This window comes from Thalassotalea nanhaiensis, assembly GCF_031583575.1.
Taxonomy (GTDB): Bacteria; Pseudomonadota; Gammaproteobacteria; order Enterobacterales; family Alteromonadaceae; genus Thalassotalea_A; species Thalassotalea_A nanhaiensis.
Genome location: NZ_CP134146.1, coordinates 4,094,670 through 4,210,012 on the forward strand (window position 1 = coordinate 4,094,670; position 115,343 = coordinate 4,210,012).

A 115,343-nucleotide genomic window follows, 5' to 3' on the forward strand; every position below is an offset into this window, starting at 1 on the left:
TTCACCGCTTTACCTACAGGTAAATCATCATGTAATGTTTTCAATAATTGTGAAATTCTAAACATTTGTTATTCCTTTTTTGCTTGTAAACGCAAACCGGTTTTTTTTAATATCTTGCTACTGGTTAACATGTCATTTGTATTGTGTTTACCAGTTTGCAACACATCTTTTAACAACTCTTTGATCTGGGTCCTATATTCGCTAATTTGTTCGGCATTTTTACCATGGATCATGGCAAACAAATTGTAATTCCAATCAGGTAAACATCTTGGTCGTTGATAGCAATGACTAACAAAAGGCAGTCGACCGATCAATGCACCATAGTTTTTAACTTCATCATCCTGTACATCCCAAACAGTCATACCGTTAAAGGTGTAGCCGGCTCGATAATGATTAGGGACGGCAGCAATGCGTCTGATCACTCCCCGTTCCAGTAAATCCTCACTCATCGCCAATACGTCATTCACACTCATATTTAGTTTTTCGGCCAGCAAGTGGTAAGGTTTACTTACAATTGGCAAACCATTTTGAGTTAACAAGATAAATTCACGTTCGATTGCGGTTAATGGCGCTTTTTTTCTTTCTCTAGACTGGTAAGTAGAGTCCAACATAAAACTCTTCCTCCTTTGGAAAATCATAGACTGACAAAGAGCTTTTCTGCTCTATTTCTTTTATTACCGATTGAATTTCTTGTTGCGATTCACAGGCGACAACAAACCACATATTTAAACGATGTTGGCGTTTATAATTGTGTGCAACTTGACTAAATGCATTCACGATTTCAGTCACTTGCTCGAATCGTTCTTCAGGTACTTGCATGGCTGCCAAGGTGAAGGCACCACCTAGGCTCGCAGCGTCATACATTGGGCCGAAACGACTTAACAAGCCATCTTCAAGCATATTCTGTAACTTATTAATAACCTGCTCTTCAGTACAATCCAACTCTTTGGCAATATCGGTAAACGGCTGTTCACTAATCGGTATTCCACGCTGAGTACGGTTCAGTATTTTCTTGTCTAATGCATCCATAAATTATTTTCCTGATGCCGAGGTATGACTGTATTTGCCCCCTCGCTGCTTATAAGCTTTATTGCTAAATAGTATTTTTTTATCAATGTTTGCCAGTTCATCGTGCTGGCATATCTCATTTAGCTGGTCGATCACCTGAGAGCGAGTTTTTCCATGTATCATGCAAAATAAGTTGTATGGCCAATCAGGTAACACACGTGGACGGCGGTAACATAGAGTCACGACTTTTTGCTTTGATAATATTGCGGCTACATCATCAACGCTTTTATCATTTACGTTCCAAACCACCATTGCATTGGCCACATAACCCAACTTTCGATGACGAATAACCAAGCCAAAACGACGGATCATTCCTTGCTCTTGCCAATCTTCAATTGTCGAGATCACTTGCTTTTCGCTAATGTTTAAATACTTGGCAAGGGCGTCATACGGTTTGGCAACCAATGGCAAACCCTGTTCAATTGCAGCAAATAATTGCAATTGCTGTTGTGGGGTTAATGTCTGTGATTCAATATTGTCGAATCTTAATTGCTGTGCTGTCATCATCGCTTCCTTGTGTGTTCGGAGAACTCAATATTAAAACCAAGATCGATATGATATGCCTGTTCCATTGGCAGTATTAATGGCTTAAAACCTGTTTCTCGATGTATATGGGCTAAACATTGCGTCAATGCATCTTCATTGGCGGCAGTGGCAACAAACCAAAGGTTATAGCTATGCTCTCGGGCATAATTGTGATTCACCTGAGTAAACTGATTTACCTTTTTTGCAATCTCATCTAATTGCTCATCAGGAACAGCTAATGCTGCCAAAGTGCTGGCACCTGCTTGTTGATGGTTAAACACTGGACCTAACCGAGACAGTACTTGTTGGTCTTGCAGATTTTGAAAGCACTCGATCACTGTTTCTTCAGTACTATTAAAGCGATTCGCCAATTCCAAAAAAGGTCGATTACATAATGGAAAACCTTTTTGGTAAGCATTGATTATTTGCTGACTTAAGGTATCTAAAATGACATTACAATCATTCATTGTTACAGGCCTATTTGATGAGCTCTGTTGGTGAAGAAAATACCACTCGGACTTTGTGCCGATAATTTTTTCAGCAATTCAAAATTTTTGCTGTCATATATTTGAATTTCATCGCTATCTCGAACCGACATCCACACGTGTTCGCCACGTGGTGTAAATTCCATATGAAGAACACCTGGCCCTGGAGTTAGTGTTTTAATAAGGTTTTGAGTTTTTGTATCGATAACTTGAATGGTATCGTTTAACGGAAAAGCAAAGTTAACCCACACTTGTCTATTATCTGGCTGAGCCATAACAAACACTGGCTGTCCATGCACATCAATAGCACCAACTTGCTCCCAGGTTTGAGTATTTATAATTAATACTTTATGCAAACCTACCGCTGGAACATAAGCAAAATTTCCCGCCATCGCCCAACCTTCTAGATGGGGCATTTTATAAACCGGTAATTTTTTTTCTCCTTTACCGTAGCCATCAAGAATGCGCTTTACGCCTTGTTCAGGTGACCATAAGTCCAGCAATGCCATGCCATTTTCACCAAACAGCCCAGCAATATAATAACGGCCATCTGGGCTTATTAATGCATCATATGGATTAAGGCCAATATCGGTATATTTAGTAATTTCTATTTCAGCTTTTGATAAGTCTGCTATCCATATTTCATGACTATCAAATAAGCTAAATACAAATTTTTGTCCCGGTGCATCTACTAAACCAACCACTTTTGAACGCTTCAATGAGCCGTCTTTATTTCTCGGGTGATTGACCAGCTCGGTTGCCGGAATGTCAGCGACAAGCTCCAGAGTGTCGCTAGAAAATATTTTCACACCTCCAGGGGTGTAATTTGATACCGCAACAAACTTACCGTCTTGGCTAATAGCTCCGCCAATACTATTACCAGATTGAATAACACGCTTATCAATTTTGTTTTTCAATAAATCAATTTTTGTTAAGCCGCCATCTCGGCCAAAAACATAGCCAAAACGTTGATCGCGCGAGTAAACAATAGATGCATGTGATAAATCACCTAAACCGTCAATTTCTGCCAAACTGTTTTTATCAGTGTGATCAACAATTTTAACTTGTCCGGTGGCACGTTCGATAACTAAGCCAAGATCACCAGTAGCCCTCAATTTGGATTGTGTTAGCGTTGAAGTTGTTTCACTTTGTAATGAGGTATCGTTAAGTTGCTGACAACTCAAGGTTAATAAAGGTAATAGTACGCTCAAAAATAGCCGCTTTTTAGTGTTAGTCATTGTCTAGCCCTTTAATCAGTTGTTCTGCTATCCATTTCGCCTCTTGTTCGTTGAGAATGTCTTTCCAAGGCGGCATAGCAGTACCTGGGCGTCCTTCCATAATAGTAATGGTAAGAAAGTACTCAGGTTTATTAGTTAAATCTTGTGGTAGTAAAGAAGGTCCAAGACCACCCTTTAAGGTCATACCATGGCAAGAACCACAGTCTTGTTTAACCATATGGATAAGGTCTTTTTGACGTTGCAAGCTTAATTCATTGCCTGCTTCATCGGGGGTGACGGTTTTATGCAATACATTGGGAGAGGCTGAAACGATATTCAAACTGGCACAAAGGCAAATGCACGTGATCAAAATAGTAAAATATTTCATTGTCTAATCTCAGCTCCCTAAAAGGTAACTAAAATTTAACAATAAAATTGTTTGCATTTATTGTTTAAGATCACATTTTTTACAAAAAGTTACGTTTTTTTAACAGTGTTTTAGTATGCAATTTTAGCTTATGCATTAACTGAGCTTGTTAGGCCATAGGCTATTTTTTAACAATAACCACGCCAGTCATTTTCGGATGTGGACCACATAAATAAGGAAATTCACCAACATCGGTAAACACTTGCTCAAAACTATCACCGGGAAAAAGGTAGTCTGGTTCTTCTTGATAAAATTGCTTAAACCAAACATTATGATATTGCCGTTTCTCGATATTCTTCCAAATAACCTTATCGCCTGGTGCAATTGTGATGGTGGCAGGGATGAATTGCTTTTTATAAATTTCAACGACAACATCCTTAGCCATTAAAGTAGAACTAAATACAGCAAGTAAAACTACACTAAGCAACCTAATAAACGTACGTAACATCTTTACTCTCCTTAATAAGAAACCAATATCAACAACGAAATAAACCTCACAGCCTAAAACGATACGGTTTTAGCTCTGTGAGGTTTTGACGGCCTAGACTCGTCTACTGTTTAACGGCGTTAATTTCAGCTTCGTTGTTATCTAACGCCAATTTATAACCAAACGATACATGGTGATAGCGAGCATCAGAGTAATCGTCGTGGATTGCGAAACCAAAGTTGTAAACTTTACCTGCTTCGATAGACACATCACCCGGCTTTGATGAGATAAGTTTACGCTTAATTTCTACAGACCAAGTGCCGTTTTTAAGGCTGGCAACAGCTTGTGCTCCCTGGCCGCCATGCATCGATCTTTGATCCAATATTTGACCATCTTCGACTTGCTTAGTGCCAGAGCTGTAACGCACTATATCCATAAGTTGTTGCGCTTTTTGGTACTCAGCAATTTCTTCTGCGCTTTTAAGTTTGTCCCAACCACCAAGCGCTTTACCTCGACGACCTTTCAATTCTAATTTGCTGCGAGTTTCTTTAAGGTATTTAGTCACACCATTATTGAAATCTAGGCGTTTAGCTAAATCGCTGCCAGACAATACTTCTTGTTCAGGTGCAAATGGCATAGAGTTAGCATCAGCATGACACGTTCCCCAACAACCAGCACGATCTGCAAATTCAACATCGTCGCTAGCAATCATAAATGCCAGTTTCATTTTGTTTTCAGGGTCCATTTTACCGCCGTCAACAAATGGAGCTGGTGCATGTTCACCATCTGGCCAACTAAACTTCAAGTAAAGGCTTTCACTGTCATGGGTTGCTGCGATGCTAACATCGATACTGCCTCGCTTATTTGGAATAACATTTGGCTCAAGCTCTTTTTCACTTTCACCAGTAACAATATTTTGACCAATATCTGCAATTTCTTCAGCATGACATTCAATACAACGGTCACCTTTAGTAAAGGCGCGTTTACCACCGTGGTGTCGCCCTAAAATCCATTCGATTGAGGCTGTACCAGGGAAAAACACGCTGATATCCGTTGAACTGGCTTTATTCCAATTAACATTCAAACTATCAGCAGAAGCTGCTTTTGCAGCACTTGTACTAACTTTTTCTTTACTGCTACTTGCTTTTGCACTTTCTAAAGCGGTTGCAACAGCCTGCTCAATTTGCAATTGTACTTTTTCTTTTTCTGCTTGTGCTTTTGCTTTTTTCTCTGCGGCAATTGCCGCTTCTTTAGCTTCAACACGTGCTAAACCATCTTTGTATTCTTGTGGTACTTCTCGAATATAAGCCTCGACCGGAGCTTCCAACTCTTCCAACTGCTCATCTGTTAATTGATCACGAACATCGTGATGGGCAATACCCTTATGACAGTCGATACAGGTTTGGCCGGTTTCAAAGGCATTTAAATGTTGCTTACGTGCTCGCGGTTTTTGAAATTCGGGGTTCATTGATTCAAAGTTATGACAGTTTCGACACTCTCTGGAATCGGTATCTTTCATCGCTTTCCATACATTTTGAGCCAGTTCAAAGCGATGTTCGTTGAATTTTTCTGGTGTATCAATCTTTCCAGTTAGCCAAAAGAATACTTCTCTTGATGCTTGAATTTTTCGAACAATCTTATGAATCCATGGGCGTGGAACATGGCAATCTGGACAACCTGCACGTACACCTGTTCGATTGGAATAGTGAATTGTAGGTGTGTATTCTTTATATACGTTATCTTCCATTTCATGACAACCGATACAAAATTCGGTTGTGTTGGTAGCTTCCATAGCGGTATTAAAGCCACCCCAAAAAACAATGCCAACAACGAAAAATATCACTGCACCTGAAATAGTTGTACCAAGGATCAGCCTGCGAGACCAAAAGCTTGGTTTGTTTAATGTTTGATTTACCATAACTAACTCGTACTAAATGATGCCAATCAGACTAAACAATCAGACGTTCAATAATTATTTACTCTGATTGGCATAAAGCGAAAAAGTGTGAGCATAACTCTTGTTATGCTCACATTATCAGTAGAATTACTGATTAGGTTTTGTGGTTCATACGGTTGTAAACGTTGAACTTACCTGTTGGTGTAGTTAAGCCTTTAATGCGGTGTAACTCTTTAAGAGTCTTGGCATCATAAACTACGATTTCACCAGTAGGGTTCTTGTTATCTGTACGGTTCCACACAGATACCCAAACCTCAGAACCACCCTTGTTAAACTCAATATGAAGGGCAGCTTTACCTTCGTCTTCAGTTACACGGATTGTCTTAACAATTTCACGAGTTTTCTTATCAAAAACTTGCACTGATTGTTGTATTTCTGGCTCTGGGTGTTTCAGCTGATCAGCCCAAACAAAGTCTGAGTTTTCGTGAGTACGAATAAATGCGCCGGCACCATCAGTTTCCACTTCATAACAAAGTTCCCAAGCTTGATCAGGGTGTCCCATTGGGTCGTTACCCCAAACTGATACAAGACCAGTACCTAAGTGAGTTGTACCTGATACAGGCCCACATTCTTCATCATTCCAGTTAGCACCTGGACCAGGATGTGGAAGCGTATCAACATCGATCATTTTTTCTAAAGCTCTGTCTTTAGTATCAACAACTACCATTTTGTTAGATGCGTTAGCAGCAATTTGGAAGTAACGACCTGTTGGGTCGAAGAAGCCATCATGTAAGAATTCAGCAGAGCTAACCATAGTCACAGTCAGGTTGTCTAAATCTTTGTAATCAACTTGCCACATTTGTCCGGTTTCTTTTACAGCAACCATAAATGCAGATTCATTTGGAATAGTATAAATAGCCGCTACACGAGCTTCGTTTATAAACTCACCTTTAGTATTATATCCACGCGTTGAAACAACCTTCACTGGGTTTAGGGTTTCAGCATCCATAATAACGAAATGCGCAGGCCAGTAACCACCAGCAATTACGTATTTACCGTCACCAGATACAGCGATATCACGTGCGTCATAAGCCATTTTAGTTTCAGCAACTAACATTTTGTCAGGCGTTTGCCATAAATCAATTTTGTTAACTTTACCGTCACGACCAATGGTGTACCAGAAACGACCTACATCTTTGGCATGGTCTTTTTTGTGATGCTCTGTACCTTTGATTACGTGAACCGCATAACCAGTATCGATATGAGCAACAATTTCTTTAGTATCGCCATCAACGATTGCGGCTTTACCAGCATCACGTTCGATAACTACGAAGAAGTTTTCCCAGTTACGACCGTGCAATGGTTTTGCCGGGTAATCTTTAGGGGCTATATATTCCTTAGTGTGTGAACGCATTTGCTCTAAAGACATTTCCGGCGGTACCGGAGGGGTCATTTGGATGAATGTTGCAAGATTAGCTATTTCGTTTTCGGTGAACAAATCATCAAAGTTGTTCATCCCGCCTTCAGTACCTAAAGAAATAATTTTCTCTAAACGCTTTTGGCCTTTTTTAAGCATATTTTCAGGCTCTAGGTTTTTACCCGTTGCACCTTTACGTAAAACACCATGACAACCAGCACAACGCTGGAAATAATGTAATTGTGCTTTTTCAAAGTCTGCTTCTGATAATGTTGGCTCTGCCGCAGAAACGGTAAAACTCATACCACTAACGGCAAGTCCGACAGCAACGCTGAGCACTGAAACTCCATATTTTATTGCTTTCATTAGTATCTCTCCCGAGGTTATTTAAAATTTTATTTAAGGCAGAGAGCAAATTTAATAAACTTTAAATTTACTTTTAAATAGTCGAGAATTACTTTTAAAAGATTGCTTATAACCAACCAATTGGAACTAAAAAAACAATTTTATTTAGAAGCTAACTTAACTACTTGTTACGTTTCCACCTTCTGCGAATAACTATCCTCCAATAGAGCAAGAGATTATTTAACCTAGATCAAACTTTGTTAATCTTTTGTAATTTTTACTACTATTTTGTTAATAAAACTGCGCTTTTTGCTTTAGTATGAGTGAAACTATAAACCTAACTTAACCTTATATTTTTTATGGGTATTATTATGACTAACCGTTACAAAGCACTTATCTACGCAGCATTAATAGGGCTGATTACAGTGACTATTTTTCTAGGTTTTTTAATAGGCTTGGATAATAAATTATCATGGCTGTTAATTGGCGTTTTGCTTGTTATTCCTTGGATTTACAAGCAAACAAAACAAAGCAAAATTATAAAATGGAAAGCTGAATATTCTGTTGGGGTTGAATCGTTAGATCTTGATCACCAAAAGCTGATCACGCTACTGAATCAATTTAATACCGCATACGATTACGATATGGGCGAAGCTTTTGAACACGAAAGTTTAAGAGATTTAATCGCCTACACTGAGTATCACTTTTCTCGTGAAGAAAAAATGATGGCCGATAGTAGCTATCCTGATTTAGACGAGCACAAAAAACAGCATCAACTCATGATAGACAAAATTAGACAGATAGAGACAAAGTATCAACAAGTAGGTCATGACGCATTTCAGGAAGTGAGCGAGTTTTTAAGTGGCTGGTTAATTAACCATATCAACGGCACCGACAAACAGTACACTCAACATTTAAATAAAAACGGCATTAGTTAATTTTATACAAAAAAGCCCGGAACAAATACTATTTGTTCCGGGCTTTTGTTTAGTTGAGTAAAATTATCTAGGCAAGTAAAAAACCATAATTACACAGAAAATGGCTATCAGCCAAAATGCTTTACCAAAAAATTTTACTCCGCGTTTTCTATCTTCTGGGTGAAATTCGGCGATTGGCATGCCACAGTTACTGCAACTTTCACTACCATCTTGATTCATTGTTTGGCAATACAAACAGGGAATTTCATTATCAAGCATAAGCAACTCCTATTGTGAGGTTAACCGATGATAAATTTGTGGTAAACAAACAGGCAACTGCGATGGACTAAGCATGACAGAATAGCTATAACGACCAAAAATATAAGGCAAATATTCTTCAGCTTCTTGATCGATAGTGATACAAAAAGGTTTTAATCCAGCTTGTTTTGCTTCAATTATTGCCTGCTTGGTATCCTCTATACCAAACCTACCTTCATAATGGTCGATATCGTTTGGCTTGCCATCCGTTAAAATCAACAATAATTTTTGTGACGACTTTTGCTCAATCAATATTTTAGTCGCTTGCCTAATAGCAGCACCTATTCTGGTATAAAAGCCAGGGCGGATCGCTTGAATTCTTCCTCGCACATTGTCGTTATACGGCTCTTTGAAGTTCTTCAATAAACTAAAGCGAACGTGAGAACGCTTTACCGATGAAAAACCGTACATGGCAAAGTTATCTCCCACCACATTCAGCGCTTCACCAAACAGCAACATACTGTCACGAACAACATCAATGACTCGCATTTCATTATTTATATGTGAATCAGTAGACATAGATAAATCGGCAAGTAATAAACATGACAAATCTCGGTTATTACCTCTAAAGCTTTGGTAAAGACCTCTTTCCGCAGTTGGTGAAACCTGACGTTCAACATGAAAATCAAGCCAAGCGTTCAAATCTAACTCTTCACCCTGGGGTTGGCTTTTTAACCAATAACGCATAGTTTGCAACTGCTCAAATTGGGCTTGAATATTTTTAGCTGTTTTCTGTAAATGAACCGGCAATCCTTTAGCGACAGAGTCTTTAGGCAGCATAGGTTGTAATAAACAACGTTCACTAACTAATTGCTGCTTACGATAGTCCCATTCTGGTAATGTAATTCCTTCACCTAAAGGTAAATCATCTTCAGAGCTTGACGGTAAATCAAGATCCAGCTTGATACGGGCACTCTTTTGATCTTGTTGTTGGGATAAAGTAATTTTATCTAGATCTTCAGCAACGTTTTCACCATCATCGTCATCACTGTCGTCTGTACCACGATCAAGTTTGGCGAATTCACTCCAAGAAAATAAGCTTTCCAAGCGAAATATCATCATGCCGTCTCTACTATTAGAAGAATCGACTCGCTCGGTTTTTTTACGTGCAGTTTTATTGTGCTTTTTACTGTTTATATTCGTTGGCTCTTCAATGTCTTCATCAGCATATTCGGCTTGAATTTGCCCTTCAGTTTGTGTGGCAGGATAAAGCCATAAGAATACCGCTTGCGGTGCATAATTAACTCTAGGAAATGCTGAAACTGAGCCTGGATTGATTACTGCCTTAACAATCGCCTGCTCCATTTCTTGCTCGGCAATTGGCATTTTATCAACACAAGGACGTAGCTTAACAAACGCCGATGCTAAGCGTTGATACCTAGATTTTAATGAAGGGAATTTATCGAGTACATCAACCACTAATTGTTGATTATCTATGGCCCAGTGCTTAAAACGGCCATTGTGATTGGCAGCAAGCACGGCTAACCAAATATAAAGATCTTTATTAAGTTCAACTTCAGGAAAAACGGCAATAGACTCTGGTAATCTCAGACTGTCAGCATCTTGCCACGCGAGACTAATTTGTTGATTATCACCAGATATTTTTTGTAAAAAGCTACGTCTCGATAAATAATCACGATTACTTGCAGCTTCCACTCTTTTAACTGAATCTCCACCTAAGGCTCTAAAAACAACACCTACAGACTTACTCACTTGAGTAAACTCTACCCGTGCCAGGTCAAATTCAGTGCTGGCTTTACGGGTGATAAATTGATGCCAAACACTACCAATCCACTCTTCCATTACAACCCAATTACTTTAACGTTAATAATTAAACAGAATAACAAATTTGCAACATTAAACTCTGATGTGTATCAATAAAAGTAAGCTGAAAACCAAGTTCTTAAATTCGTAGGTATAGTGCCATTTGCCGTCAGTCATACTCCAACCCAATCACTGTGGCAATTTGCCACAATAATAGCAATTAGCTACAATTGATAAATGTATTCATATAAGAGGTTCTTATGGCAACAGCAAGTATTAGATTAGATGAAGAGTTAGTGCATAAAGCAACCATAATGGGTAAAGCTTTCAGTAGAACTACTCCTAAGCAAATTGAACATTGGGCTAAAATTGGTGAAATTATGGAAGATAATCCTGAATTATCTTATGAATTCGTAAAACAGGCCATTATTGCAAAAGCAGAAAAAGAAGCAGGTAAGCTAGAGAGCTATCAGTTTGACTAAAATAACTAACGTTCTTCAAACTCCAACGTTTAAAAGAACTGTTAAGAAATTGCATAAAAATCAGAAAGTAGATCTAGATAATGCAATTAGAGAGTTAATTAATGATCCATTTCTAGGTGAACAAAAGAAAGGTGACTTGTCTTTCTTGCGGGTTTATAAATTCAAAATGACAAAGCAATTAACATTACTTTGATACAGTTATGAAGATGGCAATGTCATATTAGAATTAATAAATTTAGGGTCGCATGAAAATTTCTATCGCGATATTAAAAAGTTAGTTTGAATGGTCGGCTAGGTGCCATTAACGTAGGTAGAGAAAATACGCCGTCATCCTCGAGGAGCCAAAGCGACATCGGGGACCTCATTAAGCGTATTGTGGATATAAAAAATTCAACCTCCTTAACTTGTTTCAGGATCTATTGAACGTCTCAAAAGTGCCAGTAGCTGCCACTCACTTATTTATGTCCCCCTATTATGGGTAATAACTTTTATTTTATAAAATCAGAATAAAGATTAATGGCCAGGACATAAGAAGACCTAAGAAAAACGTCCATCTAGATTGTAAGTTATTTACTCCAGAAAAGTCATGACTTTGGATTGAGCCATCTTTTAGACTGCTTAGTAATGAGCTTTCAGATATTGTGTATTCAACACCATTGCTATCAACAAAAACAGGCCATAATGAAACTCCCATGCTAGGGTGGGATGCACTTACTTTAGTCATACGCAAAGTTAATGGTGCTGTAAATCTACCTTTAATATCAGCGCGTGAATCACTCTCAATAAACTCTCTTTTCCATAGTGATAAATATTCAGAATCAGGATATTTAGCGTACCCCCAGGCGGCATCTATTTGGATTTCTGCTCCTATATTCGGGTAATACAAGGTGTTCATTTCTTTAGGGAGTAGAGGGATGCAGACTAGCGCGGTAACAATCAAAATCGCATTCCTAGTTTCTTTTTTATAACTAAGCAAACGAATACAAAATAAAACAACAAAAGGCAATGCGAAAAAGAAACTAGTGAAGCCATTATTTGCAGCACCACTTAATATAAAAATGAAGCAAATTGGCAATAGGAACCTATCTATAAATTTAAGTTCCAAGTACAAATTTTTCCACTTTAATGAATTCATGTCTGCTTAAGAAGCCCTTTTGTGAAGTTCAATAAATGCAATTGTTGCGTTTTTTTCAACGGCTGCTGCTCGCTCATTGTAGCCGTTCCACGAGCACTGAATATTCATTAATTATTTAATCTGCCTTCGTCTGAATTATAAAATAAAATAAAAAATATTAGCGCTAAACAAGTGATTATCATAAAGCTAAACATTCCCCAATATAAAAGTGGTGATTCAAATCTACTAACGTTTATAGCTCTAATGTATATTTCATCTTTAACTAACGATTCATAGAGATAATTCGGAATAATCAGGGCTACTACAAAGAATAATAGATCAATACGAGAATACTTTTTTTTCAACTTAAGCATTTAAATTATATCCTTTCAATCTCGAATGTGCGTCCATACCTCAGTGTTCCTGTGCTATTTTATAATTCTTTATCGGTCAGCTTCTCGCTCTTAGTAGACATTAACCTTTTCAATCAGTTAACGTCAAATTTGTGCCTAGAAACATTATCTCATTGAACGCTTGCAACGCTGACAATATCGTCTAGATTCTTCAAACTTTCCAAATTAATACTTTTAGTACACAGTGGGCTACCAGTGTATATAATTACTTCGTATGCACCAGCCCCTACCGCTAACTCTCTAAACGCTCGATCTTCAATTTGACTTAATCCACCTTCTAGCTTTTCCATCGGGTGAATTACTACTGTCGGGGCTGGTCTTAAGGCAAACTTCCCAATTAATGTATAGATGGCATGCTGTAGAATTTTCTCCGCCACATAAAAATTGTTAAGTAAAAAACGAGGATGAGAGAATGGGTTAATAGATTCTTCTTTAGAGGATGTTACATATTCGGCGTCATTACCAATTGCTGCAATAACCTTAACCCCTTTATTGTTTTCCTTTATCAAAACAAAAGGTTTTTCATCGAATTCCTTTCCTGATTTCGTATCTACAACCCTAATGCGGTTTTCCCATATTTGGACGTAAATTACAGAACTAAACTTGTTTAAAATTTTTCTAAGCATTTATAACTTCATCCTTGATTATACAGTTTTTGCATGTGCTTCAAATCGCTCATTTGAGCTGTTCAATTTCAATAAGTTACGCTAATTAGCATAACTACGCAAACCACTATTAAACAAGTTGTAGTGGACCTTCATAAATGAAAATTAAGCCAACGGTAATGCCAAAAAACATTCCCCATTGGTAAGCAAAAGCTTTTTTATATTTAGACCACCAAGGTATAAATCCACCCGCATATAAAAGAAACCACATAACAATAGGAACTATTTGTAAGTTATAAAAAGCAACAGTCACGGGAGCTGCAATAGCAAGCCCTACAAAAAAGCATTTCCATGTTTCTTTTTTGGGTGGTGGTGATTCGCCTTTCTTCAATGTTGAAAAGAAAAACGTGGCTACAACTAACGCAATAACCAATAAGATAGCTATTTGAAAAACGCTCATATTATTATTCTTTTAGGATTTGGCTTACGGCAGTTTATCGCTCTTTCTGCCCATAGGCTTTAGAATAATTTACGGTATAAACCTGAACGGTGCAAATGTTGTCATCTTCGATTTTTTGTAAACATACTACAATTGTTGAAGTGATAAGACAGGGTCACACACTTACGAGTTAGCTGAAACCTTTAATCCTTTACACTGCTTTTTTGCATTTAGTACTTCCAAATACAAAAAAGCCAGTTGCTTGCGCAACTGGCTTAGTTAGTTATGTTTACTTAAAACAAGTTTTAAGCGGTAGCTTTTTCTTTAACCCAAAAGCTTGAGATGTAAGCAATTAGACCTAATAAGAAAACAACACCAGCAACTTCACGCATCCAGTAGAATATAGCTAGTTTGTCTTGAGTAGCCATAAAGCTTAATGCTTCGCCAGTTTCTGGTAAACGTTGTAACCATACTTGTAATACACCAGCACCTGTTAAGAACAAGGTGATGAATACCATAGCAACAGTCATTAACCAGAATCCCCACATTTCACGTACTTGTGCACGGTTACAGTTTGCTTCACCGATACCACGTAACTTAGGCATAGCGAATGAAATAATCGTCATTACGATCATTGCATAAGCACCGTAAAACGCCATGTGACCATGGGCCGCGGTTATTTGTGAACCATGTGTGTAGTAGTTTACTGGAGATAAGGTATGTAAGAAGCCCCATACACCAGCCCCCAAGAATGCCATAACTGCAGTACCTAACGCCCATAAAGTAGCGGCTTTGTTAGGATGCTCGCGACGACGACGGTTAACCATATTAAAGGCGTACAATACCATAGCAAAGAACGGTAATGGTTCGATGGCTGAGAATATTGAACCTACCCATTGCCAGTACTCTGGAGTTGCTAACCAATAGAAGTGGTGACCTGTACCTAAGATACCTGAGATTAATGCCATGGCAATAATCACATATAACCATTTTTCAATAACTTCTCGGTCAACACCGGTAACTTTGATTAATACATAAGCTAGAATTGCACCCATGATTAATTCCCAAACACCTTCTACCCATAAATGAACTACGAACCACCAGAAGTATTTATCTAATGCCAAGTTAGTTGGATTGTAGAAAGCAAATAAGAAGAATACTGCTAAACCAATTAAACCGGTCATAAGCACCATGTTAATGGCTGTTTTGCGACCTTTTAATATCGTCATACCCAGGTTAAATAAGAAACCAAGACATACAACAACAATACCAAGCTTGGTAATGGTTGGCTGCTCTAGGAACTCACGCCCCATAGTCGGCCACAATTTATTAAGGGTAATATCAGCTAACGTAGAATACGGAACTAACAAGTAACCTAATATAGTTGCAACACCCGCTGCGGCAAAAACCCAAAATAAGATTATAGCCAGTTTCGGGCTATATAACTCAGTTTCAGCTTCTTCAGGAACTAAGTAATACGCTGATCCCATAAAGCCAAATAGCAGCCATACAATTAATAAGTTGGTATGTACCATGCGAGCTACGTTAAATGGAATTGCGCCAGCAAGGAAGTCACCTACAACATATTGTAAGCCCATTATTAGGCCAAATAAGATTTGCCCAACAAATAAGATTAAGGCGAAAACAAAATATGGTTTTGCAACAGCCTGTGATTGATATTTTAATGCATTCATCTGCCTTACCCTTCTATGTTTGGCGGCCAGCCGTTAACGTCCATTTCTGAGGTCCATTTTAAGAACTCAGCTAAATCTTCAATCTCTTGATCATTTAAATGGAAGTTAGGCATTTGACGACGACCAGGTATATTTAACGGTTGTGCTTTCATCCAACCACTGAAAAACATTTTAAAGCCGGCTTCGCCACCGCGACGTTGAAAAACATTACCAAGTTCTGGCGCAAAATATGCACCTTCACCCAGTAGGGAATGACAGCCAATACAATTATTCTCTTCCCAAAGGTGTTTACCACGCTCTACGGATTCGGTTATGTTTTGACGGTTGTCTCTTTTTGGCATTTCTTTTGTAGTATGAAAAGTTAAAGCAAGAAATATCAAAAGGAAGAAAACACTTCCGCCGTAATATATATTTCTCGCCATGCCTTTAGTAAAACTTTCTGACATGGGTTGCTCCCTTATAGTATTTAATAAAGCAAATACATCTTAAAACTCTATAGCGGGACAAATCTTGATAGAAATCAAACTAATGAATATTGTTGCAAAAATGTTTAAAAATACATTTATTTGTAAACAAAATTTTAATATTAAGGTGGATGAATTAGAAGATAGGTAGCTTTTTAACCATGCTACGAGCAAGGTTAAGCATACCAATTAACACAAAACCGGTATGCACAAGAATGAAATACAGCAACATTGCCATTAACTGAAATGGTGCTTCATCAGACAGTAAAATAAAGATTAAAGGGATAAAGACGACAAGCCCAACAACAACCGATAGTTGCACGGCACGATACAAGTGAACCCGTAACCAGGCGCGATGACTTTTGTATTTGAAGAACAGCCAAAGTAAGGCAATAAATGACAACCCTGGCAATATTAATAGATTAGCTAAAAATAGTGATTGGCAGGTTACGGCTAAATGTACGGATGATTTTGGATTTATTAACATAATGATCTCATACACTTAGACGTTATTTTAACTATAAACTTTAATAACCTGATAATACACTACGATTCATCAAAATATATTCTGGCAATATCCATTAACGCTTTAATTGTTTCTGGGTCATCTGATAATGGCTCTGCTAAACAAGATTTACAAACCTCTAACGGGTCCATGCCACTTGACATCATTTTGGCTGCATAAATCAATAAGCGGGTAGACACAACTTCATCTAAATCATTTTGTTCTAAGCGACGTAATGCTTGAGCAAGTTCAACTAAAGTAAAGGCTAAATGAGACTCAACGTTTGCTTCACTGATTAATATTTGCTGTTCTACTTCTTTTTCAGGATAGTCAAACCTTAACGCAACAAAGCGTTGTTTTGTACTAGGTTTCATGCCCTTTAATAAGTTTTGATAACCAGGGTTGTATGAAACAACCAGCATAAAATCAGGGTGTGCTTCTAGTAACTCCCCGGTTCGTTCTAGCGGTAAAATACGACGATTATCAGCTAACGGGTGCAATACAACAGTGGTATCTTTACGCGCTTCTACCACTTCATCAAGATAACAAATTCCCCCCTCACGAACAGCCCTTGTTAAGGGTCCATCTTGCCAATAAGTTCCATCTGCACCAATTAAGTGCCTGCCAACGAGATCTGCAGCAGTTAAGTCATCATGACAAGCAACCGTATAAAGCGGTTTATTCAATTTTTTTGCCATGTGCTCAATAAAGCGAGTTTTACCACAGCCCGTAGGACCTTTGATCAGAATTGGCAAATGATGTTGGTGAGCATACTCAAACAAAGACACTTCATTGTTTTGTTCTTTATAATACGGCACATCAATGGGGTCGGAAGTCAGTTTTAAATTTGTAGTACTCATAAAATCTCAATATGTAACTTACATATTGCATAAGTTACTCCTATGTTAACAGCGGTGCAATTGAGATAAGAGCTTAGTTGATTCAGATCAAGGTAAAAATAGGAAAGGATTGCCCAACCCCACAAAAAGGAGGCTGAGCTAATTTTTTGTGTTTAAACACAGTGAATTGTTTTATTAACGTACAACCATCATAGAAGCACTTTTTGGATTCGATAGTAAATCGGCAAATACTTGCCAACGCTTTTGTGCATCGTCACCACTTCTAAATTCAACATAATCTTTAACCAAGTCTTTACCTAGGTTGTAGTTGATTACATAGGCACGGTAGCGCTCAATAAAGCCAACACGTTGATTTGACTTATCTGCTGTACTTAACTCATATTTCATTAAGAATGCTGCTGCTTGCTGCTTATCAATTTGACCATCCAAATAACGCTTGGCTGCCACATTCCCTGCATAAGATAGTTTCCCTAAAATGCTCTCTACTTGATAGTAAGCTTCTGCTTTTTCAGGGTCTAAGCCCGCTAACGGAAATAATATCGCTTTTTCAAATGCCATACGCTCGCTATGACTATAAGCCACTTCAATGCCGTAGTTCGCGCTACCCTCAGCTAATAAAGAAAGCGGTGAGTACAATGGATAAACCGAATATTCCAACCAGCCTTTGCCATTAACCAAGTGTTTTTCCATTAATGAGTTAAACACGTGATGACCGGGGTAACCTTCGTGGCTAGCCAAATCTATTGCTCGGTCTATTTGAATTGGAAAATCAGTATTTACTTGAATTAAACTAAAACTGTTGCCTTTATACCAGTTGTAACCACTCCATGGTTTGTCGTTCACATATTCAATAGTAAAAGACTCTTCGGCTGGTAATTCAATATTTGCCTTAGTGCGCTTTTGTGACTCTTCAATCGCCGCAATAAACACTTTTCCAAGTTTATCTAATGGGATCACAAACTGATCTTTGAATGCTTTTAAGCGAGGGTTTAACTCTCCCTCACCGGGTAATAATTTATCTAGTTCAGCTAATGCTTTGTCAAAGTCTGCTTCGGTTAAGTTTGGCGATTGCGCATCATAAAGTGCCATAGACTCTTGATCAAAGCTAAATTTCTTGCCGTTTAATTGTTCAATAAATGCTTTAACAGAGCGAACCTGAACCACCAACATATCTTTACGAAGTTGCTCGCCGGCAATGGCGTTAGAATTATTTAGATCATCTTCCAATTGCACAGCAAAATTTAACAACTTATCTAAAGGTAACTTTTCAGCTTCTTCTTGCCACTCTTTAGGCCCGTAGTAGGCATCAATATAATAATTCTGATGCTTCCCCACATGCAGCGCTAACTTAACGTATCGTTCAGCCAGTTGATCCATACTTACTTCTACCTTAGTCGTTTCATCTTCAGAACCTGAATTTCCACCACATGAGAATAATGTAATAGTTAACAGCACTGCGATACATTTTTGAGCATTAATTAGAATTTTCATTCGCTTCTCCAGTTACGTTGGTTTGCGAGAGACCTGTAGAAATATTGGCATAATATTTCGCTAATTCAAGCATATCATCTTCATTTAATCGACTTACCATACCTTGCATAATCGAATCTTTTCGACGCCTGTACTTAAATGCTAACAGTTGCTTAAGTAAATATTCTTGATGTTGGCCAGCTAGGTTGGGGTAAATAGGCACAGGAGAATGCCCTGTTTTGCCATGACAAGGTGCACAAAAATCAATTTGGGTGTTCAACTTTTTTTGCTTTAATAATAATTGCTGCTCATCAAAATCAACTTCTTGTTCAGCAATATGAAGCATATCTGGGTTTGATGTTTTGGCTGCAATTTTATCTGATGGCTCTAGTTTAGTTGGCTCTGGCGGGTTAATTTCAACAGCATATGACAACATGCTAAAGGAGAAAAAAATAAAAAATTGGATTAATTTCATCATATAAAAAAGTTAAATTTAGGGCACAAAAAAAGCGCATTATATGCGCTTTTATATCTTAATATCACTTATTTGATGCTTGCGTAATATGCAGATAAGTTAGCGATATCAGCGTCAGTTAATGGCATAGCCATACCTGACATTACTGGGTCTTTACGAGTACCAGTTTTGAAGTCTTTAAGTTGCTTGGCAAGGTAAGCTTCTTTTTGACCCGCTAAGTTAGGGTACATTGGTACAGCTGAAATGCCTGTAGCACCGTGACAAGCAGCACACATGGCTGATTTTGCTTTTCCGGCTTCTGCGTCTGCAGCCATTGATGGGGCAGTCATAACTACTGTTGCAGCTAATGCTAGAGCTAATTTTTTCATAGATAAATACTCTTCTTATGTTAATAAACTTTATGTTAACTGGATTGATTATATGAAAAAAAGTTTACCCTGTCTGCGATTATTTTGAATAATAACTTGATATTGCTTAAATTATTTGCGTATTTGTTACACTATTCGATAAAATTGAATCAGAAAACCCATTGTAAATAAGTTGTTAACATTGAAATTTTCAAATACCTATCACCAATTAGGTGACAAATTTTATCAATCGGCGATGCCGGCACAAGTGTCTAAACCAAGCTTATTGTTTTGGAATGATACCCTTGCCGAGGATTTGTGCTTATCAACTTCATTTTGTCAGGATAAATCTGAACTTGCTCAATATTTTTCTGGTAATAAAATAATCGCTGGTGCAGAGCCCGTGGCACTTGCTTATTCAGGCCATCAATTTGGTCAGTTCAACCCTTATATGGGAGACGGCCGAGCTCATTTATTGGGTGAAGTAACCGACGTAAACAACATTCAACGAGACATACAACTGAAAGGCTCTGGGCAGACGCCCTATTCACGAAGAGGCGACGGCCTTTGTGCCATTGGCCCTGCGATTCGTGAGTTTATAATGAGTGAAGCTATGTTCGCATTAGGCGTGCCTACATCTCGTTGTTTAGCCGTTGTTGCTACAGGTGAAACCGTATATCGTGAATTGCCGAAACCCGGCGCAGTTGTTACTCGCGTAGCTGCCAGCCATATACGGGTAGGTACGTTCCAACATTTTGCTGCTAGAGGTGATGTCGATTCATTAGCCGCCTTAACTGAATATACAATTAATCGCCATTACCCAGATATAGACACTAAAGCTGACGGGTATATTTTAGAGTTTATAAAAGCCGTGTGTACCAAACAAATTGACGTTGTAGTGCAGTGGATGCGCGTTGGATTTATACATGGCGTAATGAATACTGATAATTGTGCTATTTCAGGAGAGACCATCGATTTTGGTCCTTGTGCTATGCTCGGCGCTTATCATCCCGGTACAGTATATAGCTCTATTGATAAAAATGGCCGTTATGCCTTTGCCAACCAACCTAATATAGCCCAATGGAATATGGCACGTTTTGCCGAAAGCTTAATTCCTCTTATTGATGAAGACAGTGAACAAGCGGTCAAATTATTAGAGCCTATTATTTTGCAGTTCGCTGAAGACTTTAATGATGCGTACTATACAATGCTCGCTAAAAAGCTTGGCGTGCCTGAACTATGCTTAATAGAAAAAGCGTTTATCAAAGAGTTTCTTGATATATTGCAAACTCAAGAGCTCGATTACACCCTTACATTTGTACAACTGACAGAGTCTTTAAGTGATAGTGAGCAGGCAGAATCTTTAAATGCTACGCTTGGCAAGTGGTATAACAAATGGCGAGATTTGTTGCAAAAAATTAGTATTGATAACGCTACAGCGCAGTCATTAATGCGTGAACAAAACCCTGTTGTAATCCCAAGAAATCATCATGTAGAAGCGATTTTAAATGAGTGTGAAACCAGCGGTGACTTAAGCTCAGCAGATCGGTTTTTACAGGTGTTAAGATCTCCTTATAAACAACAAATACATACCAGTGATTTTCAAGACTTACCTGAAGATGGTGACGTAAACTACCGTACGTTCTGTGGAACTTAATGGAAATACAATGCAACAAATAAAAACAGCCACATTAGATAACGACAATTTACTACTCATTGTTTTCACCAAACAGTGGGATCTAGATGATATTAATTTCCTTTCAGAGTGTGTATTCAAGCAATTACCCGATTATCAATTAAAAGAACGCGTTCAAGGCGCAGATCGAGAATATTTCCGCTTTACGTATAACAATGCATACCTAATATTGCACTTTGAAAGCTATAGTGAATCTTGTTGGATAGAACCTGAAGATCAACTTGAAAACCAACAGTTGATGAAAATTAGCTCATTATTAAATTCCTAAATTTGGAGCGTTAAATGAAATTTATTTTACTGTTATTAACATTGTCTTTAACCGCCTGTGTTTCAATTCAAGAAAAAAAGGAAGCGAATGTTACGCCACAATTAGCTGACAATTTAGATGAGGGAAATTACAAAGACGAAGATGACGATGTGGTTATTATGATGGGTAACTGCAAAGGATTAGAGAATAGCGATTATTGTGATTCTCTTAAAAAGAAAGAAGCAGATAATCAAAAACAACTTGATGAGTCACTTAAAAAGCACAGTAAAAAACAAGATAACAAGTAACCCGTTTCCTGAACTTGTTTCAGGATCTATAATCGGGAATAAAGTTATCTGTTTTCTTATACCGTGTCGCTCTAGTAATGACTCATAAATGACATTATCTATTAAAGTGGAATAACTTTACCAATGTACGGCAAGGGATTAAAAGGATCTGGTAATTCAGATCCCTAATTTATCTGGAAGCCCAAGTGTTAGAAGTTTTTACATAAAAAGTCGATCAATTGAAGTTTTATAAACAAATTCACCACCGGCCAGTAAAATATGCAAAGTATTATCATTATCAATGATAAAAGATTTAGAATATTTGAACTTAGGGAATTGCTTTAACAACTTAAAATCACTTGCCCTATATATGCCTAATGTTGTAACAATGACATTTTTATCCCCATCGATAATTTTTATTTCTTCATTCACATCTGAGTCTTTTCCATTATCAAATTCATGCAAAATTATTTCTGGATTTTCTCTATCCATAACCAAATGAAATGTTCCGATTAAACTCAGCTGACTATCATCTTCCAATCCTATTGGCAGAATAGGTCGATTATAAAATATTTCAGTTTTTTCTTCTGGAAGGAGAATATTTGTTGCAGCGTTCGGACTGTTAATCAGATCATAATAACCTAAGGATAAACCACTGTTTACAAAAAATATTTTGTTAATATCACTACTAGAAACTATTCCTTTAGTAAAATATGCGACATCTCCTAAATCTTTGTCTGCGAAGGTAGAAAATTCGGAGTTGTTTAGATTAAATATGGCTGATTTATCACTTCCAGGAATGACTATTGCGTTATTATTACAGCCTATTTCAGCATTTGTAAGTGGCTTGAAAATAGAATAGTAAGAATGCTTGTTAGTTAATGAAAAACTATTTTGGGCATTAAATTCATGCAAACCGCTATTTGATCCACTTGTTAGAATAAATAGTTTCTCATTAATAAAACATAAATCTTCGACCCAAACATAAGATTCTATGTTTAAGTTTTTGCTAACACTACCATCTAAGTTAAATACGTTCTTATTTCCATATCCCCAAATAGTATTTGTGCTTTGTGTATAAAATAATTTATTAGCACGTTCAGGCAATTCATAAATTACGTTATCGCCAATACCAATATAGTGATTACCACTTGTTCTTTGCCAATATGCCGTACCAAATGTTTCAGCAGTATACCTTAAGCCAACAACATCTTGATTTACGTCGTCCTTGTTAAAAGAAGTGTGAATAATGTTTGAGGTAACTGTATCATCTAAGTTGACACCAGAAGCGTTATCTAGCAATCCAATGTTGCCTCTTTTTAAGATTTTATTAAATACAACGGTTACATCAGTTACTTTTTCTAATGAATCTAATTGGTTTGCAGGAGTAATATCAATAGCCATCAGAGGGGTTTTATCATGCATGTGAGCCAACATTAAGTGATCAAAGCCGATGTAAAGCAAATCCCCTTCATAACCTAGAGTATAGTTTTGTTCTACTTGAGATTGATTAAAATAAAACTTACTACCTGAAGATTGTTCTTCCGCTTTGATAACGTCTTTGTTTAACGTAAGTTCGATATATCCATCTACAGTTTTGTCATGTGCAATGCTTTTATCGTAATCATAATCATATGTTCTACCTTGGCGACTAAATTGACCTATTACCCCCCACTGTTCATTTAAAAGCTGACTAATATAAGTCCCTTGAAAACTGATTGAATACTCTTCTCTTTCCTCACCCAAGTATGTTTGAACTTGTGCTAAATCTAAATTTGAAACACTTTCTTGTTTTAGTTTATTGGCTAGTTCATCGTAAACTTCAAGGTTAAAATTGCTAACTTTAATGTCTCGACCTTTTTCCTGAACAATAGCCAAATGGTACGTGTTTTCACTTTCTTGCCACACAGTGTTTGTACTAATAGAGAGTTCAAAACCAAATTTATTCAATTCATCTAATGATGTTCCAACACTAAAGTTATTAGATAAAAGCTTGTAACTATATGAAGATAGCGCATTTTTCTCGTGATATTTTTGGTAAATAAAACTCTCTCTGCTATGTACCTCGAACTCTAAGTTTATCAATCCTGAAAGAATTAACTCATCATTGCCAATATTTCTGAAGCAGTTTTGAAAGTCTAGTATTCCTGTAGTCACGCCATTAGAGGTAACTTTATCGGTAAAATTAACAACACCACCTTCTTTACAATGGCGGGTATTGACATTATCTGGGGAGTGAAAAAACCATAAAAGCTCTGCTTCAAGCAAGTCGACCATCGCAACAGGGCCTTCAACTAATGTTGTCGATATATTGACAATATCAACACTTAACTCTTCTGAAAATTTAAAATTTTCTATTTCGTTTTGATCATTTAGTTTTGTCCCTTTGTCAGAACCACCGCCTCCACATCCGCCAAGCATTAAAGAGATAAACAATATTATTATTTTTGAAAAGTTCATATTAGTATGGTCATGATTTAAATATTAGAAAATATTGCATGTACATATATTATTATCAATAGTTAAAATAATTTGTTCTGTTCAATTGATAATTAATAGATAATTAATAGATAGTTCATCGCTAATCATGATTAGAGGAGGGGCTATTGAATAGCCAGAATGGCTACCATTGGAACGATTTTAATTATTGTGTAGCATCAAGCGGCTACACTATCAAAATTAATAGACGTTAAGTTTTCAAAGTCTTAACGTCTAAAGTGATGCGTGTTTGATTAAGAGATTACTGACCTGATGAAAGCTATCTAGTCTAGTGGAATCACCTTACCAATGTACGGCAGGTTACGATATTTTTGTGCGTAATCAATCCCTACGCCTACGACAAATTCATCCGGTATTTCAAACCCTATCCACTTAACCCCTACAGGTACTTCTCGGCGTGACGGTTTATCAAGTAATGTACAAATTTCAATTGAGTTAGGCTCGCGTAAACTCAGAATTTGCATTACTTTGCTTAACGTATTACCAGTATCAATAATGTCTTCAACTAACAGTACATCTTTGCCTTGGATGTCATCATCTAAATCTTTAAGTATATGAACGTCACGAGAGCTTTCCATATTATTGCCGTAACTTGAAGCGGTCATAAAGTCGACGGTGTGATTTATATCTATTGCTCTTGCCAAGTCGGCCATAAATACAAATGAACCACGCAATAACCCCACCATAACCAGATTGTCACGGTCTTTGTAAAACTCGGTTATTTGCTTGCCTAATTCGGCGACTCTTTTGCTGACTTCTTGTTCAGAAATCATAACTTCGACTTTATGTTTCATGTTGTTCTCGTGTTTTACCAAATAGGTAATAAATAAATTAGTGTAACTATAGCGTGTACCATGAATTATGGCGATATGATTTTAAGGTGAGCAGACTTTATTGCCGTTTTCAACATGGAAGTTGTATATGCCGTGAACGCAAGGATGCGTAGAAACGGCCCATGGCAGTTTTGGACATGGATGTCCTATATAACGTGCATCCAGGAGTATAGAACGTATTGCATTCCATCATCCCTGAAGTTACAAACTTAATGCCATCCATGGCAGTTTGCATTCCATCATCCCTGAAGTAAAAAAGCAGCATATAAATGCTGCTTCGCTTAAGGTTGATGTTAATTTGGTTGCTACGCCATGCCCATATAGTTTTTAGGCATATCTACTGCAGCAACGCCAGTATCAACCGCTGCTTTAGCCACTGCATAAGCAACACGTTCAAGTAGTCTTGGATCCATTGGCTTTGGAATAATGTACTGTGCGCCAAATTCTAAACTCGCACTACCACTGGCTTTTAATACTTCTGCCGGTACTGGTTCTTTAGCAATTTCACGAATAGCATGTACGGCTGCAACTTTCATTTCGGCATTTATTGTTCTTGCTCTAACATCTAGAGCACCACGGAAAATAAATGGGAAACAAAGCACGTTATTTACCTGGTTAGGGTAATCTGAACGACCGGTTGCCATAATTAAGTCATCGCGAGTCGCATGGGCCAATTCAGGCTTTATTTCAGGATCAGGGTTAGAACATGCAAACACTACTGGTTTAGCAGCCATAAGGCTTAATTGCTCTGCTGAAAATACATCTGGCCCTGAAACACCAACGAAAACATCAGCGCCATCAATGGCATCTTCTAAAGTGCGTTTATCGGTATTGTTAGCAAATAGTTTTTTATATTCGTTTAAATCATCGCGGCGAGTATGAATAATGCCTTTGCGGTCAAGCATGTATATGTTTTCACGTTGCGCGCCACAGTTAATTAATAATTCCATACAAGCAATGGCTGCGGCACCTGCGCCCATACATACAATTTTTGCATGCTTTAATTGTTTGCCTTGAACATCCAGTGCGTTGAGCATACCAGCGGCTGTAACAATAGCTGTACCGTGCTGGTCGTCATGAAATACTGGTATTTTACAACGTTCAATTAACGCTTTCTCGATAGCGAAACATTCTGGAGCTTTAATATCTTCTAAATTGATGCCGCCGAAGCTGTCAGCAATATTGGCAACGGTATTAACAAAATCTTCAACTGTTGTGTTTTTTACCTGAATATCAAATGAGTCGATATTCGCAAAGCGCTTGAACAACAGTGCTTTACCTTCCATTACAGGCTTTGATGCCAATGGTCCTAAATTTCCTAACCCTAAAATTGCAGTACCATCTGTAATAACGGCAACAGTATTACCTTTATTGGTATAGCGATACACATCATCAGGATTTGCCGCTATTTCACGTACTGGCTCAGCAACACCCGGACTGTATGCAAGCGCAAGATCTTCAGCTGTTTCTGCTGGAGTTGTCAGGGCTAGACTAATTTTACCAGGAGTAGGATGTTCATGATAATCGAGAGCTTGTTGACGGAAATCAGCCATGGTGTGTACCTTTTAATGGAATGAGTTGATACCTAAGTATAGGTGTAATGTTAACGAATTTTAGGGTTTGTAATAGTACCTGAAAACTTTTATATAAGTTACCGATAATTATAACTTATTTGTTATAACTCATATCAATTGTAGGTATAGACATAAATTAAAGTTATGGGCGCAAAGCAAACAACGCTCCATTTTCTATAGGGAAATTGTATATGCCGCTGTGACATGGATGTTGATAAGCGGTCCCCGGCATTTTTGCTTATAGCTCTTCCCTGAAGTTACAAACTTAATGCCGTTTTCAACATGGAAGTTGTATATGCCGTGAACGCAAGGATGCGTAGAAACGGCCCATGGCAGTTTTGGACATGGATGTCCTATATAACGTGGATACAGGAGTATAGAACGTATTGCATTCCATCATCCCTGAAGTAAAAAAAAGCCCCGCAAGTGCGAGGCTTTTTTAAAAACGTTTTGGTTAGTTATTCTGAAAAAGGATTAACTAAAACCATTGTCTCATTACGGTCCGGACCAGTTGAAATAATATCAATTGGAACGCCAGTAATTTCTTCAAGACGTTTAATGTAAGCAATTGCATTAGCTGGTAATGCATCAACGCTTGTAGCGCCAACAGTATTTTCAGACCAACCAGGAACTGTTTCATAAACTGGAGTGATGTTTTCATAACCTTCTGCAGCCATAGGCGGTACAGTTAGGATCTCACCTGACTCAGTTTTGTAACCAGTACAAATTTTAAGTTCTTTTAAGCCATCTAATACATCTAGCTTAGTTAAACAAAAACCTGTAATTGAGTTAACTTGTACTGCACGATGCATTGCAACGGCATCAAACCAACCACAACGACGTTCGCGTCCAGTAGTTGCGCCAAACTCATGGCCAACCGTACCTAAGTGATGACCAATTTCATCATCAAGCTCTGTAGGGAAAGGACCTGAGCCAACACGAGTAGTGTAAGCTTTAGTGATACCTAAAACGTAATCAAGGTTACATGGACCAAAACCACTACCAGTAGAAACACCACCAACAGTAGTATTTGAAGAAGTAACGTATGGGTAAGTACCGTGGTCAATATCTAGAAGTGTACCTTGAGCACCTTCAAACATAATTGAGTCACCAGCTTTACGTGCTTGGTCAAGTATTTCACTAATGTCTGCAGTCATTGCTTTAATGATATCGGCAACAGCTAACGCATCTGCTAATACAGTATCAAAGTCTAATGCTTCTGCTTTGTAGTAGTTAGTTAAAACAAAGTTATGGTATTCCATAATTTCTTTTAACTTCTCAGCAAATGTCTCTGCATTGAATAAGTCGCTTACACGTAAACCACGGCGAGCTACTTTATCTTCGTATGCTGGACCAATACCACGACCAGTTGTACCGATAGCTTTTTTGCCGCGAGCTGCTTCACGAGCTGCATCGAGTGCATTATGGTATGGCATGATTAATGGACAGGCGTCGCTGATTAGTAAGCGCTCACGAACCGGAATACCTTTAGCTTCAAGCATTTTGATTTCTGTCATTAGTGCTTTAGGACACAATACAACACCATTACCAATCATACATTTTACGTTATCACGTAAAACACCAGATGGAATAAGGTGTAACACGGTTTTTTCACCGTCTATTACCAGTGTATGTCCAGCATTGTGACCACCTTGATAACGAACTACAAATTTAGCCTTATCAGTTAGTAAGTCAACAATCTTACCTTTACCTTCATCACCCCATTGGGTGCCAAGAACAACGACGTTTTTGCCCATAATAATAATTTACATATTTCGAAAGAAAATTAGGCGGGGATTTTAACAAACAAGCATGACTAGATCATCAATTTTATTTATTTTTTTGTAGTTAAATTGTTAACCACGTGCTGACACAACGGCTTAACTAATTGAAAATGAAAATTTAGTTGTTCAAAAACAACAGGATGCCACCAATAACGACAAGTACTAAGCCAATTTGACGGATGTTATTTGGTTTTTCCTCGGCAAGTTTTAAGATAAAACTGCGCCAACGATTTGGAAATAGTAACGGGCCAATGCCTTCAAAAACAAGCATTAACGCAAAAGCACTTAAAAATAACTCTACCGACATTTTTAACCTATTTGTATCGCTGAAATAAAATAGCCCACCAAATGGCGGGCTAATATTAAATTTTTTAACAGAAGATCTATTACTTACCTGACTTAGGAGCCTTTAAGTAATGGAAAAAGTCACTGTCTGGTTTAACAACCAAAATGTCACTTTTAGAACTAAAGCTGTTCTCATAAGCTTCTAAACTTCTAAGGAATGAGAAAAACTCAGCATCTTTGCCATAAGCATCAGAATATACTTTAGCTGCTAGTGCATCGCCTTCACCACGTAGAGTGAACGATTGCTTTTTAGCATTTGCTATCATTACCGTTACTTTTGCATCTACCGTTGCACGTAAAACTTCAGCTTTCTCTCTACCTTGTGAACGATGCTCTTGTGCCACTGCTTGACGCTCTGCACGCATACGTTCATAAATAGAATTACTAACTTCTTCAGGTAAGTTAATACGCTTAACACGTACATCAACCACTTCGATACCTAAATCAGCTTTACTTGATTCGGCACTAAGCATTGCTTCTTCCATTAATGAATCACGATCACCAGAAACAATTTGTGCAATTGTTCGACGACCAAACTCAGTACGTAAACCGTTGTTCACTTTTTGCTTTAATAACGCACTCGCATTGTCAATATTACCGCCAGCGGTACGAACGTAGAAGGTAGAAAAATCAACGATTTTCCATTTCACGTATGAATCAACTAATACGTCTTTTTTCTCTGCCGTAACGAAACGATCAGGTGCGCCATCAAGTGTTTGAATACGAGCATCAATTTTATTCACTCGTTCAATAAATGGAATTTTAAAATGCAAACCTGGCGAAAAGATACGCATTTCGCCTGTGCTATCACGCTTAATTTTAGAGAATTGGAACACGATACCGCGCTCGCCTTCATTGATAACGAATACTGATGAAACTGTTAATAGACCTAGTGCTACTAGGATAATAATTGCAAAGTTTTTCATGATTAGTTATCTCCTCGGCTGAAACGATCAGCACGGCCAGATAACGAATTCACAGTTGAATTTCTACCTTGTTGTACTGGTGCTTGCGTCATCGGATTGATTTCTCTTTTAAAAGGTGACGTTTGATTTTGCTGCTGCATTATTTTATCCAGTGGCAAGTACATCATGCTATTACCGCCATCTACATCAACCATAACTTTTGAAGTATTAGAATATACTTTTTCCATAGTGCTAATGTATAAACGCTGGCGCGTAACTTCTGGTGCCGCTTTATATTCTGGTAAAAGTTTCTCAAACTTGGCTACTTCACCTTCAGACGCTAAAACAATTTGCTGCTTGTAAGCAATCGCATCTTGTTCCATACGTTTAGCACGACCACGAGCCTCTGGCTCTACTGATAGCGCATAAGCTTCTGCTTCTAATACAAAACGCTCTTCATCTTCTTTTGCAGCATTCACGTCATCAAATGCGTCTTTAACTTGCTCAGGCGGGCGGGCATTTTTAAAGTTAACATCCGATACAATAATGCCCATGTTGTATGCTTCGATAACTTTGTCAAGTTCAGCCCATACCGATTGACGAACTTGTTCTTTACCAGTTGTTAATACATCATCCATTTCAGAATGACCAACAACATAACGAATCGCACTGTCAAAGGCATGCTCTAAACTGTTATCAGCATTAGTTACGCTAAATAGGTAATTACGAGCATCGATAATACGGTACTGAACGGCCATCTCTACTCGAATCAAATTCAAGTCTTCCGTCATCATATAACCGTCAGCAGGAAGGTTACGGGTTGTTTGTACATCAACAGGTATTACTTTTTGTACAAAAGTAGGTTGCCAATGAATACCTGGATCAACTAAACCATTAAATTCACCAAACTGTAACACTACGCCACGCTCTGCTTCTTTAATGGTATAGAAACCACTTACAGCCCAAACAACAACGGCAATCGCAATTACGATACCAGCGCCAAAGCTACTGAAACTACCAGAACCGCCAGATTTCCCCGGCTTATTTCCACCAAAAATCCCGCCAAATTTATTGCCAAGATCTTTCAATAGTTCGTCTAAATCTGGTGGCCCTTGATCACGACCGCCTTTATTTTTCCAGGGATCATTATCGTTTTTCCCCGGTTCATTCCAAGCCATTCTGCTCTCCGTTTGGTGCAATGTTTAAAAAATCTAAAATTAGTAAATATGTTAGTACATATCTATTCATTATTCTGATACTTCAATAGTAACAGCAGCTTAATTCAGGATAAAGCCCTCTAATTCGCTTTTACCTGCTTTCAACAATTTATTCCATTCTCGCAATGGTAATGTTACATCAAGTAAACAATTACCCTGCTCGTCATATGATTCATCTTTTATACAGTTTAGTTGGTATAACGTACCACGCAATTTTCCAGCTGTAGCCGGTATTTTTAATGTGTGCTTAACAATATCGGTTGCTAGCAATTCGGACAAAGCGTCATTTAGTAACTCTAATCCTATATTTGCTCGCGCTGATAACCAAACTCTGATCGGCTTACCTTGATCATCTCGATCAATACGTGGTGCTATATCATGTAAATTATCAATTTTATTACACACCAACAACTGTGGTATTTCGTTCGCCTCAATTTCTTCTAGTACCGCATCAACTTGCGCCATGTTATCTGCGCGGCGTTCATCAGCAATATCTACAACATGTAATTGCAAGTCAGCTTCTCTTGTTTCAGTCAGCGTAGCTTTAAAGGCTGCAACTAAATCGTGAGGTAAGTGACGAATAAATCCTACGGTATCAGCTAAAATAATTCGGCCCACATCTTCTATATGGAGCTTTCTTAGCGTTGGATCAAGGGTAGCGAACAATTGATCGGCTGCATACACATCAGCATTGGTAATGCGATTGAATATTGTCGACTTGCCAGCATTGGTATAACCCACTAACGAAACTGTAGGTATTTCAGCTCTTTCACGTGCTCTGCGGCCTTGATGACGTTGCTTTTCTACTTTTTCTAAACGACCACGAATATTGTGCATACGATCGCGAAGTAGACGTCTATCAGTTTCTAATTGAGTTTCACCGGGCCCGCGTAAGCCAATACCACCTTTTTGTCTTTCTAAATGCGTCCAACCTCGAATCAATCGAGTGCTCATATGACGAAGTTGGGCAAGTTCAACTTGCAACTTACCTTCGTGAGTACGAGCGCGCTGGGCAAAGATATCAAGAATTAACGTAGTTCGGTCAATTACACGACACTCGCACAACGCTTCTATATTTTTCTCTTGAGACGGGCTAAGGACATGATTAAATAAAATCACATCAGCATTATACAAATTCACTGCTTCGCGAATTTCTTCAGCTTTACCACTGCCAACAAAAAATTTAGTGTGAGGGGTACTTCGTTTACCAGTAACAACAGTTAAAGAATTTACACCAGCAGAAGATACTAGCATTTCAAATTCTTGTAGGTCTTCACGGGCGTTTTCTTGCGGAAAATCTATGTGAACGAGTACAGCTTGCTCACCTGCTTGATGTCTATCAAACAAATGAGCAATTCCAATTCAATTTCATTAAGGTGTTATTCCCCCGGTTGAGCAAATTCAGCCGGATTAGATGTATTAACAGCGCGAGACGGTACAACCGTAGAGATAGCATGCTTATATACCATCTGGCTTACCGTGTTTTTTAGCAAAATTACAAATTGATCAAATGATTCAACTTGGCCTTGCAGTTTTATACCGTTGACTAAATAGATTGCCACGGGAATGCGATCACGACGTAAAGCATTCAAAAATGGGTCTTGTAAAGATTGACCTTTTGCCATTGTATTGGCCCCTTATTGTTATTGTTAATCCGATTTACGATAACCAAATTAGAGTAAATTAATTGTGCAAATTTAGTTAGTTACACAACGAGCTTTATAAGTATACACTATGATTTCAACTTTGCTAAACAACTTAAGATTTGTTGTAAATTAGTTTCATCATTAGTGGTTAACCAAGTTAAGTTTGGCCAACCACGAAGCCAAGTTAGTTGCCGCTTGGCGAGCTGTCTAGTGGCGCAAACACCGCGAAATATCATTTCTTCATAATCATATTCACCGTTTAAATGTTGCCACATTTGTCTATATCCAACACAACGAATAGAGGGTAAGTCTTCATGTAATTCGTCGCGCTGTTTTAATTGTTCTACTTCATGTTGAAAACCTTGTTCCAACATAATGTTGTATCTGAGTTCGATGCGCTGATGCAATTCAGATCGCTCTGTGGTGCTAATCGCAAACTGCAGTACATCGCCATCTAGAGTATCACCTTTAACCTTGGTTAACTCAGTCATGCTTTTATTAGTTATGCGATAAACTTCTAAAGCTCTGGTTAAACGCTGTGGGTCATTAGGGTGAATTCTCTCTGCTGACACTGGATCTACTTCATTGAGTAAATCATGTATATGCTGCCAACCTTTTTGCTCTGCTTCCGCATTTATACCCGCTCTAATTTCAGCATCAGCAGCTGGTAAAGGTGAAATACCTTCAAGTAGACCTTTGAAGTACATCATAGTTCCACCAACTAAAATAGGAATTCGGCCACGGCTGCGAATTTCATCTATTTCACGTTTTGCGTCCCGACAAAAGTCTGCGACAGAGTAACTCTCACTTGGGTCAATAATATCAATTAACCGATGTGGGTACTTGGCTAGCTCTTCTTCAGTAGGCTTGGCACTGCCAATATTCATATCTTTATAGATAAGCGCTGAATCAACACTGATAATATCGCAAGGTAAATTATCACTTAAGCCAAAAGCCAAATCAGTCTTTCCTGAGGCTGTTGGCCCCATAATGCAAATGACAGGTGGTAACTTTTGTTGCTTGTTATCGCTCATATCTTCTCAGGTGTTGAAAGTATACCCGTGCTGGCTCAGGGTGTAGTTTTAGCGTGCTAGCTGATTAATGTATGAAATAAGGTCTACTTCAATAGAATTCAAGCGCATATACTCAGAAAGATCAAAGTTTTGTATTGTTTTACTGTTTAATAACAACTGTTGCGCGTGAGTTAAGTCTAATTGCTCTGGTAATTTAAGCTCGGCAAACGCAGTCAACCAAGACTGCTCGGTAATGGTTTCTTCTGCCAGTAATAAATTAAGCAGCTGTAAAAAACTTTGACTAATATCTTTATCTCTAAACTGCGCCGGATATTGGCGAATAATACATTGTGAGCCTTTGACCGTGCATTTAATTCCAGCGTGTTCAAATGAATCAATATTTGTTTCAATAAAGCTGAGAGCTGATTTATCCATTGCGATAGATACTGGTAATAATAACGGTTGAGAAACAATGCCGGCGGTAAATGATTGCTTTAATAATTCTTTATTTACCGTATTACACAATGGTTTTAACTGCACACAATAGATAAGTTCTTTGTACAGTACTAGGGCAACAAAGTTGTCTGCCATTGTTAATAAGCGAAACTGCTCATTAACCGCAGGCTGGCTCAACGTTACCGCAGGAGCATACTCAGTTGCTGCAGAAGGCTCACTAGACTGTATGGCCACTGTATCTACAGGACTTTGCTGCGGCGTTGTTAACAGTGAGTGGTAATTACTAACTGCTTGCCCGGAAGGTCGTTGACTGTGTTGGTAACTGTTTGGGCTACTGCTTCCTCGACTAGCATTGTTTTCTGAGACCATTTGTAATGGCTGTACATAATCACGAGCGTACGGTTGATTGGCATTGTCAATCACTTCACCATGCTCATCACATAACAGCGTGTCAGGTATTTCTGCTTGCTGCGCAGAAAGTGTTTGCTCAACGGCGGAGCAAATAAAATCATGAACAAAGCGTGCTTGATGAAAACGTACTTCATGCTTCGCCGGATGCACATTTACATCAACGTCGGCAAAATCTAAGTTAAAAAACAATACAAATGCCGGGTAACCATCATGAGTTAACCTGTCAGCGTAGGCTTGTCTGATTGCATGATTGATTAATTTATCACGCATCATTCGATCATTTACGTAGCTGTAGCATAAATCATTTTGACTACGATAAAATTCAGGTTTTGCAATCCAGCCCCACAAGTGCAAATTATCATGCTTAAAATCTAATGCGACAGCATTGTCGATAAAGCCTTGTCCACATACCGAGGCAATACGTTTTTCGATTTGCTTCTCGGTTTTAGCACTTCGATATTGGCGTATCACTTTGCCGTTGTGGATAAGAATAATGGTGATTGCTAATTTAGACAGAGCAATACGACGCACCACCTCATCAATATGAGTAAACTCAGTTTTTTCTGTCCGTAAAAATTTTCTTCTTGCTGGTGTATTGAAAAATAAATCTTCAACATCAATGCTTGTGCCATCAGGATGAGCGGCAGGTTTGATATCAACCTGCATATCTCGGCCTACAGCAATTGCTTGCCAAGCAGAGTCTTGCTCTACAGGTTTAGACGTTAAGGTTAATCGAGAAACAGAACTGATACTGGCTAATGCTTCACCACGAAAGCCTAAACTGTGTATTGACTCTAAGTCATCCAGACTTTTAATTTTACTGGTAGCATGGCGTGATAACGCTAAGGTTAATTCATCTTTAATAATACCTTTACCGTCATCGGTAATTTTAATGCGCTTAGAGCCACCCTTTTCTATCTCAATAGTAATTTTTGTTGCGCCAGCATCAATGGAATTTTCCACCAGTTCTTTCACAACAGAGGCAGGACGCTCAACCACTTCGCCAGCTGCTATTTGGTTAGCAAGGCGAGCAGGTAATACAGCAATAGACATTAATTAAACCTTCTCTTAGCTTCAGTTAACCCGGGGAATAGTCAGAGTTTGGCCAATACGAACCACATCGCTTTTCAAGTTGTTGGCTAATTTAATCGATTTAACTGAGACCTTATAGCGCTGAGCAACAACGGACAGCGACTCACCGCGACCAACTTTATGCTGTGTTGGTTTTTGACTCGCTAATAATGAACCCTCTGGTGGGTAACGAACAAAGTGCTTTTTCATGCCTTTAAAAATTGCGGTTGCCAGTTTGGTTTGATGTCTTGACGACATTAAGTTTTTAAAGTCATAAGGGTTTGAAATAAAACCGGTTTCAACCAGCATTGATGGAATATCTGACGATTTTAATACCGCTAAGCTGGCATTTTGTGGTTTGGTTTTATGCATTTTCGTTACGGATTTAAGCTCTTTTATGACATTGTTCGCCATGCGGTCGCTAATTTCCAATGACTTATCTTTAGTAAGATCAGCCAAGAAAACTGCCAAGTTGTCATCATTAGTGCGTTTAATTAATTCACCACCACCACCGAGTAATTCTGAGTTTTTCTCGCGATTTACCAACCAACGTGACAATTCTGATTGTGCTCTGGAATTATTTACAATCCAAACTGAAGCGCCGCGCGGCTGTGACGTATGAAAAGCATCGGCATGTATTGATACTAAAAAGTCTACCTGCTTTTGACGGGCAATTTCGGTACGGCGATTTAAGTTAACAAAGTAATCTCCACTGCGGATCATTACCGCTTTCATACCGGGCTCTTTATCGATAATTTTCTGTAAACGCTTAGCAATGGCTAAAGTGATTTTTTTCTCATAAGTGCCGCTTTTTGAAATTGAGCCGGGATCTTCACCACCATGACCCGCATCAATACCAATGATCACATCGCGTTTGGTGTTTTTAGGCTTATGAGTGGCCACTTGTTTGCGTTTTTTATCAAGTAGATCAACAACCAAGCGATCGCCATATGGTCCCGTTGGCGCAAGCACAAATATGCTGTCATCGTAGCTGTCATTAAGCTCTAATACTAAGCGCACTGCGGTATTATTCTTACTGGTGCTAGTACGAATTAACTTAATTCGGGTATCGTTTTTGGCAAGGTTACTCAAATTTGAAATATTTTGAGTGTTTTTGAAATCAATAACTAAGCGCTTTGGGTTGCTTAGATAAAAATAGCTATAGTCAGGCTTATCACTTAAATCGAATACGACTCTAGTGTTTTCAGGAGCAGGCCAAATACGAACGCCTTCTATCACATTAATAGCCCAAGCATTAACGGCGAACATACTTAAAAGCACAACAAATATTTTTAAACTACAACTTCTCATGGTTTGTATTTACGCTTTCCCAAAAGCTCTATATCAAATGATATTTTGGCCTTTATGTTATTAGATTTATTATTTGCTCACCTTTACTGGTTGCAGCCAATAGTGTGATGAGTCTATGGGTATCATTATACTGCAAATTAATAATAAGATCTTCTTGGGGCAAAACACCAGCACCTTTTTCAGGCCACTCAATAAAACTGCACGATTTTATCGAAAAATAGTCGCGTATCCCCATATATTCCAACTCTTCAGGGTCGGCCAGACGATATAAGTCAAAATGATACACATGCCATGGTGATAACTCATAAGGCTCTACCAAGGTATATGTAGGGCTTTTTACGTTTCCAGTGTGGCCCATGCCTTGAACAAATCCACGGGTTAATGTGGTTTTACCTGCACCTAAATCGCCATTTAAGAACACTAATAAATTATCTAAATTTAGCTGTTTGGTAATGTTTGCTAATTGTTTACCCATAGCTACAGTAGCGTGTTCATCGGCTAATGTTAATGTTACTTCTTTCATTCATTTACCAGTTGTCGAATATAAGGAAATAGATCACTGGCGAGCAAGCCTTTTTGACCATAAGTTATTGCAATATCGGCAGCTCGGCCATGTAAATACACTGCGTATCTGGCTGCCAAAAATATATTAGTTGATTGTAATATTAAAGCGCCAATGATACCAGATAAGACATCTCCCATACCACCAACAGCCATACCAGAATTACCAGTTATATTGATTACTACATTGTTACCATCACTAATCAGAGTGCCTGCCCCTTTTAATACACAAACACCACCATATTTTAAAGCTATCGCTTTGGCTGATTCAAACCTGTCTTGTTCTATTTCTGCCACAGTGCAATGTAATAATCTGGCGGCTTCACCGGGGTGAGGAGTTAATACCCAGTTTTTGCGATATTGTGGGTTACTGGCGAGCAAATTTAGTCCATCGGCATCAACAACCATAGGTTTGTTTAATGCTAATACTCGTTGAAATTGTTCGGTTGCCCACGTATCAGTGCCTAGTCCAGGCCCAATAACAACGACATTTGTTTTGTGTACTTTGTGCTGATTATCAATATTTTTGCTACCTATGCTTACTAGCATTAGTTCTGGTCGAGTGGCAGTCACAATCATTTGGTTATGTTTATGACATGCGACGGCAACCAAGCCTGCGCCACTGCGTAAACTGGCTTCTGCAGATAATCTTACAGCACCAGGCATACCTAAATTACCACCAACAACTAGAACAAAACCACTATCACCTTTGTGTGCGCTTTGTCGTCTAGGCTGTAATGCTGTTAAAGAGTCGCGTGAATTGATCGTAACCGTTGAATTGACCTGTTGGCTAAACGCTGCGCCAATACCTAATCCCGAAAAATGCAGCTCACCACAATGATCCCCGGCAACACCGGTTAACAGCCCTTTTTTAACACCAACAAAGGTAATGGTTGCCTCTGCGTTTATTGCACATCCAAGTACTTGGCCTGTATTTGCATTTAGCCCTGACGGCACATCAAGGCTTAGTATTGGTTTTTCCAGCTGATTTAATAATTCTATTACGTCACGATAGTTATCTCTTACTGTCCTAGATAACCCAGTACCAAGTAAGGCATCAACGATAATATCAACGGTAGAAAAATCAATTTCATCAATTGTATGCAGGCACCCGCCTGCTTTAAGGTACTGCTCGCAAGCACGTTTGGCATCTCCTTGGTAGTTCTCTACTGCTGCTAAACTATGTAGATACACCTGTATGCCGTTTTCAAGCGCCAACCTGGCTAATACAAAGCCATCGCCACCATTGTTGCCTTTACCACAAACAATTAAGAATGTTTTACAATTAGGCCATTGTGATTGTAGTAACTGAAAAGCGGCTAACCCTGCAGATTCCATTAACTGATATAAATTTAAGTTTGCTTGCTCTGCTATTTTACCTTCGTTTTTTTGGACAGCTTCAGCCGAATAGGCATATTGTGGTATGCTTGCCAAAAATTTAACAGGTTTCATAAATACTTCCATGAGCGATCAGTCATCTATTAACTATCAACAACTGGCCGAAAAAATCAAGCTTTGGGCAATAGAGCTAGGCTTTAGTGATATTGGTATTTGTGATGTCGATTTAAAAAGCCATGAAAAAGCTTTAAGCAAATGGCTTGAGCAAGGCTATCACGGCAATATGGATTACATGGCTAGGCATGATCTGATGCGCGCTAGGCCTAGTGAACTGTTACCTGGCACACTGCGAGTCATCTCTGCTCGTTTGGATTACCTGCCGACTCAGGCAAAATTTGCCAAAATATTAAAACAACCAAAGCATGCCTTTGTGTCTCGCTATGCTCTGGGCCGAGATTATCATAAATTAATGCGTAATCGCTTAAAGCAACTAGGCCAAAAAATTGAAGCGTATTGTCATAGCCTTAATTTTCGACCCTTTGTTGATTCTGCACCGGTGTTAGAGCGACCGTTAGCAGAAAAAGCGGGCCTAGGCTGGGTTGGAAAGCACAGTTTACTGATCAATCAGCAAGCTGGCTCCTGGTTTTTCTTGGGTGAACTCATGGTAGATATTCCTCTGCCCGTTGATCAGCCGAAACAAAATCAATGTGGTCAATGTGTTTCTTGTATTAAAATTTGCCCGACCAATGCCATTGTTGAGCCCTATGTTGTTGACGCTCGCCGTTGTATTTCTTATTTAACCATTGAGTTACGGGATGCAATCCCAGAAGAATTTCGACCATTGATAGGCAATCGAATATATGGCTGTGATGACTGTCAATTAATTTGCCCGTGGAATAAATTTGCGAAGCTCTCGGTTGAGGATGACTTTCAACCACGCAACCAACTCGACGATATAACGTTATTGGAAATATTTACATGGACTGAGCCAGAGTTCTTAAAAAATACTGAAGGCTCACCTATTCGTCGTATCGGTTTTGATTGCTGGCAACGAAACATTGCTGTGGCACTGGGTAATGCTCCTTTTGATCAAGCCATAGTTGATGCCCTAACGTCTCAGCAAACAGACAGTGAAATGGTGCAAGAACATATTGACTGGGCTTTACAGCAACAACAGTTAAAACTAGAACATCTTAGCGATAACAAAAATGAACGATTAACCGCTCGGTTAATTCGTACCATTGAAAAAGGTTTATCAAGAGACGCCTAAATTTGATCTCCACCGTCATGCTCGAGTACTAGTGCATGGATGCACCTAGTTAGAACAATGCAGGAGCAATTGTAGAGCCCTAGCTACATCCGGTACCTCCTCCAGTAAAAGTGTGCTTATAAAAGTTTCAGGATCTAGTGAAGCCTCAAAAGTGCCAATTGCCGTCATACACTGAAATTTACACTTTAACCACTTTGGTGTATATTTACACCTCTATCGCACCAAATTAAGAGATTTCAATTATGACAAGACAAAGTATTACGTTAACTGATCCAAATGATGAATGGATAAAATCTCAGATATCTACTTATCATGAGTATAGTAATAAAAGTGAACTGATTAATGATTTGATTCGCCAGGCGCGTCGTGCTGATATGATTAATCAGAAATTAGCTCTATCAGAAGCTAGCGGCACTGTTAATCAAAATAAAGAAGATATGTTGAAAGAATTCAAAGAAAAGTTGAAGTAATGTATAAATACGAACTTACGCAAAATGCCAAGGATGATCTTTTTCGTATTTATAGTTTTGGTTATGAAGAGTTTGGCGAGGCTATAGCTGATAAATATTACTTTAGCTTGTTTGAAGCATTTGAAAAAATATCGAAAGATCCTTCCATTTATCAAAGTGTCGATCATATTCGACCCGGGTATAAACGTTTCATCCATAAACCTGACAGCATTTATTTTAGAATTAACAAAAATAAAGTAGTAATCACTGCAATATTAGGAAGGCAAAACTACGACAATTGGCTCTGAACTTCCAATATCGGAAGTAGAGAAAGTGCTCCGTCATCCCTCGCGAGTGGAACGAGATGAGGGACCTCCTTCAGTGATGCTGTGGGTCTGTTAAGTGCCAAAAGTGTACAATCATTATTCCTAACTAAAGATTGAGCCATGAATAAAATTTGATTAATCAAATTCTACATTTGACCCTAAAGGGTGTCTTACATATCCTTTGGAATCAAGATACTCTCTACATTTTTCATTCCATTTAATACTTGACCCCGTGATTGATATCACTTTAAGAGAACTTGACCAATTTTTTGTTTTAAGTATATCCAGATCTAAGGCGGTTCTACTAATATCAAGCCAAACAATATTCTTTTGATTATCGATACCTTCTAATAATTTAAGACTTTTACAGTTATCAATAAGTAACCGCTTAAGTGAACAACCACTAAGATCGATGCTTTCTAGTTTATTTTCATCTTCGACATGAAGGCAATTTAATTTAGGGAAACGACTCAAGTTACCAAGAGAATTAAAACCTCTTACTCCCCTTACTCGTAAAACTTCTAAGGATGAGATAGAAACATCTTTTAAATTTTCCCTCCCCCCTAGGCTAAGTTCCAGTTCTTTTAAATTTTCACATCTGCTTAGGAAGTCCAGAGATACTTTTTTGCTAATTTTCCCAAGCAATAATCGTTTTAATTCAGGCAGATGGGATACAACTTCTAGGTTCTTAATAAGCCCATCGACAAACAGGGTATTTAACAACTTAGCTTTACGAAGAAAAGACAAGTTATAATTTTTTTTCCGATTATCTATAAGGCTCAACTCTGTAAGATGTTTAAAATTAAAGTTAGATAAAAAGTCTTTATCATCAAACTCATAAACACCAAATGACAAAGCTCTCAACTCTTCTAGCTTATACAATGATTCAATCTTTCTTATTTCATGCAAACATTCTAAAGCTAGGTTTCTTACATTCGGTAATTTTTCAAGGCAGGAAGCATCAAAATGTTCACCATAATGACCGTAAAACCTTATTTTTAATAGTTCACCATGTCGAATACAAAGTTCATTTACATCAATTAGAATCTGATCCGAATAATCGGGTATGCCAAATTGGATAACAGGAATTTCACCTGAATCAATAATAGACTTTATATCCGCAGAGTGAATTGCAGATTGGTCGATGATTTTTTGTCTTTTCAATAGCTTAATCCATGCTTTTTATGCGAAAGGTACATTTTGAATTTTAGTTGTGATAATGCAACCAAACGTCTGGTTATCGCTCTATTCAGACCTTACTTTTTGAGTGAGTTAAGCTTTAAAGCGGTCCTACCCTCATTTATGCTTTTAAACTGTTACATATGCGTACGCTAATTTTTGAAAGTCTAGGGCTATTAATAATTTCTTCGTGAAACACATCCAAACAAGTATTTAAAGATTCAGTATCCTTGGATTCTTCGAATGATAATAGTAGCCATAGTATTCCGCAATTTTTAAGCATACTTGTCTGTTGTTTAGGACAAATATAATCGAATAGCCAATTATTGAAACTTCTATTGCTTCTTGAAAATTTATAAATGCAAATACAATACAAAATCACCAGCGTATATTTAATAAAAAACATTACAACCTATAGAGCCTCTGTTCTTACAACTAACCTATTCACCAATGTCTCTTGCTCGCTCTAATGCGACCCTGAGCGTTTGATTACATTACGTTAAATCGTTGTTGCTCTCAAGAGTGATAATTGTAGAGAGTCGCCAAATCCGCCTGATAAATCAAAGTTTCATTAAAAAGCAACTAAATTAAAGTGTTAGGACTCTTATTTATCGCCTTCAAGCTTAATGGTTTGAAACAGAACGGGCAACGCCGAACCGTCATCAAAACAGCAACTAGCTTCTACAGCCGCGATAGCTATTTCTTCAGAAGATTTGTTTTCATTATAAGAGTTGTGCATTGACCCTAGAGCGTATCTTCGACCCCCCCCCAACAGCCCAATACTTTGAATATTCATCGACACTTCTATAACTACAAAATTCAAAAATCCCTTTGGGAGTTAAAATTAATCCCGAAATTTGAGATGATTCAGCCGATTGGTCATCATCTTCCAGTGTATTTATATAATATTCGTCTTTTAAAATAGGATGCAAATTATTCAACGAATTAAAGATGCTTTTTCGGTCAGTGAACTCTAGAATTGCAGGATTATTCTCAATTATATCTTCAAATATATTATTGATATTCGACCAACCGACAAAGCCAATAAATGAATTATTAACTTTAAAATATTTGTGATTGTTTATCTTATTGTCGGACGGTACAGTCATTGTACCATCCGTCGAAAGTGAATCGCACGCGATTGTCGCATACCCATTTTTCTTTACTACTACTAATGTGCTCATAAAATTTCCTTATACTAAAAACATGTCCTTTCAAGGGCTGCTTCACGCACTGAGACATTAATTCATGCCTTATTAGGCGATTTGCTAAGCCAATATTGAACTAACTCATAAAGATTATACAAAGACAACATAACGCAAATTAAAGCAACCAATGCTGTCGGATAACACAATATTACTAAATCAGCCTCATAACCAACATAAGAAAATACTGCACATATAAAACCTGCAATTAGCTCTAATACTGCTTGCTCTAGTTTAGTTTTAATACCTAGATTTACAGGTCTAATATATTTTTTAAACACCACTTATTATGAACCTTAAGTTACTTACCTTTACAGTTCGAATTTAAAAAACTTAATGTAGTATTAATTAATTCAGTTCGATCTGCATTAAAGCTGTGGTCGCTATCTGCCGCAACAAGTAAAACTGGGCGACCGTTAAGACTGTTAACTCTTCTCACCAAGTTAAGCGCTTTACCATACTCTTTCAGCTCTTTTTCGGCTCTGTCACCTGACCAACCATTTAGCATAAATAAGGTATCACTGTATTCTTTCCAAGGTACTGTAGTTTCGGGATCTTTTATTAGCCCTACATCGCTAACCCCTAAATTGGCACCATCATAGGCTATTGCACAGTTTACCGACTGGTTATCAAATATACCTGCCATAGCCATATGCCCACCCATACTATGACCAACAATGGAAATTAAATTACTATCGATGCGTAACTTAGCGGCATTGTTTTTGTCGCTCATGTACTGCAATACAGTTTGTACGTCTTGTTCTGCGTTTAGAAAAGAAAACTCACCTTCACTTCCCCAAGCCCCACGATAATGGAAGAAAAGTACATTCCACCCGTTACTTCGTAACGCCTGCGCAACATCAAGGTTTTTTTCATTTCCAGGGTAACCATGCAGTAACAATACGCTTGGGTGTGGCCCTTTCCCTTCTGCTTGATAGATAAAGCCGGTCATACGCTTGCCAGCAGCGTTAAAGGTTAGCTCTGTAGTACTGGCTGGAAATTCTCCAATTGGTTGGGCGTTAGAGATATTTGATAAATTCAATATGATTAAAACAAATATCAAATTTAACTTATAAGCGAACTTCATAACGTTACCTTTTTAGAGAAATTATAAAATGATTACGTAAGCCCATGAAAGTGGGCTAACAAAAGATAGGGGAGCTTTAGAGTGATTAAAAACCATCTGTTCGAGCTGATAACGTATTAGCTTTCTTCAACAAACTTAGCGACTTCTGAAATCGCTTCATTCATTTCGACAATAAGAGGAACAGCTTGATGGATTGTTTGTTTATCACATACATTTTTTAACTGCTCACACACTTTAATTAAACGTGGTGCAGATAAAATAACGGCTGTTTTAAGGATCGCATCATTAATTTCATTCACTCTGGCTAAGTTCTCATGGGCAAGTGCATCTTTGAGCTTTTGGAAGTTTTGCTTATTACGATCCATATAATCATCAAGCATGAATACTGCCATTTCAGCAGAGCCATGATATTGATTAAACTTTTCAAGATTCATCACCAAATTGTTAATTTGATAAAAACTCGGTTGAGCTTCTTCAACTTCTTCATCTAATTCTGCAATAGCTTGCTTTTCAGTTTGCTTGAGCTCTGAGTGAGTATTGGTTTCCATTATCGATTTAAGTTGGCTTTTTTCTTTATTTTTAACCTTGATTAACGCTTGTTCAGCCTGTAATTCTTTTTCATGTTCAAGTTGCATATGATCTGCACCGGCATGGAATGTACGGTTAACCAAGTTTAAAATGCGCCATGCTAAAAAGCCGCTTGAAAACACTAGAATTAAGATAAACAGAAAACCGACTGGAAGCATGGTTGATTCTTTAACCTTAACCCCAATAATTGGCAAATTTAATTCAAACTCTGGTAAATCATAAAAATTAGGACGCTCAATTAACAAAGCAGTTTGCGTTAAGAAATCCTGGTAGTCTTTTAACTGACTGATCACTTTATTGGTTGTGAGATTTTCATCGCGCCATTTAGCAAATAATTGCCCAGAGCCCATTAACTGATTGGTGATGCTACTGATATCTGCTGTAAGTTGTTTTAATTGCTTATCGCTGGCTTTATTGGTTTGTAATTCTTTATTGATATTTTTTGTTAATGTCGCGATTTGAGTCGATATTTGGTTAAAGTGATGCGGTGTAACAGTTGAAGACAGCGCCGTTAATTGGTTCTGTAATTTCAATAATTCTTGATAAATGTATTGATAAAATTGCCCTTCATTCATCAATGCAATAACTGAATTAAAGCTGTTTGTTTTAACTCGATTTTGGCTATTTATAAAATCTAGTGAGTTCTTGTTTAGTAATCTTTGTTTATCACGACGAATATTATCAACCTGTTCTATGATTTCAATTAAGGTTTTAGTATTGGCACTGTATTGACCGTTACGTGATTGACGAATAAGAATGAGATCATCCACTAAAATAACAAACTTTTTATAGCCGTCGGCAAAAGTTTGCGCTGTTTGTGCGATGTCGTCGGCAGTATTATCACGTAAGCTATCATTCACCATTAATACGTGCTGCTTACTTAAGTCGACAATTTCCAACCAAGCTTGCTTAACATCTTCTAAGGGTTGATCGAGTTCTTGATGACGAATAGCTAATTGCTGAGCAACTAACTGATTTTCTAATTCAGCTACGCTTTTCATCAATTGTGCATTGTTTTTAATAAAAGGTATTTGTTGCTTGTGAAGAAACTCTGCTTTTTCAGCTTGTTGATTATAAAGCCATAAAGACGTTGCCACCAATAATCCCATGGTGGAAAGTAATAAGGCAACGTAAAGCACTGCCTTAGTGATAATATAGCTTGGTGTTTTCACCAAAGCTTGAGAGCCCTGCATAGTCACAAATCCTTTTATTGTTGTTATCTACCTTTACCACTGAGAGTAAGGTATTGAGTGACGATAATTATTAATACTAGTACAAAACTAATCCATATTGCACCATTAACATTATATTTACTTGTTATTATTTATGTTTCTAAATTTTAAATACGTGCTGTCTATACACTTTTAATTCTGCAATAGATTCTCTAATGTCATCCAAAGCCAGATGTGTTCCTTGTTTAGAGACCTTGTCTAAAATCTCAGGTTGCCAGCGCCTAACTAATTCTTTAATCGTACTTACATCAATATTACGATAATGAAACCAAGTTTCAAAATCCTTCATATAAGCATTTATGAAACGCCTATCTTGGCCAATTGAATTACCGCACATAGGAGATATACCTTTATCTATGTACTGCTCAATAAATTCAATAGTTGCTTGTTCGGCTTGCGCTAATGTTACTTTCGATTCGCGACAACGCTGAGTTAAACCACTGGCGCCATGCTGCTTTACACACCATTCATTCATGTTAGCTAGCACATCATCACTTTGATGAATGGCAAATACCGGCCCTTCTGCCAATATATTCAACTCGCCATCGGTAACGATTGAAGCAATCTCCAAAATCACGTCCTGCTCAGGTTCCAACCCTGTCATTTCTAAGTCTAGCCAAATTAAATTATTTGCATTTACAGCCATTTAAACGCCTTATGTTTTCATTATCACTACTATTTAAGTATAATACGGCATAATTTAAAGCATTCATATGCTCAACAGGTAACAAATGAAATATAGCCGTGGCTAAAGCAAAAAAATTGACCAAAGGTCAACACCGTCGGATTAAGAAGAACCTTGCTGATAAACTTAGTAAAGACAAAGATCTTGCCTGGCAAGATAGCGAACTGAGCGAGCAGCAAAATGGGATTATTGTTAGTCGCTTTGGTCAACATGCTGATGTTGAGGCAAGTAATGGTGATATTTTTAGATGTAATATTCGCCGTACGGTTAAAAGCATCGTTTGTGGTGATTCTGTTGTTTGGCGCCAGGGTAAAGAAACAGAACACAGTATAAGCGGCGTAATAGAAGCTGTGCATGAACGTACAACTGAATTAGCCAGACCTGATGTTTATGATGGCCTTAAACCAATTGCCGCCAATATTGATCAAATTTTTATCGTTTCATCTGTTGTACCAGCCTTTAATCCTGACATCATTGATCGTTATTTAGTTGCCATTGAGTTAACCGGTATTAAACCGATTATTGTCTTGAATAAGATTGATTTGCTCAGCGAAGAACATCAAGAGCTTATAGATATACATATTGCCCTGTATAAAGAAATTGGCTACGAAGTAATTTTTGCCAGCAGTAAATTGCAAGAGGGCATTGAAAACATTACCGCTCGCTTAAATGATAAAACCAGCATTTTTGTAGGTCAATCGGGGGTTGGTAAATCTACGTTAGTGAACTCTTTAATGCCTGAATTAGGAATAGGCACAAAAGAAGTATCAGAGAATTCTGGGTTAGGCCAACATACAACCACAGTAGCTCGTTTATATCACTTCCCAACGGGTGGACGTTTGATCGACTCCCCTGGTATTCGAGAATTTGGTTTATGGCATTTATCGCCAGAAGAAGTTGACCAGGGTTTCATTGAATTTCAGGATTATTTTGGTTACTGCAAATTCAGAGATTGCAAACACCAAAGCGACCCTGGCTGTGCGCTGCAACAAGCCGTTAGCGATGGCAAAATTAACCCATTACGATTTGCCAGTTATCAACGCATATTGGCCAGTCTTGACGATAACAAGTTAACTTCAAGATTTAATTAAACTGCCAATAAATTTTAACAAATACTACATATTAATAATCTATAATAAATAGTGCTAACTATGGCTTATCGCCGTTTAGTGCTTTAAATATTTAAAAAGGAAACTCTAGTGTCACTTGATAATTTAAAAATTGCTTTGCAATACGCAATGCCAAAACATGGTTTATCTCGCTTAGTAGGTAAATTAGCTGCGGGCAAAGGCGGAGTGTTAACGGCATTTGCTATAAAGCGTTTTATAAAAGCTTATGGCATAGATATGAGCCAGGCAAAAATACAAGACCCTAAAGAGTTTGCTACTTTTAATGATTTTTTTACGCGTGAATTAATCGATGGCGCTCGCCCAATTAATCCAGACGTAAATGAAATTTGTTATCCAGTTGATGGCGCAATTAGCCAACAAGGTGACATCATTAATGACCAAATCATTCAAGCCAAAGGATTTAACTATTCTTTAGAAACACTACTTGGTGGCAAAGCTGAAACGGCAGCACCATTTCAAGGCGGTAAGTTTTCAACAATTTATTTGGCCCCTAAAGATTACCATCGTATTCATATGCCAATTGCCGGTACCTTGCGCGAGATGATTTTTGTACCAGGTGATTTATTCTCGGTAAACCCATTAACCGCGCAAAATGTACCTAATTTATTTGCCCGTAACGAACGTGTCGTCGTTATTTTTGATACCGCCATAGGGCCTATGGCCATGGTATTGGTTGGCGCCACAATAGTAGCCAGTATTGAAACCGTTTGGGCTGGTACTATTGCACCAAGCAAAGAAAAGAAAGTAACAACCTGGACTTACCCAAGTGAAGGTGAAAATGTTATTCATCTTGAAAAAGGTGCTGAAATGGGCCGTTTCAAGTTAGGTTCAACAACAGTGTGTTGTTTCCCACCTAACACTATAGAATTTACCGAAGGCGATGGCCCTGAAACAGTAACTCGTTTAGGTGAAACTTACGCTAACGTAACCACGTCAAAAGCTACCGATTAAGGGAATAATATGCTTGTTTTTGCTCATCGAGGTGCCAGTGGCCATGAGCCAGAAAACACGCTTTTAGCAATAGAGCAAGCATTAGTCATGCAAGTGGACGCCATAGAAGTTGATGTCCGCCTTAGTGATGGGGAACTTATCGTGATTCATGATCGTTCGGTAAATAAAACCACCAACGGTAATGGAAAAATAAATAAGCTTTCTTTTAAACAAATTCGAGAGCTCGACGCAGGTAAAGGTCAACAAGTCCCTACGCTTGAGGAGGTACTGGCAACCATAAATGGTCAGTGCCACCTTAATATAGAATTAAAAGCCGATCGCACTGTATTACCGGTACTGGACCTGCTCGAAAAAGCCGTAAGCAAATATCATTTCAACTATAATCAATTTTTAATTTCATCGTTTAATCACCACTTATTGTTTGAGATTAAATCAATAAATCCTGAGCTGAACATTGGTGCATTAACCGCAAGTTGCCCATTAACTTATGCTGCGTTTGCCGAGCATTTAAATGCCTACAGTGTGCATATTGATATAGACTTTGTTAATCAGGAATTTGTAACTGATGCCCATCAACGTGGCTTGAAGGTTTTTGTTTATACCGTCGATGATGAAGATGATATTAGCGAGATGCATTATTTAGGTGTAGATGGCATTTTTACCAACTACCCTACCAAGTCGTTAGTAAAAATTGCCCACTTAAAAGGGGTTCCTGTTTTACCAAGCTGATTAAATTAGTTTGATAAATGGCCCCTGTGTTATTTCTTAAGTTTCTCAACAAATTCTAAACTACGGTTATAAACGAATGGTATAGCGACCTTTTGAGTCCTTTCTGCCAATAAAACCCAGTACAGGCTTAAGCGCATTAGGAAAATTTGCTCCTGGTGTTAAATAGCCATCCGCAGTTACTCTTTTCATACTTAAGACATTAGCCGTAAGCTCTAGGCCCAAATTATTCTTAGGATCAACTGTGATCGCTAACGCCCCTTTATTACACGCTAAAGTTGCTTTCAATGAACCTAAATCAATGTCTTCTTCCATGGCATTTACATGGGCGTTATCCCATTGAATAACACCATCAGCAATACCACAAACGGGCTTACCCATTCCAATCTCTAAAATATCTAACTTAATTTGGCCCCCGGCATTAACATCGATAGGCAAGTTAAGTTGCGTAGCCACTTCATTAGCATCAACAATTACTTGGGCATTTTCGACAAGTAGTTCTGGGCCAAGATTAGATAAATCCATAGAGCCCGAAATGCTGCTTAAACGGTCACCAAAATTAACCGCTACACTAGGATTAAAAGTTATCAATGAAAATATACTTACTGACCATTCTACATTTTTAACGGCATAATTATTTATAGTCACCGACTTGGCTTTTCCTGAAAATGCCGAGCCAGATATGCCCTGTAAACTCACACCTTTAGGTAACGATATTTGTGAAATTAATTTATCGGCTGGAGCTAATGAAATTAAAAAAATTAAATATAAGGCAATAAATCCGGCAACAATAGCCGAATACTTCTTAATGTCTTGCAACTGCATTATTATGCTTTTCCTAATTGTAAACGACGTACTTTAACGGTGCCGGCAACATTACCCACAGCAAGGTCTGCTGCTTGAATAATAACTCCTTCGTTGGTGGTTAAATGTTCGAGCCAGTTGACCAATTCATTAAACGCAACTTCATCTATCCAAACTTGCAAGTCATCACCTTGAGGCTGCATACGAGCAATAGCAATAGTGCGTTGTTTGGCTGTGCGATTAACGACACTTGATAAACTGCCACCGGATGACTTCTTACCACCACTTTTTTGTAATTGTTTATACTGAGCTACATTTTCACTTACCCATACCGCTAGCTCTTGTTGCTTAGCTAGCTTAATGCGTGACTTTTCAATGTTAGAATTTAACGGTTGCCACACCAAACTGATGAATAAAAAGATAACAACAATAACAGACATTACTGACACGAGTTGTTGCTCTCTTGGATTTAAGCCTTGCCACCATTGCTTCATGACTTGCTCCTTATATTAAACGAACCGGTAACAACATCACCTTGGTTATTTTGAGCACCTGTTTCAACAGTTAATGCCGCTTGCTCGAGCGCCTGTTTAAATTGTTCGAAACTTTGGTAGTCACTTGCAGTAACGGCTAAACGTAACTCTTTGCGTTTAGCATCAAATCGTAAAGATTCTGGTTTCAATTTAGGTACTTTGGCAAATGCAGGCTGTACTTTTTCTAGCATAGCTAACAATCCAGAATCTGTTGTTGCACCACCAAACTCTGCTAATTTGCTGGTTAATTGGCGTCTAACAGTTGTTAAGCGAACTCGTTTTGTTTGCGGAAATGCCTTTTTATAATCCGCTTTAATAGTATCGCTAACCTGTTCATATTTACTATTTAACTGGTTCAATTCAACCACTTTTCCAGTTAGGTTAAGCAATAAAGCAAATGCCGCTACACCGGCAACCCATAGCCAACTTTTTAGCTCTGGTGAACGCTGTTCTTTGACTAAATAGTCGCCTTGTAAAAGATTAAACGATTGCTGTTCAAACCCTTTTGCCAACAATAATAATGGCAACTCTTCAGGCATGGCGTCTATCGCGAATTGTTCTTCTTTTACATCTATTGGCGAATAAGTGGTAATTCGTTGTGGCTCTTCTTGATCAGTTAATAGCTGATCAAAAACCAAATCGCTAATGGTGTCATTTACCACAAACCCTTGCCAACTTTGATTGCGAATTAAAATTTGTTGATTAATTGCTAACGCGGTCCAACTATCTTCTACAAGCGGTAAGGCAAGAAGATCAGGCAACATAGCTTTTACAGTAATGTCAGCGTCATTGAACCAAGTAAGCCAAGTTTCAATTTGCTGGTGCGCGATAACCGCACAAAAGCAGTTCTCATCGCCTTGATGATTTTTGGGTTTACCGGCAAATGCGAAAAATAAGTTCTCAACATCATCTGCTAGATCATCTTCCAACATATATGGCGCAGCTGCTTTTATCGCTCGCTCAGATTTTCCGGGTACGGTTAAACTGTGCAACCGAACATCGGCACCATTAATGAGCACTTTAACAGTACGGCTTTTCGCTTTTTCGGTAAGCTCATTTAGACTGTCTTTATTTGCTAGCTCGCCACTCGCTATTTCATCAGTTTCATCGTCAGCAGTTATCAACCACTGAATAGGATCTGAGTCTTGACTGCCAATGCGGATGTATAAATGTTCTCGCATTAATTTACTCCAACACTTCGGTTAACCACACTAATCGTTTCATCTTTATTTATTTTCATAATTGAGTTCATACTAAAATAACTATCATTAAATGATGTTTTAGTGGTCAGTTTGAAATACTCACTGTCGACAACAAATTGTTGTTTAAACTGGCCAAAATCTTTAAGTGCTTTTGCTGCTGGTAAGCTAGTAAAATCACTTATACTTTTAAATCCTTCTTCGCCACGTTCAGACAAAATTTCTTCTGCTTCACTGGCATCAACCCCACCCAATAACGCTTGTAATAGTTCGATATTTTCTTCGTCGATGGTATTGATATTTATTTTGTGCATATCTGAATTAGGTATAACACAAACAAAATCTTGCAAGGCAAAAATTACCTGCGGGGTAAAATGCTCTATTAACCTTAATTCATTCACGCTCGCTAATAAACTGTTTGCCGCTAAATAAGGGTATTCTTTGGCAGCGTAATCGTTATCTTCAGCGCCGCCGGCACTCTTGATAGATGAATCTTCATCAAGCCAATCAATTAGCGCTTCTGCCATTGATTCTGCTTCAAACGAACCAACACCATCTATATTTAATAAATTAACCAACTCGATGAACGCAACTTTTGCTTTATTCTCAATGACGCTGCCACTACCGCCAGTGTTATCTGGTGTATCATTGTTGCCAGTTTTGTCATCTTCATTAGGCGGCTCTTCCTCATCAGGGTTTTCACCTGGTGGCGTGCCGCCTGAGTCATTATTCTGATTTTTATTGATTAATGCATTCAAATTAAGACAAGCATGCATATCGGTAATTTCACCGCTAATGGTGCCTAAATCTACCGGAAAACTTGTTTCTCCCGACGCCCAAGGTTGCCCCAAATGAGTCACTGTTTGGTCATCTTTTTCTTTGAAAGATAACGTTAATACCGATTTTGCAAAAGCTTCAGCACCCATAGCATACCAATAAGCCTGCTGATTAGAATTCAGGTTATCTGTGCGCTGTATTTGAAACATTAAGGCAGAGCTTAATTTAGTGGCTAACACTACCGCAATAGCCACCACCAACATAACGGTAATTAGGGCGACACCTGACTGTCTCTTAAGGTTAAGTATAGCCATTTTAGTTATCACTTTCAGCATTAGGATCTGCAACCCCTGGCACTAGAAATTGACGTCTAATTAACCCCATATCTGCAATTTCAATCTCAATAGCAACTGCCATAGGTAAATCTTCTTCTGGCAAGTTTTTAACCCACTGCTTACCGTTAAAAAATTCAAAGTCGACTTTTTCAACATTAGAAATTAACGGCCTAACTTTTGGCTCTTCACCTATTACGGCATCAACAAATACATAATGCAGCCTATTTAACACATCTTCTTCTAGTTGATATGAAACAGCTTGTACATCGCTACGAGGCAATAACAATGCAGGATTTTTCCAGCCTTGGCGAACAAAGGCAATACCATGGGTATTGGAAGAATAAGTTGATTCATTGGTATGAATGAATGTTTTCAATGGTGTGTCACCATTTAAGCGAACACTACGACGAGTCATTTGAATAAAGTCACGCTCCATTACTAAAAAAGCACGCTGTAATTCGTTCAGTCTATCGCTGTGCGCTTTTCCCTGATCGCTGCTATCAATAATGGCGGTTAAAAGTTTCACACTTGATAGTGATATTAATGAAAATAAAACAATGGCAATAAGCACTTCAAGTAACGTAAACCCTTTAGCAGATTTCATTTTTGTGCCTTAGGATTACTGACGTAGGTAATTAAACTCGCAATAGAATTTTTATCACTTTCATTTGCCCTTACCTCAATTGTAATGGCGCGCATATTTTTATCTTCGGTAGGTAGAATGACATGTTGCCAATGCCACTCCCTGCCTGCCATTTCAGTTTTGCCGCTTTTCTTTTTTGGCGGCCATGTTTGTAATAAGTTGGCTTCAACCAATTCATTTGATGCAACCCAAGTTGCAACACTTATTTCTTCCAGTTGCGAACTGCCCAGTAAACTAGAACCAGCGACTTTCATTAATGCGGTGCCAGCAAAAGCAAAAATAGTTAAGGCGAGCATTACTTCAATTAGTGTAAAACCAGCCGCATGGAATTTTTTGCCGCGCAATTGCGAATTCAATTGTTGCATCTTTAATTTAGCGCTGTTCATCAAAAAATGGCCCCTCAACCACAAGAGGTATTGTGTATGTGCCAGTTACATCAAAGTACATTGGTAACTCAAAACCATCGTCAAAGCTAAAAGTTAATTTAAACGGGGTAATATCACCGCCTGAGAGGATAAACACTTGTGGGTAAACCGGCTCTTCTTCATCTTCGAATGCTTGCTCGTCTTCAAAGTCTTCGAACATCGATTTATCGATAATCATCTGACCATCAACGGGTAAGTCATCCAGGGTGAGGGATATATGGAAAGGTTCTTCAAAATATATTTGCGTTAAACTTTCTTGGTCTGGGACAGGTACCCATTTAAGCCCATCAAAGGCTAAAAATTGATAACTATCTTCCTCAACCAACAACCCCAACTCAATATTATTTAATAGTGCGTATTCACTGGCTAAGTTAAAAAGTGCGGCAAACTTTTGGCTTTCAGATTCAAGTTTATCTTCAATAGGGGAGCCGGTAATATTACCGACTAACGTTTTCAAAATCATGCCAATTACTAGCAGTACCAACATGACTTCGAGTAGTGTAAATCCCCTATTGTTTTTCATTTTTATATTTCTACAATAAACAAAAATGTTTATCTAAATTCTTCAAGATTCCAGTTACCAATATCATCTTCAGTACCAGCTTCACCATCTGGACCTACACTGAATATATCTATATTGCTATTTTCACCTGGATTTAATAATAAGTATTCGTTGCCCCATGGGTCCATTGGTAAACGTGGTAAATACCCGCCTTCTGGGAAACGTCTTGGTAACGGCTCGATATCAGTTTCTTCAACTAATGCTTCCAACCCTTGCTCCGTAGTTGGGTAATTGTAATTAGCCATTTTGTAAAGCTTCAACTGTTGCTCAATAGAGCTGATGTCTGAAACCGTAGTTTTAATTTTTGCGGTATCAAGATTACCCATTAGGTTTGGCACAACCATGGCACCTAAAATTCCTAATATTACGATAACAACCATTACTTCCAGTAACGTAAAACCTTTTACTATGTTGTGTTTAACTTTCATTTTTACTACCTAAATTAATGTATTTAATTGCATAATTGGCTGAATAATGGCCATAACGATAAATAACACGACTGCTGCCATGCTTACCATTAGTGCGGGCTCGAATACTTTCAACGATATACTTACTACCGCTTCAAATTCACGATCTTGGTTATCAGCAGCCCGACCTAACATATTTTCCAGCTCACCAGATTTTTCACCACTTGCGATCATGTGTAGCATCATCGGTGGGAACAATTTGGTTTTCTTCAATGACACATGCAAGCTTGCACCTTCACGGACTTGCGCTGAGGCTTCTTCCACCTTTTCGGCAATATGATTGTTAGTCAATACTGCCCCCGCTATTTTCATGCTCTCAAGTAACGGTACTGCACTCGCAGTACATATACTTAATGTGCGGGCAAAGCGTGCCGTATTCAAGCCTCTGGTCACTTTTCCAATAATAGGCAAAGCCAGAGTACGTTGATGAATTAACATTTTAAATGCTGGTTTTTTCATCATTTGTTTAAATAAAACGCTCGAGATAACAATAAAACCAACGATATATAAAATATAGTTTTGTAAAAATTCACTGATTGAAATTAAAAAGGTTGTTGTGCCAGGTAAGTCTTGGCTCATGTGTTCAAATTGACCAACGATTTCCGGTACAACTGCAATTAATAACACTACGATGACGGCAACAGCAACAATAGTCATAATTATTGGGTAAATTAATGCTTGGATTAATTGTGATTTCATATGCTGGCGTTGTTCGGTGTAATCGGCCAAGCGATTTAAAACGTTATCTAAATGACCAGACTTTTCACCCGCAGATACCATCGCGCGAAATAAATTATCAAATACGCTTGGAAATTCTGCCATCGATTCCGCTAAACCATACCCTTCAGTAACTTTTGAACGTACTGACATGATCATACTTTTAAGTTTATCTTTGTCACATTGTTCAGCTACTGCCATCAGCGCTTCTTCTAGCGGTAAGCCTGATTCAACCAAGGTTGCCAACTGACGAGTAATTAAGGCTAGTTCACCTGCCGATATTCTCTTCTCGCCAAAGCTTGGGCGGTTTGCCTCTTTTTTAGCTTTTTCAAGGCTCGGTGTAACCTCAATTGGAATTAGACCTTGCTCACGCAAAAAGCTACGAACTTGTCGAGCATTATCGCCTTCAGCGACGCCTTTTTTATTTTTACCGCGAGAATCTACCGCTTGATAATCAAATGCTGCCATAACTAGTCTTCTCTAGTTACTCGTAAAATTTCTTCCAGCGTGGTTTCGCCATTTAGCACTTTACCAAAACCATCATCACGAATACTTGGTGTATGGCTGCGGATCATTTTCTCAATCGCTTGCTCACCAGCATTATTTTGTATGAGCTCTCGAACATTATCATCGACGACGAGTAACTCATGAATACCAGTACGACCTTTATAACCTAAGTTTTTACATTTATCACAGCCTGTAGCTCGATAAATTAAATGTTCTTTGTTGTCTGTTATACCAAGTATTTTTGCTTCTTCATCAGAAGCGACATGTGCCTCTTTACAATGCACACATAACGTTCTTACCAAACGCTGAGCTAAAACCCCAATTAAACTTGACGATAGCAAGAATGGCTCAATGCCCATATCTTCTAATCGGGTAATTGCACCAGCTGCTGTATTCGTATGTAAGGTTGATAACACCAGGTGACCGGTTAAACTCGCTTGCACTGATATTTGTGCAGTTTCTAAATCTCGAATCTCACCAACCATCACAACGTCAGGATCTTGACGCAAGATTGCGCGTAACCCTCTAGCAAAGGTCATGTCCACTTTAGTATTTACTTGCGTTTGGCCAATACCTTCAATTGCGAATTCGATTGGATCTTCTACGGTTAAGATATTTCGTTCATTCGCATCAATTTGGGTTAAACCTGCATATAGCGTGGTACTTTTACCTGAACCGGTTGGGCCAGTAACTAAAATAATGCCGTGTGGTTTACTTATGACACTGGTAAAGGTTTCTCGACCTTTGTCGGTCATGCCTAAATCTTGTAAATTTAAACGAGCAGCATTTTTATCTAACAAACGGAGTACGACACGCTCGCCATGACTTGAGGGCATAGTTGATACACGAACATCTACGGCACGGCCACCAATACGCAATGAAATACGACCATCTTGCGGAACACGCTTTTCGGCTATATCAAGCTTTGCCATTACTTTGATACGAGACACTAACATTGATGCTAACTTACGATTAGGCTTCAAAATTTCACGTAACACGCCATCAACACGGAAGCGAATTTTTAAGACTTTTTCAAAAGTCTCAATATGAATATCAGAGGCATTTTCTTTGATCGCTTCTGATAACATTGCATTAATTAATTTGATGATTGGTGCATCATCTTCGTTTTCTAGTAGATCTTCAGCTTCATGAATTTCATCGGCGAGCGAATATAAATTTGCTTCGTTACCAATATCTTCCATCATTTGTTGTGCTTCAGATGAATCACGTTGATAAGCAATGGTCAGTAGTTGCTCAAATTCTTCCGCACTATGATTAACGACGCTAAACCTACGTCCCAAAAACCTGCGTACTTCTAGTAAAATATCAACGTTCAACGTATCAGTAACGTGGACAATTAGATCATTGTCATCTAACTCAACCAACACACTGTGCCGTTTGGCAAAGCCAAATGGCAATTGATAAGGTAGCTGTTGTACTTCCTCGTCAGCGAGTTCATTTTGTGCCAGTAACTCTTCCTCTGACATTATAAAAGACTCATCATTAATGCCATTTTGAGCAGATGCTAAGGTGTCGCTATTACTCATTTTCACCAGCTTCTTGCTTTTCAGCTTCAGTCAGATCTTTACCTAACTCTTCCACAGCACGGTCTTCCATGTACTCATCGAAGGTCGGTGGTAGCTCTAATTCATCGCTCCAATTTGGTAACAGTGGAAGTACTGCATCATCCATCAGGGCTAAACCGTTTTCTTGCTTACGTATTTGATCAGCACGAATGTAGTTATACTTTTCTTTTGAAATTGATTCCATCAAATCGCCGTCACGAATAATGGTTGGCTTTAAAAACACCATCAAGTTACGTTTACGGGTTGTACTACCCGTTGAACGGAATAAATTACCAATAATAGGAAGGTCACCTAAAATAGGCACCTTTTGCATGCTTTCTTGCACATCTTCATCAATCAAGCCGCCAAGGATAATTGTTGAGCCACTATCAGCCATTACCGTAGTTTTTATTTCACGTTTATTGATTGAAACATCCACGCCCGTAGCTCCACTTACACTAGACACTTCTTGCTCAATCGTTAACTGTACGCCAGAGCCTTCATTTACCTGTGGGGTAACTTTCAATTTAATACCCACTTCTTTACGGTCAACAGTTTGGAACGGGTTGGTATTGTTACTGCCGGTCGCTGAGCCTGTAATGATTGGGATTTCTTGACCAACGATAAAGTATGCTTCTTCGTTATCAAGTGTAGTAATACTTGGCGTGGCAAGAATGTTAGAGTTAACATCAGAGCTTACCGCTTGCACAATAGCCCCCCAATTGTCTTCAACTACACCAAACATCATACCGTTTACGTTGCCTAGTAATTGGGCAAGAATTGAATAATCACCTTTGGTATCAGGGTTTTTGGTTTCAATTGGATTACCATTAGGATCAAGGGTAATAACCGTATTCCCTTCTTCACCTTCAGCAGCAATTGCACCTGCTGCTATACCACTTATTGGAACAATACCGTTATTGAATTGCGTAAAGCCACCTTCTTCATGGAACCATTGAACGCCCAGTTGCGCACCATCAGATTCAAACACTTCAACGATGATGGCTTCAACCAGTACTTGTGCACGACGGATATCAAGTTGACGAATAACAGACTCAAGAGAGCGCAGCATATCCGGCTCAGCGGTAATAACTAAGGTATTTGTGTCTTCATGTGACTCAATACTGACATTACGGCTTGAGCTACTTCGACTACGAGATACTGAGGTTGTTTTAGAGCCACTTGATTTCGATGCCGTTGCACTCTTTTGCATACTATCGCTGACGCTTTGTAACACTGAGACTAGATCTTTGGCTTTAGAATACTTCAAATAATAAACACGGGTATTACCTGATGATTCCAATTCGCTGTCTAACTTTTCAATTAAACGTGCAATACGGTCACGAGCTTGACCTTCACCACTAATAATTACAGAGTTGGTTCTGTCATCGGCAACAATTTTAGGAATTAAAAAAGCTGGAGTGTCAGATTTACCAGATTTTGGTTTATTGATATTTTCAATAATACGTACCATTTCACCTGCTGAAGCATATTTTAACTTCACTATCTGTACGTCTTGGTCGCCGGCTCTGTCAACTCGAGTGATAATGTTTACTAAACGGTTTACTACTGCAGCGGTACCAGTAAGCATGATTACGTTTGATGGTTCATAGTGAACTACGTTACCGCCACCAGCCTGGTCACTTAATTGACGTAGTAATGGTGATAATTCACGAACAGAAACATTCTTTACTTCGACAACACGGGTAACCATTTCGTCACCAATGCCAGGGTTATTATCTCCAACAACAGGAATAGAAGCACTTTTGGCATCTTTATTTGGAATTACTTTTACGACGTTATTTTCCATTTCAACAACGGCAAAACCATAAACTTCCAGAACGTTTAAGAAAAATTGATAATACTGTTCTTCGGTTAACAGATCATAACTGCGCACGTTAATTTTACCGCGAACTTTTGGATCAACGATGATCGTTTTCTTTAAATTTTTACCAACAATATTGATAAACTCAGTTATTTCAGTGCCTTTAAAGTTTGGTGAATATTGAGCTGCCGACGCCGACGCTATACATAAAGTACAGGCCATAGTTATTGCTGCTAATATATTTGCTGATGCACGTTTAAACTGTTTCGCGCTAAGGTTCATGCGCATGAAACTCTCCATTTAATTATTTAAGCCTAAAGAAACGTCGTGTAATTCACCGTCTCGTTCTACTAATATGTCTACATGTTCTGCTTTACGCAGTTCGATAAGCGCTTTTTGAGCTTCTCGCATGTCGGTTAAGTCTTTACCATTAATTTGTACGGCAATATCTCCCGGTAATAAGCCAACTCCTGCAAAAAACTCCGGATCTTTACTCGGCATTAATCGATAACCTTTTACTTTGCCGTCTTTTCGGTACGGTGAGACTTTTATGTAATCAGTTAATTTACCAGGGTTGTCTAAAATATCTGCTCTTGCTTTAGCAACTCGTTCTTTTATGCGGGCACTCTTTTCTGAGTTTGACGCGTTTTTATTCGTTAAACTCGTTTTAGTTTTAATTTTATTATTTACAAGTTTAGGACCCGTGTCGGTTGCCATAACTTCACGAGCGTTCCCTTTGGTATATTCAAAACCATCAAGCATCAAGGTTTCCATACGACCTGATGATTCTATAATAACTCTATCGTTTTGCACCTGTTTCAAAATTGCTCTGGTGCCTTCGATCTTGTCATCAATACCATAGGTTTCTTGTTTGCCTTTTGACTCAATTATAGCAGCAGCCGTTGTCGGGTCGTCAGAAGCAACTAACCCAGTTAACGTAAGCTTTAAACGAGTTTCTGGTGCTGATTCAATTTTTTCTATTTTTTTAACTACCGGCTGCTCTTTATTAAATTCACCAAACAAATTTAAACTACGGATGGCTGAAGTATTAACTTGTTTACTCGACGCCGAGGCAGATGATTTAACCACAGTTGCAGATGACTTGGTTGTTGCTTCTGGATAAAGTACCCAAGTGAAATTAGCACTCCAATAAGCGATATAAATTACAAGTAAAGATATTAACGCTTGCGTTAGTCGCTTTTGTGGCACTTGTTGCCATAAAGACTGTAACCGAATTGTAATTTGCGCTAATTCCATGATGTTTTTTAAATACTTATATAAAGGTAAAAATTTTAACTGCTCCTGATAATACGTGAGCAAGAGCGCCGCAACAAGTTAGATTGAGCATTTTTTTTGTCTTATTCCATAGGTTTACAGTTGGTTTACATATTTCATGTAATCTATAGTTTACAGACAAGCCCAACCACAACAGATTAACACAATAATTACCAAAGCAACCCTGCATTTACATAAACAAATTCAGCAGAGAACTCAGCAGTTTGTTTTTTAACCAACCTTTGGCATAAAATACTGTCTTTAGTGTAGAGAATTATCACTAATTGTGTTAACTTTCGCGCAAATTTACTGGGGTTTTAAGTATGAGTAGGCAGCAAGATAAAAATTTATCAAATACCGAACACTTTCGTCTTGATAAGTGGTTATGGGCTGCTCGTTTTTATAAAACTCGTGCAATTGCCAAACAAATGATTGATGGCGGCAAAGTGTTTTACAATGGCCAACGCAGTAAATCGAGTAAAAATGTTGTTGTTGGCGATAAAATCAGAATTCGTCAGGGTTTTGATGAAAAAGAAGTCACTGTTATCGCTTTAGCAGACCGACGCCGAGATGCAACGTTCGCTCAAACCCTTTATGAAGAAACAAAACAAAGTATTGAGACCCGTGAAAAAGTCAGTACTGCAAGAAAGCAAGGCATATTATTAAGCCCTGCTAGTGATAGTAAACCAGATAAAAAACAGCGTCGAAAATTACGTGAATTTAAAGAAAGGATATAATTAGTGACCACCAAAACTGATGTATTAAATCGTTATTTGTTTGATAACACCCATGCTCGTGGTGAGTTAGTACAGCTAGACAATAGTTTTAAAGAGATCATAACCAACCATGACTACCCAGCAGCCGTAACAGAATTGCTTGGACAGTTAATGGCGGCGACTTGTTTGTTAACGGCAACATTGAAATTTGAAGGTGAAATTTCAGTGCAAATCCAAGGAAATGGCCCTGTTAAATATGCCGTGATCAATGGTGACAATTTGCAGCAAATGCGTGGCATCGCTAGCATTGAAGGCGAGATAAACGGCTCAAGTTTGCACGAATTAATGGGCAAAGCCAATATGGTCATTACCATTATCCCTAAGCAAGGTGAACGATATCAAGGTGTGGTTGCGCTTGAAGGTGAAACTTTAGCACAGTGCTTAGAACATTACTTTGCCACATCAGAGCAGCTTGCTACTAAAATTTGGCTATTTGCAGATGCCGATAAAATTCAAGCCGCGGGTTGTTTACTGCAAGTCGTTCCTGATTCAGACGATAAACAACAACAAATGAGTGATTTTGAACATATAAGTCAGCTTACGGCGACGATTAAGGCCGAAGAATTATTTACTTTAGAGGCAAATGAAGTACTTTATCGCTTGTATAACCAAGAGCAAGTAAGACTTTTTGATCCACAAGTGGTAAGTTTCGTGTGTGGTTGCTCTGAAGATAAATGTTTAGCTGCTATTGCCAATATGGGTAAAGATGCAATTATTGATCATTTGAATGAACACAAACAGTTCAACATTACTTGTGATTTTTGCAAAACTAACTATCAATTTGACCAAGCAAAATTAAACCCGTTACTTAACCCTAATTAACGAGTATTTTAATTTAATAAAAGGCGTTATCAATTCAGCTAACACTCCCATTTTAGCTATTGCTAACGCCTTTTTTGTAATCCCTCCAAAAAACTTTCAACAATCACTACATTTACCTTTTAATCTCTTTACAATTTCGTTACTATTCGGTTTATACAAATGTTTTTTAGACCTTTTACTCTAACGCGGCCAGGAGCTTGTCAAAATGACTACTGCGAAGACCATCGATTTATCGCAATACGGTATCACCCAAACAGCTGAGATTGTTTACAATCCTTCTTACGAATTGTTATTCGAAGAAGAGACTAAAGATAGCCTTGAAGGCTATGAAAAAGGAACCGTCACTAAATCAGGTGCTGTTGCTGTAGATACTGGTATTTTTACAGGGCGCTCTCCTAAAGATAAATACATTGTTCGTGATGACGTGAGTCGTGACACTGTATGGTGGTCTGATCAAGGTAAGAATGATAACAAACCAATGACACCTGAAACATGGTCACACATTAAAGGTTTAGTTACTGAGCAACTTTCAGGTAAACGCTTATTTGTAGTTGATACATTCTGTGGTGCTAACGATGATACTCGTCTAAAAGTTCGTTTTATTACTGAAGTTGCGTGGCAAGCGCATTTCGTAAAAAATATGTTTATTCGTCCAACCGATGCAGAGCTTGAGAACTACGAGCCTGATTTCATCGTGATGAACGGTGCTAAAACCAATAACCAAAACTGGCAAGAACACGGTCTAAATTCTGAGAACTTTGTTGCTTTTAACTTAACTGAAAAAATGCAATTAATTGGTGGTACTTGGTACGGCGGTGAAATGAAAAAAGGTATGTTCTCTATGATGAACTACCTATTGCCTCTTAAAGGCATTGCTTCAATGCATTGTAGTGCCAACGTTGGCAAAGATGGCGACACTGCTATTTTCTTCGGTTTATCTGGTACTGGTAAAACAACATTATCAACAGATCCTAAGCGTCAGCTAATTGGCGATGACGAACATGGTTGGGATGACAACGGCGTATTTAACTTTGAAGGTGGTTGTTACGCTAAAACCATCAACCTAAGCGCCGAAAACGAACCAGATATCTTTAATGCTATCCGCCGTGATGCATTATTAGAAAACGTGGTAGTAAATGCTGATGGTGAAATAGATTACGACAATGGCTCTAAAACAGAGAACACTCGTGTTTCTTACCCAATTCACCACATTGAAAATATTGTTAAACCAGTTTCCAAAGCTGGTCATGCTAAAAAAGTTATTTTCTTAACCGCTGATGCGTTTGGTGTATTGCCACCTGTTGCAAAATTAACGCCTGCACAAACTGAATATTACTTCTTGTCAGGTTTTACCGCTAAATTAGCAGGTACTGAACGCGGTATTACAGAGCCAACACCAACTTTCTCAAGTTGTTTTGGCGCGGCATTTTTAAGCCTGCACCCAACTCAATATGCTGAAGTATTGGTTAAACGCATGCAAGCCGCAGGTGCTGAAGCTTACTTGGTAAATACAGGTTGGAATGGCACTGGCAAGCGTATTTCTATTAAAGATACTCGCGCAATAATTGACGCCATTTTAGATGGTTCAATTGATAATGCTGAAGTTCATACATTACCAATGTTTAATCTAACGGTACCAACAGCACTACAAGGCGTAGATAGCAACATCCTTGATCCACGTGATACTTACGGCGATGCAAGTGAATGGAATACCAAAGCAGAAGACTTAGCAAAACGCTTTGTGAACAACTTTGATAAATTTACTGACAATGATCACGGTGCCGGTTTAGTTGCAGCGGGTCCGCAATTATAAAACTTTAACCTTAAAGTTTATTGATTAACAAAACCTGCTTATGCAGGTTTTGTTGTTTCTGGAAACAACAAATGATCGAAATTGATTTAAACATGGAAAAATTAACAAATCCGTCTAGACTTTCAGATCTATTCTCTTAACTTTGGAGTGAGTGCGCCCCCGTACGGAAAGCTTTAAAACGGATTTTGATTTGCCCCTCATATGATTATGACCATATTAGACAGACAGGTATCATTACAACAAAACCTATATTTTGCGTTACAGCGATATCGAATTTTTTGGTTTATTTTACTGTTAACCGCTACATTAGATTACGTAACCACCCTGCAGTTTATGCTCAATGACAGTATTGCTTTGGAAGCTAATTTAGTAATTCGCTATTTAGCTTACGAATTTGGAATATTTTCAGGAGTAATGATAGGAAAATCGTTGCAAGTTGTCTCTGCAATGGCGTTTTGTGCATTATCAAGAGAGCTATCAAGAGCGGTATTGCTGTTAATTATATTATTGAATTGTCTGGCTATCTTTATAAATACCGCGTTTAGTTAATCACTTTTAAAAGTTTCGACCGTTAATTTAATGGCAACTCAACAGTTGCCACTAAACCGCCAGTGCTGCGATTTTTTAATGACACTTTACCGCCATGGCCATCAACTATTCGCTTTATAATCGCCAAACCTAAGCCACTTCCATCAGTCCCTCTTGCTGTATCGCCTTGGGTGAAAGGTTGGAATAAGCGTTCTATTTCACTATCGCTAATGCCAGGGCCATTATCGGCAACATTAAAGTAAGCTCTATTGGTTTCTTTATTAATGCCACTGCTAATTTCAATATCATTGCTTGAATATTTAAAGGCATTTTGAATTAAGTTTGCTAATACTCGTTTCATTGCAGCATATACCATCGGGATCTCAGCACTTTGGCCAAGCTGTAAGTGAATATTTTTACCTTCAACGCCTTCGAGTTCAACAACATCTTTTATCATTTTATTGAAATCAATCGGTTGTGTTTTATCCATCATGTCATGACGAATATAATCAATAAATTGATCAATGATAGCATTCATGTCATCAATATCTTTTTCGATACCATCTTTTAGATAATCTTCATCTTCACTCATCATTTCGCTGGCAAGACGAATGCGAGTTAATGGGGTACGCAAGTCGTGAGATATACCCGCCATTAATAAGCTGCGATCAGCCTCTAATTGTTTGATACCTTTTGACATATGGTTGAAAGCCCGGGTTACAGCGGTTACTTCTGTTGACCCTTGCTCTTTTAATGGGTCTGGGATTTGACCTTTACCCACGTCAATAGCGGCTTTTTGTAACGCCTTTAATGGACGGTTTAATTGTCTAATGAACAACCAACCACCAGCAACACTCAAAACACCAATTAACACTAAATAGAAAATCAAAGGGTAAAAGCTGGCTTCATCTAAGCCGTGTAAAGGAATTTTGACCCATAATCTTGGCGCTTGCGGCGGCCTGATCCAAAACAAGTATTCATCACCTTGTGAAATCCTAACTTCAGCTTCACCTTCAAGTAACTCACTCATTTGCATAGACAAGTACGGGTAATACGACGCGTCAGCCAAACCCAACATTAATGCATCTTGTTCACGGTAAACACCAATGCCTGTTTCTTTATGAAACGCTTCCGCCAATTTAGGATTGAATTTTGAATTACCACCATCAATAAATACAACTTTTACTTGCTTGGCAAGTAGCTGATTTATTTGTTCAAGGTTTGGTTTAATAACGTAAATTGCCACCGAAAGGTATGACACTACTTGGTTAATTAATAATAAAAAACCAATTAATAATACGGTTTGGCCAAAGGCACTACGTGGTAATATTTTCATCTGAAATTAGATAGACTAGTTTACTACACTGCCGTCAGGTACAAACACATAGCCAAGTCCCCACACGGTTTGAATATAACGTGGATTAGCGGGATCTTGTTCAAGCATTCTGCGTAAACGAGATACTTGCACATCAATACTGCGCTCTAAAGCCGAATAATCTCTACCACGCGCTAAATTCATCAACTTATCACGAGATAATGGCTCTCTAGGGTGAGTAATCAAGGCTTTTAATACTGCAAATTCACCACTCGTTAGTGGCATAGACAAGTCACCCTTAGACATTTCTCTAGTTGCTAAGTTTAAGGCAAACTCGCCAAACTCAATAACCTCTTCTTCCAGTGACGGGGCGCCTGGCGCTTCTTGAGTTTTTCGTCGTAATACTGCTTTTACTCGCGCAAGCAATTCTCTAGGATTAAAAGGTTTCGGCATATAATCATCCGCACCAAGTTCTAGGCCGATAATACGATCGACTTCATCACCCTTGGCGGTCAACATGATAATTGGAATTTGATTTTCTTCTTGGCGTAATCGACGACAAATAGACAAGCCATCTTCACCGGGTAACATTAAATCAAGTACAAGCAGATGAAAATTTTCACGTTCTAACAATCTATCCATTTGTTCAGAATTGGCAGCACTTCTTACCACGAAGCCTTGCTCAACTAAATAGCGTTCTAACAATGCGCGTAACCGCATATCATCATCTACTACTAATATTTTTGGGGTTTCCTGTCCCATATGAGCCTCTATCTTTAATGTTATCTTATTAATATAGTATCGACTATAAGCTAATTTTGTTATTTTTCAAAAGCTAATAATACTTTTCGACAAGCTAGTTTGTTACAAGTTATGAATGAAATTAATGATATTTCCAGTACTGGAGCCCAGTTGCAGTAAATTTTACATCATCGGTTTTGTTTTACTCTTAACGTTGATATTCAATTTTATTGATAAACCAGACCATTGGGCCTTCCGGTGTCATCACTTCAACTTCATCGTCTACTTCTTTTTTTAATAATGCCCGCGCCATCGGCGAGTCGATAGAAATATAGTCTTTAGCGTCACCGTATATTTCTTCCGGACCTACAATGCGAAATGATTTAGTATCACCTTGCTCATTTTCTATTTCGACCCGAGCACCGAAAAATACTTTGCCGTCTTGTTGTGGCGAATAATCAACAATTTTTAAATCTGGCAGCAATTTTCGTAAAAAGCGTACGCGGCTGTCTATTTGTCGCAGCACACGTTTATTAAAATGATAATCGGCGTTTTCCGAACGGTCACCAAGACTTGCCGCCCAAGACACGATTTTAGTAATTTCAGGTCTCTTTACTCGCCACAGGTAATCTTCTTCTTTTTGCAGCTTTTGATAGCCTTCACGAGTTATTAATTTGGTTTTCACAAGTTAAACTTCTTAAATTTGTTCTGTTCATTAACTAACAATTTGACAATATACTGGCAAATTGACAGTGTTCTATGGGTATTTTTACTTGGTGCCGTGCATAGTCCTGCACTTTGAATGGCAACGGGTATACAATGCAGATATAATTTTATTTAGATAACAGTATATACCCATGCGATTTCAAAAAGCAGGCTCGCGTGGGATTTAAAATCAGGATTATTGATTAATGATAAACATTTCGCAAACCATTGCCGAAGAATTAAAGGTTAACACCAACCAGATTAATGCAGCAATAGCATTGCTTGATGATGGCTCCACTGTGCCATTTATTGCCCGTTACCGTAAAGAAGCAACCCAGGGATTGGATGACAACCATTTGCGCCACTTAGAGCAACGTTTAACGTATTTGCGCGAACTGGAAGATCGCAAAAATTTAGTATTAAAGAACATAAAAGAGCAAGGTAAGTTAACTGATTCATTAAAACAACAAATCCATAGCGTCGATAATAAGACTGAGTTGGAAGATTTATACCTACCATTTCGCCCTAAACGTCGAACTAAAGGGCAAATAGCAATAGAGGCTGGCCTAGAGCCGTTAGCAAACAAGCTCTATCAGGATTGGTCATTAGACCCTGAACAAGCAGCGGCTAGTTTCATTAATACAGATACAAACTTCAGTGACGCTAAAGCCGTTTTAGAAGGTGCTTGTTATATCTTAATGGAGCGTTTAAGCGAAAATGCCTCGTTAATACAGAAGTTGCGTAAACATTTAATTAAACAAGCATACCTAACCAGTAATGTCGTTAAGGGTAAAGAAAAGGCTGCACAGAAGTTCAAAGATTACTTTGAACATTCTGAAATGCTGGCCAAGGTACCATCACATCGTGCTTTGGCTATGCTAAGAGGCCGAAATGAAGGTTTGTTACAGTTAAACCTAGATGTAGATCCAGGTTTTGAAAAAAATGCCGAATCGAGTTGTGAGCAAATTATTCGCGACCATTTCAGTCTACGTTTATCAGCACAGCCCGCAGCTCAGTGGCTTAATAAGGTTGTACGTTTAACCTGGCGAGTAAAACTTGCCTTATCGCTTGAAAATGAGTTATTAACGGCAATGCGTGAACGTGCAGAAGCCGCAGCAATAAAAGTTTTTGCCGATAATTTGAAAGATTTATTAATGGCTGCCCCTGGCGGCGCTAAAGTGACCATGGGTATTGATCCGGGCATACGTACTGGTTGTAAAATAGCCATTGTTGATGGAACATCTAAATTACTCTACACCACCACCATCTACCCTCATGAGCCACAAAAACATTGGGATAAATCAATACGGACTATTTCTACCTTAGTGCAACAATACAAAGTCGAGCTTATTGCCATAGGTAACGGTACCGGTTCACGTGAAACCGACAAACTGGCAGGTGAAGCAATTGCAAAACTGTCAGCAAATAAACCAAATAAAATTATTGTTTCTGAAGCGGGAGCCAGCATTTATTCCGCGTCAGAATTCGCTGCAAATGAGTTTCCTGACTTGGATGTTTCATTGCGTGGCGCGGTGTCAATTGGCCGTCGTTTACAGGACCCGCTTGCTGAATTGGTAAAAATCGAAGCAAAAGCCATTGGTGTTGGTCAATACCAACATGATGTAAGCCAAAGCCAGTTAAGCAAAACCCTTGATGGCGTGGTAGAGGATTGTGTAAATGCTGTCGGTGTTGATCTTAACAGTGCGTCTGTACCATTACTTAACCGCGTGTCTGGGTTATCTAAAACAATGGCGCAAAACATTGTTCAATACCGTGAGCAGAATGGTCGATTTGAAAAACGTAATGAATTGAAAAAAGTAGCTCGTTTAGGACCAAAAGCGTTTGAACAAGCAGCAGGTTTCTTACGTATTAATAACGGTAAAAATTTACTCGACAGCTCTGGTGTTCACCCGGAAAGTTATAGTGTGGTAGAAAGTATTATTGATAAATCTGCGGTAACGATTAATGACTTAATTGGCGACTCTAATTTATTAAATGCCTTAAACCCAGAAGAATTTACCAATGAACAATTTGGATTGCCGACCGTTAAAGACATCATCAGCGAATTAGACAAGCCAGGCAGAGATCCTCGTCCAGAATTTAAAACGGCAACCTTCAAAGAAGGTGTGAATACCATCAACGATCTTGAGCTTAATATGACCCTTGAAGGCGTTATTTCAAATGTGACCAACTTTGGTGCTTTTGTCGACATTGGCGTTCATCAAGACGGTTTGGTTCATATCTCTTCTTTGACCAATAAGTTTGTGAGCGACCCTCGTGAAATTGTCAAAGCTGGTGATATTGTAAAGGTAAAAGTTTTGGAAGTTGATCCAAGTAGAAAACGCATTAGCTTAACCATGCGACTTGAAGAATCTGCCAATAGTAATAACCAACATAAAGCCAAGCAGCATAACAAGCCAAAACAACAACCCACTAAAAACCATGCGGCAAAGCAAAAGCCACAACAACCGCAAAATAGCATGATGGGCAATGCCTTTGCTGATGCATTTGCGAAAGCAAAGAAATAGAGTTTGGCTTGAAAATAGTTATCGCTCCAGATTCATTTAAAGAAAGCTTAACCGCCTTAGAAGTTGCTCATGCTATTGAGGCAGGGTTTAAGCAAGTATTTCCCGATGCAAAGTACGTAAAGATACCAATGGCCGATGGCGGGGAAGGCACCGTACAGGCACTTGTCGATGCAACCAAGGGCAATATAGTGCGTACCTCGGTAAAGGGTCCTCTACATGCACAGGTTGATAGTTTTTATGGCATTTTAGGGGATGGTGAAACCGCAGTGATAGAAATGGCCGCTGCGTCTGGTTTACACCTAATTGATGAAAGTGAGAAGGATGCCAAACTTACTTGCAGTTATGGCACTGGACAACTCATTAATGATGCTTTGGATAAAGGCATTAGAAAATTTGTCATTGGCCTTGGAGGCAGTGCAACAAATGATGGTGGCGCTGGTATGTTAACTGCGCTTGGCGCTGTATTAACAGATAGCAATGGTAAACAAATACCAGCAGGCGGAATACATCTTCATCGACTCAATCACATAGATCAAACCAACATTCACCCACAACTAAGCCGCGCGACATTTCTTGTAGCTTGCGACGTAAGTAACCCATTATGTGGTGATTACGGTGCAAGTGCAGTTTTTGGTTCACAAAAAGGTGCATCAAAAACAGACATCGCGGAGTTGGATAAAAATTTATTACACTTTGGTCAAAAATTAGAAGCCGTAAGTAAAAAAACTATCGTTAATTTTTCAGGTTCTGGCGCTGCAGGTGGCATGGGTGCAAGTTTATTAGCCATATGTAATGCGCAGCTGCAATCCGGAATAGAGCTAGTTACTAGCACCCTAGATTTAGCTGATAAAGTGAAAAACGCTGACTTAGTGATAACAGGTGAAGGAAGGATTGATGGCCAATCGGTATTTGGTAAAACACCTGTTGGTGTTGCTAAAGTGGCTAAGCAGCACGATTGCGCTGTTATCGCAATTTCCGGTTCGGTTACGGATGATTATGATGTGGTCTTTCAACATGGCATAGACGCTGTTTTTCCCATTATTTCCGAGCCTTGCAGCTTATCCGAAGCATTAGCAAAAGGCGCCATAAATATTAAACGTACAGCATTTAACATAGCTAACACGCTAAAGCTAAACAATTGATTTATAACAGATTTAAAAATATACTGGCAAAGTACAAATGAGTGTTCTATTGTAATATTTGGCCTGAATTATTATTGAAATTGTTCATTATGAGTAAAATATTAGCGTTTTCTGGCAGCGCCAGAAAAAACTCTTTTAACCAACAATTAGTATCAATAGCCGCTAGAGGAGCACAAGCTGCTGGCGCTGACGTTACGGTAATTAATTTGAAAGATTTTCCCATGCCTATTTTCAATCAGGATGATGAAACTGAACATGGTATGCCAGAAATCGCACAACAGCTTAAAAAACTTATCAGTGAGCATGATGGCTTTCTGATCGCCTCGCCTGAATACAACAGCTCATGTAGTCCGCTATTAATTAATGCCATTACTTGGGCATCTAGGGCAAACACACCTGACGAAGTACCATTAAGTGCATTTCAAGGTAAATATGCTTCGATTATGGCTGCATCTCCTGGAGCTTTAGGGGGCTTGCGTGGTTTGGTCACATTACGGATGTTACTAGGTAATATCGATGTCACCGTGTTGCCTGAACAAATTGCCATAGGCAAAGCTTATTCGGCATTTGAGCAAGGTAAAATTAGTGATGAAATCAAACATAATCGAGCGAGGGAGATAGGTGCAAACCTACATACATTATTAACCAAGCTCAAACCTGAAGTTGAATAGAAATAACTATTTATTGCTCGAAATATTGCCAACGTTCAAAAAACGTACTACATTACATAGTCTTATAGAATAAAAAAAAAGAGTAGGATATGACTAGTATTGCTGTTAGCAAAAAACCAACATCAGCAGAACTCAATTTACTGGCAACCCTATGGGAAATTGGCCCTGCTACTGTCCGTCAAGTACATGAAGCTGTTTCTCAAAAACAAAACAGCGGTTACACTACCGTATTAAAAATACTACAAATAATGTTTAATAAGGGCTTTGTCGAACGTGATGAAAGTATGAGAGCCCATGTCTATTCAGCAAAAGTTAGTGCTGACCAAACACAGGCAGACCTTATTGAAGATTTAATTAATTCCGCGTTTTCAGGCTCTAGTAAACAGCTAGTGTTACAGGCATTGAATCAAATTAAATCTAAAACAGACGTTGCTGATATTATGCAGGTACTAGAACAACAATTAGCTTAGCATTGATTAACTAACGTTAAACTTTAGGCTTATCTTTTTGTTGTTTTCTTTGTTTCATTTTCTCCTTCCTTAGCTGCCTTTTTTCCATGTGCTGTTGCTTTAACTCAGCGAGCTTTTCTTTCTGCTCAACTGTTAACAATTGATACATTTGGTGCATGCTCTTGGCTGAAATCAAGCTTGATTTTGCCTGATGCTCTGCTTTTTCTTGTTGTAATAAAATGAATGCATTTTCATCAAAGGTTTCAGCTTGAATAAGAGCCGTAAACTCTTCTTTATTTGCTTTTCGGTCACCTTTCTCTGCCATTAACGCCTGCATTTGTTCTTTTTTAGCGAGCTGAATATCTTTAACTTGTTGTTGTTGCTCTTCAGTTAAGTCCAACTTACTCATAACCCAGCGCATATCATCTCTTTTATCACCGCCTCTGTGAGAGCCACCTTGATCTTTTGCTGCTGCAGTAAAGCTTAATGCGCCAATAGCACAAACTAATAATACAAATTTCGATAATTGTTTTGTCATGTTGTATTTTCCTTTATTAAGATTTCATAATTATAGTAGCTAATATCAATGCAAAGTTGTGCAAAGCAAACGTAAAGATTAGGTAAAGTCTGTGACGAATATCAAATAAATCGCTATGATAAAATCAAGCACGTTTAAATATAAAGTAACCCCATGACTAATAAACACTTATTGCTAATTGACGATGACCAAGAGTTGGTCGAACTACTGACTGAGTTTTTAACAAGCGAAGGCTTTCGAGTAAGTAGCGCTTTGGATGGCATTAGCGGATTAGAAAAGGCCAAAACAGAACAATACAGCTTAATTTTACTCGATGTGATGTTACCCGGCTTAAATGGATTTGAATTATTAAAAGCGCTAGGCGATAAACACCACACCCCCATATTAATGTTAACGGCTAAAGGTGATGACACCGATAGAGTATTAGGTTTAGAGCTGGGCGCCGACGATTACCTACCCAAGCCATATAACCCCAGTGAATTACTTGCGCGTATTAAAGCTATATTGCGCCGCATTGATATCATTCAAAATAAAGATAAAGCCGTTACGCTTGAGCATAATAATGTATTAGTAAAAGGCGCAAGTAGAGAAGTATTTTGTCATGACCAGTTAGTGCTACTTACTGGAACAGAATTTGAAATGCTACATTTATTAATGGAAAACTTAGATACAATCGTGTCTAAAGAACAACTTTCAGAGCAGATATTAGGTCGTTCACTTTGTGCTTATGACAGAAGTATCGATATGCACATCTCAAACATTCGTAAAAAACTGCAATCGCATGCCCAATTAGATAAGATAAAAACTATTCGCGGTGTGGGTTATGTTTTTATGAGTGGAGATGAAAGTGTCGTTTAAAAAGGTTTTTAGTTCATTAACCTTAAAAGTCTTTCTAGGTTTCTGGATTATTGCTCTGTCTGCAATGTTTATCACTCGCTGGATCTCTATACAATTTATTGAATTTGATCGCGTATCAGCAATAACACCAACCCAACAACAACAAATAGATAAAATCAGCAGCCGTGTTGAAGGTTTATCTAAACGCTCCAATATAAATATCATTAACCTTATTAATGAGAAAGATAGGCGAATGCCAAAAGAGGTGTGGCTTAAATCTCGAGCAAACAATAAAATTTTCACTAATTCCAGATATGCAAGACCTGACGTTTTTGAAGCCATTGCCAAGCAGAAGTTTACTCAAGCCGTTGTTACCAACATACGCGGCTATGAATTAATTGGTCCTATTCAAATAACTCAAAGAAGACAACAATTTAACTTATTTATAGGCAAACTTCATCGCCCTAAGGATATAGCAGGCTTTTTACATGGCATGCCAATCTGGCTGCGGGTATTTACTATGATATTCGTTACCGGTGGATTAATTTGGTTACTGTCATGGTATTTGATCAGGCCTTTGAAAAAGTTAACACAAGCTAGCCACCGTTTCGGCGGTGGTGATTTAACCGTAAGACTGCCTGAATTTAATCAACGTAACGATGAAATTGGTAATTTAGGGCAAGCATTTAATGACATGGCTGAACATTTAGAAAGTTCTATTGGTGCGCAGCAACGTTTGCTTGGTGATGTTTCTCACGAATTAAGGTCACCATTAACCCGTTTACAATTAGCGTTATCTTTAGCAAACAAAGTAGAGAATAAGCCGGAAGAACTAACAAAATATTTTGATCGCTTCAAAATAGAAATAAACCGCTTGGACGAAATGATTGCCCAAGCTTTGCAATTATCTAGAATTGAAAATCAACTGCAACAAATAAACTTGCAGCAGATGTGTTTAACCGACTTAGTGGAACAACTCATTATTGATATAGAGTTACCACTAAAACAAAAACAGATTAGCCTTAACTTTAAATGTGATAAACGTTATCACATAACTGCCGACGTTAATCAATTAACCAGTGCTATTGAAAATATTATTAATAACGCCATTCGATACAGTCCTGAAAGCTCCATTATTGAAGTTGTATTAACCGCTAAGGCTAATTTAATAATACTTACTATAAGTGACCAAGGCCGAGGTGTTCCAATCAATCAACTGGAACAAATATTTACGCCATTTTATCGCACTGCACAGGCTCGAGACAGAGTGAGTGGCGGTACAGGTTTAGGTCTTGCGATAGCAAGTAAAGCTATTCTAGCTCATCATGGTAAAATTTATGCGCAAGCAGCCACAGCTAATGAAGACTATCCGGGATTGAAAGTTACCATCGAATTGCCTTATCCTAGTATCTGACTTAGTGCGAAATTTCGAATTGGTAAATCAATGCGCATATTTCTTATTTTAATCTATACAGCCCTGTTAGGAAGTATGCCAGCAATGAGCTCTCCGTTTCGCTTTACCCAAGAACATGAATTAATCGCACAGCAATCTGTTATTGAAGCATTTTGGCAAAGCGGAGAATTTGCAAGCTTTAAAAGCTATGATCAACTTGATATCCACTATGCGCTATTTTTTAGCCCTACAAACACTCAGTGCATTGTTGTTTCTTTAGGACGATCTGAAAGCTACTTAAAATATAAAGAACTGATTTTTGATCTAGCAAACAATGGTTATAACGTGGCGATTATAGATCATCGCGGACAAGGTTTATCTGAACGAGAGCTTACAGATAAGAGTAAAGGCTACGTTGGTGATTTTAATGATTACGTCGTCGATATGCACCAATGGCTAGAAAATATTGTTAAACCAAAATGTAATCATGACCTATTCATGTTGGCTCATTCTATGGGAGGCACAATAGCAACACGATATGTTCAGCAATTTCCTCAAACATTTAATGCGCTAGTGCTATCTTCTCCTATGATAGCCATTGACGGCGGCCACATACCTGATTGGCTAAGCAAGGCTGTGATTAAAACCAGCCATTTTATAAACGCTCTATTTACTGAACAGTCAGCGTATTTCTTTGGTTACGGGCCTTATAAAGAAAAAGTTTTTGCTGGCAATGACTTAATGCAGTCTGAAATTCGCTTTCAACTATTTAAACAAACCTATGAGCAAAACCCTCAACTACAACTTGGGGGAGTTACTTTCTCTTGGCTAAACAGTGCAATAGAAACAGAAAAACTAATTTTTGAAAATTTAGCTGATATGCAAACACCAATACTACTGCTACAGTCTGAACATGACACTGTGGTGAGTAATGTTAAACAACTGCATTTTTGTCAGCAGTTAAATGCTTTGCATCCGCAATCATGCCCAAATGGCCAACCCGTTGTGATAAAGTCGGCGCTACACGAATTACTGTTTGAAAAAGATGAAATTCGTAATGAAGCTTTAAACCAAGCACTAACCTGGTTTAATCAACATGGCCAAAATTAACTAATTATCATTCTGATTGTTAAGCTTTTTCGCGACAAAGTTCTCTTGGCACTACAGAATGTGGGTCTTGATGAATAAGCACTTCTGTATGTTCAAATTGTGCCAATAATGCCTGCTCAATTTGTTCCGCTATTTTATGTGCTTCAACTAACACTAGTTGATCAGGTAACTCCAGATGAAATTGAATGAACTTCATTTTACCTGCTTGTCGCGTCCTTAATTCATGAAAGCCAAGGGCGTCTGTATTAGCGTTAATAATATCTTTGATAATACGTAAATCACTTTCATCCAACTCTTTGTCCATAAGATCATGCACACTGTGATAGATAATTTGTACAGCACCGACAATCAGAAATATACCAACTAAAATTGTAAAAATACCATCGGCATAAACCATATTAAATTGGCTTAACAGTAAGGCAACAATAACGCCAAGGTTTAAAAATAAATCGCTTTGGTAATGCAATGAGTCAGCGGCAATTGCTACAGATTTAGTTCGACTTATCACATATTTTTGTAAAATGACTAACGCCAAAGTTAATACTATAGCTAAGATACTGACACCAATTGCCACGTTACTATGCTCTATTGGGGTTGGATTAAACACCCGATCGGCGCCATGAAACATTAACAATATTGCCGAGCCTAGTACAAATGATGATTGCATTAGTGCAGCCAAATTTTCAGCTTTACCATGCCCAAATTTATGCTCTTCATCTGCAGGAGCCAAAGAGAATCGCAAAATAATAAAACTGGTTAAAGATGCAAAGACATCCAACAGTGAATCCGTTGCAGAGGCCAACATTGCCGCAGAATTTGAGATCCACCAAGCATAAATTTTAGTGGTTACCAAAATGAACGCGACAGCAACAGCTGCTTTACTGGCTAACTTCACTAAACTTTCATAATCTTTATTTTGCATTTACTACTGATCTCAAAACTTTTTATAATTTATTTTACATCATATCGATTGGTAAGGTGAATAAGTCATTGTATAATCCATCACTTATATTCATAATTTTTATGCGAATCACTATGCTTGATATTGTTCTTTTTGAACCAGAAATTCCACAAAATACCGGAGCTATTATCCGTTTATGCGCCAACAGTGGCTTTCGCTTACATTTAATAGAGCCTTTAGCGTTCGATATCGATGATAAAAAATTGCGCCGTGCCGGCTTGGACTATCATGAATTTGCTAATTTAAAGCTGCATAAAAATTACAATGAATTCATCAAACAAGAACAACCTAAACGTATTTTTGCCTCAACGACTAAAGCGACACGTTTTCATGGTGATGTAAGCTTTGCAGAAGGTGATTATATTATTTTTGGCTCAGAAACTCGTGGTCTACCTGATGCAGTAAGAGATTTGATCCCTGATGAGCATAAAATTCGAATTCCAATGGTAGAAGATTCACGCAGTATGAACTTGGCGAATTCAGTATCAGTGATGGTGTATGAATCTTGGCGTCAGTTTGGCTTTAAAGGCGCAGTTTAAACTGTAACGTATCTCGTACCTAAAGTAGCTGCACAGATACTTTCACTGAATTACAGAATTAAAAAAACGTCCCTCGGGACGTTTTTTTATTGAAAATAGCTTATAAAAATTATTCGCTTTTTCTGTCTCTCCCTAATAGCGCAATTGCCGCATCTTGTGCCGGTTTACCTTGATATAGCACTTGATAAATTTGCTCAACAATAGGCATTTCAACATTATGGCGTTTTGCCAACATGTGCACTTCTTTAGTATTACGGTAACCTTCGACTACTTGGCCAATACTTTCAATGGCATTATCAACAGTTTCACCTGCACCAAGAGCTAGACCAAAGCGCCGATTACGTGACTGATTATCAGTACAAGTAAGCACTAAATCACCTAGACCAGCCATCCCCATAAAGGTAGAAGCCTGCGCTCCAACAGCAGCACCTAAGCGCGTCATCTCAGCTAAACCACGAGTTATAAGAGCGGTACGAGCATTTGCGCCAAAACCGATGCCATCAGCAATACCTGCACCAATAGCAATTACATTTTTAACTGCACCACCAAGCTGAACACCAATAAAGTCTTCATTTTTATAAACCCGGAAAGTTCGTTCACAATGCAACAAGTCAGATAGCGTATCAGCAAAGTCATCATCGGTAGATGCAAGTGATATTGCCGTAGGTAATCCTGCCGCCATCTCTTTCGCAAACGTTGGTCCAGACAAAACAGCTAAACTTACATTATCACCAAGAACCTCTGCAGCAACATCTTGTAAAAGGCGTCCCTCTTGTGGATCTAGGCCTTTTGTTGCCCAAGCCAATTTATGCTCGTTAGTCAAAAATGGTTTAATTTGCATTAACATATCGACAAAAGCATGGCTTGGCACGACTAATAAAATATTAGTGCTCGCCTTAATAGCAATTTCGATGTCAGTTTCTAAAACTAATGAATCGGGAAAAGTAAAACCAGGAAGATATTTTTCATTACTGCGTGCTGCAGTCATATCATTTACATGAGTTGCACTTCTGCCCCATAACAAGGTTTTATGAGCATTGCGTGCAAGGCAAAAAGCTAGAGCAGTGCCATACGACCCTGCTCCAATAACACTAATGTCAGCAGAAACTGACATAAATTATGCGTCAGCCTTTGGTGCTTCTGCTTGCGCTTCAGCTGCACGTTTTTGTACGTATGAAGCGAATAATGCGTCAAAGTTAACTGGCGCTAAGTTTAATTGTGGGAAAGTACCACGAGAAACTAGGCTGCTTACAACTTCACGAGCATATGGGAATAATGTATTAGGGCAGAAAGAACCTAATGTGTGAGCAATTTGTGGCTCTGGCATGTTACCAATAGTGAAAATACCCGCTTGTTGTACTTCACATAAAAATGCAACTTCTTCGCCTAAGTTAGCAGTAACTGTAAGGGCAAGGATAACTTCAAATGTGCCTTCAGCTAGTTTGTTAGAACGTGTATCAAGGTCTAATTTGATTTCAGGCTGCCATTCTTTTTGAAAAATAGCTGGACCAGCTGGTGATTCAAAAGATACATCTTTCGTGTAAATGCGTTGAATAGCAAATTGTGGTTGTGCTTGTTGTTCGTCGGCGCCGTTAGCAGCCGGAGTTTGATTTTCTTCAGACATTATCTGTACTTCCTAATTTATTTTAAATTTCGCTGCTAAACAGCTGTTCTAAACTTATTATTTGTTATTAATTTACTAATAACGCATCTAATTTTTGCGAATAATGCAGGTCCATCAAATCATCACAACCGCCAATAACTTGGTCGTTGATGAAAATTTGCGGCACTGTCATTCCGCCATTACTGCGTTGAATCATTTCGGCACGTTTTTCTGGCTGCAAATCGATGCTTATCTCTTCAAAATCAACGTTTTTTTGTGTCAAAATAGACTTAGCTCTTACACAAAACCCACACGTCATTCGGGTATAAATTACAACATTTGCCATCAGTTTGCCTTACTTGAAACTAGCTATTTAGCTACTGGTAAATTAGCACCTTGCCATGCGGCAAAACCACCTTTTAGAATGCTTACTTGCTCAAAGCCTGCTTTCGCTAGATTGCTCGCAGCTTTGCTAGCAGTCATTCCAGCAGCACATACAACTATAATGGGATTACCTTTTTCTTTTTCAAGGCTTGCAAGCTCATTGTTGTTAATTTTTTCCATAGATACTTGCTTTGAACCAATAATATGGCCCTTTTTAAAGTCAGCATCGCTACGAATATCAACAATTACACCGTCTTCACGGTTTACCAATAACGTTAGCTGTTGGTTATTAACTTCTTTGATATTTGACAATTTACTTTTGATGGTGATTACCAACAACATAGTGACAATTGCCAACCATGCCATGCTTAGTACTGGATTATTTCCAGCAAATTCAATGTATTGTTCCATAGTACTACTTACTCTGTGTTTAATATCAATTTCTATTTATTGATATAACATTTATTTTTAATGTAAAACAGACCTGCTGCCCACCGATTTCAAGGGGACAAGTATACCCGTGCTACCTCAAAGTGCAAGAAACATGCATCTAGAGCTGGTACAAGCATACTCTTTTGAGCATTAATTAAAAAAATACTCGCTGATTTGCTCTCAACTATAGCCCTGAGGACTGATATTTAATAGTATTAGGTCTTATTCATCAAAAAAACTCACGGTATTCACAAGGCAGTCTCATGAACAACAAAAAATCTATGGTGTTATTAATTCTCGATGGTTGGGGATATCGTGAAAATAGCGAATCAAATGCTATTTTTCATGCAAAAACACCGGTGATGGATGATTTAATGAAAAATTACCCTAGCATGTTAATTGAAACATCCGGGATGGCTGTAGGTTTGCCTGATGGGCAAATGGGTAATTCTGAAGTTGGTCATGTAAATTTAGGCGCAGGTCGAATTGTTTATCAGGATTTTACTCGCATCACTAAGTCTATCGAAACTGGCGAGTTCAACCAAAACCAAGTTCTGATTAATGCAATTGATAAAGCCGCAACAAACGATAAAGCTTTGCATGTATTTGGTTTGATGTCACCAGGTGGTGTGCACAGTCATGAAGAACATATTTTAGCCTTGTTGGATATGGCAAAAGCTCGCGGCGCCGAGAAGGTTTACTTACATGCATTTTTAGATGGCCGAGATACTCCGCCACGCAGTGCAGAGTCGACACTTGCCAAGGCTGAGCAAAAGTTTGCCGAGTTAGGTAATGGTCAAGTTGCTTCAATTATCGGCCGTTATTTTGCTATGGACAGAGATCAGCGCTGGGAACGTGTTGAAGCCGCTTATAATTTATTAGTAAGCGGTGAGTCATTATATACTGCGGACAGCGCAATTGCCGGCTTGAAAGCAGCCTACGAACGTGATGAAAACGATGAATTTGTTTCTGCCACTAATATTCCAGATAGTAATGGTAATGCTATTACAGTGAACGATGGTGACTCACTAATCTTTATGAACTTTAGAGCCGATAGAGCTCGTCAATTTAGTCGCTGCTTTACTGAAGCTGATTTTTCAGGGTTTGAACGTAAGTCTAAACCTGAACTTGCTGATTTTGTTATGCTTACCGAATATGCTGCCGATATTAATGCACCAGCAGCTTTCCCGCCTGAACCTTTGCATAATGTAATGGGCGAATGGTTAGAGAAACATGATAAAACCCAATTAAGGATTTCTGAAACAGAAAAATATGCTCACGTGACGTTTTTCTTTAGTGGTGGTAAAGAAGATACCTTTGCTGGCGAACAGCGAATTTTAATTCCTTCTCCACAAGTTGCTACGTACGATCTGCAACCAGAAATGAACTCAACGTTGTTAACCGACAAACTTGTCGCGGCAATTGATAGTGGCGAACACGACTTAATAGTATGTAATTACCCTAATGGTGACATGGTAGGCCACACGGGGAAATTTGATGCTGCAGTGCAAGCCTGTGAAGCTGTTGATCATTCTATTGGTCGAGTTGTTGAAGCATTAAAGCGCAACGGCGGAGAATGCTTAATTACTGCCGATCACGGTAACGCTGAAATGATGGTAAATGCCACAAGTGGACAGGCGCATACTGCTCATACATGTGAGCCGGTACCTCTTATTTACGTTGGCAGAAATGCATCTGTATCTAAAACAGGGGCATTAAGTGATATTTCACCAACCTTGTTGCACCTAATGGCAATGGAGCAACCGAGTGAAATGACCGGTACCCCATTAATGACTTTAAATGATTAAACTTTAGTGAGCTTGTTGTACTCATTTATTCATAAACAACACCGCACGGTGAAAAGGACATTTAAGTCTTTACCACTGTGTGTGATGTGTTGTTTGTGGCTAAATTCAGCAACTGTGTTTGCTCAAAACAATGAGACTACAAAAGATCTATCCTCAGTAAAGCAAAAAATAGAACAACAAAAAGCAGCCATTAAACTCACCAATAAGCAGCAACAAGAAATTCAACAACAGCTTAAAAAAGATGATTTAGCCATTGCAAAAACTGCCGCAAAAATGAATGAAACTCGCGGCAAGCAAAAACAAACTCAAGAAAAAATAAAGCAGCTGAATAAACAGCAGCAAGTTTTAGAAACCAAAAAGAAACAACAAGAAGATGTGCTCGCTGAACAAATTCGCAGTGCTTACTCTGCCGGACATCACGACTACCTTAAGTTGCTACTCAATCAGCAGGGTCCTAGTAAAGTTCAACGTACTCTCACCTATTATCAATATTTGAATGATGCTCGCATGACCAGCATTGAAAATTTTGAACAAGTATTAATTGAACTTAGTAAAATTGAAGAACAACAGCAACAACAAGCCGAACAGCTACAGGTATTAGTGGCAGAGCAAAAAGAGCAAAAACAAGCGATTGAAGTAAAGCAACAAGAGCGTAAACAAACACTTAAAAGCTTAAATTCGCAAATACTATCGAGTAAACAGCGCCTTAATAAGTTAGAAAGCGAAGAAAAATCATTAATTCAAACCTTAGCCAGAATTCAAGCGCAACTGCAAAAAGAAAAAGAACTGAAAGGCTTAAGTAAGCTTAAAAAGAAACTGAAATGGCCAGTAAAAGGTCGAATTGCTCATAGTTTTGGTACGAAAAAGCAAGGATACTTACGCTGGAAAGGTGTGCTGTTAAATGCAGGAGTAGGCAAAAGTGTTAAAACCATACACAACGGCACTGTCTTATTCGCCGACTGGCTAAAAGGCTATGGTTTAGTCATAGTGATTGATCATGGTGAAGGTTATATGAGCTTATATGGCCATAACCAAACACTATTAAAAGGCGTAGGCGATCGCGTTGAAATTGGTGAGCCTATCGCCTTAGTTGGCCAAAGTGGTGGTCAAAGCCAATCGGGATTGTATTTTGAAATCCGTCATAAAGGTAAGCCAGTAAACCCAAAACTTTGGTGTAGATAAACCGACACACTAGTGTCGTCTTGAACGGGGTTCAGGCTCTCAAATTAGAATACTCTATTTAACTATTTGAACTGGCAAGTTCTTTTCTAGGCTCTTTTACGATAACAACCGTACCCGCTAACAAATCTTGCGCAGCTTGATTGCGTTTGGTAAACATCATCACAACGAATTCACTCAATAACCAATAACCAAACAGTTGTGCACATAACGCTGACACTTCAGGGTTAAAGCTGGCTAAATACGCTTCACGTTGATGAAATCCTAAGCTTGCATAATGGCTAAAGTCCATTGAAAATAATGCAGTTAAAGCAAAAGCAGCACCAAATACAGCAAAACCAAGATCAATAGAACTGCGCTTGAAAGAAGTATTGAAATCAAAACGACCTAAGTCTTTATTAACAACTATTAAGCCTAAAAAATGCTTACCAAATGTAGCGCCATACTTACCATTGAAGTAATAACCATAATACCAGTAAGCAAAATGACTAAAAATTATTGCGATAAAAGCAAAAGATATATGTACGAAAGACAAACTTGAAATTAGCAGCATTAGGATCAAAATAATTAAACCATCAATCACATTAGCCATCATACGTTGCCAAATATTTGCATAAACTATTGGTTTCATTTTTAGTTGCCTTTAAACTGTACACTATTCATAGTTCACAATACTGCTAGTGCCAACTGTAATCAAGGTGTAACTAAAAAATATTTGTCTGTAACCCACGTTTTTAAAGGGCTTGTTACTAAACGGTAAAGTAATTGTTAACCGAACATGGTCCTTTTTAAAAAATGTAAATAGGCTTACTTTCATTGTTTAAAGAAAGGGATTTAAAAGTGAGAGAATAATAAATAATCAAATATTTTTATATTTTACCGCTAGTCCTAATATGGCTATAGCAAATAACAACAAAGTACCAGGCTCTGGTACCGGAACGCCAGCAGGACCAACACGTTCATCATAACCAACGTAAACAGCATCAAGTAAGTGCCCAGTTGTATCTGTTGCAGCACTTAATGACGTTAATTTAAGTGTGTAAGAACCGCCGTCACCAATAAAACCAGAAGAAAACATTGTCCAGGCATCTTTATCTGTATTTGAGTAAATTTGAGTAAAAATATTAGGTGAGCCAATATTAATAACTTCCACCATAAAGCGACCGTCGTTATTGCCACGAGCACGATAATCAAAACCAAATATATAATGACTATTTAAAACAGTAGAAAATGTTTGTGAAATACTAAAGTATTCATCACTAGCTTGCCCAGGGTGAGCATTAAGCTCAGCGAGTTGATCACCATGAGTGGCTGGGGTACCAAAAAGACCATTCCAAATTTCAATTCGACCATCTTTTATTTCTGCTCCTGAACTGTCAACTATCGCACTACTCTCCCAGCCAATCACATCATCAGCAGCATAATGCCGCCAAGATGTACCGGGAATGCTAGGTTCTTCAAAACTACCATTAATTAAAAGGTTAGTGGCATCACTATATATAAGGCCTGCTGTTGCAGTATTGATTATTGCGGCAATAGCAATATAGGAAAAGAGCAAAAAACACTTTATTATTTTCATATTTAATATCAGCTTTATTATTAGATTCAATTTTTCTTCAGTATGTTCCCTCTCACGGATGCAACATGTAGTCCAAGTTTATAATTCATTGATATTACTTAAATAAAGCTCAGCTAATCAATTTAAACTCTAAAAAGTGTAAAATTTCCTGACGATTAAAAATGAGCGTAACCTAGCAGACCTACCTGATCCTAAATAAACCAACTTCAAGCTATGCCAGATTAAAACTCTTCAAGTAAAATAAATGTAATAATTTAGTTTACTACTCGATTTTCATTTTCAATATTGCTATTCTAAATTTAACAAGCAAGGCTTTAAGCCTGATGCATTTTATAAAAATAAGAATTTTCCTAGTGCGCATATTTTTTTCTTTGTTTATTTTTGTAGTCGTTAATCTATTTGCAACAAGTGCTAATGCACAAGGCAAAGACAAAATAGCCATTGTTATTGATGACATCGGTTATAGATCAACTGACAAAACCGCCTTACAACTTCCAAAACAAGTTACTTTTTCTGTACTGCCCCATACACCATTTGGTCGTGAGTTAGCCGTTCAAGGTAATCAGCAACAACGTGAAATTTTATTACATGTGCCAATGGAATCTATAAACAACTTATTACTTGGGCCTGGGGCATTAACAAGTAACATGGATGAAGCCAATGTTAAGAAAACATTAGCGGCATCTATTGCTGATATTCCTCATGTCATCGGCATCAATAATCATATGGGCAGTTTACTTACCCAAAAATCTGCCCCAATGTCTTGGACTATGCAGTTTTTAAAAGAAAACGATTTATTTTTCTTAGACTCAAGAACCAGCAAATATTCACAAGCCGAATATATAGCGCAACGTATAGGTGTTCCAAGTTTACACCGCCACATTTTTTTGGATAATAAAGTTGATGAACGCTACATTGAGCAACAATTTAATAAACTGATCCGCAGCAGTAAAAAAAATGGTGCGGTTGTAGCCATCGCCCATCCACACCCTGCAACAGTAAGAGTATTAAAGAAAATGATCCCAACTCTTGCTGAGCGCAACATTGAGTTAGTTACAATTTCTCAATTATTGCCATTAGAAACGCCAAGTCAAATTAGCCAACAAAAAATAGAATTAACTGACCAACATCAAGGTGAATAAATATTGAGTTTTTGCTCTTGAATTAATTCATTCAAAAATTTTATTGGTATTGCATAGGTAATGCCACTTGGGTTGGTTATTGCAGACTCTTTAGTTTTCTGAACAAACACCTTATTTATCACCGCAACAACCTCGCCATTAGATTGTAGATAAACGGGACTACCACTATTCCCCGGATATGCCGTGGCATCAAGTTGATAAACCAGATATGGATTTTTTAAAACCTTCACCATTGACGGACTCAACTGTGTTGAAGCCATAACAGGAATAACTACAGGTGTAATACTGGCAACAATACCTTTGTGAGTAACCGGATATAAACCCAATACTGCTCCAATAGGAAAACCAGTAAAAGCTATTGACTCACCCTCGGCAATGAACTGATCTTGATGAAGCTTTAATGTGGGTAATTTAGGACCGTTTTGTTTAAGAATGGCAATGTCATGCCGCTTTGAATAGGCAACAACTTCTATATTTCGCACTTCACTTTTCTTACCAAAGCCAACAAAAATGACTCGCTTTTGTTTCGCTTCAATTTTAATGTCTTGGGCAAGCACATGATAATTAGTGACAATATAATGACCATTGCCAATGACAAAACCTGTACCATGCAAACGGCTTTGTGGGCGAGCGTTAGCTTGATGAATGCCCACCCCTACAATAGCCGGTTTTACTTGAGCGATTGTTTGTACTAGCTGTTCATTAGCAGTTACTACGCCAGAAATACCGCAGAATAATATTAAGCAGATTATGATGGGGTTTATCCTCATGCGTTAATCTACCAACAGTTGCTCAACTTGCCTTTTTTCAGGACCATCATTAATCATTGCCAAAACGGCTCTCGAATCATCCATCCTATTAAGATAAATCAATAACTGAGCATAGTGCAGCATGATCTCTTGATTCTTAGGATCAATTTCTTGCGCTTGAATTAGCAATTTTTCTGCAGCAGCGTACTCCTTCATTTTCATATGTGCTACCGCTAGTGTATCTAATACTTGTGGCTGCTCAGGAGCTAAATTGGCAGCTTTTTTGGCTGTATCTAAACCTAACTGATATTCACCAGCTTGAATTGCAGACCACGCTAAATTATTTAGTACAATAACGTTATCAGGTCGCTCTTCAGCAAGCTTTTGATAGAATACTAGAGATTGGTGAGGATCTTCTTCAACATTTAACTCTGCTAACAAATTTTCTAAAGGCAAGTTGCTGCCATACTCTTGCAGCGCAGAATTTACAACTTTTATGGCTAATTGAGTTTCATTTAATCGTTGCAACAGTTTGGCATACATAAACGAATTAGCTAAATCAGGGTTTAATTGATGCAACTGCATCGCATAGGGTTTGGCCGCTTCAAAGTCGCCTTTTCCTTGATAATACAAATTATTAACGCCAAAGTATAAATTTTGATCAACATCCCCAGGGCGAACGCTAGCTAATACTTCTCCAGCTCGGTCAAACGATTTTGAAAAAATTAAATAGTTTACTTCAAATAATAATAGGTTTTTGTTTAAGGGAAATTTTTGTTGAGTCTTTTTTACTTCCGTATAGGCCTGTTGATACTTTTGCTGAGCTTCAAGTGCGTATAGTAAGCCAGTGTAAGCAGGTAAAGCATTAGGTGTTCTAAGAATTAATTTATTAAATAATCCCTCTGCGGCGGCATAATCACTAGCTCTAAGCGCCATTTTCGCATACACAGCAAGATAGGCTGGATTATCGTTAGCCTCATTAGCTAACTCCTTTAAAAACTCAACTGCCTGAGTACGTTGGCCAACATTTTCCATCGCTTTTGCTTGTGCAACTTTAAATACAATGGAAGACTTAGTAGCCAAAAACTTAGTAACTTTTTGTTTGTCATCAAATTTATTTGCTAGACTGACCAAAAGATCAATACTAGCCAAATGATTTTCATTTATAGACAATAACTGGGTTAAGCGATTATAGGCTGCCTCAAGCTTATTAGCTTTCATATCAAGTAGCGCTAAATTAAATAACCCTCCAACACTTTCACTATCTTTAACTAGCGCCTTTTTGAAAGATGCTTCAGCTTGGGTAAGCATATTTTGTTTTCGCCAAACTAAACCTTGGGCTAAGTAACCTGAATCTTTATCGGGAAATTGGTTTATCCATTCGTTAGCCACTGTCATGGCTTTATCAAATTCATTTTTTTGCAAATAATTATATAGGAGGGCTAAACGCGCTTTATCATAGCTTGGGTCTATATCAATGGCTTGTTGTAAATCTTCAATGCCTGAAAAATCATTCAATGACAGTTTAAATGTTCCTCGTCTACTCAAATTAGCCGCATTCTCGATATCAATATCGTCCATTTTATTAATATATTCTTTAGCTTTAGTTACTTCACCAGTTCGAATCAACGCTAAACTCGCATTGGCTAATAAATTAAAATCTTTTTCATTGATATCGTCTATTGCATCAATGGTAGTTATCGCTTCTTGGGTATAACCTAATTGTAATCTAACAATAGCCAACAACTGAGCACCAAAATGATTAGGAGCCATTTGCTTTTCAATTGCCGACAAATGATGAAAAGCCATTTCAATATTATTAGATTTATAATGCCCTATACCAGCGATTAGATTGGCTTTAAACAGACTAGGTTGGTTGGTTAATGCAATGCCTGCGTATTCTGCAGCTTCTTTATATTTTGATTCTCTTAACGTTAATTCAGCTTTGGTCTCATTAGCAATTGAAGATGCAGGAAAGCGATTGAGCAGTTTGTCAGTTTCAGACTCTGCTTCGGTGTATTTTTCAGCTTTCATTAAGGCAGATATAAAGCTTAACTTCACTAAATAATTAGTTGGAAAAACCTCAAGGTAAGCCTTAAACTCAAGCAATGCCACATCATGATTTTTGGCCAACATATTTAAATTTGCATAAACTAACTTAGCATCTAAAAATTCGGAATCTCTTTCCATTAAGCCTTTTGTTAAAACAATGGCTTCGTCGACTTGATCATTATTCGCAGCCACCCAACCTTTAGCTAATTGGTAATAAAAATTTTCATTCGGTTCATGCGCCAACACTTGGCTTAGCAATGGCATACCATTTTGCGTATCGCCCAAAATAGTTAAACCAATTCCTGCAATAGCATTAGCTTCTACTTGCCCTTCAAAATTTAATTGAACAATAAGGTTTAAGTGTTCTAGTAATGAATTTCGATCACCTAAAATTAAGTCACTTCGAATAAGTAAAGGGACAACGAGGTTGGCATCAAAATTTAGCTCAAGGCTGCGCAAAAACTCCTTTTTAGCGCCAGAGCTATCACCAGTATGCAAGTAACTTTTAGCCAACAAGAAACGGCTCTTTCCGTCATCAGGCTGCTGCTGAATGGCATTTTTAAGCTCAATGATGGCAGATTGGTAATCTTTACTCGAAATAAATTCACTTGCAGCAACTTTATACTCATCAGCTGACTTCTGTTGGCTACAGGCAAAAAGAAACACTGAAATGATTATAAAAACTATTTTATTGTTCATTTGACTTCCTTGCGTTTGTTTAAATAGTTGAAATTTGAAGACAACTTAAACATTCAAAGAAAGTATAGGTGAAGTTTTAAGAATTAGATCCTTGAAGGTTTTATTTTTGTATTAAAGACCACCTACTATTATTAATTTCGTGTATTAATAACAAACTTACTAAATTTCATTCCCTGATATGCTGAATGATCTGTGACTAAAAGCAAAACATCACTCCAGACTTGCAATTCTGCTAATGATAAACGTTCACATGCCCACTCCATAACTAATGGGTCATGGTATTTTACCTTGATACCTGAATTCAAGAGCTCTTGTAAAAGTGCATATGCTGGGGATTCTCTGCAATCATCAACATCAGCTTTGTATGCAACACCTAATATTCCGACCTTTCCCCCATTTATTTTTTTTAAATACTTCTTAACTTGGTCAGCGAAAACAACAGGACGATGGTCATTGATATGTCTTGCAAGGCGAACCAACTCTCCTGATTCGGTGTTTTCAATTAAAAACCAAGGATCTACAGGGATGCAATGCCCCCCCACACCTGGCCCAGGGGAGAGAACGTTCACTCGTGGATGTTTATTAGCAAGGTTTATTACGTGCTGAACATCCACTTCTAACTCATGGCAAATTTCAGCAAGTTCATTAGCAAAAGCAATATTTACATCTCTAGAGGTATTTTCTACTAGCTTTACGCATTCAGCAGTTGTTGTGTCAGTGATAAATATTTGGCCATTTGAAAATGTTTTATAAATATTTTTCACTAAATTAGCTGCTATTGAGTTTTCAGAGCCCACAACCCTATCGTTATTTTTCAATTCAAACAGAGTATTCCCAGGAATTGCCCTTTCTGGACAATGTACGACATTTAACTCAAGGTTATGTTTAAGTAATTTACTTTGTATTTCTTTTGAAGTTCCAGGGCTAATTGTCGATTCAATAATTAATGTTTGTCCATTTCTAGCGACCAAAACTAACTGCTCTATAGCTTTATTTAAAAAACTCAAGTCGCACTTATTTTCTAGCTGTGGCGTTGGCACTGCAAGTAGGTATGTGTTAGAGGATTTTAGTGTTGTTGTTGCGCGCAGAAATCCGGTAGATATTACCTTTTGTAATAGCTTTTCTAAGCCCATTTCTTTATAAGGGCATTTTGAACTGTTGATCATATCAACTCTATCAGTACTAATATCAATGCCTTTTACTTGATAACCTGCCTCTGCAAGCAAACAAGCTATGGGCAAGCCCATATAACCAAGGCCAATAACCGATATATCTTCATTTCTAGGTATTATATCTTCTGATTGAGGGAGTAATGACTTTTCCAAGATAGATATTATTCGACCTGCAACCTTGCCATCACCAAACGGGTTTTCCCATGAATAATTTTCATCATCCATCCATTTTTTCATCGCATTTAAAGCCAACTCTTTGTTTCTACCGACTAATACATTCGCGCCAACATTTACAGACTCAGGTCTCTCGGTATTTTCTCGAAGGGTTATACAAGGAACTCCAAGTAAACAAGCCTCTTCTTGAATACCTCCTGAATCAGTTAAGATCAATTTAGCGTGTTGTTGTAGCTGAATAAAATCAAAATAACCGATTGGTGGGGTTAGTAATAAAAAATCTGGTACTTTAAGGTCAAACTCTTTTAACTTACTAACTGTCCTTGGGTGTATAGGCCAAACAATTGGCTTAAAAAAATGCTGGTGTAAATGTGTAAGTAAAACAAGTAATTCTTCTAGATGGGATTTAATGTCAACGTTAGAGGCACGGTGAGCAGTAATTAGAAAATACTCTCCTTTATCCAGCTTCAAGCTCTCTAAAATACTACTATTATTCTGTGAAATTTCTAAATGTTGGAATAATGAATCGGAAACTGTATTGCCAACCGCATAAATTTTATTATTTGAGATGCCTTCATCAATCAATATCGCTTCTTGCGCTGGTCCAACTGCAAATAAAAAATCACTGATGTGGTCGGTTAATATTCGATTTGTTTCTTCGGGCATCATCCGATCATAACTACGTAGTCCAGCTTCAATATGCCCAACCTTTATGTTCAGCTTTGATGCTGCTAAAGCGCCAGCAAGTACAGTATTAGTATCTCCTTGTACTAAAACCACATCAGGTTTTTCTTTTACTAAAATTGGCTCCATTTTAATTAAAATATTACCGGTTTGATTGCTGTGTAATCCAGAGCCTACATTTAAATTATAATCTTGCGTAGGTAGCTGTAACTCTTCAAAGAAAATTTTATCCATTTCTTCTGAATAATGCTGGTTAGAATGGATGATGAAAAAGGGGAGCAGGCGCTTTTGACACTCTCTTATCACCGGAGCCATTTTTATTATTTCGGGTCTGGTACCAACAACAATCCCTATTTTCATTTTTAACCTTTCTTATTAAAAAATAATCATAAAGCTTTAAACTTACTGACTTGGTATATTTCCATGTATTTGTTAACCATGCTTTCTATTGAGTAACTTTCTTTCACTAAACGATATGCGTTGCTCGCTTTTTCTAATCTAGATTGCTTATCTTGAAAAGCAGAAATTATTGCATCTGCCAGCTTCGCCACATTATTAGGCTCAACAAACCATGCTTCTTTAGGTGTAATGAATGTTGAAATACCACCAACGTCAGTGCAAACGACGGGAACCCTTTTAGCCATAGCTTCTAAAATAGTAAGTGGCATAGCTTCATAATTTGATGATAGTAAAAAAACGTCAGAATTTTCTAAAAACGCATCTACATCTTCTTGATACCCCTTTAGGCTGATTGAATTTTCAGCATTCTTCTCCTTTATATATCCTTCCATTTCATCAAATAACGGACCATCCCCAATTATGTCTAATTTAGTTAATTTAAGCCTTGGCTCAATAGTTTTCGCCTTTAAGTAGGAGTCTATTAATAATTTTTGATTTTTTACCGACTCTAATCGGCCAACTGTAACAAATGACTTAACTGAGTCACTTGGTTCAAAAGTATAAGGTTTAACTTTTACCCCATTAAAAACTAAAAAAAGATTCTTTTTCTTTACCCTTATTACATCTTTAATCCATTGATAAAGATCTAAAGATACAACTATGTACCTATTTATCAATTTAGCGACAAAGTAACGAAAAATATTATGCTGTATATTTTTACCATCTGGGTCATCGCCACCTCGACCATGATCACTATGAATTAATAACCCAACACCTAAAAATTTAGCCGTTAGCTGGTATTCAATAGTGCCAAAATTATAAGTATGAAAAACATCTGGTTTTAAATTTTTAAGTAATTGGTATAGCTTTTTATGTGAGCTAAAGTCATTTCCCTGTTTTTTTTCTAACTGATAAATGGCGCACTTTTCTTGTAATTGTTCAGCCATAGATAAATCATCAGTTAACGAAATAATAATATGCTCAACATCAAATTCATTTGAGTAATTAACTAGATTAACTATAACTTTTTCTAAGCCACCGCAACCAAAGCTGTATACTAAATGTACGACTTTAGTGGTCATTTATTTCTAGTCTCCAAGAATATACTCGCAAATGATTAACTAAAAATTTCTCTTTAAACAAAAACTTTTCTATATTCATACTAGTAAGAGATAAAGAATTTATAAAACTTTTCTCAAAGAAAGTTAATTGTTTTTTAGGAAAATAGATTTGAATATACACAACAGCATAGAACATCAACCTTTACAGGTTAAGTGTATTGAAATTTCAAAATCCGAGATTCCATCTATTCAACAAAAGTGGCTTATACTCGCAGAAAAAACAGAGACTCAGTTTTTTTTATCTTGGCGTTGGATAGCTAATTGGCTAAATCAAGTAATTGATGATAATAAAATAGTGTTAGTAAGCGCCCACAGTTACACATCTGAAATAATTGCGCTCGGGCTATTTGTTGAAAAGAAAAGTAACAAATTGGGTCTTATTCCATGCACGCAGTGGTTTTTGCACCGAACAGGTAAGCGCAATTATGACCAAATTTGGATAGAAAATAACAATTTTTTGATTGCAAAAGGCTATGAAGAAAGCGCATTAACCAATATTTGGAGATATTTATCTCAAAGCCAGCCTCATGTGGATGAGTTTATTATTTCGGTCAGTAAAGGAAAAACTACCAATCAAAAACACCTACCCAATAGTTACTCTCTTTATAAGAGTGATCTTCACAGTGGTTACAAAGTTAACCTGCATAATTATAAAGATTTAAATGATTATTTATCACAGCTATCTAAAAATACTCGCCAACAAGTTAACCGAAGTATAAGTTTATTAAATAAATCTGCAGCAATAGAATTAAAGATATGGAATACAGATCAATTTAGTATTTTAAATAAACACAAACATCTACACATAAAGAAATGGAAGAATACAAACACGCCCAGTGGCTTTAGTAATCCATTGTTTGAAGAGTTTCATCAACAATTAAACTCAGCTCAAGATTTTGCTTATAGTCAAAATATTTATACTCTAGTTGCAGAGATAAATTCAGGTGAAGCCATTCTAGGTTGCGCGTATTATTTGGTTGATCATGGCCATATCTATTTCTATTTAGCCTGCTTATCAAAGATTGAAAACAATAAGCTGAAACTCGGTTTGGCTATTCATGCCAAAGTAATAGAATGGCTAATACTAAATAAGCCAGAGATTAATGTTTATGACTTTTTAGCGGGTGATGCTAGGTACAAAAAATCCTTAGCACAAACAACAGAAGCTTACTGTAATTTAATAATTTATAAAAAAAATTATAAATATTTACTCAGTGTTACTTTCAAAAGCATTAAAGACCGTTTATGGAAGATTTTTAACAATTACAGGGCCTAAACGATTGGTGATAAGCAGTGGCAATTTTTTCCAAACTTTAATCGCTAAATTAAACCTAGGATTTGCCGGAGATAAATCGGGAGCACCTTTCGAACCTTCAGCCCAATTGTACCAATAACATTGCTTAGGAATAGCCCCCCATTGTTTTTTAAAACGAAAGGTTCCAGAATCGACAGTACATCTGCCAAAATCAAACTGCAAACAATTATAATCAATTGCACGCTCTATCATTTTCCAATATAGAAGCATATTAACTGAAATATGATTAGCTTTGCTTAATGTTGCGGCCCAAGGTACCTCAAACTTTCGATTGTAAAAAAACACAAACCCAGCAGACACCGGTTTACCTTGCCAATAAATAACGGTAATCAAGCTAGCTTTAGGAAAAGCATTTAACATGTTTTCGAAGAATAATTTACTATAAACGGGGGTTCCAAGGTCGCGCATTTTTTCACAAAATACCCGATAAAAGTCATCTAACAAGTCTAAATGCCCAAACTCTACTTGCACTTCTTCTTTTGTTGCTCTCTTTATTTGAGATTTTAACTTAGAAGAAAAAATTTTCTGAAGTTGCTCATTGGTTTTAGGTAAAGATAAAACCATATTTACTTTATGTTTATTTAAAGTCAGCAACTTATTGCTTACAGGAAGCGTATCTCGCAGCTGTAAATGTTTAACTTTGTATGTTTTACTCCATTCAATTGCTTTATCAATTAAAAGCTCTCGAACTTCTTCGCAATCACTTAATGCACCTCCATAATTGAAATAAGGAAGCGACAACATATGGTTGCCAAAAAGAGTACTAGATAAATTGATCATTGGTAGGATGCCTTTAACTTGACCAGAACAGTTAAAGGCAATTATGTAACAGCTTGAATGGTTAAATGTTTCACCAATTATTTGCTGCCACTCAGTTAAATGGTAAATAGTAAATTGGGCATGTTGTTGTGCGTAATGATCCCACTTATCAAAATCTTTTGGACTAAGTTGTTCAATACGATAATTAGAGACCATATACGTTATTTTTCAGCATCCCCCACAAGTTGAATATATGTTTTCAAGCGTTCAATATCATCAACTTCTGGAATATAAGGGTAAGGTTGCAATTTTGCAGAGCTTCTATTTTTATACCAGGTATTAGTTTTTAAAAATTCTTTTTTATCTAGGGGATCACCTACGATTATATTATTTGCGACAATGACTTCATCCGCCAAACGATGTTTAAGTATTACATTTGCTTTTTTCCTGTCTAGTAGTAGTAAATTACCGGTAACCTCAATTTTATTAACCTCGGTTTTTACTGGAACTTTTTTCTCCAAACCATAAGCTAGTAGCTGACTATTTGAAGTATTTACACCTTGCTCTAAAATGCTATTTCTAATAATAAGCTCGCCATAATTAGCTGCATCAACCAAGCGACTGTCTTTACCATCAATAGATGCTAGCAATGAATATTCAATAACCGTTTTTTTCGACCTTGTTTTGACAGCGCTTCCCTGCTTTTTAGTTGATAAAAATTCACTATATTTAATTGAAAGTAAATCAGCCTTCACATAAATAGCATGGCTATAACCACCTCTATTCCCTAACCGCTCAAAGCGTGAGTATTCTATATTAACAATGCCAGCATCCTTAGACGTCATCAGGCCAGAATGACTATCATGCGCATACAGCCCTCTTACGGTAAGATTTCGCCCTTCAAAGCGAATACATGCACCGTTACCGTCTTTAACCTGTATGTTTCTACATTCAATGTTTTCAATAAATATGTTATCCCCCTTTAGTACTAAAGCTGCTTTACCATTAACAGAGGCATTATCAAAAACAACTCCCTTTTCCCCTAAAATTTCTATATTACTAGCCTTTAAGTTTACACCTTGGGTATAAACTCCTTTAGATAAAAATATTTTACTTCCATCTTTTATGCTTTTCTTCGCCAGCTTAAATGAAGTAAAGGCCACGCCATCAACAATGACTTGCTTAGCCTGTACGGGAAAACAAAAAGCAATAAACCAAAATGTAACTATAATTAATTTCATAAGCTGTTAATAAGTTTGAGAATAGTTGTTTGATCACGTTCATTAAAAGCATTAACAAGTCTAAGCCTTAATAAAATGAAAAATAAATGAAATGCTAGATTTCCTATTATCACTTTTTTATTATCGTTCAAAACTCAAATTTAGCGAGTATCCGTTAGCGATCTTGTATTTTCATCATGTACTAGACAAGCCTAACCCATACCACTCTGATGATTTTGATAAAGATGAGTTCGCTCAATTAATAGAGCACCTCTCAAATCATTTCAATATTTTAAAACTAAACAGCGCACTGGCTTTATTGGCAGAAGGAAATCTACCAACTAAAGCTTTAGTTTTAACATTCGATGATGGCTACCAGGATAATTTTATTAATGCTTTGCCTGTACTAGAAAAACATAGGTGTGCAGCAACTTTTTTCATCGCTTCAAAAGGAATTGAACAGGGCTATTTATGGAATGATCAAGTTCAGCAATTAATCATAGCTACTGAAGCTGAAAAGATAAGTAAAGAAATTACAGGGGTGGTGCTCCCATTGCATTCTAAACAAGAAAAAATTCAAAGTTTTAATGCTTTGATTACTTACTTAAAATTTTTAGATCAAAACACTCGAACAATGAAGATTAAGCTACTTGAAGATGAATTAGGCGCTGTTATTTATAAAAGAACCATGATGACAGCATCACAAGTTAAGCAGCTTACAGATAAAGGTTTCATGCTTGGCGCACACACACACAACCACACAATTTTATCTACTGAAACAAAGCAAGTTACTATAGATGAACTTCAAACCAACAAGGTTTATTTAGAAACATTAACCCGTAAAGAAATTGACTCTATTGCTTTTCCAAATGGTTTATATAATAGAGATTACAATAAAGAGCATTGTGGTGCTGCCAAGCAATTAAAATTTAGATTTGGATTTTCTACAAATGATGGCGGGGCATTTCAACACACACCAAAATTTGCCTTACCAAGGTTTATGCCGTTTAGAAGGAACTTATCTTTGTTTTCACTATCAATTGCAAAAATTGCGAGTGAAAATGGCTAAAACAATCTTAATGGTCGCTTTTGATTTTCCACCAAGCAATGCTGCATCGGTACAAAGAACCTTAAAGTTTTTCCAATATTTAAATGAGTTTGGCTGGACAACTATCATGCTAACAGCCAAGCAAAGTGCATACGTTCATTTAGATAATTCCCCTCCAATAAAGCTAAACGACAATCAATTTATATACAGAGCCAAAGCTTTTGATGTAATGCGTCACCTATCAATCAGAGGTAAGCACTTCAATTGGATGAAAACTCCAGATAGATGGGGAACATGGATCCCATTTGCTTTGTATAAAGGTAAAAAAATAATCCTACAACATAAACCAGATATCATTTGGTCAACCTACCCGATACCCAGCGCACATTATATTGCGAGTAAACTTTCTGATTATGGAAGCATTCCTTGGGTAGCAGATTATAGAGATCCTGCTCCTTATATCCATACAACGAATGGAAAATTTCTAGATGGCATCCATAAAAAAATAGACGATTTAACAATATCTAAAGCTAGAAAAGTTATTTTTGCAACAAGCGCAACTAAAGATAAATATGAAGAACAGTACAGTGAAAGTGAACAATTTTCAGTTATTGAAAATGGCTATGATGAAGATAATTTTAGAAAAGCAAAAGCGTTAGAAAAATCGCACCCTAATATTTTTTCAGATGGAAAGTTTAGCCTTTATTATGCTGGTGCATTATATCAAGAAGGTAGAGATCCTATACCTATATTTGAGGCTTTATCGCAATTAAAAGCTAAAAATGAAATTGATAGCAGCAACTTTGAATTAATATTTCAAGGTGCTGGTGATGGTACAGTCTTTGAAGACACGTTAAAACAATTGAACGTTGATGATTTAGTTTCATTTATAAAACCAACGGACTTTCTTTTAGCTATAGTAAATATGACAAGAGCAGATGCATTATTATTGATACAAGATGAAAGATTTAACCTGCAAGTTCCCGGGAAAATTTATGAGTATTTAGGTTCTAATAAGCCAATATTGATTAAAACTCCAGAGGGTAGTTCAACAGCCCAAGTAGCGAATTTATATAAGTGTTGTTTATTATTCTCAAATCAAAACATTTATGAGTTAATTTTGAATACTTCAATACAACAAGGCTTTAACAAAATGGAGCCCTCACATCTCACTGGTAATTTTTCAAGGAAAGATAGGGCCAAGACATTAAATGAACTTTTAAATTCAATAATACAAACTTGAATTAATTACCTCTTAAAACTAACTTCTCTATTTTATTTTTAAATATATATCTTCTTTTTTCTGTTATTTAACCCAGCAAAAACGTAAAAATGGCAATGCTTACGAGAGTAAATATCAAAGGTGCCCAAGAAGTAGTGAACGAATGTTTTGTTAATCTTATATACATTTCAATAATTAACATATGACTTAAATATAATGTAAATGTATAAGATGAAAGTCCACGGATTAATCCTTTGATTTTAGAGCTTAAATTAAAATTAATTCCATTTACACTTGCAAAATTAATGCAAATCAATAAACAAAATATATAGTCCGATAGTACTCTGTCAGCACTAGCTAATGCTCCGAGAGAATCGGGCCAATGGCTTACCGTATAGTGTCTTAATGATTCAATTGCACCTGAAGATTTAAAGAAAACAAATAAACTAAGGGACAAAATAAATAAAAACCAAGCAAGTGATCTTTTTAATTTTAAATGTTGATTCAATTTATAAAGAAGTACTCCTGAATACCAGATAGGAAAAAGAAGTGTCAGTCGAAAGCCTAAGAATAAAAACAATAAAACTAAAAGTACAATTTTTTTCCAACCTTGGCAAAAAAAGCCAATAGCAAATATAACGTAATACCAAACCTCATAACTTAGGGACCAATAAGGAGTGATTAAAAATGGTTTTTCGTAAAATGATGCTACCTCGCCTAAAAACAGGAGATGGAAAGGAATATAGATCTGAGGTTTATTAATTTGATAAAAATCAGAAAATGCTTCCGGAACAAAATAAGCCCCAAAAAAACCGAAAATAAAGGCAAGTAGAATTACGGGCAATGCAACAGAGTATATTCTAGAAGCTCTAGCTACAAAATAATCTTTTAGATTCGTATTTTTTATTTTTGTGGTGTAAGAGATAACATAACCAGACAGGACAAAGAATATAATGACGGCCTCACGACCATATTCAAATATAGATAAATCTAAAGGGATCAAACCACTAGTCAGTATATGCGAATGAACTACCATCAGGGCGGCAACAAATCTAATGAAATCAAAATATATAGAGAGTGTGTTATTCACAAATAGCCCTTAACTAATTTTGATTTCAACAATTTTTTTATCCTACTTTTTTGTTTTTCACAAAGCCTACCGATTGTACATACAATAAAAAATGTGAAGAATATTAAAGAAAAAATATAAGTTGGTTCAGATTTATCTCCATTATAAATTGCTGCTAATACCTGTAAAATTGGCCGATGAAATAGATATAAAGCAAAAGTTAAACTTCCGAGCCATCGAATTAATTTTTTATACTTATAAAGGTAATGTTTACAGTAAACGATTAAATACTTGCTCAAATAAAGATGTAGGGAAAACATAATTGCATCAAAATAGTCCCCTAAAATACTTTTCCTTTCAATAAATGAAAGAGTAAAGTCCATATCTCTAACGGTAGGGCTTAGGCAGAATAAAAACACAAGCGATATTAATGAAAATATGGCCAAGAGCCAGTCAGGGATGTTTGTCAAGGGCTTATCTTGTAAACGATATAATACCCCCCCTAGTAACCAGATTGGAAAAAGTGCGAGTATTGTTGGCCCAGCTAACAGGGTAATTAAAAGAAAAACTAGCCATTTAACTTTTGATCTTAAATAAAATAATACACCAAAAAAAATGTAATAAACCCACTCAAAAGTAATCGACCAAAAAGGTCCATTGATTCCAGGGTTTAAGTTTAAATCCCAGACATTTTGTATTAAAAAAAAGGATAAAACGTAGTGAGCAACTTGTGATCCTTCAGGGTATGGCCATGAAGCATTATAATAAAAATCTGGGTTAATTTTTATCCCTATATAATCACAAATTACAGTTAATACCAGAGCAGGAATGATTACAGAATACAATCTAGATATCCTTGCTAAACTATAACTCCTGATTCCTTTCTCATGATTTTCAGACACATAAGAAATAACAAAACCTGACAGTACAAAGAAAACCATAACTGCAGACTGTGAATAATTTTTAAATTGCCATAAAAATCCACCTGAAATATCTTGGCTAGCTAAATGAGAAAAGAACACAACTAAGGCAGCTAGGAACCTTATGAGATCAAGGTAAATAGATAGGCTTTTACTCACTAATAACCTCGATTATTTGTTGTGCACACCAATCCCAATTAAAAACATTAAAAGCTTTAGATATGCCCTCTCTGTTGGGAGGAAACAAAAATTGATTAGTTAAGCCTTTTATTAATCCACTATCATCTCCTACATCAACCATTACCCCTAGATTAGGTAAACTATTCATTATGTCTGAAACACCGCCTACACTAGCAGCAACAACAGGAGTTCCACATGCAAGAGCTTCATTTAATACATTAGGGCTACCCTCTCCACGACTAGATAAGCAAAAAACATCTGCCGCATTATACCAATGGATTAATTCATTATTTTTCACTGAATTTATAAAAACTACAGAATTAGCTATACCTTCCTTAATGATTAATGCGTCCAATTCTTTTTTATAATTTCCTTCAGGTCCGGCTGATCCTAAAATGTAATATTTAACATTCTCACATCCTTTGGTTTGTTGAACTTCTCGTATTTGTTTAATTACAATATCAAAGCCTTTACGATAGATGTAAGAACCAACACCTAGTATTATTTTTTCATTTTTACTAATGCCTAGTAAATCCCGGCAAAAATTTTTGTCTATATAATAAAATGCCCCGGTATCTACACCATTTCTAACGATGGTGGTTTTATCTTTTGTATTGGATAATTGATTAGATTTATCTGCCATTTCTTGGCTAAGAGAGATTATATGATTTGCTTTTTTTAAGTAATGTTGAACAACATATTTTCGAATACCAAAGTCTTGCTCATGAAAAGCTTCCATGCCTCGCAGCGTTACATTAAATGGCTTTTTATATTTTTTCGATAGATAATTCCCAGTAGGCAAGTCAGGAAATGTCCAGTGCAAATCGATTAAGTTAAATTCAAAACCTATTTCTTTAACTACTTTTTCAATCGCCCATTTGTATGTGAAAATTTCTATAAACTTAAAAATCTTTGGAAATGAAAGGAAACGGGGATGATATACCGTTATACCATTTATGGTTTCTTGTGGGAGAATATTTTTATTTTTAATAACAGCATTTAAAAAAGGGAAATATGGTACAGGGTTAATTACTGTGACATCTGTATATTTGCTCATTGCTTTTAGGCGATTATGAACAAAAACCCCATGATTAGGTTTATCAGAACTTGGATATAAGTAACTTATTGCAAGAATCTTAAGGTTCATAATTAATCTGTATTCTGCTTCAACCACTCTTCGAGCACAATTAATTGCCAGAGTGTTCGGTGATGATCAGACTTATTACCATTGTGCTCATCAATTAATTCTTTAATTTTACCGACTTTAAAATATTGATGAACTTTAGCATTATCGGATAGTAAAACTTCCTCAACATAACCTTTCAGTTCATGTTGAAACATTAATTTTAAGGGTGTTGGAAAGCCCTTTTTTTTTCGGTAAATAATATTTTTAGGTAAAATACCTTCCATCATTTTTTTAAGTATGTACTTTCCTTGCCTTTGTTTAATCTTATATTTACTAGGTATAGTAGCTGCGAACTCCACTAGCCGGTAATCAAGAAATGGTACTCGCAACTCGACAGATGCAGCCATACTCATTCGATCAGCCTTAATGAGCAGATCATCCACTAACCAAGTTTTAGTATCAAAATAGAGCATTCTATTTAGTAAGTTTTGCCCTTTTGTTTTATCTAAAATACCTGTTTGGTATTTCTTTCTTGAAAGGTTTTTTTCTGTTATTTCAGCTTTGAATTTGTCTTGGTAAAGTAGTTCTTTATATGAATTACTATAAGTCGATACTCCCTTATACCTTTGCTCAAAAGGAAGTGATGCTAAATATAAATACTTAGAGAGCTTATGATTCTCTCCTAAATGCCTTTTAGATAATTTACTTATCCAGTTCGTTACTGTTGTTCCTAAGGTTTTATGAAAACCTTCAATAATATACATGTACTGATACAAGTCATAGCCTGCAAATATTTCATCAGAACCTTCTCCTGAAAGTGCTACGGTTACTTGCTCTTTAGCAAGTTTGGATACAAAAAACAAAGAAATGGCAGCCGCTTCAGTAACAGGTTCATCCATTAATCGAATGTACTCAGGTATAAACTTTTTGAATTGTTGAGGGGTTATTTTAATTTCGTGATGATCTGTTTTAAATTTTTCAGCAACTTGTTTGGCATAAATACTTTCATCATATTCAGAGCCAAAATCATAAGATATGGAAAACGTTTTTAAAGGCTCTTTAACTTTATCTGCCAATAAGCCAACAACCGCACTTGAATCTATTCCACCACTTAAAAAGATACCAAGTGGCACATCGCTTCGTAACCTTAAATTAATTGAGTTTTCTAAAAGAGATTTACTTTGTGATAAGTAATATTCAAAACCTTTATCCGTAGTGTTTTCAAAGCTTAAATCCCAATACTGGGTAATGCTTAGTTTTTCATCTTTAAACACTGCATAATGCGCAGGCAGAAGCCTCATAATGCCTTTATGAAGGGTGTTTTCACCAGGGATATATCCAAAACTCATGTAGTCATCAATAAGGTTTTTATTAACTTTAGGTTTTGTTTTCAGTCCAGCTAGTATTGCTTTAACTTCAGATGAGAAAATGAATTGATTCTCTATTAAAGAATAATATAAAGGTTTAATACCTAACCGATCTCTTGCAAGGAAGAGTTCTTCAGACCTTCCATCCCAAATTACAAATGAAAACATACCATTAAAGTGTTCTAAACAGCCATGTCCATATTCTATATAAGCTTTTACAATAACTTCAGTATCTGTTTTGGTATGGAATTTATAACCTTTTGTTTCTAATTCAGAGCGAATTTCAAGGTAATTGTATACTTCACCGTTGTAGGTAATAACACAGTTATGATCTTTATCTTCAAAAGGTTGACGACCTGCAGCAGTGGTATCAATAACGCTTAATCTTAAATGAGCAAACATGAGATTCCCTCCCTCATGACACCACAGCCCTTTATCATCAGGCCCTCTGTAATGCATAGTATTGAGAATTGAAATTAGTGTATTTTTATTTAATTCTTCAACACAACTCATCCCATAAATAGCACACACTCAAATTTATCCTTACATTAGTGATTTATAAATTTTCTTATATACTTACAAACTATAGTCAATAAATTTTTATATGCTGAAGTGGTATTAATTTTGAATAAATTTATTTTTTTAATTGGTGCAGCAAAAAGTGGTACAACACTGCTTGCGACAATATTAAATAAGCATCCTGAGATTTGTTTAAGCTCCCCGAAAGAAACTAATTTTTTTACGAACAAATGTTATAAACCTAATAGTCATAAGACATATTTAAAAGCGTTTCACAAAAAGGAATGTAAATACTTATTAGATGCCTCGACATCTTATTCTGCTGGTTGGAATCAAAGTTCAAAAAACATTGCGGAAAGAATTGCTAGACATTACCCACAAGCCATAATTATCTATATATTTAGAAACCCTGTAAAAAGAGCTTGGTCCTCGTATTGGCATGCGAGAAGAGTAGGTAGTGAAGTGCGTACACCTGATGAAGCCTTTAAAGATTTTAATAGCTCTCATATCCAGGCAAGCCTTTATTATGATCGATTGCAAGATTATTTAACATATTTTAAGAGAGAACAAATAACACTAATTTCTTTCGAAGACTTTATTCAGGATCCAGAAAAACATACAAATCAGATTTTAAAAAAAATAAAACTTGATAAGATTAATATCTCAAAGTCAGAGCTAACAAAAAAAGTTAATAAATCCTATAGATGGAGAAAAAAAACAAGCTATTTAAACAAAATACCAATTAAATATTTAAAATCTATAAACAAATACCTAACATTATTTTTGCCTGTATTCATTCACCAATTAATTAAAAATATCGTTAGCAAAGAAATTCCTAGAATAGATCCCATCAATAAGGATTACCTAGAATCTCAACTGTTAGATAAATATGAGATGTTTTTAACTGAATTATCTAATGGTTAATATTAAGAAAACAACTCAGTCGGTTTCGAATGCGAGTAAGTTAATAAAACCCATATTTCAGCGTTTTTTTTATCCAAAAGGATATGAAAAATGTTTAATCATTATGGGGTGCCAGAGATCCGGTACAACTATTATATCTCGGGTTTTCGATCGCATTTTATATGCAAAAGTGTTTGGTGAGTTTAGTATTTTATCTATTGATGATCCTAATAGAATTAGATTGAACAATATTAATAATGTCATCGCTCAAGTACAAAAGAGTCACAGTCCATTAATTGTTTTAAAACCATTAGTTGAAAGCCATAAGGCGAACCTCCTATTGAGCCAAATACAAAATGCTTGCGTTTTATGGGTATTTAGACATTACTTAGATGTTGGTTTATCTGACATTAAGAAATTCTCTAAAAATCCTGGACATAGCAATTTATTACCTATTATAAATAAAGATAAGAATAATTGGAGATGTGAAAATATTTCACATAAAACCACTTCAATTATTAATTCCCTTTATTCCAAAGACTTATCGCCTTTAGATTGCGCCTGTTTATTTTGGTATGTAAGAAATATACTGTTCTTTGAGCAAAGCTTAGATACTAATAGCAAGGTTTTCCTCTGGGATTATGACAAATTTGTCCAAGATCCATCGCAACACATTAAAGATCTACTAACAAAGATGTCATTACCGACTGTACCTAAAAAAATAACACAAGATGTATTTATCAATACTATCAATAGAAACCAAAAAATTAACAGCAATATTAAAGAACTTTGTGATGATTTGTTTGATCGCTTGTCACTTCACACCAAATCCCTTAAATGAGACCTTTAATTTAATTAAATCATCAAAGTAATAATAAAAATAGGTAATTGAAATAAAAATGGTTCCAATAATCACTTTTATAATTAAAGAAATTATCGGAAGAGTATTCGATAAGAAAAAATGATTCACACAATAAACAATAAACATCATAAGTATCGAAGTCATTAAAGGAGAAAATCGACTTAATAAATAACGTCTATCAAGCTTGAATTTATTGGCTAAGTTAAGAGTATTAATTACAAAAGCTATAGAAAAGCCTATAAGCCAAGCCCAAGCGGTAGAGATTAGTCCAAATTGCACTCCAATTGAAATTGAAATAATCAAAATAGTAGCTGTGATACTGGTATTAACAAGAGCAAAATTAGCTTTCCCCATAGCATTAGCAAAATTTTGAAATAATGAGTTAATCATTCTAAATGGAAGAATAACCGCTAAAATAGATATTATTGCTGCCGTTCCGTGCCAATTCGAACCTAAAATCACTTTTTGAATTTCTTCTGCAACAACTGAAATTCCAAAAAATACTGGAAATATCAAAAGTGACATTACCCTTATAGCTTGGTATAGATAATATTTTGCATCATTGTTAGAGCCACTTATACTTACAAACGCTGAAAATCCAACCTGATTTAATATGGATGATGCTTTATTCATAGGCATTGCAGCGATTTCATTTGCAACATTATATAAACCTAGAGAATTAGTGCCTAAGAATTTTCCAATAATTAAGCTGTCTAATTTATTATAAACAAACCAAATTATTCCATTTAGCTGCATTTTAAGAGCAAAATTTAGAATTGGTTTCACCAATGAAAAATTGAAAGTTATGCCATAAGCAGTTTTCTTAAAGTAATTTATCGATATTACGGAGGCTAAAATCTGAACGATTCGTGCGATAACGAGAGACCAAAAACCATAACCCAACAAAGCAAAAGTCAATGCCGTAAATATGGATGAGAATGACGATATGATCTCACTATAGGCCTGTAATTTAAAATTCATCTCTTTTTGGATGTAAGCATTGGGAACAACATTGAAACTAAGTAATGGCGTAAAAATAGCCATCACATATAAAACGTATTCAATTTCATTGTTTTTAAAAAATACAGCAATATCCTTTGCAAAAAAAGAAATGAGCAAGCTATACAGAAAATACATAAAAAGTGAAATAGTGAAAATTTGCCTGGCGGCTTGGGTCGTTATATTTTTCATTTTCACAAGAGCAGAAACAAAGCCGTTTACTGCAAAGATACTAATAAAAGCAAAGAAAACAGTTACTAAAGCAACTACCCCATAATCGGCAGGAGTTAATAGTCTAATGACCCAAAAAGTGACTATCCAAGAAATAGTCTGAGAACAAAATTTGGATAAAAAAGACCATTTCAATCCATGCAATACTTTAGCTTTAAGCATTAGATAGCTTTATTAAAAATAGAATGAAAAAACTCCTTTAATTTTTTTAATACAAATTTAATAGGCCATATTAATAAATAAAGTGAAATCCAAACTCTATCCCAATATGATAAAGCTATGTCGCTGTGATAACCAAAATATTCCATTTCATTTTTTGCAATATAATGAAATATTTTCTTCCTATTGAGTGACCAATTAGAGAATCGATTTAAAGGATCAAATTTATTTTCTTTCGATACGGGCTTCCAATGCATTGCTTTTGAAGAAGACTTTAAGTCTGAAGAACCTGAAACAGGCAATGACTTTAACTTACTAAAGTCAAAGTCATTTAAAGATAAGCCTAAATACTCAATCATTTTTTTGAATTGATTTTCAGGCTCTACAATTAAATTTTCAAATTTTATTAACAAAAATGTATCAAAGTTTATATCATTCATTTTTTTAAATTTTTTAATCTTCTTTGCGTTAAGTTTCCATTGAATCGCTGCCAGTTCGAAATCCCAAGAAAAAGATTTTTCTCCTGAAGCCACAACAGACCTTCCATCTCTCATGATCATAATAAATTTGCAATTTTTAAAAAAAAGACTGTATTTATCAATGCCTTTGAGTGAAGGGGTTTTAGATATAATATATTCAATTTCATTTTTAGGATTAGAGTTTTTGACTTGTAATTTTAAAAAATCCTGTATCCCCTGACCTAAACATTGCATTAATAAATCCTTATGATTAGTTTCTGCATTTCTAAACCAATAAGGATCCCAGTTATTGGAAACTCTCTGGGAATATCTAAAAAGAATATCTAATTGAGAAATAACAAAATCTTCCCAAACTGGTCCAGGGGCGTAGCAACTTGTGTGTAACCTCAGCATATTTTGTAAAAAATTGGTTCCACACCTTGGCATAACACCCAAAACAAAGCATACCTTCAACATTTACCCACTCCGGAAATTTAAATCCTCACTTAAATTTCAGCAATTAATTTATAACCTAATGCAGCTAAAACAATAGATTCAGTTTCACTCAAAACAAGCCCCTTATAACTTACAGTTCTAGATTCTTGAAAATCTCTCTTAATTAACTTTTCATAATCACTTTGAGCTTTAAAGGGTACTTTCAAAAGTTGACCTTTTAGATCAATGGTCCCTGTATTATTTAATTTCCACCAATGATAGAAATCTATAAAATAAGTTCGTTTATCATCGGGTATATTATGTAAAAAATCAGAAAAAAGATGAACGGGAAGTAAAGTTGAAAAAAAAGTCATACCACTATACTTTACAAATATTCGTCTAGACTTATTTTCCAAAATATTTAACCTTTAAAAGTTTTGCTAATCTGATAGACAAACTAACAATGGTAAGAGTAGGAGGTACATGACCCCCTGTTGGAAATACTGAACTTCCACCAATATATAAATTTTCAGTTCCGAAGACTTTATGATTTTTATCTACCACACCATCTGTTTCATTATTTGCCATACGCGTTGTTCCCATATGATGATTTCCAAATCCAATTTGATCATTGAAAATACGCTCGCTTCTTTCTTTAAGTAAACGGACTCGTCCTATAGAATTTGTCCCAACTTCGTTAGCAAATATCGTTAAAGATTTCCAAATATTATTAATATCTGAGCTTTTTAATTCCCAATGAATATTTATTTTAGGTATTCCAAAAACATCAACTTCATTGCCAAGACAAATCTTATTATCCCTATGGGGTGTTTGCTCAATCATCATTGGGATCTGAAACCCTGCCATTTGTTTAGATGAATCAAATAAAGAATGATCAAACGATTTTCTAGAAATAGCTTCTGCTACCATGTCAAAGTCTAGTACAAAGTTTAATAAATGATCGGGTAATTGATCCGGAAACTCACCTTCCTGTAAGGCATCTTTTAAAATATGAAATGATGATATACCATCAGAAAGCATATATTCGGTCGACTTAACTAGAGGTAACCGTAGGTTAGTAGTCAAGTTATCTTTTAAAGATCGCTCACTTAGCTGAAAATAACTCAAAATACGTCTATCATATTCATTTACCCCAGAAAATAAGGGAAAATCACTTAAACTATTAGAGAACAACTGAGCTCCCTTAACTGTCGGGTGATCCATAAAGTACCGTCCTACATTTCCAGTTATATTTCCCAATTTATTCTGATATTTATCATTAAAAAATAGAAGCATTCTCGCATTTTCTATCCCACCTAAACAAAGAACAAAGTCGTTTGCTGAAACCGAAAAATTGTCAGCCTGTAAAGCGTTGAATGAAAGATTAGAAACTTTTTTGTTTTCTAAAGAATATTCCATATCTACTAGATTAGCATTTTTAATAAGGTGTATTTTAGAAGAATTAATTAATTGAGTTGCGTTACTCAAATAAAAGTTTGTAGGCGGTTGAGCAGCCTTAGCTATGCCTATTTCAAGTGCTGAACCCTGTATCCCCCAATCTTTTTGATGATATTTTTTCATCCACTTATCTGGTAAAAAGCCATCATTTCCTACACCACAATAAGTCGAAGCTTTGTAATAGTAGGGCTCAATGTCATCAAAAGAAATAGGCCAACCACTGTTAGGTATCCAGTTTCTATATTCAAAGTCAATAGGGGAAAGTGGTGACGTATTATTTGCCCAATGGTTACTCGCTCCTCCTAAAAACCTTAATCTTGAAATCAATGGATCAGGAAAGTGCTCTGGGAACGACTCAGCCTGATAGAGTTGTTGAGTTTTATCAACATAATGGTCACTTCCTGATTCAACAAGAACAATTTTTGAAAAAAAAGGCTCTAATTCCAATGCTAAAACTATCCCAGCGGGCCCTGCTCCAACTATGCATATATCAGCTTCTATCTGACTTCCTGCAATTAATGATTTTCCATCACTTATCATTAATCTGAACCTTAGAATAGCTCTTAATATGGTCACTTATTAACGTAATCAATGCCATCAACCAAATAGTGACCTCTAAAACTTTATTGTTTGTTCCTTGACCTGCAATTTGAAGTAATAAAAGTGATAATGTAGTAGCAAGTAGCATCACACTATAGAAAAAATCATCTTTATTCACTTCACAATTATTTTTAATTACATTAATTTTTAAGAATAAAATTAAAATCAAATAAAAATAAATTGTAGCCCCTATCAACCCGTGATCAACAAGCATGCTCATTGCTAGATTGTGTGACGCTCTGATTGATGCATTATTATTCTGTGCAGTTGGTTTAGTGAGGAATTCTTCCTGAAGATATAATGGGCTTAAAAGTAAAGTCCCCCTATTCCCATATCCTATTATTGGCCTCTCTTTGAACATTGAAAGCTGAGCTTTAATAACCTCAATTCTAGATAAAGCACTCCGGTCAATTTTTGGTTGAAAAACACTACTTTCATTACTACTAATTTGCTCGAACCTTTGAATGATTTGAGGCCCTAAAAGAGAAAAAAATAGAATTCCTCCTAAAGAAAGGTAGATTATGAATTGTTTTTTTACATCTCTAGGAATATAAAAAAGAGAAAACAATGCAATACAAAATAGTGATATTAAAACCGTTCGGCTTTCTGTTTGCATAATGATTTCAAGTAAAATGATTACCAATGGAATTAGTAACCAATTCAATTTTTTCAAATTACACAATAATAAATAAGAGCTTAAAATGAGAATCACTGCAACATGCTGAGCTATAAGGTTCGCACTAGCAATGCTTGCCCCCCCAACACCTTCTAACCTCCCACTAGTATTAATTAGACCTAGATACCCAAAGTAAGTGCATCCAATTGCATTTATTAAAATAAAAAATATCAATTCCCCTTTATTCGTTATGCAGTTTCTTATTAGAACAAATAAGAGTATAAATTTTAAAAATAATTCGATATATCGAAGATGTAAGTAAAAATCTATAGCCCAAAACATTTGTAAACAGATATAACACCAAAATAGCAGTAATAATTTACTTTCTTTATTATCAAGCCAATCTATTTTGAGTTTTGAGTTAAAAATTAAAGCTATAAAAGTGATTACAGCTGCAATCAGAGACCAACGAAAATCTGGTAATTCAACTCCCCACCAACGACTAGGAGGGTGCATATAAAAAGCTACAAAATAAGAAAATAGCCCCCAAAGGGGTTTACTTGTGAAAGCTTTAATTAAGCCCATCACATATAAAAATATGAAAATCAAAGCACTTATGCTCATTCAATATCTCTTGGTTTATTTTCAATAATATTCACAATATTCTTTGTATTTTCCTGCCATATGAAGCTATTTCGATTAAGACTCTCTCGCCCTTCAAACCTTTTATTAATCAAAGTATTAAACTTTTCTACAGCACAATTAAGTTTAACTACAAAATCAGATTTCACATTTTTATTAAAAAGCAATGCAGATTCATCTGTTAATATTTCTTTTATATTGTCGCAATCTGGTGCAATGATTAAACAACCTACTGCCATGTATTCAAACAGTTTGAGAGGTGAAGCGTAGTGAGTAACATTCGGCTGTAAAGCGATATCAAATTGCTTTATTTGTTCGAGTGTTTGCTTACGATTTAACAGGCCTGTAAAAATTACTTTTTCTTTTATGCCAAGGTTTTCAGCCTGTTGTTTAAGTTCTGGCAATATATCGCCATCACCTATACAAATTAATTTTAGTGATTTTTTTTTGTGCTTTGCTATAGCTTCTATGGCTTTGTCTAAGCCATGCCAACGGTGAATAAAACCAACAAAACCTATAATTATTTCTTCTTTATCTTCATGGCTTGTTATTGGTGTAAGGCTTTCAAGAAAGTGCTTATTTACACCATTATGGATAACTGTAATGTTTTTTTCTTTAACGCCAGCCTTTATTAAGTAGTCCGCCAGCACTCTACTTACCGGCAAAGTATGTGTTGCATTTTGCCATGTATAGCGTTCTATTTTTGTAGCTAGCCAGGTTAATGCTAATCCTGAATATTTACGTCGTTCATAAACAAGTGGTGCATTAACTTCTAGCATGATCGGGATATTGAATAGCTTGCTTGCCCAAATTCCTGCCGGTTGATAAAGGTTGTAGCGTTCATAGATAAAATCAGGTTTAAATGTTTTAATCGCTACGGCTAATTTGATAAAAATCCAAATTGAATAGCTAAGTTCAAGCATTTCATATAGTGCTTGAGGGAGGAGTTTTTTTAACTTTGTTACAATGCCCCCATCATGACCAAACTTAGTCTTTTGGTTTATTGAAGGAGCAACAAATATCAATTCGTGACCCTGCTCTATAAATGCATTTGAGAGCTCTTCAACATGAACATATTGTCCATCTTTTGATGCTATTCGATGATGATAGAGTATTTTCATAAACTTTCTTCTTTACTCAAGAAGGCTTCAAAGATTAGCAGTGCCCATATGAATACACCGTGATTCTGTTGTCTATTTTGGTGTTCCTCAATTAAAGACTTAACTTGACTAATATTGAAAATATCAGCATTTACAAAAGCATTAGTGAATATTTTATTCTCTAATGTTTCTATTGGAATCTGTCTCATCCACTCATCTAATGGTGAAGTGAAACTCATCTTTTTTCGTTCTAAAACAAACTCTGGGACTAATCCTTTTAATGATTTGACTAAAACTTGTTTTACTTTGCTACCTCTTAAATTGAGTTTAGGTGCTAAACCAAGTCCCCATTCCACAATTTTATGATCTAGAAATGGTACTCTTACTTCTAAAGAATTAGCCATACTTGCTCGGTCAGCTTTGGTCAAAATATCTCCAGGGAGATAGGTTTTAAAATCGATATATTGTATTTGTTTCAGTGTAGGTAAATGATTTACTTGCTTAGCTAATAATTTAAATTCATCCTCTGAGCTGTAACCTGCAAGTTTTTCTTTAAATTGATAGGAATAAACTTGCTGTAGCAGTTCTGAATTGATTATAGACATTGCGCGATGAAAACTAGTTATCGGGTTATTCACCAAGGCTTGGAAAGTAGATTTTGCACGTAAAAAACGAGGTGCTCTATCAAGTTTAGGGTATATTTTTGCTAAGAAACTAAAAAATGGTTTGCGAATAAAGCCAGGTATAACACCTCTAAATCGCTCTTCCAATTGCAGCATTTGATAATTTCTATAGCCTAAAAAGAGTTCATCACTACCGTCACCAGAGAGCGCAACTTTTACTTTTTCTCTAGTCGTTTTACTTAATATCAAAGTTGGGATTGCGGAATTATCAGCAAAAGGCTCATCAAAAACATCTATTACGTTAGCAACTAACGATAAGTCATTTACTGAAACGTTGGTTTCAAAGTGAGTAGTATTGAAATATTTAGCAACTTGCTCTGCATAATAAGATTCATCATATTTTAATAAGTCAAAGCCTATTGAGCAGGTTGTTACAGGCTCTGGCTTTATTTGACTGATCAATGCAACTAACGCCGAAGAGTCAACACCGCCGGACAGAAAAACGCCTAATGGCACATCAGCTATAAGATGCTTTTTAATTGCCTCATTTAACTTTAACTGAACCGTTTCTTGATCAAAATTTTGACTATCTACATTTATATAATCGAGTGGGTCCCAATAGCATTTATTTATTAATTGCTCAGGTTTGTTTTGATCTAATAAAATGTAATGCCCAGGTAAAATCTTATATATTGATTTATAAATAGATTTTGGCTCAAGAATATAGCCAAGAGAGAAATAGTCTTCTATAGCTTGCGAATTGAGAGCTAACGATATTTTATCGTTACATTTTAATGCCTTGATTTCTGAGGAGAATAAAAACGATTGATCATCAGCCTTAGAGTAATGTAAAGGTTTGATACCCAACCTGTCTCGTGCAGCAAAGAGGTGTTTGTTCTTTTTATCCCATAGAACAAAAGCAAACATACCCTGTAATTTTTTTACGCAATCAGCATGCCATTCGAGCCACGCATTTACAATAACTTCAGTGTCACTTTCAGTGTTAAATACATAGCCTTTTTCGCGCAGCTCGGCTCTTAATTCAATATAATTATATATCTCTCCATTAAAGGTTATACCAATAGTTTGAGTGTCGTCGAATAGAGGCTGTCTACCACCTTCAATATCAATAATTGATAGCCTGGTATGTGCTAATGCTATGTTTTTATTTCCATCATCTTGCCAAATATTGCTATCATCCGGACCTCTGTGGTTCTGACTATTATTCATTTTATTCAATAGCTTGAGATCTACCTCATATTGAATGTCATGATTAAAAATAGCCACAATCCCACACATAAAAGTCCCTTTACCTGATCCTGTTTAAACGCTGATATAAATTATCTAATCCCCAAAAATATTTATGCTTTCGCATTAAATAAACTAGACCTTTAAGATGATGAAGATGAAACATTGATAATCTAAATCCTCTTGATAATTCCTGAGCATCATGAACTACCTCAACATCTGGTAGGTAAGTAATTTTATAACCTTGTTCCCACACGCGAATACAGTAGTCGACATCTTCAGGTGAGTAGAAAATATTTTCATCAAATAATCCTGTGTCCATAAACGCTTTTTGTGAAATCATCCAACATGCCGAAATAGCGTAATCAACGGAAATTGGAGCTTTTGCGCTTTGAAGATAATTAGTAATTTTTTCAAATTTTTTTAAAAACAAGAAACGTTTGATTTTATGGATTAATGTAGGAAATTTATCGCAAGACATTTGAAAATTGCCATTTCGATAAAATAATCTCGGGACTGCAATTCCAGTTTCAGGGTTGTGCTTTAAATAATTAATCAAGGAGGTTATCGCCTGAGAGGTTACATAAGCATCTGAATCTATAATCAGAATATATTCGCCTTTAACTTGTCTCAGGGCTGCATTGCGTGAATACGTAGTGCCTTTATTTTCATTAAATAGAATAGTCGATATTAAATGTTCGTTTTTATGTTGAAAAGATTCAATTAGCTCTACACTGCCATCAGTTGATCCATTATCCACAACAAAAATTTCATTTGCCATTTCTAAGGGTTTTAATGCTTCGATAAGATGTAGCAGGCATCGCTCTAATGGTGTAATAGAGTTATATGACAGTATCACGACAGAAATATACATTATAGAGGCCACCT

115 protein-coding genes and 2 pseudogenes (2 of these 117 cut by a window edge) are annotated in these 115,343 nt (G+C 37.0%); 32 read left to right on the top strand and 85 right to left on the bottom strand.

The features are described from left to right. The 11 genes and pseudogenes from nirJ to RI845_RS17810 all read right to left on the bottom strand — a co-directional run. Positions 1 to 65 carry the 5' portion of a heme d1 biosynthesis radical SAM protein NirJ gene (nirJ, locus tag RI845_RS17765; RefSeq protein WP_348387509.1) on the bottom strand. 1,126 nt of this gene lie to the left of the window's left edge, so 65 of the gene's 1,191 nt are visible here — the first part of the coding sequence; its start codon is at positions 63 to 65; its stop codon lies beyond the left edge, outside the window. 3 nt (positions 66 to 68) lie between these two features. Further along, positions 69 to 611, bottom strand: a complete 543-nt coding sequence (ahbB, locus tag RI845_RS17770) for a siroheme decarboxylase subunit beta (protein ID WP_348387510.1) — start codon at positions 609 to 611, stop codon at positions 69 to 71. After that, the gene (locus RI845_RS17775; protein ID WP_348387511.1) at positions 586 to 1,029 is read right to left on the bottom strand and encodes an Lrp/AsnC family transcriptional regulator; all 444 of its coding nucleotides are present in this window, start codon (positions 1,027 to 1,029) and stop codon (positions 586 to 588) included. Before RI845_RS17775 ends, ahbB (RI845_RS17770) begins: the two co-directional genes overlap by 26 nt. 3 nt (positions 1,030 to 1,032) lie before the next feature. Next, a complete protein-coding gene (gene ahbB / locus RI845_RS17780; protein WP_348387512.1) occupies positions 1,033 to 1,572 on the bottom strand; it encodes a siroheme decarboxylase subunit beta in 540 nt (179 codons plus the stop codon). Further along, complete coding sequence (locus RI845_RS17785; protein ID WP_348387513.1) at positions 1,572 to 2,060, bottom strand: Lrp/AsnC family transcriptional regulator; 489 nt, start codon at positions 2,058 to 2,060, stop codon at positions 1,572 to 1,574. The genes ahbB (RI845_RS17780) and RI845_RS17785 overlap by 1 nt, the downstream gene beginning before the upstream one ends. 2 nt (positions 2,061 to 2,062) lie before the next feature. Further along, a complete protein-coding gene (locus RI845_RS17790) occupies positions 2,063 to 3,316 on the bottom strand; it encodes a cytochrome D1 domain-containing protein (RefSeq protein WP_348387514.1) in 1,254 nt (417 codons plus the stop codon). Then, positions 3,309 to 3,683, bottom strand: coding sequence for a c-type cytochrome (locus tag RI845_RS17795; RefSeq protein ID WP_348387515.1), 375 nt, complete (start codon positions 3,681 to 3,683; stop codon positions 3,309 to 3,311). The genes RI845_RS17790 and RI845_RS17795 overlap by 8 nt, the downstream gene beginning before the upstream one ends. 160 nt (positions 3,684 to 3,843) lie before the next feature. Next, positions 3,844 to 4,170: a cupredoxin domain-containing protein gene (locus RI845_RS17800; protein WP_348387516.1), complete on the bottom strand. Its 327-nt coding sequence runs from the start codon at positions 4,168 to 4,170 to the stop codon at positions 3,844 to 3,846. A 103-nt stretch (positions 4,171 to 4,273) separates the two neighbouring features. Continuing rightward, entirely contained in the window at positions 4,274 to 5,485 is a 1,212-nt protein-coding gene (locus RI845_RS17805; RefSeq protein WP_405054133.1) for an ethylbenzene dehydrogenase-related protein, read from the bottom strand. 30 nt (positions 5,486 to 5,515) lie between these two features. Continuing rightward, positions 5,516 to 6,067: pseudogene (locus tag RI845_RS18835) on the bottom strand (NapC/NirT family cytochrome c); the annotation flags it as partial. 133 nt (positions 6,068 to 6,200) lie between these two features. Continuing rightward, a complete protein-coding gene (locus RI845_RS17810; RefSeq protein WP_348387518.1) occupies positions 6,201 to 7,829 on the bottom strand; it encodes a cytochrome D1 domain-containing protein in 1,629 nt (542 codons plus the stop codon). Between the two features lie 350 nt (positions 7,830 to 8,179). On the opposite strand from RI845_RS17810, the gene RI845_RS17815 reads away from it, so the two are divergent. After that, the gene (locus RI845_RS17815; protein ID WP_348387519.1) at positions 8,180 to 8,746 is read left to right on the top strand and encodes a bacteriohemerythrin; all 567 of its coding nucleotides are present in this window, start codon (positions 8,180 to 8,182) and stop codon (positions 8,744 to 8,746) included. 63 nt (positions 8,747 to 8,809) lie between these two features. Here the strand turns inward: RI845_RS17815 and RI845_RS17820 are convergent, their stop codons facing one another. Together RI845_RS17820 and RI845_RS17825 are read right to left on the bottom strand one after the other, a co-directional pair. After that, positions 8,810 to 9,004 (bottom strand): DnrP protein, encoded by a 195-nt coding sequence (locus RI845_RS17820; RefSeq protein ID WP_348387520.1) that lies wholly within the window; start codon positions 9,002 to 9,004, stop codon positions 8,810 to 8,812. Between the two features lie 9 nt (positions 9,005 to 9,013). Further along, the gene (locus RI845_RS17825) at positions 9,014 to 10,846 is read right to left on the bottom strand and encodes a nitric oxide reductase activation protein NorD (RefSeq protein ID WP_348387521.1); all 1,833 of its coding nucleotides are present in this window, start codon (positions 10,844 to 10,846) and stop codon (positions 9,014 to 9,016) included. A 221-nt stretch (positions 10,847 to 11,067) separates the two neighbouring features. Here RI845_RS17825 and RI845_RS17830 point away from each other — a divergent pair, with 221 nt between their 5' ends. Both RI845_RS17830 and RI845_RS17835 read left to right on the top strand, forming a co-directional pair. Then, complete coding sequence (locus RI845_RS17830; RefSeq protein WP_348387522.1) at positions 11,068 to 11,289, top strand: TA system antitoxin ParD family protein; 222 nt, start codon at positions 11,068 to 11,070, stop codon at positions 11,287 to 11,289. After that, positions 11,282 to 11,572 (top strand): annotated as a pseudogene (locus tag RI845_RS17835) (type II toxin-antitoxin system RelE/ParE family toxin). The gene RI845_RS17830 and the pseudogene RI845_RS17835 overlap by 8 nt, the downstream one beginning before the upstream one ends. Positions 11,573 to 11,782: 210 nt before the next feature. Here RI845_RS17835 and RI845_RS17840 read toward each other — a convergent pair. The 10 genes from RI845_RS17840 to RI845_RS17885 form a co-directional block, all read right to left on the bottom strand. Then, the gene (locus RI845_RS17840) at positions 11,783 to 12,424 is read right to left on the bottom strand and encodes a hypothetical protein (protein WP_348387523.1); all 642 of its coding nucleotides are present in this window, start codon (positions 12,422 to 12,424) and stop codon (positions 11,783 to 11,785) included. Between the two features lie 502 nt (positions 12,425 to 12,926). Next, the gene (locus tag RI845_RS17845) at positions 12,927 to 13,442 is read right to left on the bottom strand and encodes a rod shape-determining protein MreB (RefSeq protein WP_348387524.1); all 516 of its coding nucleotides are present in this window, start codon (positions 13,440 to 13,442) and stop codon (positions 12,927 to 12,929) included. A gap of 109 nt (positions 13,443 to 13,551) precedes the next feature. Next, on the bottom strand, positions 13,552 to 13,881 hold the full coding sequence (locus RI845_RS17850) for a hypothetical protein (RefSeq protein WP_348387525.1): 330 nt from the start codon (positions 13,879 to 13,881) through the stop codon (positions 13,552 to 13,554). A 284-nt stretch (positions 13,882 to 14,165) separates the two neighbouring features. Next, on the bottom strand, positions 14,166 to 15,554 hold the full coding sequence (locus tag RI845_RS17855) for a cbb3-type cytochrome c oxidase subunit I (RefSeq protein WP_348387526.1): 1,389 nt from the start codon (positions 15,552 to 15,554) through the stop codon (positions 14,166 to 14,168). Between the two features lie 5 nt (positions 15,555 to 15,559). Beyond that, positions 15,560 to 16,000: a c-type cytochrome gene (locus tag RI845_RS17860; RefSeq protein WP_348387527.1), complete on the bottom strand. Its 441-nt coding sequence runs from the start codon at positions 15,998 to 16,000 to the stop codon at positions 15,560 to 15,562. A 154-nt stretch (positions 16,001 to 16,154) separates the two neighbouring features. Next, positions 16,155 to 16,505 (bottom strand): hypothetical protein, encoded by a 351-nt coding sequence (locus tag RI845_RS17865; protein ID WP_348387528.1) that lies wholly within the window; start codon positions 16,503 to 16,505, stop codon positions 16,155 to 16,157. A 59-nt stretch (positions 16,506 to 16,564) separates the two neighbouring features. Then, positions 16,565 to 17,383, bottom strand: a complete 819-nt coding sequence (locus RI845_RS17870; protein ID WP_348387529.1) for a CbbQ/NirQ/NorQ/GpvN family protein — start codon at positions 17,381 to 17,383, stop codon at positions 16,565 to 16,567. A gap of 174 nt (positions 17,384 to 17,557) precedes the next feature. Continuing rightward, on the bottom strand, positions 17,558 to 18,874 hold the full coding sequence (locus RI845_RS17875; RefSeq protein WP_348387530.1) for a hypothetical protein: 1,317 nt from the start codon (positions 18,872 to 18,874) through the stop codon (positions 17,558 to 17,560). Then, positions 18,858 to 19,331, bottom strand: a complete 474-nt coding sequence (locus tag RI845_RS17880) for a c-type cytochrome (RefSeq protein WP_348387531.1) — start codon at positions 19,329 to 19,331, stop codon at positions 18,858 to 18,860. Before RI845_RS17880 ends, RI845_RS17875 begins: the two co-directional genes overlap by 17 nt. A 65-nt stretch (positions 19,332 to 19,396) precedes the next feature. Continuing rightward, the gene (locus RI845_RS17885; RefSeq protein ID WP_348387532.1) at positions 19,397 to 19,696 is read right to left on the bottom strand and encodes a c-type cytochrome; all 300 of its coding nucleotides are present in this window, start codon (positions 19,694 to 19,696) and stop codon (positions 19,397 to 19,399) included. Between the two features lie 181 nt (positions 19,697 to 19,877). Between RI845_RS17885 and RI845_RS17890 the strand changes: the two genes are divergently transcribed. Genes RI845_RS17890 through RI845_RS17900 form a run of 3 tightly spaced genes read left to right on the top strand, consistent with a single transcriptional unit; the run spans position 19,878 to position 21,926 of the window. After that, positions 19,878 to 21,332, top strand: coding sequence for a protein adenylyltransferase SelO (locus tag RI845_RS17890; protein ID WP_348387533.1), 1,455 nt, complete (start codon positions 19,878 to 19,880; stop codon positions 21,330 to 21,332). A 10-nt stretch (positions 21,333 to 21,342) separates the two neighbouring features. Then, positions 21,343 to 21,639 (top strand): DUF3630 family protein, encoded by a 297-nt coding sequence (locus RI845_RS17895; protein WP_348387534.1) that lies wholly within the window; start codon positions 21,343 to 21,345, stop codon positions 21,637 to 21,639. Positions 21,640 to 21,653: 14 nt separating this feature from the next. Continuing rightward, positions 21,654 to 21,926: a hypothetical protein gene (locus tag RI845_RS17900; RefSeq protein WP_348387535.1), complete on the top strand. Its 273-nt coding sequence runs from the start codon at positions 21,654 to 21,656 to the stop codon at positions 21,924 to 21,926. A gap of 198 nt (positions 21,927 to 22,124) precedes the next feature. Here RI845_RS17900 and RI845_RS17905 read toward each other — a convergent pair whose 3' ends face one another. The 14 genes from RI845_RS17905 to RI845_RS17970 all read right to left on the bottom strand — a co-directional run bounded on the left by RI845_RS17905 (position 22,125) and on the right by RI845_RS17970 (position 38,983). Further along, the gene (locus RI845_RS17905) at positions 22,125 to 24,365 is read right to left on the bottom strand and encodes a hypothetical protein (RefSeq protein ID WP_348387536.1); all 2,241 of its coding nucleotides are present in this window, start codon (positions 24,363 to 24,365) and stop codon (positions 22,125 to 22,127) included. 302 nt (positions 24,366 to 24,667) lie between these two features. Then, positions 24,668 to 25,198 (bottom strand): hypoxanthine phosphoribosyltransferase, encoded by a 531-nt coding sequence (gene hpt, locus RI845_RS17910; RefSeq protein ID WP_348387537.1) that lies wholly within the window; start codon positions 25,196 to 25,198, stop codon positions 24,668 to 24,670. A gap of 344 nt (positions 25,199 to 25,542) precedes the next feature. Then, positions 25,543 to 26,790: a malic enzyme-like NAD(P)-binding protein gene (locus tag RI845_RS17915; protein ID WP_348387538.1), complete on the bottom strand. Its 1,248-nt coding sequence runs from the start codon at positions 26,788 to 26,790 to the stop codon at positions 25,543 to 25,545. A 479-nt stretch (positions 26,791 to 27,269) separates the two neighbouring features. Continuing rightward, positions 27,270 to 28,568 carry an adenylosuccinate synthase gene (locus RI845_RS17920; protein ID WP_348387539.1) on the bottom strand — a complete coding sequence of 433 codons (1,299 nt, stop codon included), beginning with the start codon at positions 28,566 to 28,568 and terminating at the stop codon, positions 27,270 to 27,272. Between the two features lie 145 nt (positions 28,569 to 28,713). Beyond that, entirely contained in the window at positions 28,714 to 28,902 is a 189-nt protein-coding gene (locus tag RI845_RS17925) for a DUF2065 domain-containing protein (RefSeq protein ID WP_348387540.1), read from the bottom strand. 79 nt (positions 28,903 to 28,981) lie between these two features. Then, the gene (hflC, locus tag RI845_RS17930; protein WP_348387541.1) at positions 28,982 to 29,866 is read right to left on the bottom strand and encodes a protease modulator HflC; all 885 of its coding nucleotides are present in this window, start codon (positions 29,864 to 29,866) and stop codon (positions 28,982 to 28,984) included. 2 nt (positions 29,867 to 29,868) lie between these two features. After that, positions 29,869 to 31,023, bottom strand: a complete 1,155-nt coding sequence (gene hflK / locus RI845_RS17935; RefSeq protein ID WP_348387542.1) for an FtsH protease activity modulator HflK — start codon at positions 31,021 to 31,023, stop codon at positions 29,869 to 29,871. 99 nt (positions 31,024 to 31,122) lie between these two features. After that, complete coding sequence (gene hflX / locus RI845_RS17940; RefSeq protein WP_348387543.1) at positions 31,123 to 32,409, bottom strand: ribosome rescue GTPase HflX; 1,287 nt, start codon at positions 32,407 to 32,409, stop codon at positions 31,123 to 31,125. A gap of 32 nt (positions 32,410 to 32,441) precedes the next feature. Continuing rightward, on the bottom strand, positions 32,442 to 32,687 hold the full coding sequence (gene hfq, locus RI845_RS17945) for an RNA chaperone Hfq (protein WP_348387544.1): 246 nt from the start codon (positions 32,685 to 32,687) through the stop codon (positions 32,442 to 32,444). A 107-nt stretch (positions 32,688 to 32,794) separates the two neighbouring features. Next, on the bottom strand, positions 32,795 to 33,742 hold the full coding sequence (gene miaA / locus RI845_RS17950; RefSeq protein ID WP_348387545.1) for a tRNA (adenosine(37)-N6)-dimethylallyltransferase MiaA: 948 nt from the start codon (positions 33,740 to 33,742) through the stop codon (positions 32,795 to 32,797). 48 nt (positions 33,743 to 33,790) lie between these two features. After that, the gene (gene mutL / locus RI845_RS17955) at positions 33,791 to 35,641 is read right to left on the bottom strand and encodes a DNA mismatch repair endonuclease MutL (RefSeq protein ID WP_348387546.1); all 1,851 of its coding nucleotides are present in this window, start codon (positions 35,639 to 35,641) and stop codon (positions 33,791 to 33,793) included. Between the two features lie 21 nt (positions 35,642 to 35,662). Beyond that, a complete protein-coding gene (locus RI845_RS17960; RefSeq protein WP_348387547.1) occupies positions 35,663 to 36,970 on the bottom strand; it encodes an N-acetylmuramoyl-L-alanine amidase in 1,308 nt (435 codons plus the stop codon). A 52-nt stretch (positions 36,971 to 37,022) separates the two neighbouring features. Next, positions 37,023 to 37,493 carry a tRNA (adenosine(37)-N6)-threonylcarbamoyltransferase complex ATPase subunit type 1 TsaE gene (gene tsaE / locus RI845_RS17965; protein WP_348387548.1) on the bottom strand — a complete coding sequence of 157 codons (471 nt, stop codon included), beginning with the start codon at positions 37,491 to 37,493 and terminating at the stop codon, positions 37,023 to 37,025. Next, a complete protein-coding gene (locus tag RI845_RS17970; protein ID WP_348387549.1) occupies positions 37,490 to 38,983 on the bottom strand; it encodes an NAD(P)H-hydrate dehydratase in 1,494 nt (497 codons plus the stop codon). Before RI845_RS17970 ends, tsaE begins: the two co-directional genes overlap by 4 nt. A gap of 10 nt (positions 38,984 to 38,993) precedes the next feature. Here RI845_RS17970 and queG point away from each other — a divergent pair, with 10 nt between their 5' ends. The 3 genes from queG to RI845_RS17985 all read left to right on the top strand — a co-directional run bounded on the left by queG (position 38,994) and on the right by RI845_RS17985 (position 40,896). After that, positions 38,994 to 40,139, top strand: coding sequence for a tRNA epoxyqueuosine(34) reductase QueG (queG, locus tag RI845_RS17975; RefSeq protein ID WP_348387550.1), 1,146 nt, complete (start codon positions 38,994 to 38,996; stop codon positions 40,137 to 40,139). 242 nt (positions 40,140 to 40,381) lie between these two features. Further along, on the top strand, positions 40,382 to 40,609 hold the full coding sequence (locus RI845_RS17980) for a ribbon-helix-helix domain-containing protein (RefSeq protein WP_348387551.1): 228 nt from the start codon (positions 40,382 to 40,384) through the stop codon (positions 40,607 to 40,609). Beyond that, complete coding sequence (locus RI845_RS17985) at positions 40,609 to 40,896, top strand: type II toxin-antitoxin system RelE/ParE family toxin (RefSeq protein ID WP_348387552.1); 288 nt, start codon at positions 40,609 to 40,611, stop codon at positions 40,894 to 40,896. The genes RI845_RS17980 and RI845_RS17985 overlap by 1 nt, the downstream gene beginning before the upstream one ends. A gap of 153 nt (positions 40,897 to 41,049) precedes the next feature. On the opposite strand, the gene RI845_RS17990 is transcribed toward RI845_RS17985, so the two are convergent. The 6 genes from RI845_RS17990 to orn all read right to left on the bottom strand — a co-directional run bounded on the left by RI845_RS17990 (position 41,050) and on the right by orn (position 46,851). Continuing rightward, complete coding sequence (locus RI845_RS17990) at positions 41,050 to 42,078, bottom strand: hypothetical protein (RefSeq protein WP_348387553.1); 1,029 nt, start codon at positions 42,076 to 42,078, stop codon at positions 41,050 to 41,052. 619 nt (positions 42,079 to 42,697) lie between these two features. Beyond that, the gene (locus RI845_RS17995; RefSeq protein ID WP_348387554.1) at positions 42,698 to 42,832 is read right to left on the bottom strand and encodes a hypothetical protein; all 135 of its coding nucleotides are present in this window, start codon (positions 42,830 to 42,832) and stop codon (positions 42,698 to 42,700) included. Then, positions 42,816 to 43,277 (bottom strand): hypothetical protein, encoded by a 462-nt coding sequence (locus tag RI845_RS18000; protein WP_348387555.1) that lies wholly within the window; start codon positions 43,275 to 43,277, stop codon positions 42,816 to 42,818. Before RI845_RS18000 ends, RI845_RS17995 begins: the two co-directional genes overlap by 17 nt. 322 nt (positions 43,278 to 43,599) lie before the next feature. Beyond that, a complete protein-coding gene (locus RI845_RS18005; protein WP_348387556.1) occupies positions 43,600 to 44,385 on the bottom strand; it encodes an alpha/beta hydrolase family protein in 786 nt (261 codons plus the stop codon). A gap of 116 nt (positions 44,386 to 44,501) precedes the next feature. Beyond that, positions 44,502 to 46,166 carry a hypothetical protein gene (locus RI845_RS18010; RefSeq protein WP_348387557.1) on the bottom strand — a complete coding sequence of 555 codons (1,665 nt, stop codon included), beginning with the start codon at positions 46,164 to 46,166 and terminating at the stop codon, positions 44,502 to 44,504. Positions 46,167 to 46,305: 139 nt separating this feature from the next. Then, positions 46,306 to 46,851 carry an oligoribonuclease gene (gene orn / locus RI845_RS18015; protein ID WP_348387558.1) on the bottom strand — a complete coding sequence of 182 codons (546 nt, stop codon included), beginning with the start codon at positions 46,849 to 46,851 and terminating at the stop codon, positions 46,306 to 46,308. A 98-nt stretch (positions 46,852 to 46,949) separates the two neighbouring features. Between orn and rsgA the strand changes: the two genes are divergently transcribed. The 3 genes from rsgA (at position 46,950) to RI845_RS18030 (ending at position 49,700) form a co-directional block, all read left to right on the top strand. Then, positions 46,950 to 47,981: a small ribosomal subunit biogenesis GTPase RsgA gene (gene rsgA / locus RI845_RS18020; protein ID WP_348387559.1), complete on the top strand. Its 1,032-nt coding sequence runs from the start codon at positions 46,950 to 46,952 to the stop codon at positions 47,979 to 47,981. A gap of 108 nt (positions 47,982 to 48,089) precedes the next feature. Then, the gene (gene asd / locus RI845_RS18025; protein ID WP_348387560.1) at positions 48,090 to 48,971 is read left to right on the top strand and encodes an archaetidylserine decarboxylase; all 882 of its coding nucleotides are present in this window, start codon (positions 48,090 to 48,092) and stop codon (positions 48,969 to 48,971) included. 9 nt (positions 48,972 to 48,980) lie between these two features. Then, complete coding sequence (locus tag RI845_RS18030) at positions 48,981 to 49,700, top strand: glycerophosphodiester phosphodiesterase (RefSeq protein ID WP_348387561.1); 720 nt, start codon at positions 48,981 to 48,983, stop codon at positions 49,698 to 49,700. Between the two features lie 66 nt (positions 49,701 to 49,766). Here the strand turns inward: RI845_RS18030 and RI845_RS18035 are convergent, their stop codons facing one another. Genes RI845_RS18035 through gspC form a run of 12 tightly spaced genes read right to left on the bottom strand, consistent with a single transcriptional unit; the run spans position 49,767 to position 61,313 of the window. Beyond that, positions 49,767 to 50,522: a type II secretion system protein N gene (locus tag RI845_RS18035; RefSeq protein ID WP_348387562.1), complete on the bottom strand. Its 756-nt coding sequence runs from the start codon at positions 50,520 to 50,522 to the stop codon at positions 49,767 to 49,769. Between the two features lie 2 nt (positions 50,523 to 50,524). Further along, the gene (locus RI845_RS18040; RefSeq protein WP_348387563.1) at positions 50,525 to 50,995 is read right to left on the bottom strand and encodes a type II secretion system protein M; all 471 of its coding nucleotides are present in this window, start codon (positions 50,993 to 50,995) and stop codon (positions 50,525 to 50,527) included. Continuing rightward, positions 50,992 to 52,215, bottom strand: coding sequence for a type II secretion system protein GspL (gene gspL / locus RI845_RS18045; protein ID WP_348387564.1), 1,224 nt, complete (start codon positions 52,213 to 52,215; stop codon positions 50,992 to 50,994). The genes RI845_RS18040 and gspL overlap by 4 nt, the downstream gene beginning before the upstream one ends. Then, a complete protein-coding gene (gene gspK / locus RI845_RS18050) occupies positions 52,215 to 53,324 on the bottom strand; it encodes a type II secretion system minor pseudopilin GspK (protein ID WP_348387565.1) in 1,110 nt (369 codons plus the stop codon). Before gspK ends, gspL begins: the two co-directional genes overlap by 1 nt. A 1-nt stretch (position 53,325) precedes the next feature. Continuing rightward, positions 53,326 to 53,949: a type II secretion system minor pseudopilin GspJ gene (gspJ, locus tag RI845_RS18055; protein ID WP_348387566.1), complete on the bottom strand. Its 624-nt coding sequence runs from the start codon at positions 53,947 to 53,949 to the stop codon at positions 53,326 to 53,328. Continuing rightward, positions 53,946 to 54,374 carry a type II secretion system minor pseudopilin GspI gene (gene gspI / locus RI845_RS18060; protein WP_348387567.1) on the bottom strand — a complete coding sequence of 143 codons (429 nt, stop codon included), beginning with the start codon at positions 54,372 to 54,374 and terminating at the stop codon, positions 53,946 to 53,948. Before gspI ends, gspJ begins: the two co-directional genes overlap by 4 nt. Next, positions 54,361 to 54,936, bottom strand: coding sequence for a prepilin-type N-terminal cleavage/methylation domain-containing protein (locus tag RI845_RS18065; protein ID WP_348387568.1), 576 nt, complete (start codon positions 54,934 to 54,936; stop codon positions 54,361 to 54,363). The genes gspI and RI845_RS18065 overlap by 14 nt, the downstream gene beginning before the upstream one ends. 29 nt (positions 54,937 to 54,965) lie before the next feature. Then, positions 54,966 to 55,403 carry a type II secretion system major pseudopilin GspG gene (gene gspG / locus RI845_RS18070; RefSeq protein WP_348387569.1) on the bottom strand — a complete coding sequence of 146 codons (438 nt, stop codon included), beginning with the start codon at positions 55,401 to 55,403 and terminating at the stop codon, positions 54,966 to 54,968. A 9-nt stretch (positions 55,404 to 55,412) separates the two neighbouring features. Next, complete coding sequence (gene gspF / locus RI845_RS18075) at positions 55,413 to 56,627, bottom strand: type II secretion system inner membrane protein GspF (RefSeq protein WP_348387570.1); 1,215 nt, start codon at positions 56,625 to 56,627, stop codon at positions 55,413 to 55,415. 2 nt (positions 56,628 to 56,629) lie between these two features. Next, the gene (gspE, locus tag RI845_RS18080; RefSeq protein ID WP_405054052.1) at positions 56,630 to 58,213 is read right to left on the bottom strand and encodes a type II secretion system ATPase GspE; all 1,584 of its coding nucleotides are present in this window, start codon (positions 58,211 to 58,213) and stop codon (positions 56,630 to 56,632) included. Beyond that, complete coding sequence (gene gspD / locus RI845_RS18085) at positions 58,206 to 60,344, bottom strand: type II secretion system secretin GspD (RefSeq protein WP_405054054.1); 2,139 nt, start codon at positions 60,342 to 60,344, stop codon at positions 58,206 to 58,208. Before gspD ends, gspE begins: the two co-directional genes overlap by 8 nt. 12 nt (positions 60,345 to 60,356) lie before the next feature. Next, entirely contained in the window at positions 60,357 to 61,313 is a 957-nt protein-coding gene (gene gspC / locus RI845_RS18090; protein WP_348387571.1) for a type II secretion system protein GspC, read from the bottom strand. A 341-nt stretch (positions 61,314 to 61,654) separates the two neighbouring features. Here gspC and hslR point away from each other — a divergent pair, with 341 nt between their 5' ends. The 4 genes from hslR to RI845_RS18110 all read left to right on the top strand — a co-directional run bounded on the left by hslR (position 61,655) and on the right by RI845_RS18110 (position 65,291). After that, positions 61,655 to 62,068 (top strand): ribosome-associated heat shock protein Hsp15, encoded by a 414-nt coding sequence (hslR, locus tag RI845_RS18095; RefSeq protein ID WP_348387572.1) that lies wholly within the window; start codon positions 61,655 to 61,657, stop codon positions 62,066 to 62,068. 3 nt (positions 62,069 to 62,071) lie between these two features. Continuing rightward, positions 62,072 to 62,929 carry an Hsp33 family molecular chaperone HslO gene (hslO, locus tag RI845_RS18100; protein ID WP_348387573.1) on the top strand — a complete coding sequence of 286 codons (858 nt, stop codon included), beginning with the start codon at positions 62,072 to 62,074 and terminating at the stop codon, positions 62,927 to 62,929. A 205-nt stretch (positions 62,930 to 63,134) separates the two neighbouring features. Continuing rightward, positions 63,135 to 64,742: a phosphoenolpyruvate carboxykinase (ATP) gene (gene pckA, locus RI845_RS18105; protein ID WP_348387574.1), complete on the top strand. Its 1,608-nt coding sequence runs from the start codon at positions 63,135 to 63,137 to the stop codon at positions 64,740 to 64,742. A 207-nt stretch (positions 64,743 to 64,949) separates the two neighbouring features. After that, positions 64,950 to 65,291, top strand: coding sequence for a hypothetical protein (locus RI845_RS18110; protein WP_348387575.1), 342 nt, complete (start codon positions 64,950 to 64,952; stop codon positions 65,289 to 65,291). 22 nt (positions 65,292 to 65,313) lie between these two features. Here RI845_RS18110 and envZ read toward each other — a convergent pair whose 3' ends face one another. The 3 genes from envZ to greB form a co-directional block, all read right to left on the bottom strand. Beyond that, positions 65,314 to 66,606, bottom strand: coding sequence for a two-component system sensor histidine kinase EnvZ (gene envZ / locus RI845_RS18115; protein ID WP_348387576.1), 1,293 nt, complete (start codon positions 66,604 to 66,606; stop codon positions 65,314 to 65,316). Positions 66,607 to 66,621: 15 nt separating this feature from the next. After that, positions 66,622 to 67,347 carry an osmolarity response regulator transcription factor OmpR gene (gene ompR / locus RI845_RS18120; RefSeq protein ID WP_348387577.1) on the bottom strand — a complete coding sequence of 242 codons (726 nt, stop codon included), beginning with the start codon at positions 67,345 to 67,347 and terminating at the stop codon, positions 66,622 to 66,624. Between the two features lie 187 nt (positions 67,348 to 67,534). Beyond that, positions 67,535 to 68,011 carry a transcription elongation factor GreB gene (gene greB / locus RI845_RS18125; protein WP_348387578.1) on the bottom strand — a complete coding sequence of 159 codons (477 nt, stop codon included), beginning with the start codon at positions 68,009 to 68,011 and terminating at the stop codon, positions 67,535 to 67,537. A gap of 226 nt (positions 68,012 to 68,237) precedes the next feature. Here greB and RI845_RS18130 point away from each other — a divergent pair, with 226 nt between their 5' ends. From RI845_RS18130 to RI845_RS18145, 4 genes are all read left to right on the top strand, one after another. Next, positions 68,238 to 70,559 carry a Tex family protein gene (locus RI845_RS18130; protein ID WP_348387579.1) on the top strand — a complete coding sequence of 774 codons (2,322 nt, stop codon included), beginning with the start codon at positions 68,238 to 68,240 and terminating at the stop codon, positions 70,557 to 70,559. 8 nt (positions 70,560 to 70,567) lie between these two features. Next, positions 70,568 to 71,701 (top strand): glycerate kinase, encoded by a 1,134-nt coding sequence (locus RI845_RS18135; RefSeq protein WP_348387580.1) that lies wholly within the window; start codon positions 70,568 to 70,570, stop codon positions 71,699 to 71,701. Between the two features lie 89 nt (positions 71,702 to 71,790). Further along, positions 71,791 to 72,372, top strand: coding sequence for an NADPH-dependent FMN reductase (locus tag RI845_RS18140; RefSeq protein ID WP_348387581.1), 582 nt, complete (start codon positions 71,791 to 71,793; stop codon positions 72,370 to 72,372). 89 nt (positions 72,373 to 72,461) lie between these two features. Beyond that, positions 72,462 to 72,842 (top strand): BlaI/MecI/CopY family transcriptional regulator, encoded by a 381-nt coding sequence (locus tag RI845_RS18145; RefSeq protein WP_348387582.1) that lies wholly within the window; start codon positions 72,462 to 72,464, stop codon positions 72,840 to 72,842. 16 nt (positions 72,843 to 72,858) lie between these two features. On the opposite strand, the gene RI845_RS18150 is transcribed toward RI845_RS18145, so the two are convergent. After that, positions 72,859 to 73,359, bottom strand: coding sequence for a Spy/CpxP family protein refolding chaperone (locus tag RI845_RS18150; protein WP_348387583.1), 501 nt, complete (start codon positions 73,357 to 73,359; stop codon positions 72,859 to 72,861). 153 nt (positions 73,360 to 73,512) lie between these two features. Here RI845_RS18150 and RI845_RS18155 point away from each other — a divergent pair, with 153 nt between their 5' ends. Genes RI845_RS18155 through RI845_RS18165 form a run of 3 tightly spaced genes read left to right on the top strand, consistent with a single transcriptional unit; the run spans position 73,513 to position 76,699 of the window. Then, positions 73,513 to 74,217 carry a response regulator transcription factor gene (locus RI845_RS18155; RefSeq protein WP_348387584.1) on the top strand — a complete coding sequence of 235 codons (705 nt, stop codon included), beginning with the start codon at positions 73,513 to 73,515 and terminating at the stop codon, positions 74,215 to 74,217. Continuing rightward, the gene (locus tag RI845_RS18160) at positions 74,207 to 75,610 is read left to right on the top strand and encodes an ATP-binding protein (protein ID WP_348387585.1); all 1,404 of its coding nucleotides are present in this window, start codon (positions 74,207 to 74,209) and stop codon (positions 75,608 to 75,610) included. Before RI845_RS18155 ends, RI845_RS18160 begins: the two co-directional genes overlap by 11 nt. 30 nt (positions 75,611 to 75,640) lie before the next feature. After that, a complete protein-coding gene (locus RI845_RS18165) occupies positions 75,641 to 76,699 on the top strand; it encodes an alpha/beta fold hydrolase (protein ID WP_348387586.1) in 1,059 nt (352 codons plus the stop codon). 19 nt (positions 76,700 to 76,718) lie between these two features. On the opposite strand, the gene RI845_RS18170 is transcribed toward RI845_RS18165, so the two are convergent. Continuing rightward, positions 76,719 to 77,621 (bottom strand): cation diffusion facilitator family transporter, encoded by a 903-nt coding sequence (locus RI845_RS18170; RefSeq protein ID WP_348387587.1) that lies wholly within the window; start codon positions 77,619 to 77,621, stop codon positions 76,719 to 76,721. A gap of 113 nt (positions 77,622 to 77,734) precedes the next feature. Between RI845_RS18170 and trmL the strand changes: the two genes are divergently transcribed. After that, positions 77,735 to 78,199: a tRNA (uridine(34)/cytosine(34)/5-carboxymethylaminomethyluridine(34)-2'-O)-methyltransferase TrmL gene (gene trmL, locus RI845_RS18175; RefSeq protein WP_348387588.1), complete on the top strand. Its 465-nt coding sequence runs from the start codon at positions 77,735 to 77,737 to the stop codon at positions 78,197 to 78,199. 109 nt (positions 78,200 to 78,308) lie between these two features. On the opposite strand, the gene gpsA is transcribed toward trmL, so the two are convergent. The 4 genes from gpsA to RI845_RS18195 form a co-directional block, all read right to left on the bottom strand. Further along, entirely contained in the window at positions 78,309 to 79,313 is a 1,005-nt protein-coding gene (gpsA, locus tag RI845_RS18180) for an NAD(P)H-dependent glycerol-3-phosphate dehydrogenase (protein WP_348387589.1), read from the bottom strand. Positions 79,314 to 79,316: 3 nt separating this feature from the next. Further along, entirely contained in the window at positions 79,317 to 79,823 is a 507-nt protein-coding gene (gene secB / locus RI845_RS18185) for a protein-export chaperone SecB (RefSeq protein WP_348387590.1), read from the bottom strand. A gap of 67 nt (positions 79,824 to 79,890) precedes the next feature. After that, complete coding sequence (gene grxC / locus RI845_RS18190; protein ID WP_348387591.1) at positions 79,891 to 80,148, bottom strand: glutaredoxin 3; 258 nt, start codon at positions 80,146 to 80,148, stop codon at positions 79,891 to 79,893. Positions 80,149 to 80,171: 23 nt separating this feature from the next. Then, positions 80,172 to 80,597 carry a rhodanese-like domain-containing protein gene (locus tag RI845_RS18195; RefSeq protein ID WP_348387592.1) on the bottom strand — a complete coding sequence of 142 codons (426 nt, stop codon included), beginning with the start codon at positions 80,595 to 80,597 and terminating at the stop codon, positions 80,172 to 80,174. Between the two features lie 284 nt (positions 80,598 to 80,881). Between RI845_RS18195 and gpmI the strand changes: the two genes are divergently transcribed. After that, entirely contained in the window at positions 80,882 to 82,426 is a 1,545-nt protein-coding gene (gene gpmI / locus RI845_RS18200) for a 2,3-bisphosphoglycerate-independent phosphoglycerate mutase (RefSeq protein WP_348387593.1), read from the top strand. A gap of 93 nt (positions 82,427 to 82,519) precedes the next feature. After that, on the top strand, positions 82,520 to 83,608 hold the full coding sequence (locus RI845_RS18205; protein ID WP_348387594.1) for a murein hydrolase activator EnvC family protein: 1,089 nt from the start codon (positions 82,520 to 82,522) through the stop codon (positions 83,606 to 83,608). A 58-nt stretch (positions 83,609 to 83,666) separates the two neighbouring features. Here the strand turns inward: RI845_RS18205 and RI845_RS18210 are convergent, their stop codons facing one another. After that, a complete protein-coding gene (locus tag RI845_RS18210) occupies positions 83,667 to 84,236 on the bottom strand; it encodes an RDD family protein (RefSeq protein WP_348387595.1) in 570 nt (189 codons plus the stop codon). A 228-nt stretch (positions 84,237 to 84,464) separates the two neighbouring features. Further along, complete coding sequence (locus RI845_RS18215; RefSeq protein ID WP_348387596.1) at positions 84,465 to 85,184, bottom strand: PEP-CTERM sorting domain-containing protein; 720 nt, start codon at positions 85,182 to 85,184, stop codon at positions 84,465 to 84,467. Positions 85,185 to 85,537: 353 nt separating this feature from the next. On the opposite strand from RI845_RS18215, the gene RI845_RS18220 reads away from it, so the two are divergent. After that, complete coding sequence (locus tag RI845_RS18220; RefSeq protein WP_348387597.1) at positions 85,538 to 86,326, top strand: divergent polysaccharide deacetylase family protein; 789 nt, start codon at positions 85,538 to 85,540, stop codon at positions 86,324 to 86,326. Here RI845_RS18220 and RI845_RS18225 read toward each other — a convergent pair. The 4 genes from RI845_RS18225 to RI845_RS18240 all read right to left on the bottom strand — a co-directional run bounded on the left by RI845_RS18225 (position 86,314) and on the right by RI845_RS18240 (position 93,337). After that, positions 86,314 to 87,096 (bottom strand): S1 family peptidase, encoded by a 783-nt coding sequence (locus tag RI845_RS18225; RefSeq protein WP_348387598.1) that lies wholly within the window; start codon positions 87,094 to 87,096, stop codon positions 86,314 to 86,316. The two genes, RI845_RS18220 and RI845_RS18225, sit on opposite strands and share 13 nt — an antisense overlap. A 3-nt stretch (positions 87,097 to 87,099) precedes the next feature. Next, positions 87,100 to 89,826: an XrtA/PEP-CTERM system TPR-repeat protein PrsT gene (gene prsT, locus RI845_RS18230; protein WP_348387599.1), complete on the bottom strand. Its 2,727-nt coding sequence runs from the start codon at positions 89,824 to 89,826 to the stop codon at positions 87,100 to 87,102. 131 nt (positions 89,827 to 89,957) lie between these two features. Beyond that, entirely contained in the window at positions 89,958 to 92,216 is a 2,259-nt protein-coding gene (wecB, locus tag RI845_RS18235; protein ID WP_348387600.1) for a non-hydrolyzing UDP-N-acetylglucosamine 2-epimerase, read from the bottom strand. A gap of 26 nt (positions 92,217 to 92,242) precedes the next feature. Beyond that, positions 92,243 to 93,337, bottom strand: coding sequence for a glycosyltransferase (locus RI845_RS18240; protein WP_348387601.1), 1,095 nt, complete (start codon positions 93,335 to 93,337; stop codon positions 92,243 to 92,245). 148 nt (positions 93,338 to 93,485) lie between these two features. On the opposite strand from RI845_RS18240, the gene RI845_RS18245 reads away from it, so the two are divergent. Then, positions 93,486 to 94,652 carry a GNAT family N-acetyltransferase gene (locus RI845_RS18245; protein ID WP_348387602.1) on the top strand — a complete coding sequence of 389 codons (1,167 nt, stop codon included), beginning with the start codon at positions 93,486 to 93,488 and terminating at the stop codon, positions 94,650 to 94,652. On the opposite strand, the gene RI845_RS18250 is transcribed toward RI845_RS18245, so the two are convergent. Both RI845_RS18250 and RI845_RS18255 read right to left on the bottom strand, forming a co-directional pair. Further along, entirely contained in the window at positions 94,620 to 95,666 is a 1,047-nt protein-coding gene (locus tag RI845_RS18250; RefSeq protein ID WP_348387603.1) for a FemAB family XrtA/PEP-CTERM system-associated protein, read from the bottom strand. The genes RI845_RS18245 and RI845_RS18250 overlap by 33 nt on opposite strands. 5 nt (positions 95,667 to 95,671) lie before the next feature. Further along, positions 95,672 to 96,691, bottom strand: a complete 1,020-nt coding sequence (locus tag RI845_RS18255) for a hypothetical protein (protein WP_348387604.1) — start codon at positions 96,689 to 96,691, stop codon at positions 95,672 to 95,674. Between the two features lie 298 nt (positions 96,692 to 96,989). Here RI845_RS18255 and RI845_RS18260 point away from each other — a divergent pair, with 298 nt between their 5' ends. Next, complete coding sequence (locus tag RI845_RS18260; protein WP_348387605.1) at positions 96,990 to 97,739, top strand: polysaccharide deacetylase family protein; 750 nt, start codon at positions 96,990 to 96,992, stop codon at positions 97,737 to 97,739. Next, positions 97,732 to 98,961, top strand: coding sequence for a glycosyltransferase (locus RI845_RS18265; RefSeq protein ID WP_348387606.1), 1,230 nt, complete (start codon positions 97,732 to 97,734; stop codon positions 98,959 to 98,961). The genes RI845_RS18260 and RI845_RS18265 overlap by 8 nt, the downstream gene beginning before the upstream one ends. 67 nt (positions 98,962 to 99,028) lie before the next feature. Here the strand turns inward: RI845_RS18265 and RI845_RS18270 are convergent, their stop codons facing one another. From RI845_RS18270 to asnB (RI845_RS18285), 4 genes are read right to left on the bottom strand one after another with little or no spacing between them, the layout of a single operon-like run. Continuing rightward, positions 99,029 to 100,030 (bottom strand): acyltransferase family protein, encoded by a 1,002-nt coding sequence (locus tag RI845_RS18270; RefSeq protein ID WP_348387607.1) that lies wholly within the window; start codon positions 100,028 to 100,030, stop codon positions 99,029 to 99,031. After that, positions 100,027 to 101,088 carry an acyltransferase family protein gene (locus RI845_RS18275; protein ID WP_348387608.1) on the bottom strand — a complete coding sequence of 354 codons (1,062 nt, stop codon included), beginning with the start codon at positions 101,086 to 101,088 and terminating at the stop codon, positions 100,027 to 100,029. Before RI845_RS18275 ends, RI845_RS18270 begins: the two co-directional genes overlap by 4 nt. After that, entirely contained in the window at positions 101,081 to 102,256 is a 1,176-nt protein-coding gene (locus tag RI845_RS18280; RefSeq protein ID WP_348387609.1) for a glycosyltransferase, read from the bottom strand. Before RI845_RS18280 ends, RI845_RS18275 begins: the two co-directional genes overlap by 8 nt. A gap of 2 nt (positions 102,257 to 102,258) precedes the next feature. Beyond that, on the bottom strand, positions 102,259 to 104,133 hold the full coding sequence (asnB, locus tag RI845_RS18285; protein WP_348387610.1) for an asparagine synthase (glutamine-hydrolyzing): 1,875 nt from the start codon (positions 104,131 to 104,133) through the stop codon (positions 102,259 to 102,261). A gap of 93 nt (positions 104,134 to 104,226) precedes the next feature. Here asnB (RI845_RS18285) and RI845_RS18290 point away from each other — a divergent pair, with 93 nt between their 5' ends. Both RI845_RS18290 and RI845_RS18295 read left to right on the top strand, forming a co-directional pair. Then, positions 104,227 to 105,045, top strand: a complete 819-nt coding sequence (locus tag RI845_RS18290) for a sulfotransferase family protein (protein WP_348387611.1) — start codon at positions 104,227 to 104,229, stop codon at positions 105,043 to 105,045. Next, the gene (locus RI845_RS18295; protein ID WP_348387612.1) at positions 105,038 to 105,865 is read left to right on the top strand and encodes a hypothetical protein; all 828 of its coding nucleotides are present in this window, start codon (positions 105,038 to 105,040) and stop codon (positions 105,863 to 105,865) included. Before RI845_RS18290 ends, RI845_RS18295 begins: the two co-directional genes overlap by 8 nt. On the opposite strand, the gene RI845_RS18300 is transcribed toward RI845_RS18295, so the two are convergent. The 9 genes in view from RI845_RS18300 to xrtA are tightly spaced (at most 31 nt apart) and all read right to left on the bottom strand, a layout consistent with a single transcriptional unit that may run on beyond the window. Continuing rightward, positions 105,839 to 107,278 carry a lipopolysaccharide biosynthesis protein gene (locus tag RI845_RS18300; RefSeq protein WP_348387613.1) on the bottom strand — a complete coding sequence of 480 codons (1,440 nt, stop codon included), beginning with the start codon at positions 107,276 to 107,278 and terminating at the stop codon, positions 105,839 to 105,841. The genes RI845_RS18295 and RI845_RS18300 overlap by 27 nt on opposite strands. Beyond that, positions 107,278 to 108,210, bottom strand: a complete 933-nt coding sequence (locus tag RI845_RS18305) for a sulfotransferase family protein (RefSeq protein ID WP_348387614.1) — start codon at positions 108,208 to 108,210, stop codon at positions 107,278 to 107,280. The genes RI845_RS18300 and RI845_RS18305 overlap by 1 nt, the downstream gene beginning before the upstream one ends. 29 nt (positions 108,211 to 108,239) lie before the next feature. Further along, a complete protein-coding gene (locus RI845_RS18310) occupies positions 108,240 to 108,542 on the bottom strand; it encodes a hypothetical protein (protein WP_348387615.1) in 303 nt (100 codons plus the stop codon). Positions 108,543 to 108,573: 31 nt separating this feature from the next. Then, positions 108,574 to 110,166 carry a GMC family oxidoreductase gene (locus RI845_RS18315; RefSeq protein ID WP_348387616.1) on the bottom strand — a complete coding sequence of 531 codons (1,593 nt, stop codon included), beginning with the start codon at positions 110,164 to 110,166 and terminating at the stop codon, positions 108,574 to 108,576. Further along, positions 110,156 to 111,466, bottom strand: coding sequence for an O-antigen ligase family protein (locus tag RI845_RS18320; protein WP_348387617.1), 1,311 nt, complete (start codon positions 111,464 to 111,466; stop codon positions 110,156 to 110,158). The genes RI845_RS18315 and RI845_RS18320 overlap by 11 nt, the downstream gene beginning before the upstream one ends. After that, positions 111,463 to 112,605 (bottom strand): glycosyltransferase, encoded by a 1,143-nt coding sequence (locus RI845_RS18325; protein WP_348387618.1) that lies wholly within the window; start codon positions 112,603 to 112,605, stop codon positions 111,463 to 111,465. The genes RI845_RS18320 and RI845_RS18325 overlap by 4 nt, the downstream gene beginning before the upstream one ends. Continuing rightward, positions 112,602 to 114,506, bottom strand: a complete 1,905-nt coding sequence (gene asnB, locus RI845_RS18330) for an asparagine synthase (glutamine-hydrolyzing) (protein WP_348387619.1) — start codon at positions 114,504 to 114,506, stop codon at positions 112,602 to 112,604. Before asnB (RI845_RS18330) ends, RI845_RS18325 begins: the two co-directional genes overlap by 4 nt. Positions 114,507 to 114,516: 10 nt before the next feature. Next, a complete protein-coding gene (locus tag RI845_RS18335) occupies positions 114,517 to 115,329 on the bottom strand; it encodes a glycosyltransferase family 2 protein (RefSeq protein ID WP_348387620.1) in 813 nt (270 codons plus the stop codon). A gap of 12 nt (positions 115,330 to 115,341) precedes the next feature. Continuing rightward, a protein-coding gene (xrtA, locus tag RI845_RS18340) for an exosortase A (RefSeq protein WP_348387621.1) crosses the window boundary here: on the bottom strand, positions 115,342 to 115,343 show a 2-nt sliver of it. 1,489 nt of this gene lie beyond the right edge of the window; only 2 of the gene's 1,491 nt are visible here; its start codon lies off the right edge, out of view; only part of the stop codon is in view: it crosses the right edge, with 2 bases visible at positions 115,342 to 115,343.

What these genes read in the sequence shown, in the direction of transcription:
- ahbB (WP_348387510.1), bottom strand. Translation starts at nt 611, where the DNA reads ATGTTGGACTCTACTTACCAGTCTAGAGAAAGAAAAAAAGCGCCATTA.
- RI845_RS17775 (WP_348387511.1), bottom strand. Translation starts at nt 1,029, where the DNA reads ATGGATGCATTAGACAAGAAAATACTGAACCGTACTCAGCGTGGAATA.
- ahbB (WP_348387512.1), bottom strand. Translation starts at nt 1,572, where the DNA reads ATGACAGCACAGCAATTAAGATTCGACAATATTGAATCACAGACATTA.
- RI845_RS17785 (WP_348387513.1), bottom strand. Translation starts at nt 2,060, where the DNA reads ATGAATGATTGTAATGTCATTTTAGATACCTTAAGTCAGCAAATAATC.
- RI845_RS17790 (WP_348387514.1), bottom strand. Translation starts at nt 3,316, where the DNA reads ATGACTAACACTAAAAAGCGGCTATTTTTGAGCGTACTATTACCTTTA.
- RI845_RS17795 (WP_348387515.1), bottom strand. Translation starts at nt 3,683, where the DNA reads ATGAAATATTTTACTATTTTGATCACGTGCATTTGCCTTTGTGCCAGT.
- RI845_RS17800 (WP_348387516.1), bottom strand. Translation starts at nt 4,170, where the DNA reads ATGTTACGTACGTTTATTAGGTTGCTTAGTGTAGTTTTACTTGCTGTA.
- RI845_RS17810 (WP_348387518.1), bottom strand. Translation starts at nt 7,829, where the DNA reads ATGAAAGCAATAAAATATGGAGTTTCAGTGCTCAGCGTTGCTGTCGGA.
- RI845_RS17815 (WP_348387519.1), top strand. Translation starts at nt 8,180, where the DNA reads ATGACTAACCGTTACAAAGCACTTATCTACGCAGCATTAATAGGGCTG.
- RI845_RS17820 (WP_348387520.1), bottom strand. Translation starts at nt 9,004, where the DNA reads ATGCTTGATAATGAAATTCCCTGTTTGTATTGCCAAACAATGAATCAA.
- RI845_RS17825 (WP_348387521.1), bottom strand. Translation starts at nt 10,846, where the DNA reads ATGGAAGAGTGGATTGGTAGTGTTTGGCATCAATTTATCACCCGTAAA.
- RI845_RS17830 (WP_348387522.1), top strand. Translation starts at nt 11,068, where the DNA reads ATGGCAACAGCAAGTATTAGATTAGATGAAGAGTTAGTGCATAAAGCA.
- RI845_RS17840 (WP_348387523.1), bottom strand. Translation starts at nt 12,424, where the DNA reads ATGAATTCATTAAAGTGGAAAAATTTGTACTTGGAACTTAAATTTATA.
- RI845_RS17845 (WP_348387524.1), bottom strand. Translation starts at nt 13,442, where the DNA reads ATGCTTAGAAAAATTTTAAACAAGTTTAGTTCTGTAATTTACGTCCAA.
- RI845_RS17850 (WP_348387525.1), bottom strand. Translation starts at nt 13,881, where the DNA reads ATGAGCGTTTTTCAAATAGCTATCTTATTGGTTATTGCGTTAGTTGTA.
- RI845_RS17855 (WP_348387526.1), bottom strand. Translation starts at nt 15,554, where the DNA reads ATGAATGCATTAAAATATCAATCACAGGCTGTTGCAAAACCATATTTT.
- RI845_RS17860 (WP_348387527.1), bottom strand. Translation starts at nt 16,000, where the DNA reads ATGTCAGAAAGTTTTACTAAAGGCATGGCGAGAAATATATATTACGGC.
- RI845_RS17865 (WP_348387528.1), bottom strand. Translation starts at nt 16,505, where the DNA reads ATGTTAATAAATCCAAAATCATCCGTACATTTAGCCGTAACCTGCCAA.
- RI845_RS17870 (WP_348387529.1), bottom strand. Translation starts at nt 17,383, where the DNA reads ATGAGTACTACAAATTTAAAACTGACTTCCGACCCCATTGATGTGCCG.
- RI845_RS17875 (WP_348387530.1), bottom strand. Translation starts at nt 18,874, where the DNA reads ATGAAAATTCTAATTAATGCTCAAAAATGTATCGCAGTGCTGTTAACT.
- RI845_RS17880 (WP_348387531.1), bottom strand. Translation starts at nt 19,331, where the DNA reads ATGATGAAATTAATCCAATTTTTTATTTTTTTCTCCTTTAGCATGTTG.
- RI845_RS17885 (WP_348387532.1), bottom strand. Translation starts at nt 19,696, where the DNA reads ATGAAAAAATTAGCTCTAGCATTAGCTGCAACAGTAGTTATGACTGCC.
- RI845_RS17895 (WP_348387534.1), top strand. Translation starts at nt 21,343, where the DNA reads ATGCAACAAATAAAAACAGCCACATTAGATAACGACAATTTACTACTC.
- RI845_RS17900 (WP_348387535.1), top strand. Translation starts at nt 21,654, where the DNA reads ATGAAATTTATTTTACTGTTATTAACATTGTCTTTAACCGCCTGTGTT.
- RI845_RS17905 (WP_348387536.1), bottom strand. Translation starts at nt 24,365, where the DNA reads ATGAACTTTTCAAAAATAATAATATTGTTTATCTCTTTAATGCTTGGC.
- hpt (WP_348387537.1), bottom strand. Translation starts at nt 25,198, where the DNA reads ATGAAACATAAAGTCGAAGTTATGATTTCTGAACAAGAAGTCAGCAAA.
- RI845_RS17915 (WP_348387538.1), bottom strand. Translation starts at nt 26,790, where the DNA reads ATGGCTGATTTCCGTCAACAAGCTCTCGATTATCATGAACATCCTACT.
- RI845_RS17920 (WP_348387539.1), bottom strand. Translation starts at nt 28,568, where the DNA reads ATGGGCAAAAACGTCGTTGTTCTTGGCACCCAATGGGGTGATGAAGGT.
- RI845_RS17925 (WP_348387540.1), bottom strand. Translation starts at nt 28,902, where the DNA reads ATGTCGGTAGAGTTATTTTTAAGTGCTTTTGCGTTAATGCTTGTTTTT.
- hflC (WP_348387541.1), bottom strand. Translation starts at nt 29,866, where the DNA reads ATGAAAAACTTTGCAATTATTATCCTAGTAGCACTAGGTCTATTAACA.
- hflK (WP_348387542.1), bottom strand. Translation starts at nt 31,023, where the DNA reads ATGGCTTGGAATGAACCGGGGAAAAACGATAATGATCCCTGGAAAAAT.
- hfq (WP_348387544.1), bottom strand. Translation starts at nt 32,687, where the DNA reads ATGGCAAAAGGTCAATCTTTACAAGACCCATTTTTGAATGCTTTACGT.
- miaA (WP_348387545.1), bottom strand. Translation starts at nt 33,742, where the DNA reads ATGAGCGATAACAAGCAACAAAAGTTACCACCTGTCATTTGCATTATG.
- mutL (WP_348387546.1), bottom strand. Translation starts at nt 35,641, where the DNA reads ATGTCTATTGCTGTATTACCTGCTCGCCTTGCTAACCAAATAGCAGCT.
- RI845_RS17960 (WP_348387547.1), bottom strand. Translation starts at nt 36,970, where the DNA reads ATGAGAAGTTGTAGTTTAAAAATATTTGTTGTGCTTTTAAGTATGTTC.
- tsaE (WP_348387548.1), bottom strand. Translation starts at nt 37,493, where the DNA reads ATGAAAGAAGTAACATTAACATTAGCCGATGAACACGCTACTGTAGCT.
- RI845_RS17970 (WP_348387549.1), bottom strand. Translation starts at nt 38,983, where the DNA reads ATGAAACCTGTTAAATTTTTGGCAAGCATACCACAATATGCCTATTCG.
- queG (WP_348387550.1), top strand. Translation starts at nt 38,994, where the DNA reads ATGAGCGATCAGTCATCTATTAACTATCAACAACTGGCCGAAAAAATC.
- RI845_RS17980 (WP_348387551.1), top strand. Translation starts at nt 40,382, where the DNA reads ATGACAAGACAAAGTATTACGTTAACTGATCCAAATGATGAATGGATA.
- RI845_RS17985 (WP_348387552.1), top strand. Translation starts at nt 40,609, where the DNA reads ATGTATAAATACGAACTTACGCAAAATGCCAAGGATGATCTTTTTCGT.
- RI845_RS17995 (WP_348387554.1), bottom strand. Translation starts at nt 42,832, where the DNA reads ATGCACAACTCTTATAATGAAAACAAATCTTCTGAAGAAATAGCTATC.
- RI845_RS18000 (WP_348387555.1), bottom strand. Translation starts at nt 43,277, where the DNA reads ATGAGCACATTAGTAGTAGTAAAGAAAAATGGGTATGCGACAATCGCG.
- RI845_RS18005 (WP_348387556.1), bottom strand. Translation starts at nt 44,385, where the DNA reads ATGAAGTTCGCTTATAAGTTAAATTTGATATTTGTTTTAATCATATTG.
- RI845_RS18010 (WP_348387557.1), bottom strand. Translation starts at nt 46,166, where the DNA reads ATGCAGGGCTCTCAAGCTTTGGTGAAAACACCAAGCTATATTATCACT.
- orn (WP_348387558.1), bottom strand. Translation starts at nt 46,851, where the DNA reads ATGGCTGTAAATGCAAATAATTTAATTTGGCTAGACTTAGAAATGACA.
- RI845_RS18030 (WP_348387561.1), top strand. Translation starts at nt 48,981, where the DNA reads ATGCTTGTTTTTGCTCATCGAGGTGCCAGTGGCCATGAGCCAGAAAAC.
- RI845_RS18035 (WP_348387562.1), bottom strand. Translation starts at nt 50,522, where the DNA reads ATGCAGTTGCAAGACATTAAGAAGTATTCGGCTATTGTTGCCGGATTT.
- RI845_RS18040 (WP_348387563.1), bottom strand. Translation starts at nt 50,995, where the DNA reads ATGAAGCAATGGTGGCAAGGCTTAAATCCAAGAGAGCAACAACTCGTG.
- gspL (WP_348387564.1), bottom strand. Translation starts at nt 52,215, where the DNA reads ATGCGAGAACATTTATACATCCGCATTGGCAGTCAAGACTCAGATCCT.
- gspK (WP_348387565.1), bottom strand. Translation starts at nt 53,324, where the DNA reads ATGGCTATACTTAACCTTAAGAGACAGTCAGGTGTCGCCCTAATTACC.
- gspJ (WP_348387566.1), bottom strand. Translation starts at nt 53,949, where the DNA reads ATGAAATCTGCTAAAGGGTTTACGTTACTTGAAGTGCTTATTGCCATT.
- gspI (WP_348387567.1), bottom strand. Translation starts at nt 54,374, where the DNA reads ATGAACAGCGCTAAATTAAAGATGCAACAATTGAATTCGCAATTGCGC.
- RI845_RS18065 (WP_348387568.1), bottom strand. Translation starts at nt 54,936, where the DNA reads ATGAAAAACAATAGGGGATTTACACTACTCGAAGTCATGTTGGTACTG.
- gspG (WP_348387569.1), bottom strand. Translation starts at nt 55,403, where the DNA reads ATGAAAGTTAAACACAACATAGTAAAAGGTTTTACGTTACTGGAAGTA.
- gspF (WP_348387570.1), bottom strand. Translation starts at nt 56,627, where the DNA reads ATGGCAGCATTTGATTATCAAGCGGTAGATTCTCGCGGTAAAAATAAA.
- gspE (WP_405054052.1), bottom strand. Translation starts at nt 58,213, where the DNA reads ATGAGTAATAGCGACACCTTAGCATCTGCTCAAAATGGCATTAATGAT.
- gspD (WP_405054054.1), bottom strand. Translation starts at nt 60,344, where the DNA reads ATGCGCATGAACCTTAGCGCGAAACAGTTTAAACGTGCATCAGCAAAT.
- gspC (WP_348387571.1), bottom strand. Translation starts at nt 61,313, where the DNA reads ATGGAATTAGCGCAAATTACAATTCGGTTACAGTCTTTATGGCAACAA.
- hslR (WP_348387572.1), top strand. Translation starts at nt 61,655, where the DNA reads ATGAGTAGGCAGCAAGATAAAAATTTATCAAATACCGAACACTTTCGT.
- pckA (WP_348387574.1), top strand. Translation starts at nt 63,135, where the DNA reads ATGACTACTGCGAAGACCATCGATTTATCGCAATACGGTATCACCCAA.
- RI845_RS18110 (WP_348387575.1), top strand. Translation starts at nt 64,950, where the DNA reads ATGACCATATTAGACAGACAGGTATCATTACAACAAAACCTATATTTT.
- envZ (WP_348387576.1), bottom strand. Translation starts at nt 66,606, where the DNA reads ATGAAAATATTACCACGTAGTGCCTTTGGCCAAACCGTATTATTAATT.
- ompR (WP_348387577.1), bottom strand. Translation starts at nt 67,347, where the DNA reads ATGGGACAGGAAACCCCAAAAATATTAGTAGTAGATGATGATATGCGG.
- RI845_RS18130 (WP_348387579.1), top strand. Translation starts at nt 68,238, where the DNA reads ATGATAAACATTTCGCAAACCATTGCCGAAGAATTAAAGGTTAACACC.
- RI845_RS18140 (WP_348387581.1), top strand. Translation starts at nt 71,791, where the DNA reads ATGAGTAAAATATTAGCGTTTTCTGGCAGCGCCAGAAAAAACTCTTTT.
- RI845_RS18145 (WP_348387582.1), top strand. Translation starts at nt 72,462, where the DNA reads ATGACTAGTATTGCTGTTAGCAAAAAACCAACATCAGCAGAACTCAAT.
- RI845_RS18150 (WP_348387583.1), bottom strand. Translation starts at nt 73,359, where the DNA reads ATGACAAAACAATTATCGAAATTTGTATTATTAGTTTGTGCTATTGGC.
- RI845_RS18155 (WP_348387584.1), top strand. Translation starts at nt 73,513, where the DNA reads ATGACTAATAAACACTTATTGCTAATTGACGATGACCAAGAGTTGGTC.
- RI845_RS18165 (WP_348387586.1), top strand. Translation starts at nt 75,641, where the DNA reads ATGCGCATATTTCTTATTTTAATCTATACAGCCCTGTTAGGAAGTATG.
- RI845_RS18170 (WP_348387587.1), bottom strand. Translation starts at nt 77,621, where the DNA reads ATGCAAAATAAAGATTATGAAAGTTTAGTGAAGTTAGCCAGTAAAGCA.
- trmL (WP_348387588.1), top strand. Translation starts at nt 77,735, where the DNA reads ATGCTTGATATTGTTCTTTTTGAACCAGAAATTCCACAAAATACCGGA.
- gpsA (WP_348387589.1), bottom strand. Translation starts at nt 79,313, where the DNA reads ATGTCAGTTTCTGCTGACATTAGTGTTATTGGAGCAGGGTCGTATGGC.
- secB (WP_348387590.1), bottom strand. Translation starts at nt 79,823, where the DNA reads ATGTCTGAAGAAAATCAAACTCCGGCTGCTAACGGCGCCGACGAACAA.
- grxC (WP_348387591.1), bottom strand. Translation starts at nt 80,148, where the DNA reads ATGGCAAATGTTGTAATTTATACCCGAATGACGTGTGGGTTTTGTGTA.
- RI845_RS18195 (WP_348387592.1), bottom strand. Translation starts at nt 80,597, where the DNA reads ATGGAACAATACATTGAATTTGCTGGAAATAATCCAGTACTAAGCATG.
- gpmI (WP_348387593.1), top strand. Translation starts at nt 80,882, where the DNA reads ATGAACAACAAAAAATCTATGGTGTTATTAATTCTCGATGGTTGGGGA.
- RI845_RS18210 (WP_348387595.1), bottom strand. Translation starts at nt 84,236, where the DNA reads ATGAAACCAATAGTTTATGCAAATATTTGGCAACGTATGATGGCTAAT.
- RI845_RS18215 (WP_348387596.1), bottom strand. Translation starts at nt 85,184, where the DNA reads ATGAAAATAATAAAGTGTTTTTTGCTCTTTTCCTATATTGCTATTGCC.
- RI845_RS18225 (WP_348387598.1), bottom strand. Translation starts at nt 87,096, where the DNA reads ATGAGGATAAACCCCATCATAATCTGCTTAATATTATTCTGCGGTATT.
- prsT (WP_348387599.1), bottom strand. Translation starts at nt 89,826, where the DNA reads ATGAACAATAAAATAGTTTTTATAATCATTTCAGTGTTTCTTTTTGCC.
- wecB (WP_348387600.1), bottom strand. Translation starts at nt 92,216, where the DNA reads ATGAAAATAGGGATTGTTGTTGGTACCAGACCCGAAATAATAAAAATG.
- RI845_RS18240 (WP_348387601.1), bottom strand. Translation starts at nt 93,337, where the DNA reads ATGACCACTAAAGTCGTACATTTAGTATACAGCTTTGGTTGCGGTGGC.
- RI845_RS18250 (WP_348387603.1), bottom strand. Translation starts at nt 95,666, where the DNA reads ATGGTCTCTAATTATCGTATTGAACAACTTAGTCCAAAAGATTTTGAT.
- RI845_RS18255 (WP_348387604.1), bottom strand. Translation starts at nt 96,691, where the DNA reads ATGAAATTAATTATAGTTACATTTTGGTTTATTGCTTTTTGTTTTCCC.
- RI845_RS18265 (WP_348387606.1), top strand. Translation starts at nt 97,732, where the DNA reads ATGGCTAAAACAATCTTAATGGTCGCTTTTGATTTTCCACCAAGCAAT.
- RI845_RS18280 (WP_348387609.1), bottom strand. Translation starts at nt 102,256, where the DNA reads ATGAACCTTAAGATTCTTGCAATAAGTTACTTATATCCAAGTTCTGAT.
- RI845_RS18295 (WP_348387612.1), top strand. Translation starts at nt 105,038, where the DNA reads ATGGTTAATATTAAGAAAACAACTCAGTCGGTTTCGAATGCGAGTAAG.
- RI845_RS18300 (WP_348387613.1), bottom strand. Translation starts at nt 107,278, where the DNA reads ATGCTTAAAGCTAAAGTATTGCATGGATTGAAATGGTCTTTTTTATCC.
- RI845_RS18305 (WP_348387614.1), bottom strand. Translation starts at nt 108,210, where the DNA reads ATGTTGAAGGTATGCTTTGTTTTGGGTGTTATGCCAAGGTGTGGAACC.
- RI845_RS18310 (WP_348387615.1), bottom strand. Translation starts at nt 108,542, where the DNA reads ATGACTTTTTTTTCAACTTTACTTCCCGTTCATCTTTTTTCTGATTTT.
- RI845_RS18315 (WP_348387616.1), bottom strand. Translation starts at nt 110,166, where the DNA reads ATGATAAGTGATGGAAAATCATTAATTGCAGGAAGTCAGATAGAAGCT.
- RI845_RS18320 (WP_348387617.1), bottom strand. Translation starts at nt 111,466, where the DNA reads ATGAGCATAAGTGCTTTGATTTTCATATTTTTATATGTGATGGGCTTA.
- RI845_RS18325 (WP_348387618.1), bottom strand. Translation starts at nt 112,605, where the DNA reads ATGAAAATACTCTATCATCATCGAATAGCATCAAAAGATGGACAATAT.
- asnB (WP_348387619.1), bottom strand. Translation starts at nt 114,506, where the DNA reads ATGTGTGGGATTGTGGCTATTTTTAATCATGACATTCAATATGAGGTA.
- RI845_RS18335 (WP_348387620.1), bottom strand. Translation starts at nt 115,329, where the DNA reads ATGTATATTTCTGTCGTGATACTGTCATATAACTCTATTACACCATTA.